General features: G+C 42.5%; 75 protein-coding genes, 1 other RNA gene and 2 pseudogenes. 65 read left to right on the top strand and 13 right to left on the bottom strand.

Annotation, left to right across the window (positions count from 1 at the left end; genetic code table 11):
- Positions 1-110 precede the first annotated feature (110 nt).
- Positions 111-1,460 carry an aspartate kinase gene (locus tag K1J10_RS01205; protein WP_061564752.1) on the bottom strand — a complete coding sequence of 450 codons (1,350 nt, stop codon included), beginning with the start codon at positions 1,458-1,460 and terminating at the stop codon, positions 111-113.
- Between the two features lie 213 nt (positions 1,461-1,673).
- On the opposite strand from K1J10_RS01205, the gene K1J10_RS01210 reads away from it, so the two are divergent.
- The 13 genes from K1J10_RS01210 (at position 1,674) to K1J10_RS01270 (ending at position 12,275) form a co-directional block, all read left to right on the top strand.
- Positions 1,674-2,465 carry an enoyl-CoA hydratase gene (locus K1J10_RS01210; RefSeq protein WP_061564753.1) on the top strand — a complete coding sequence of 264 codons (792 nt, stop codon included), beginning with the start codon at positions 1,674-1,676 and terminating at the stop codon, positions 2,463-2,465.
- Between the two features lie 98 nt (positions 2,466-2,563).
- Entirely contained in the window at positions 2,564-2,998 is a 435-nt protein-coding gene (gene fabT / locus K1J10_RS01215) for a fatty acid biosynthesis transcriptional regulator FabT (protein WP_006597415.1), read from the top strand.
- Positions 2,998-3,972, top strand: coding sequence for a beta-ketoacyl-ACP synthase III (locus K1J10_RS01220; RefSeq protein ID WP_223355608.1), 975 nt, complete (start codon positions 2,998-3,000; stop codon positions 3,970-3,972). Before fabT ends, K1J10_RS01220 begins: the two co-directional genes overlap by 1 nt.
- Positions 3,973-4,026: 54 nt before the next feature.
- Positions 4,027-4,251, top strand: coding sequence for an acyl carrier protein (locus K1J10_RS01225; protein ID WP_003003892.1), 225 nt, complete (start codon positions 4,027-4,029; stop codon positions 4,249-4,251).
- A 110-nt stretch (positions 4,252-4,361) separates the two neighbouring features.
- The gene (gene fabK, locus K1J10_RS01230; protein ID WP_048688761.1) at positions 4,362-5,327 is read left to right on the top strand and encodes an enoyl-[acyl-carrier-protein] reductase FabK; all 966 of its coding nucleotides are present in this window, start codon (positions 4,362-4,364) and stop codon (positions 5,325-5,327) included.
- A gap of 24 nt (positions 5,328-5,351) precedes the next feature.
- A complete protein-coding gene (gene fabD, locus K1J10_RS01235) occupies positions 5,352-6,272 on the top strand; it encodes an ACP S-malonyltransferase (RefSeq protein WP_048688765.1) in 921 nt (306 codons plus the stop codon).
- Between the two features lie 12 nt (positions 6,273-6,284).
- Positions 6,285-7,019, top strand: a complete 735-nt coding sequence (gene fabG, locus K1J10_RS01240) for a 3-oxoacyl-[acyl-carrier-protein] reductase (RefSeq protein ID WP_048688768.1) — start codon at positions 6,285-6,287, stop codon at positions 7,017-7,019.
- 18 nt (positions 7,020-7,037) lie between these two features.
- On the top strand, positions 7,038-8,270 hold the full coding sequence (fabF, locus tag K1J10_RS01245) for a beta-ketoacyl-ACP synthase II (RefSeq protein WP_048688771.1): 1,233 nt from the start codon (positions 7,038-7,040) through the stop codon (positions 8,268-8,270).
- A gap of 1 nt (position 8,271) precedes the next feature.
- Positions 8,272-8,760: an acetyl-CoA carboxylase biotin carboxyl carrier protein gene (gene accB, locus K1J10_RS01250; protein ID WP_223355609.1), complete on the top strand. Its 489-nt coding sequence runs from the start codon at positions 8,272-8,274 to the stop codon at positions 8,758-8,760.
- The gene (fabZ, locus tag K1J10_RS01255) at positions 8,757-9,179 is read left to right on the top strand and encodes a 3-hydroxyacyl-ACP dehydratase FabZ (protein WP_223355610.1); all 423 of its coding nucleotides are present in this window, start codon (positions 8,757-8,759) and stop codon (positions 9,177-9,179) included. The genes accB and fabZ overlap by 4 nt, the downstream gene beginning before the upstream one ends.
- 10 nt (positions 9,180-9,189) lie before the next feature.
- Positions 9,190-10,557 carry an acetyl-CoA carboxylase biotin carboxylase subunit gene (accC, locus tag K1J10_RS01260; RefSeq protein WP_223355611.1) on the top strand — a complete coding sequence of 456 codons (1,368 nt, stop codon included), beginning with the start codon at positions 9,190-9,192 and terminating at the stop codon, positions 10,555-10,557.
- Positions 10,558-10,645: 88 nt separating this feature from the next.
- A complete protein-coding gene (gene accD / locus K1J10_RS01265; RefSeq protein ID WP_223355612.1) occupies positions 10,646-11,530 on the top strand; it encodes an acetyl-CoA carboxylase, carboxyltransferase subunit beta in 885 nt (294 codons plus the stop codon).
- Positions 11,505-12,275 (top strand): acetyl-CoA carboxylase carboxyl transferase subunit alpha, encoded by a 771-nt coding sequence (locus K1J10_RS01270; protein WP_223355613.1) that lies wholly within the window; start codon positions 11,505-11,507, stop codon positions 12,273-12,275. The genes accD and K1J10_RS01270 overlap by 26 nt, the downstream gene beginning before the upstream one ends.
- 41 nt (positions 12,276-12,316) lie before the next feature.
- On the opposite strand, the gene serS is transcribed toward K1J10_RS01270, so the two are convergent.
- From serS to K1J10_RS01305, 7 genes are all read right to left on the bottom strand, one after another.
- Complete coding sequence (gene serS, locus K1J10_RS01275; RefSeq protein WP_223355614.1) at positions 12,317-13,594, bottom strand: serine--tRNA ligase; 1,278 nt, start codon at positions 13,592-13,594, stop codon at positions 12,317-12,319.
- Positions 13,595-13,812: 218 nt separating this feature from the next.
- A complete protein-coding gene (locus K1J10_RS01280) occupies positions 13,813-14,181 on the bottom strand; it encodes a DUF956 family protein (protein WP_223355615.1) in 369 nt (122 codons plus the stop codon).
- Positions 14,182-14,261: 80 nt separating this feature from the next.
- A complete protein-coding gene (locus tag K1J10_RS01285) occupies positions 14,262-15,173 on the bottom strand; it encodes a PTS system mannose/fructose/sorbose family transporter subunit IID (RefSeq protein WP_223355616.1) in 912 nt (303 codons plus the stop codon).
- Between the two features lie 18 nt (positions 15,174-15,191).
- The gene (locus tag K1J10_RS01290) at positions 15,192-15,995 is read right to left on the bottom strand and encodes a PTS mannose/fructose/sorbose transporter subunit IIC (RefSeq protein ID WP_006596895.1); all 804 of its coding nucleotides are present in this window, start codon (positions 15,993-15,995) and stop codon (positions 15,192-15,194) included.
- A 27-nt stretch (positions 15,996-16,022) separates the two neighbouring features.
- Positions 16,023-17,012: a PTS sugar transporter subunit IIB gene (locus K1J10_RS01295; protein WP_223355617.1), complete on the bottom strand. Its 990-nt coding sequence runs from the start codon at positions 17,010-17,012 to the stop codon at positions 16,023-16,025.
- Positions 17,013-17,375: 363 nt separating this feature from the next.
- Complete coding sequence (gene adhP / locus K1J10_RS01300; RefSeq protein ID WP_223355618.1) at positions 17,376-18,398, bottom strand: alcohol dehydrogenase AdhP; 1,023 nt, start codon at positions 18,396-18,398, stop codon at positions 17,376-17,378.
- A gap of 289 nt (positions 18,399-18,687) precedes the next feature.
- Positions 18,688-19,500 (bottom strand): Cof-type HAD-IIB family hydrolase, encoded by an 813-nt coding sequence (locus tag K1J10_RS01305; RefSeq protein WP_223355619.1) that lies wholly within the window; start codon positions 19,498-19,500, stop codon positions 18,688-18,690.
- Positions 19,501-19,753: 253 nt separating this feature from the next.
- Here K1J10_RS01305 and K1J10_RS01310 point away from each other — a divergent pair, with 253 nt between their 5' ends.
- The 4 genes from K1J10_RS01310 to lytR all read left to right on the top strand — a co-directional run bounded on the left by K1J10_RS01310 (position 19,754) and on the right by lytR (position 23,451).
- Positions 19,754-21,175, top strand: a complete 1,422-nt coding sequence (locus K1J10_RS01310; RefSeq protein WP_048688804.1) for an NCS2 family permease — start codon at positions 19,754-19,756, stop codon at positions 21,173-21,175.
- 124 nt (positions 21,176-21,299) lie between these two features.
- The gene (gene tsaE / locus K1J10_RS01315) at positions 21,300-21,749 is read left to right on the top strand and encodes a tRNA (adenosine(37)-N6)-threonylcarbamoyltransferase complex ATPase subunit type 1 TsaE (RefSeq protein WP_154859388.1); all 450 of its coding nucleotides are present in this window, start codon (positions 21,300-21,302) and stop codon (positions 21,747-21,749) included.
- A gap of 2 nt (positions 21,750-21,751) precedes the next feature.
- Positions 21,752-22,285, top strand: a complete 534-nt coding sequence (locus K1J10_RS01320; RefSeq protein WP_223355620.1) for a GNAT family N-acetyltransferase — start codon at positions 21,752-21,754, stop codon at positions 22,283-22,285.
- Positions 22,282-23,451, top strand: coding sequence for a glycopolymer--peptidoglycan transferase LytR (lytR, locus tag K1J10_RS01325; RefSeq protein WP_223355621.1), 1,170 nt, complete (start codon positions 22,282-22,284; stop codon positions 23,449-23,451). The genes K1J10_RS01320 and lytR overlap by 4 nt, the downstream gene beginning before the upstream one ends.
- Before the next feature lie 57 nt (positions 23,452-23,508).
- On the opposite strand, the gene K1J10_RS01330 is transcribed toward lytR, so the two are convergent.
- Together K1J10_RS01330 and K1J10_RS01335 are read right to left on the bottom strand one after the other, a co-directional pair.
- Positions 23,509-23,805, bottom strand: a complete 297-nt coding sequence (locus K1J10_RS01330; protein WP_223355622.1) for a hypothetical protein — start codon at positions 23,803-23,805, stop codon at positions 23,509-23,511.
- 13 nt (positions 23,806-23,818) lie between these two features.
- Complete coding sequence (locus tag K1J10_RS01335; RefSeq protein WP_006596886.1) at positions 23,819-24,232, bottom strand: HIT family protein; 414 nt, start codon at positions 24,230-24,232, stop codon at positions 23,819-23,821.
- Between the two features lie 67 nt (positions 24,233-24,299).
- Here K1J10_RS01335 and K1J10_RS01340 point away from each other — a divergent pair, with 67 nt between their 5' ends.
- The 32 genes and pseudogenes from K1J10_RS01340 (at position 24,300) to pepC (ending at position 60,555) form a co-directional block, all read left to right on the top strand.
- Positions 24,300-25,031 (top strand): ABC transporter ATP-binding protein, encoded by a 732-nt coding sequence (locus tag K1J10_RS01340; protein ID WP_006596885.1) that lies wholly within the window; start codon positions 24,300-24,302, stop codon positions 25,029-25,031.
- Complete coding sequence (locus K1J10_RS01345) at positions 25,028-26,083, top strand: ABC transporter permease (protein ID WP_223355623.1); 1,056 nt, start codon at positions 25,028-25,030, stop codon at positions 26,081-26,083. The genes K1J10_RS01340 and K1J10_RS01345 overlap by 4 nt, the downstream gene beginning before the upstream one ends.
- 40 nt (positions 26,084-26,123) lie before the next feature.
- Positions 26,124-26,918, top strand: a complete 795-nt coding sequence (ccrZ, locus tag K1J10_RS01350; RefSeq protein ID WP_023022280.1) for a cell cycle regulator CcrZ — start codon at positions 26,124-26,126, stop codon at positions 26,916-26,918.
- A complete protein-coding gene (trmB, locus tag K1J10_RS01355) occupies positions 26,915-27,550 on the top strand; it encodes a tRNA (guanosine(46)-N7)-methyltransferase TrmB (protein ID WP_048688825.1) in 636 nt (211 codons plus the stop codon). The genes ccrZ and trmB overlap by 4 nt, the downstream gene beginning before the upstream one ends.
- A 164-nt stretch (positions 27,551-27,714) precedes the next feature.
- On the top strand, positions 27,715-28,203 hold the full coding sequence (gene rimP, locus K1J10_RS01360; protein ID WP_317629276.1) for a ribosome maturation factor RimP: 489 nt from the start codon (positions 27,715-27,717) through the stop codon (positions 28,201-28,203).
- 45 nt (positions 28,204-28,248) lie between these two features.
- Positions 28,249-29,394, top strand: coding sequence for a transcription termination factor NusA (gene nusA / locus K1J10_RS01365; protein ID WP_223355625.1), 1,146 nt, complete (start codon positions 28,249-28,251; stop codon positions 29,392-29,394).
- Positions 29,395-29,404: 10 nt separating this feature from the next.
- The gene (gene rnpM, locus K1J10_RS01370; protein ID WP_223355626.1) at positions 29,405-29,701 is read left to right on the top strand and encodes an RNase P modulator RnpM; all 297 of its coding nucleotides are present in this window, start codon (positions 29,405-29,407) and stop codon (positions 29,699-29,701) included.
- A complete protein-coding gene (locus tag K1J10_RS01375; protein ID WP_223355627.1) occupies positions 29,694-29,993 on the top strand; it encodes a YlxQ-related RNA-binding protein in 300 nt (99 codons plus the stop codon). The genes rnpM and K1J10_RS01375 overlap by 8 nt, the downstream gene beginning before the upstream one ends.
- 16 nt (positions 29,994-30,009) lie before the next feature.
- Positions 30,010-30,397 (top strand): annotated as a pseudogene (locus tag K1J10_RS10815) (translation initiation factor IF-2 N-terminal domain-containing protein); the annotation flags it as partial.
- A 128-nt stretch (positions 30,398-30,525) separates the two neighbouring features.
- Positions 30,526-32,730: pseudogene (infB, locus tag K1J10_RS01380) on the top strand (translation initiation factor IF-2); the annotation flags it as partial.
- Positions 32,731-32,803: 73 nt separating this feature from the next.
- Positions 32,804-33,154, top strand: a complete 351-nt coding sequence (gene rbfA / locus K1J10_RS01385; RefSeq protein WP_223355629.1) for a 30S ribosome-binding factor RbfA — start codon at positions 32,804-32,806, stop codon at positions 33,152-33,154.
- Positions 33,155-33,297: 143 nt separating this feature from the next.
- Positions 33,298-34,929: a Na/Pi cotransporter family protein gene (locus tag K1J10_RS01390; protein WP_223355630.1), complete on the top strand. Its 1,632-nt coding sequence runs from the start codon at positions 33,298-33,300 to the stop codon at positions 34,927-34,929.
- A gap of 427 nt (positions 34,930-35,356) precedes the next feature.
- A complete protein-coding gene (nagA, locus tag K1J10_RS01395; protein WP_223355631.1) occupies positions 35,357-36,508 on the top strand; it encodes an N-acetylglucosamine-6-phosphate deacetylase in 1,152 nt (383 codons plus the stop codon).
- 177 nt (positions 36,509-36,685) lie between these two features.
- Positions 36,686-36,913 carry a hypothetical protein gene (locus tag K1J10_RS01400; RefSeq protein WP_048715249.1) on the top strand — a complete coding sequence of 76 codons (228 nt, stop codon included), beginning with the start codon at positions 36,686-36,688 and terminating at the stop codon, positions 36,911-36,913.
- Between the two features lies 1 nt (position 36,914).
- On the top strand, positions 36,915-37,757 hold the full coding sequence (locus K1J10_RS01405) for an aldo/keto reductase (protein ID WP_223355632.1): 843 nt from the start codon (positions 36,915-36,917) through the stop codon (positions 37,755-37,757).
- A 247-nt stretch (positions 37,758-38,004) separates the two neighbouring features.
- Positions 38,005-42,495 carry a S8 family serine peptidase gene (locus K1J10_RS01410; protein ID WP_223355633.1) on the top strand — a complete coding sequence of 1,497 codons (4,491 nt, stop codon included), beginning with the start codon at positions 38,005-38,007 and terminating at the stop codon, positions 42,493-42,495.
- A gap of 502 nt (positions 42,496-42,997) precedes the next feature.
- Complete coding sequence (gene glyQ / locus K1J10_RS01415; RefSeq protein WP_223355634.1) at positions 42,998-43,915, top strand: glycine--tRNA ligase subunit alpha; 918 nt, start codon at positions 42,998-43,000, stop codon at positions 43,913-43,915.
- Positions 43,916-44,123: 208 nt separating this feature from the next.
- A complete protein-coding gene (gene glyS, locus K1J10_RS01420; protein ID WP_223355635.1) occupies positions 44,124-46,160 on the top strand; it encodes a glycine--tRNA ligase subunit beta in 2,037 nt (678 codons plus the stop codon).
- Between the two features lie 33 nt (positions 46,161-46,193).
- Entirely contained in the window at positions 46,194-46,451 is a 258-nt protein-coding gene (locus K1J10_RS01425; protein ID WP_061564777.1) for a DUF896 family protein, read from the top strand.
- A 395-nt stretch (positions 46,452-46,846) separates the two neighbouring features.
- Positions 46,847-47,797 (top strand): 16S rRNA (cytosine(1402)-N(4))-methyltransferase RsmH, encoded by a 951-nt coding sequence (gene rsmH, locus K1J10_RS01430; protein ID WP_195550509.1) that lies wholly within the window; start codon positions 46,847-46,849, stop codon positions 47,795-47,797.
- Between the two features lie 12 nt (positions 47,798-47,809).
- Entirely contained in the window at positions 47,810-48,145 is a 336-nt protein-coding gene (gene ftsL, locus K1J10_RS01435; RefSeq protein ID WP_223355636.1) for a cell division protein FtsL, read from the top strand.
- Positions 48,138-50,423 (top strand): penicillin-binding protein PBP2X, encoded by a 2,286-nt coding sequence (gene pbp2x, locus K1J10_RS01440; protein ID WP_223355637.1) that lies wholly within the window; start codon positions 48,138-48,140, stop codon positions 50,421-50,423. The genes ftsL and pbp2x overlap by 8 nt, the downstream gene beginning before the upstream one ends.
- A gap of 1 nt (position 50,424) precedes the next feature.
- On the top strand, positions 50,425-51,426 hold the full coding sequence (mraY, locus tag K1J10_RS01445; RefSeq protein WP_223355638.1) for a phospho-N-acetylmuramoyl-pentapeptide-transferase: 1,002 nt from the start codon (positions 50,425-50,427) through the stop codon (positions 51,424-51,426).
- A gap of 127 nt (positions 51,427-51,553) precedes the next feature.
- Entirely contained in the window at positions 51,554-52,897 is a 1,344-nt protein-coding gene (locus tag K1J10_RS01450; RefSeq protein WP_223355639.1) for a DEAD/DEAH box helicase, read from the top strand.
- A 224-nt stretch (positions 52,898-53,121) separates the two neighbouring features.
- A complete protein-coding gene (locus tag K1J10_RS01455; protein ID WP_120701202.1) occupies positions 53,122-53,928 on the top strand; it encodes an amino acid ABC transporter permease in 807 nt (268 codons plus the stop codon).
- Positions 53,925-54,668: an amino acid ABC transporter ATP-binding protein gene (locus tag K1J10_RS01460; RefSeq protein WP_223355640.1), complete on the top strand. Its 744-nt coding sequence runs from the start codon at positions 53,925-53,927 to the stop codon at positions 54,666-54,668. Before K1J10_RS01455 ends, K1J10_RS01460 begins: the two co-directional genes overlap by 4 nt.
- A 195-nt stretch (positions 54,669-54,863) precedes the next feature.
- Positions 54,864-55,091: a DUF4059 family protein gene (locus K1J10_RS01465; RefSeq protein WP_006596860.1), complete on the top strand. Its 228-nt coding sequence runs from the start codon at positions 54,864-54,866 to the stop codon at positions 55,089-55,091.
- Between the two features lie 58 nt (positions 55,092-55,149).
- Positions 55,150-56,064 (top strand): thioredoxin-disulfide reductase, encoded by a 915-nt coding sequence (gene trxB / locus K1J10_RS01470; RefSeq protein WP_023027724.1) that lies wholly within the window; start codon positions 55,150-55,152, stop codon positions 56,062-56,064.
- Between the two features lie 198 nt (positions 56,065-56,262).
- Positions 56,263-57,720 carry a nicotinate phosphoribosyltransferase gene (locus K1J10_RS01475; protein WP_223355641.1) on the top strand — a complete coding sequence of 486 codons (1,458 nt, stop codon included), beginning with the start codon at positions 56,263-56,265 and terminating at the stop codon, positions 57,718-57,720.
- Positions 57,717-58,541, top strand: coding sequence for an ammonia-dependent NAD(+) synthetase (gene nadE, locus K1J10_RS01480; protein ID WP_223355642.1), 825 nt, complete (start codon positions 57,717-57,719; stop codon positions 58,539-58,541). Before K1J10_RS01475 ends, nadE begins: the two co-directional genes overlap by 4 nt.
- 56 nt (positions 58,542-58,597) lie before the next feature.
- Positions 58,598-59,149, top strand: coding sequence for a GNAT family N-acetyltransferase (locus K1J10_RS01485; RefSeq protein ID WP_223355643.1), 552 nt, complete (start codon positions 58,598-58,600; stop codon positions 59,147-59,149).
- A gap of 68 nt (positions 59,150-59,217) precedes the next feature.
- Positions 59,218-60,555 (top strand): aminopeptidase C, encoded by a 1,338-nt coding sequence (gene pepC, locus K1J10_RS01490; RefSeq protein ID WP_223355644.1) that lies wholly within the window; start codon positions 59,218-59,220, stop codon positions 60,553-60,555.
- Between the two features lie 61 nt (positions 60,556-60,616).
- Here pepC and pbp1a read toward each other — a convergent pair whose 3' ends face one another.
- Both pbp1a and recU read right to left on the bottom strand, forming a co-directional pair.
- The gene (pbp1a, locus tag K1J10_RS01495) at positions 60,617-62,734 is read right to left on the bottom strand and encodes a penicillin-binding protein PBP1A (RefSeq protein WP_223355645.1); all 2,118 of its coding nucleotides are present in this window, start codon (positions 62,732-62,734) and stop codon (positions 60,617-60,619) included.
- A complete protein-coding gene (gene recU, locus K1J10_RS01500; protein ID WP_061564791.1) occupies positions 62,735-63,328 on the bottom strand; it encodes a Holliday junction resolvase RecU in 594 nt (197 codons plus the stop codon).
- 66 nt (positions 63,329-63,394) lie between these two features.
- Between recU and K1J10_RS01505 the strand changes: the two genes are divergently transcribed.
- The 5 genes from K1J10_RS01505 (at position 63,395) to K1J10_RS01525 (ending at position 67,382) form a co-directional block, all read left to right on the top strand.
- Entirely contained in the window at positions 63,395-63,922 is a 528-nt protein-coding gene (locus K1J10_RS01505; protein ID WP_061564792.1) for a DUF1273 domain-containing protein, read from the top strand.
- Positions 63,923-63,991: 69 nt separating this feature from the next.
- Positions 63,992-64,336, top strand: coding sequence for a cell division regulator GpsB (gpsB, locus tag K1J10_RS01510; RefSeq protein ID WP_006597079.1), 345 nt, complete (start codon positions 63,992-63,994; stop codon positions 64,334-64,336).
- 22 nt (positions 64,337-64,358) lie between these two features.
- An RNA gene (gene rnpB, locus K1J10_RS01515) (RNase P RNA component class B) lies at positions 64,359-64,724 on the top strand.
- A 64-nt stretch (positions 64,725-64,788) separates the two neighbouring features.
- Positions 64,789-65,961 carry a THUMP domain-containing class I SAM-dependent RNA methyltransferase gene (locus K1J10_RS01520; protein ID WP_223355646.1) on the top strand — a complete coding sequence of 391 codons (1,173 nt, stop codon included), beginning with the start codon at positions 64,789-64,791 and terminating at the stop codon, positions 65,959-65,961.
- Positions 65,958-67,382: a cell division site-positioning protein MapZ family protein gene (locus K1J10_RS01525; protein WP_223355647.1), complete on the top strand. Its 1,425-nt coding sequence runs from the start codon at positions 65,958-65,960 to the stop codon at positions 67,380-67,382. Before K1J10_RS01520 ends, K1J10_RS01525 begins: the two co-directional genes overlap by 4 nt.
- A 43-nt stretch (positions 67,383-67,425) precedes the next feature.
- On the opposite strand, the gene K1J10_RS01530 is transcribed toward K1J10_RS01525, so the two are convergent.
- A complete protein-coding gene (locus K1J10_RS01530) occupies positions 67,426-67,908 on the bottom strand; it encodes an S-ribosylhomocysteine lyase (protein ID WP_223355648.1) in 483 nt (160 codons plus the stop codon).
- A 270-nt stretch (positions 67,909-68,178) separates the two neighbouring features.
- Here K1J10_RS01530 and K1J10_RS01535 point away from each other — a divergent pair, with 270 nt between their 5' ends.
- The 11 genes from K1J10_RS01535 (at position 68,179) to K1J10_RS01585 (ending at position 80,753) form a co-directional block, all read left to right on the top strand.
- Positions 68,179-69,786 (top strand): ribonuclease Y, encoded by a 1,608-nt coding sequence (locus K1J10_RS01535; protein ID WP_223355649.1) that lies wholly within the window; start codon positions 68,179-68,181, stop codon positions 69,784-69,786.
- A gap of 210 nt (positions 69,787-69,996) precedes the next feature.
- On the top strand, positions 69,997-70,626 hold the full coding sequence (gene gmk, locus K1J10_RS01540) for a guanylate kinase (protein WP_006596846.1): 630 nt from the start codon (positions 69,997-69,999) through the stop codon (positions 70,624-70,626).
- A 27-nt stretch (positions 70,627-70,653) separates the two neighbouring features.
- On the top strand, positions 70,654-70,968 hold the full coding sequence (gene rpoZ, locus K1J10_RS01545; protein WP_006596845.1) for a DNA-directed RNA polymerase subunit omega: 315 nt from the start codon (positions 70,654-70,656) through the stop codon (positions 70,966-70,968).
- Between the two features lie 62 nt (positions 70,969-71,030).
- The gene (locus K1J10_RS01550; protein WP_223355650.1) at positions 71,031-73,421 is read left to right on the top strand and encodes a primosomal protein N'; all 2,391 of its coding nucleotides are present in this window, start codon (positions 71,031-71,033) and stop codon (positions 73,419-73,421) included.
- 11 nt (positions 73,422-73,432) lie between these two features.
- On the top strand, positions 73,433-74,368 hold the full coding sequence (gene fmt, locus K1J10_RS01555) for a methionyl-tRNA formyltransferase (RefSeq protein ID WP_223355651.1): 936 nt from the start codon (positions 73,433-73,435) through the stop codon (positions 74,366-74,368).
- Positions 74,358-75,671 (top strand): 16S rRNA (cytosine(967)-C(5))-methyltransferase RsmB, encoded by a 1,314-nt coding sequence (gene rsmB / locus K1J10_RS01560; RefSeq protein ID WP_223355652.1) that lies wholly within the window; start codon positions 74,358-74,360, stop codon positions 75,669-75,671. Before fmt ends, rsmB begins: the two co-directional genes overlap by 11 nt.
- A 21-nt stretch (positions 75,672-75,692) precedes the next feature.
- Positions 75,693-76,433, top strand: a complete 741-nt coding sequence (locus tag K1J10_RS01565) for a Stp1/IreP family PP2C-type Ser/Thr phosphatase (protein WP_223355653.1) — start codon at positions 75,693-75,695, stop codon at positions 76,431-76,433.
- Positions 76,430-78,301 carry a Stk1 family PASTA domain-containing Ser/Thr kinase gene (gene pknB / locus K1J10_RS01570; RefSeq protein ID WP_223355654.1) on the top strand — a complete coding sequence of 624 codons (1,872 nt, stop codon included), beginning with the start codon at positions 76,430-76,432 and terminating at the stop codon, positions 78,299-78,301. Before K1J10_RS01565 ends, pknB begins: the two co-directional genes overlap by 4 nt.
- 130 nt (positions 78,302-78,431) lie before the next feature.
- Positions 78,432-79,127, top strand: a complete 696-nt coding sequence (gene liaF, locus K1J10_RS01575) for a cell wall-active antibiotics response protein LiaF (protein ID WP_223355655.1) — start codon at positions 78,432-78,434, stop codon at positions 79,125-79,127.
- The gene (locus K1J10_RS01580) at positions 79,124-80,143 is read left to right on the top strand and encodes an envelope stress sensor histidine kinase LiaS (protein ID WP_048691922.1); all 1,020 of its coding nucleotides are present in this window, start codon (positions 79,124-79,126) and stop codon (positions 80,141-80,143) included. The genes liaF and K1J10_RS01580 overlap by 4 nt, the downstream gene beginning before the upstream one ends.
- On the top strand, positions 80,121-80,753 hold the full coding sequence (locus K1J10_RS01585; protein ID WP_061563639.1) for a response regulator transcription factor: 633 nt from the start codon (positions 80,121-80,123) through the stop codon (positions 80,751-80,753). The genes K1J10_RS01580 and K1J10_RS01585 overlap by 23 nt, the downstream gene beginning before the upstream one ends.
- Positions 80,754-80,910 lie beyond the last annotated feature (157 nt).

The raw sequence follows: 80,910 nt of genomic DNA on the forward strand, positions 1-80,910 counted from the left end.
GTTTAGCTTACAGAACTGCTTGTGAAGCTCTAGAGGATGAGTTCAAGTAAATGTTGCACTTATTCTTGCAATTTATCTAAAGTAAAAAAAGGTTCTTTCGAACCTTTTTCTTAGTTAAAGAATACATTGTATAGAGCTTTAATAGCCTGTTTTTCTTGTTCTTGATTTACGACAAACATGATGGAAACTTCGCTGGATCCTTGAGAAATCATTTGGATATTAATGTTATTTTCTGATAAAGCCTTTGTGGCTGTAGCTGTTACACCAATTTGATTTTTCATATTCTCTCCGACAATCATAATAATGGAAAGATCATGTTCAATTTCGGCATAATCTACTTGTAAATCTTGGATTAGATGTTTTAAAATTTCTTGTTCTTTAATTGGAGTCAATTCTTTTGACCGAAGAATTACTGATAAGTCGTCAATACCTGTCGGCATATGATCCCAACTAATATTCAAGTCTTCTAAAATTTGTAATAATTTTCTACCAAAACCGACTTCTCTATTCATTAGGTATTTGGTGGTATTAATGCTGACAAATCCAGAGTCTCCTGCAATCCCAACGACTTTAACATTTTCATCGGTATGGTTCAGCACAATCTTCGTACCTGGATGTTTTGGATTGTTGGTGTTCTTGATCACCATTGGAATCTTTCCACGATATGCAGGAACAAGTGCTTCATCATGTAGGACACTAAAGCCAGCATAGGCTAATTCCCGCATCTCCTTATAGGTTAATTCAGGAATAGAATGTGGCTGTTTGATAATGCCTGGGTGAGCTGCAAAAATACCATCGACGTCTGTAAAGTTCTCGTAGAGATCTGCTTTAACTCCCGCTGCGATAATTGATCCTGTAATATCAGAACCACCTCTTGAAAAAGTACAGACTTGTCCTTCTCTAGTAATTCCAAAGAATCCAGGGATTACTAAAATTTCATTATGGTTTCTCAGTTCTTCAATCTTATCGTAACTAGAAGGGAGAATGCGGGCATTGCAAGGTTCACTTGTTACAAAGATACCTGCATCTTTTGGATGGATATATTTTGCTTCTAAACCCTTTTTTACAAAGTAAGCTGCAATGAGTTTTGCATTGTTGTTCTCTCCAGCTGCTAAGAAGGTATCATATAAGAAGGTATTATCGGACTTGGGAAGTGTTGCAAGGGATTTGATATCTCTAGCAATCTCTTCGATAATTTCCTCGTCTAAGTCTAACTCCTCTGTAATGGATCGATAGCGATTGATAATCCATTCTTGACTTTGGTTCGTATCTTTTCCGTTGGTATATTCTTTATAATACTTGATGAGGGCATCTGTGACTTTTGTGTCCTCAGCATTGCGTTTCCCTGGAGCAGAAACGACCACGTATTGACGGGTTTCATCTTCTTTAACAATATTGAATACTTTTTCTAGCTGGGTAGCAGATGCTAACGAACTACCACCAAATTTAACTACTTTCATGTGGACTCCTTTACAAAACTTACTTTAAATTATACCAAAGATAAGGCTTAGTTACAATCTAAAAAAGCACTGTTATCAAGCGAGTCTTTCGGGTGAGACACTTTGTTATGAAAATGTAATTTACTTCTCAAAGTAGTTGTGCTAAAATAATATGAAAATAAATAAGTTCAATTATCAAACAATTTGAATAGCTAATTAGTAAAGAGGTGGCTTATGGTGTTCGAAACGATTATTTATTCTGTAGAAGAGGATCTCGCATCTATTATTTTAAATAGACCAGAGGTTTCAAATGGTTTTAACATTCCAATGTGTCAGGAAATCCTTGAAGCATTAGAATTAGCTGAGAAGAATCCAGATGTTCGTTTTATTTTATTTAAAGCAGTCGGCAAGGTTTTTTCAGTTGGTGGTGATTTAGCTGAGATGAAACGGGCTGTTGATGCTGATGATATCGACTCGTTAACGCAAATTGCGGAATTGGTCAATCAAATCTCTAAAAAAATGAAGCAAATTCCAAAACCTGTGATTATGGTTGCAGATGGTGCGGTTGCAGGAGCAACTGCTAATATGGCAGTAGCGGCGGACTTTTGTATTGCTTCTGATAAAGCAAAGTTTATTCAAGCCTTTGTTGGAGTCGGTTTGGCTCCTGATGCCGGTGGCCTATTCCTTTTAGGAAGAGCCATTGGTTTGATTAGGGCAACTCAGTTAGCAATGACTGGTGAACCATTAGGTGCTGAAAAGGCTCTGGAATATGGCGTTGTGTACAAGGTTTCTGAAGTAGAAAAATTAGACAAGACTGTCAACCAACTACTCATAAAGTTAAGACGTAGCTCAGACAATTCTTTTGCTGCGATTAAAGAGTTGGCTTGGTCTAGCATGCTGACTGACTGGGATCGTTATGCTGAAATTGAGTTGCGATTGCAAAGAAATCTTTCTCTCAAGGAAGACTTTAAAGAAGGAGTTATTGCCTATTCAGAGCGTCGGCGCCCAAAATTCCAAGGAAAATAAAAACGTAAAATTTTTATGTTTTTATTGCTGAGGCTTGCTATTTGGTTTGATTTTTGATAAAATTCGATTATCAAAGTAATGAATAGGGGGTGTGGTTTTTGAATTTTCAACTAGTCAATGATTACCTTACATCCATTTTTAACAACGTATTAGTCATCGAAGAAACTAGTTTACGTAGCAGTCGATTTAATGATGTTTCCATTAAGGAAATGCACACCATTGATGTCATCGGCTCAACACCAAACGCAACTCCAAGTGATATTTCGCGTTCGTTAATGGTAACGTTAGGTACAGTCACTACCAGTTTAAATAATCTTGAACGAAAAGGTTATATTGAACGAACCAGATCTGAAGTTGATCGTCGGGTCGTCCATTTGAGTTTGACCAAAAGAGGCAAGCTCTTGTATCGGCTTCACCAACAATTTCACAAGCGGATGGTCAATCAAATTATTGATGGGATGTCTCCAGATGAACGGAAAGTGATGCAAAAAGGGTTGCAGAATCTTTATCGTTTCTTGGAGGAGTTGAAATAATGACTTTTGCAAAAATTAGTCAGGTAGCCCATTATGCGCCAAGCCAAGTGATTTCTAATCAGGATCTTTCTGAACGGATGGATACCAGCGATGAGTGGATTGCTAGTCGAACAGGAATTCGGAAGCGTCATATTTCTCAATCAGAATCAACCAGCGATTTAGCTACGGAAGTGGCTCGTCGCTTGCTTGAAAAAAGTGGTTTACAAGCGGATCAGTTGGATTTTATTATTGTTGCAACGATTTCGCCCGATTCCATGATGCCATCCACTGCAGCTCGTGTTCAAGCTAAAATTGGGGCTTCTAAAGCTTTCGTCTTTGATTTGACAGCAGCTTGTAGTGGATTTGTCTTTGCGCTTGCGACTGCTGAAAAGTTGCTTCGGTCTGGCCAGTACAAACGAGGAATCGTTATCGGAAGTGAAACCTTATCGAAAGTGATTGATTGGGAAGATCGGACAACAGCGGTCCTATTTGGGGATGGTGCTGGCGGTGTTTTATTGGAAGCTTCCGAACAACAAACTTTTTTAGCTGAAAGTTTATTTTCAGATGGTTCTCGTGGAGAGGTTCTTCAATCATCATCTGTTGGTTTATCTTCACCATATTCAGATAAGGAAGAAGATAAAAAATATTTATCAATGGATGGAAGAGCAGTCTTTGATTTTGCTATTCGGGATGTGGCTAAGAGTATTAAACATATGTTAGCTGATGCTCCAGTAGCTGTTGATGAAATTGACTATTTTCTCTTGCACCAGGCAAATGACCGTATCTTAGATAAGATGGCTAAGAAAATCGGGGTTGATCGGGAAAAACTTCCTGCAAATATGATGGAATATGGCAACACCAGTGCCGCAAGTATTCCAATTTTATTATCGGAGTGTGTCGACCAAGGACTAATCAAATTGGATGGAAGTCAAATAATTCTTCTGTCAGGATTTGGTGGAGGTTTGACATGGGGCTCACTTCTTGTTACAATCTAGTTAAACATGTGGAAACACATTTTAAAAATTTTTATTATTTTAAGGAGGCCAATCATGGCAGTATTTGAAAAAGTACAAGAAATTATTGTTGAAGAACTTGGTAAAGAACCATCAGAAGTAACTCTTGAGTCTACTTTTGAAGATCTTGAAGCTGATTCATTGGATTTGTTCCAAGTGATTTCAGAAATTGAAGATGCATTCGACATTCAAATTGAAACTGAAGAAGGATTGTCTACTGTAGGTGACCTTGTTGCTTACGTAGAAGAAAAAACTAAATAATAATGGATGAGAGTATCGAAAGATATTCTCTCTTGTTTAGGTAATAGTTTGACGCTCAAAGCAAAGAACCGCTTTCAAACTATTACTTAAGCGAAAATGAGGAAGGTACTATGCAAACACGAATTACTGAATTATTAAACATTAAATATCCAATTTTCCAAGGTGGTATGGCTTGGGTAGCGGATGGAGATCTTGCTGGGGCTGTATCTAATGCAGGTGGTCTTGGGATCATCGGTGGAGGAAATGCACCTAAAGAAGTTGTCAAAGCGAATATTGATCGTGTCAAATCCATTACTGACAAACCTTTTGGAGTCAATATCATGCTCCTTTCTCCTTTTGCAGATGACATCGTTGACTTGGTTATCGAAGAAGGGGTTAAAGTTGTTACCACTGGTGCAGGGAATCCTGGGAAATACATGGATCGTTTCCATGAAGCGGGCATTACCGTTATTCCGGTTGTACCTTCAGTAGCTTTAGCAAAACGGATGGAAAAACTAGGTGCGGATGCTGTCATTGCTGAGGGAATGGAAGCAGGAGGTCATATTGGTAAATTGACGACCATGACCTTGGTTCGTCAAGTGGTCGAAGCGGTCTCTATTCCAGTTATCGGTGCTGGTGGTGTTGCAGATGGTGCAGGAGCGGCTGCAGTCTTCATGCTTGGGGCAGATGCTGTTCAAGTGGGAACACGATTTGTCGTTGCTAAAGAATCAAATGCTCACCAAAACTTTAAGAATAAAATCTTGAAAGCTAAGGACATTGATACAGTGGTGTCTGCGTCAGTTGTTGGCCACCCAGTTCGTGCGATTAAGAATAAATTGGCTTCTGCTTATAACCAAGCTGAAAAAGATTTCTTGGCAGGTAAGAAGACTCAAGAAGAAATTGAAGAATTAGGAGCAGGTGCTCTTCGCAATGCTGTTGTTGACGGAGACGTTGATAATGGATCTGTGATGGCAGGACAAATTGCAGGTCTCGTAAGTAAAGAAGAAACCTGTGCTGAAATCTTGGAAGATATCTATCTTGGAGCTGCTAAGGTCATTCAGAAAGAAGCAGCTCGCTGGGCAGATGTTAAATTCTAACAAGTAAAGGAAAGGAAGAGAACAGTGACAAAACGTGCCTTCTTATTTGCTGGTCAAGGTGCCCAAAAATTGGGGATGGCTAGTGACTTGTATGCAACTTATCCCGTTGTCAAAGAGACATTTGATACGGCTAGTCGTATTCTAGGTTATGATTTGCGTGAATTGATTGATTCTGACGAAGAAAAACTCAATCAAACACGCTATACTCAACCAGCTATTTTGACAACTTCTGTAGCTATTTATCGTCTATTGGCAGAAAATGGCATGACACCGGATATTGTGGCTGGTCTCTCCCTGGGAGAATATTCTGCTTTGGTTGCCGCAGGTGCTCTTTCCTTTGAAGAAGCGGTCGCCTTGGTAGCTAAGCGAGGGGAATTTATGGAAACAGCTGCGCCTGCTGGAAGCGGGAAGATGGTAGCTGTTATGAATACTGATCCTGCCTTGATTGAAGAAATCTGTCAACAGGCTTCTGAAAAGGGAGTTGTAACACCCGCTAACTACAATACTCCTGCCCAGATTGTGATTGGTGGAGAGGTTGAAGCTGTGGATTATGCAGTTGAACTCTTACAAGAAGCAGGGGCAAAACGGTTGATTCCTCTGAATGTCTCTGGTCCTTTCCATACGGCCTTGCTTGCTTCTGCTAGTGAAAAACTAGCGACTGAACTTGAAAAAGTTACTTTTAAGGACTTTAGCTTGCCTTTGGTTGGGAATACAGAAGCAAAGATCATGAAATCAGACGAAATCAAAGCTTTATTAGCTCGCCAAGTGATGGAGCCCGTTCGTTTCTATGATTCGATTGCGACGATTCAAGAGTTTGGAGTAGATGAAGTGATTGAAATTGGTCCAGGTAAGGTCTTGACTGGTTTCTTGAAAAAGATTGATAAAACTCTTCCAACGAAAAATGTGGAGGATCAAGCCAGCCTTGATGCCCTACTGAACGAATAAGATGAGGTGACTATGGAACTAAAGAATAAAAATGTATTTGTTACTGGCTCAAGTCGAGGCATTGGATTGGCTATTGCGCATAAATTTGCGTCAAAAGGTGCCAACATTGTCTTAAATAGTCGTGGAGAGCTCCCAGCAGGCCTAGTGGATGAATTTGCCTCATACGGTGTGAAGGTAGTTGGCGTTACTGGGGACGTATCCCAAGCTGCGGAAGCGAAACGAATGGTCGCGGAAGCGATTGAAGCACTTGGCTCAGTAGACATCCTTGTCAACAATGCTGGGATTACCAATGATAAGCTCATGTTGAAATTGACGGAAGAAGATTTCGAGCAAGTCTTAAAGGTGAATTTGACCGGTGCTTTTAATATGACACAATCGGTCTTAAAACCGATGACCAAAGCACGTGAAGGTGCTATCATTAACATGTCGAGTGTTGTCGGTCTGACAGGAAATGTTGGACAAGCCAACTATGCAGCCTCAAAAGCTGGTTTGATTGGTTTTTCTAAATCTGTAGCACGTGAAGTAGCTGGTAGAAATGTCCGTGTCAATGTCATTGCGCCGGGCTTCATTGAGTCTGATATGACAGAAGGACTTCCTGAAAAAATTAAAGAAATGTCTCTCGCTCAAATTCCAATGAAACGATTTGGAAATACAGAAGAAGTGGCAGATGTTGCAGTCTTTCTTGCGACTCAAGAATATCTAACAGGGCAAGTCATCGCAATTGATGGTGGCTTAACCATGCAATAAAAAGAGGTAGGTTTTGAAATGAAATTAAATCGTGTTGTTGTAACAGGCTATGGCTTGACATCTCCAATCGGAAACACTCCAGAAGAATTTTGGAACAGCTTAAAAGAAGGAAGGATTGGAATTGGTCCGATTACAAAATTTGACCACAGTGACTTTGCTGTTCATAATGCAGCTGAAATCCAAGATTTCCCATTTGATAAGTACTTTATCAAGAAAGATACAAACCGCTTTGACAACTACTCTTTGTATGCCTTGTATGCCGCTCAAGAAGCTGTGAATCATGCAGGTTTAGATGTAGAAGCTATTGATAAAGATCGTTTTGGTGTCATTGTTGCTTCTGGTATTGGTGGTATCAAAGAAATCGAAGATCAAGTGATTCGTTTGCATGAAAAAGGACCAAAACGTGTCAAACCAATGACCCTTCCAAAAGCTTTGCCAAATATGGCATCTGGTAATGTTGCGATGCGTTTTGGAGCTAATGGAATTTGTAAATCGATCAATACTGCTTGTGCCTCTTCCAATGATGCGATTGGGGATGCTTTCCGCGCTATCAAGTTTGGTTTCCAAGATTTGATGTTGGTCGGTGGTTCTGAAGCTTCTATTACACCATTTGCAATCGCCGGTTTCCAAGCCCTAACAGCTCTTTCAACAACAGAAGATCCAACTCGTGCTTCTATTCCATTTGATAAAGATCGGAATGGTTTTGTGATGGGGGAAGGATCAGGAATGTTGGTACTTGAAAGTTTGGAACACGCTGAAAAACGTGGTGCAACCATTCTTGCTGAAGTCGTGGGTTACGGAAATACTTGTGATGCTTACCATATGACTTCTCCACATCCAGAAGGTCAAGGTGCTATTAAAGCAATGAAGTTGGCTTTGGATGAGGCAGAAATTGAACCAGCTCAAGTTGATTATGTTAACGCCCATGGTACCTCTACTCCAGCGAATGAAAAAGGAGAAAGTGGTGCAATCGTTTCTGTATTTGGTACAGAAGTTCCAGTATCTTCTACAAAATCATTTACAGGTCACCTCTTGGGGGCAGCAGGGGCAGTTGAAGCTATTGCGACGATTGAAGCAATTCGCCATCAATATGTTCCAAAAACTGCTGGAACACAAGAGTTATCAGATTATATTGAAGCCAATGTCATCTTTGGTGAAGGGCAAGAACGTCCGATTTCCTTTGCTATTTCCAATACATTTGGATTTGGAGGACACAATGCTGTCTTAGCCTTTAAACGTTGGGAGGGATAAAGTGAATATTCAAGAGATTAAAGACCTAATGAGTCAATTTGACCAATCTAGTCTTCGTGAATTTAGCTATCAAAATGCAACGGATGTGCTATCATTTAGTAAAAATGCTGGCAGTGTAGCTAGCCCACAACCTGCTACGCCGGCTCCTGTAGTTCAAGAAGTGGCACCTGCTGTTGAGAGCCCTGTTGTTCTTGCAGAAGAACCAGTTGCTTCTTCAGCACCAGCTCCTGAAGCAAGTCCAGCAGTAGCAGCAGAAGGGGAAGTGGTTGAAAGTCCTCTTGTTGGTGTAGCTTATTTAGCTTCAGGTCCAGATAAACCAGCTTTTGTTCAGATTGGAGATAGTGTTTCAAAAGGCCAAACCCTATTGATTATTGAAGCGATGAAAGTTATGAACGAAGTTCCTGCACCAAAGGATGGAATTGTCACTGAAATCCTTGTTTCAAATGAAGAAATGGTTGAGTTTGGGAAAGGATTGGTACGGATTAAATGATCGATATTCAAGCTATTAAAGAGGCTCTTCCGCATCGCTATCCGATGTTGTTGGTGGATCGCGTCCTTGAAACAAGTGAGGATACGATTGTAGCCATTAAGAATGTGACGATCAATGAGCCCTTCTTTAATGGGCACTTTCCAAGCTACCCAGTAATGCCAGGTGTCCTCATTATGGAAGCCTTGGCACAAACTGCTGGTGTCTTAGAATTATTCAAACCAGAAAATAAAGGAAAATTAGTCTTTTATGCTGGAATGGATAAGGTTAAATTTAAAAAACAAGTCGTTCCGGGAGATCAGCTCGTAATGACGGCTACCTTTGTCAAGCGTCGTGGTTCGATTGCGGTCGTGGATGCAAAAGCGGAAGTCGATGGGAAATTAGCTGCTAGCGGGACCCTAACATTTGCAATTGGTAACTAGGGAGGTTTCTATGTTCCGAAAAATTTTAATCGCGAATCGTGGTGAAATTGCGGTCCGGATTATTCGAGCTGCTCGTGAATTAGGAATTGAAACAGTCGCTGTCTATTCAACGGCTGATAAGGAAGCCTTGCATACCTTACTAGCGGATGAAGCAGTTTGTATTGGGCCTGCCAAATCAACCGAGTCTTATTTGAACATGAATGCTGTTTTATCTGCAGCAGTTTTGACTGGATCAGAAGCGATTCACCCAGGATTTGGATTTTTGAGTGAAAATTCGAAGTTTGCCACCATGTGTGAAGAAGTCGGGATTAAGTTTATCGGACCATCAGGATCTGTCATGGATATGATGGGTGATAAAATTAATGCCCGAGCACAAATGATCAAAGCAGGCGTGCCTGTTATTCCAGGATCAGATGGAGAAGTTCATACAGCAGAAAAAGCCTTGGAAGTTGCCGATCGGATTGGTTATCCTGTCATGCTGAAAGCATCAGCTGGAGGTGGCGGTAAAGGAATCCGTAAAGTAGAACGGGCAGAAGACCTAGTTCCAGCTTTTGAATCTGCTTCGACAGAAGCTAAGGCGGCCTTTGGCAATGGAGCTATGTACCTAGAACGTGTCATCTACCCAGCTCGTCATATTGAGGTTCAAATCTTGGCTGACCAATTTGGACATGTGGTTCATTTGGGTGAACGGGATTGTTCCCTTCAAAGAAACAACCAAAAAGTCCTCGAAGAATCTCCATCCGTAGCAATCGGTAAGACAATTCGAGACCAAATCGGATCTGCGGCTGTCCGAGCAGCAGAATCTGTTGGCTATGAAAATGCTGGGACCATCGAGTTTCTTTACGATGAAGGGAAAGGCGAATTTTACTTCATGGAGATGAACACTCGGGTTCAAGTAGAGCATCCTGTGACAGAATTTGTTACTGAAATTGATATCGTGAAAGAGCAAATTAAAATTGCTGCTGGGCAAGAATTGTCTGTTCGTCAAGAAGATATTCAAATTTCTGGCCATGCAATTGAATGCCGGATCAATGCAGAAAATCCTGCCTTTAACTTTGCACCAAGTCCAGGAAAAATCACCAATCTCTATCTTCCAAGTGGAGGAGTCGGCTTGCGCGTGGATTCAGCTGTCTACCCTGGCTATACGATTCCACCTTACTACGATAGTATGATTGCCAAAATCATTGTCCATGGAGAGAATCGTTTCGATGCCTTGATGAAGATGCAACGCGCCCTCTATGAGTTGGAAATTGATGGTGTAATGACCAACAGTGATTTCCAATTGGATTTGATTTCAGATTCGAATGTGATTGCTGGTGATTACGATACCGCCTTTCTGATGGAGACATTTTTACCAAATTATCAGAAAAATCAATAAGCAATGAACTTTGTAAATGTGAGATTCATTTTCACAAGGAATGAACGCGCACAATTACAAAGTTCTTTTACCAAGTAAGGAGAAGTTGATGGCTTTATTTTCTAAAAAAGATAAGTACATTCGAATTAATCCCAATCGGTCGGCCATTGAAGCACCTCAGCCAAAACCAGAGGTTCCAGATGAGTTGTTTTCTCAGTGTCCGGGCTGTAAACATACGATTTACCAAAAGGATCTAGGAAGTGAACGTCTGTGTCCGAAGTGTGGTTATACCTTCCGCATCTCTGCGGTTGAGCGACTTCAATTGACGATTGATCCAGGAAGCTTTATTGAACTGTTTACGGGTATTGAGACCAAGGACCCGCTTAAGTTTCCAAACTACAAGAAGAAATTGGCGGCTGTTCGTGAATTGACAGGACTTGATGAAGCTGTGCTAACAGGAACTGCAAAGATCGGGGGCCATCAAGTGGCTCTCGGTATTATGGACTCTAATTTCATCATGGCTTCTATGGGTTCTGTGGTCGGTGAAAAGATTACGCGTCTATTTGAATTGGCGACAGAAGAAAAGCTCCCAGTTGTGCTCTTTACCGCTTCTGGTGGCGCTCGGATGCAAGAAGGAATCGTCAGTTTGATGCAGATGGCTAAAATCTCTGCAGCTGTTCAAAGACACTCAAAAGCAGGCTTATTTTATCTGACAGTTCTAACAGACCCAACAACAGGTGGGGTAACGGCGTCATTTGCAATGGAAGGGGATATTATCATTGCAGAGAGCCAGGCCCTTGTGGGATTTGCAGGTCGACGAGTGATCGAGTCTACTGTACGGGAACAGTTACCGGATAATTTCCAAAAGGCTGAATTTTTGCAGGAGCATGGCTTTGTGGATGTGATTGTCCAGCGTAGTGAGATGCGTTCAACAATCGCAGACTTGTTAGCCTTTCATGGAGGGAGTAATGACAAGAATAACACAAATTATTAAAGAAGCTCGTGACCAAGGACGTTTAACATCTCTCGATTATGCTCATGGAATTTTTGATAACTTTATCGAATTGCATGGAGATCGGAATTTCCGAGATGATGGTGCAGTGATTGGTGGAATTGGCTGGTTAGGGGATCAAGCGGTAACGGTTGTCGGGATTCAAAAAGGAAAGAATCTTCAGGACAACCTCAGTCGAAACTTTGGCCAACCCCACCCAGAAGGCTATCGAAAAGCTTTGCGTCTCATGAAGCAAGCGGAGAAATTTGGCCGTCCAGTTGTGACCTTTATCAATACAGCGGGTGCTTATCCTGGTGTTGGTGCTGAAGAACGAGGACAAGGTGAAGCCATTGCCCGTAACCTCATGGAAATGAGTGATTTAAAAGTTCCGATTATCGCGATTATCATCGGAGAAGGTGGCTCAGGTGGGGCCTTGGCTCTTGCTGTAGCAGATAAGGTCTGGATGCTTGAGAACTCCATCTATGCGGTCTTGAGTCCAGAAGGTTTTGCCTCTATTCTTTGGAAAGATGGTAGTCGTGCCATGGAAGCAGCTGAATTGATGAAGATTACTTCGCATGAGTTGTTGAATATGGATATTGTGGACAAAGTGATTCCGGAGCATGGTTTTTCTAATGGCGAATTACTAGCTCAAGTGAAGAAAGAAATCCAAGCAGAATTGAAGAAGCTACAAGTCTTGCCTATCGAAGAACTTCTAGAGCAACGTTACCAACGTTTTCGTAAGTATTAAAAAACTGAGCTTGCAATTTGCAAGACTCAGTTTTTTTAACTTTATTTTGGTGCGATGACTTCAGCGCCACCCATATATGGACGAAGAACTTCAGGAATGGTTACAGAACCATCTTCGTTTTGATAGTTTTCAAGAATAGCAGCGACGGTGCGTCCAACAGCCAATCCAGAACCATTCAAGGTGTGAAGAAGTTTAACCTTACCGTCAGCTTCATCACGATAGCGGATTTGGGCACGACGTGCTTGGAAATCTTCCGTATTTGAACAGCTTGAGATTTCACGGTAGGTGTTTTGAGCAGGGATCCAAACTTCCAAGTCATAAGTCTTAGCAGCTGAGAAGCCCATGTCTCCCGTTGAGAGAGCCACGACACGATATGGCAAGTTCAATTTTTGAAGGATGTTTTCAGCGTTGGCTGTCATCTTTTCCAATTCTTCATATGATTCTTCCGGTTTGGCAAATTTGACCATTTCTACCTTATGGAATTGGTGTAAACGGATCAAACCACGAGTGTCACGACCAGCAGAACCAGCTTCTGAACGGAAAGAAGGGCTCATGGCAGTAAAGTAGATTGGCAGATCTTTACCATCAATGATTTCATCACGGTAGTAGTTGGTCAGTGGCACTTCAGCAGTTGGAATCAAGACATAGTTGGTGTCGCTGAGTTCAAAAGTATCCTCCTTAAATTTTGGATATTGACCAGTACCAAACATAGAATCGTGGTTGACCATGTAAGGGGTGATGACTTCTGTATATCCTTCCTTGCCATGCTCATCCAACATAAAGTTATAGATAGCACGTTCTAAGCGAGCTCCAAGCCCCTTGTAGAAGAGGAAACGAGCGCCTGTGACTTTACCACCACGTTCCCAGTCAAGGATGTCTAAGTCTTCTCCAAGGTCCCAGTGAGCTTTTGGTTCGAAGTTAAACTCGCGAGGAGTTCCCCAACGGCGAACTTCTACGTTATCGTCTTCATCAGCCCCAACAGGCACACTATCAGCAGGGATGTTTGGAAGAGTCGTAGTAAATTCTGTCAATTTCGCATCGATTTCTGCCAATTCTGCATCAAGAGCTTTGACCTCAGCAGAAAGAGTTTGCATGGCAGCAATCTTATCATTTGCATTTTCTTTGTTGCGTTTGGCTTGGGCGATTTCAGCAGATACTGTGTTGCGCTCAGCCTTGAGGCTTTCTACTTTGACCAAGATGTCACGACGCTTGGCATCGATTTCTTTCATTTCGTTTAAGATAGCAGCGTCTACGCCGCGTGTCGCTAATTTTTCAGCAACTGCATCAAAGTCTGTACGAATTCGTTTAATATCTAACATAGCTTCTCCTTTAACAAAAAGCACACCTGTTACAGTGTTGGAGTGGCAGGGCCACGGTTCCATCCAACTTCACAGGTGTGCACTTGATTTGATCTTCAATTTTTTGATAAACGGTAGAATTTCAATTAAGTCCTCTATCTGCTCACAGCAACCGCAGACTTTCTGAAAGATTTCCTTAATTTACTTATCCGTTTTCGTTTATTATACAAGAAAAGTACCTATTTTGCAAATAGATTTTTAATTTTAGCTGTGATGGTTTGGATCAAGGTCGGTAACTTGACAATTTTATCATTCCCAAGGTGTTGACGGGCAATTTTTAAGATTTTCCCCGAGTCTTTAGAAGCAAAGAGGAACTTGCTTTCCTTGGTGTAAATTTCAAAATGGCGACTAATTTTACGCCCAGATACGTTGGCTCCAATCTGGTCGATTTCTTTCCAGGGAATTTGGATATAGTCTTCGACATTGGCATCCGCATAAAATTCAAAAGCCACATCCCCTACTAAGATTTTTCCAACCTTCCCTCCAACACCTAGATAAGAGACAGCAGTGGTGTGGAATTCAACGGTTTTATTCTGCGATTGTGCCATGTGATCCTCCTGTAACAATGTTCATTTCATTATACCATAATAAAAAGAAGGCCGAAACCTTCTTTTTATTTGGTCTTTGCTTACATCAAGCCTGCAACGTGTGCCAAGACACCGATTACAAAGAGGGCGATGATGATAGCGATTGGAGATACTTTCTTCTTAAGCAACCACATACAAGCGAAAGTAAGAAGCAATCCCATCAAACCAGGAATCAATGAATCCAAGTTTTGTTGGAAAGTTGTAACTTTTTCAGGTGTTTGAGATAGACCTGAACCAACTTGAGCGAAGGCTTCTTGGATACCCTTGTATCCTTCAGGAAGTTTATCCCAGTGGATATAAGCTTTGTCGTCTAATTTGACAGAAGAAACATTAAAGATGAATTTAATAGATACCCAACGTTCTACCAAGACAGCAAGGATGAACATCCCGAGGATAGAAGCTCCTTTAGTGATGTCTTGCAAGATCCCACCAGACATATCTTTGGTAATTTCAGAACCTGCTTTGTAACCAAGTTCTTGGGTGTACCACAAGAAGGACATACGAATCGCATTCCATGCAATAAAGAAGATGAGTGGGCCAAGGATATTACCAGTCAAGGCAAGAGATGCACCAAGTGCTCCAAGGATTGGACGAACTGTAAACCAGAAGACAGGATCTCCGATACCCGCCAAAGGCCCCATCATACCAATCTTAACCCCTTGGATAGCGGCATCATCGATGGCAGCGCCATTTGCTTTTTCTTCTTCAAGGGCAAGAGTTACCCCGATGATTGGAGCAGCTACGTATGGGTGAGTGTTGAAGAACTCCATGTGACGCTCAAGAGCAGCCGCTTGGTCTTCTTTCTTCGTGTAAAGTTTTTTGATAGCTGGGATCAATGAGTAAGCCCAACCCAAGTTTTGCATCCGTTCATAGTTCCAAGAACCTTGCAAGAAGGTTGAACGCCACCAAACTTTTTGACGATCTGATTTAGATAATTGTAATTTTTCAGTCATGATAGTGTCACACCTTTCTTAATAGTCTTCAAGGATATCGCCAATTGGGTCATTAGAAGTAGCAACTCCGCCACCTCCATTGCCACCTTTCTTAGAGAGAGAAAGGTAGATCAAGGCAAGGGCAACACCAATTGCACCAAGAGCAATCAAGGTCAATTGGCTAACAGCAGCAAGAGCAAAACCAATGGCAAAGAATGGCCAAACTTCACGGCTTGCCATCATGTTGATAACCATGGCGTAACCAACGGCAACGACCATACCACCACCGATTTGCATACCGTCTGACAACCAAGCAGGCATCGCTTCAAGAGCACCTTTAACAGTGTCAGCAGGGATCATCAAAAGAAGGGCTGCAGGAATGGCGATACGAAGACCTTGAAGGAGAAGTGCTACAAAGTGAGCGCGTTCTACGCCTTTGATATCACCTTTTTTAGCAGCAGCGTCGGCAGTGTGGACCAAACCAACGGAGAGAGTACGGACGATCATGGTCAAGAAAAGACCAGCAACTGCAAGTGGAATAGCTACACCTTGAGCCACAGCGATTCCTTTAGAGCTAAAGTCACCACCAAGAACCAAGATAATCGCAGCAGCAACTGATGCAAGAGCAGCATCGGGTGCAACTGCGGCACCAATGTTGGCCCAGCCAAGTGCAAGTAATTGAAGGGAACCACCAAGCATAACACCGGCAGTCAAGTTACCTGTTACCAAACCGATTAAGGTACAAGCAACAAGTGGTTGGTGGAATTGGAATTGGTCAAGGATACCTTCAAGACCTGCTAAGAAGGCAACAACGACCACTAATACCATAGAAATAATAGACATGTTTAAAATCCTTTCGTAAGTAATCGGTTATTGAACGTTAGCTTTGTTAATTAAGTCAAACAAATCTTTCTTAGAGTCATTTGGTACTTTACGGACATCAAATTCCACTCCAAGATCACGCATTTTTTCAAATGTAGCCACATCCTCTTTGTCCATTGACAAGACATTGTTAACCATGGTTTTACCAGTTGAGTGGGCCATTGAACCAACGTTCAAGGTTTTAATCGGAACACCACCCTCGATGGCACGAAGGGCATCTTGAGGTGTTTCAAACAAGATCAAAGCATGTGTTTCACCAAAGCGTGGATCTTTTGCAACGTCGATCAATTTTTGAATTGGGACAACGTTTGCTTTCACACCATTCGGTGCTGCTTGCTTGATCAACTCTTTACGGAGCTCATCTTTGGCAACTGAGTCTGAAGCTACGATAATTCGATCCGCTTTTGAATCAGGTGTCCAAGCAGTTGCGACTTGTCCGTGAAGTAGACGAGTATCTAAGCGGGCAAGATTAATCTTGAGTTTTCCGTCACCGATCACTGTTCCTTCTGGAATAGCGGCTTGGGCAACAGGAGCAACTGAAGCAGTGCTTGCTTCTTCGACTGGATTCAATTCTTCTGGAAGAGCTTTGATTCCATCTTTAGATTCTTTGATGATGTTTGCAGCAACTTGATCAACACCAGCAGTTGCATCCATCAAACGTTCAGTATAAGCTTGAATCAACATTGGAAGGTTTAATCCTGTGATGATTGCAAATTTGCGATCTGGATTTTCTCCCATGACACGACTCGCTTGGTTAAATGGAGAACCACTCCAAAGGTCAGCCAAAACCAAGATTTCATCTTCTGCATCAAATGCGGCAACAGCAGCATTGAACTTAGCGTAGAGGTCATCTGGTCCTTCGCTTGGCATGAACGTAACCACTTGAACTTTCTCTTGATCCCCAAAGATCATCGAGCCGGATTGGTGGATCCCAGCAGCAAATTCACCGTGGCTAGCAATAATGATACCAATACTCATTATTGACATTCCTCCTTATAAATTTGTTTGACTTTCAGTTTAAGAAAACTTTAAGCTACTTTATTATAAATCGTTTTCACACTTAAGTCAATTTTTCTATCAAAATTTACAGGTAAAAGAGGATCTTTGTTATATTAATTTATCCCTATAGAGCAGCTATTCCTACTGGTTTATCGCTAAATGATTCCATGAAAACAGCGCTATATATGCTATAGTTTGTAAGCGAAGGTTAGTTATGAAATTGTGGAAAATCAGTCATGAATCAAACAAGTAAAATAAAAATATAACAAACTGGTTGATGGATCTATTAAGAGTACTAAAAAAAGACCAGCCCAGTTGGGCTAGTCCTGTAGGTTCAGTTATTTAGTTTGTGAAGTCAAGTACCATACGTCCTTGAATGGTTCCAGCTTCCATTTCGTCAAAGACTTTGACAGCATCTTCTACTGGACGTTTTTGAACGACAGGGACTACCAAGCCTTCTGCACCAAATTGGAAGGCTTCTTCCAAGTCTTTACGAGTTCCTACTAGAGAACCGATGACTTGGATACCATCTAATACCGTTTTCACAATGCTGAGGTCCATCATTTCTGAAGGAAGTCCAACTGCGATAACGCGGCCACCTGCACGAACAGAATCTACTGCTTGGTTGAAAGCTACTTTAGAAACAGCTGTTACTACAGCAGAGTGAGCTCCACCATTTGTTTTTTCTTTGATCAATCCTGGGACATCTTCGACTTCGCGACCGTTGATGACAAAGTCTGCACCAACTTCTTTCGCCAATTCCAGTTTGTCGTTGTTGATATCGACAGCGATGACATGTGTATTGAAGACTTTCTTAGCATATTGAACAGCCAAGTTTCCTAGTCCACCAGCTCCGTAGATGACAATCCATTGTCCTGGTTCAGCTTTGGCTTCTTTGATGGCTTTGTAAGTTGTAACCCCGGCACAGGTAATAGAAGAAGCTTGTGCTGGATCTAATCCTTCTGGTACTTTCACTGCGTAATCTGCAGTAACGATACATTGTTCAGCCATTCCTCCATCAACAGAGTAACCAGCATTTTTTACAGTCCGGCAAAGAGTTTCACGACCAGTTGTACAGTATTCACAAGTTCCACATCCTTCGAAGAACCAAGCAACACTAACGCGGTCACCAACTTTTAAGCTTGTCACATCTGGAGCAAGTTCTTTAACAATTCCGATTCCTTCATGTCCAAGAACACGGCCTGGGACTTTACCGAAGTCTCCGTGAGCAACATGCAAGTCCGTGTGGCAGACACCACAGTACTCAATTTGAACAAGTGCTTCCCCTGTTTCCAATGGACGCATATCCTTGTTTGCAACGATTTCAACACCAGTACCTTCTGGATTTACAACAACAGCTTTCATAGTTTTCCTCCTCAAGAGCTTAGTTGAATTAGAGACGTTAATAAAACGAGAAGTAACATCACTTGAATCATTATCGTATGAAACGAGCTAGGCTCCTTTTTTATTTTTGTTATGTTAATTTTATCACAAACTTTGTCAGTTAGCAAGCGCTTACACAGAAAATTTTCTGAAAATAAACTTAACTGGTTAAATTATTTTCAGAAAAGGTCCCTATAAGGTCCCGTATGTTTGAGAAAACAAAAAGCTTGAATCCTTTCTTGTAAAAGGTGATTCAAGCAATTCTCTTTATTTATAGGAGGAGTTTTTCTAATTGACGAGCAACGCCGTCCTGATCATTTGTATACTCGGTTTGTTTATTGGCATAGGGGAGGAGGACAGGATTGGCGTTTTTCATTGCATAACCAGTTCCTGCAAAAGCTAACATGTCTGTATCGTTTTGTTCGTCTCCAAAGGCGATCAGATCTTTCCGATCAAGTCCGTAAGTCTCGAGGAGATAGTTAAGGGCAAAGGCCTTGTTGACCCCTTTTGGAGCGCACTCCAGAATGTTGAGGGGACCACCCCAACTATTGATTTCCAACTCATGATGGTAGTAATCACGCATTTCTTCGGCTAAAGCATACTTGTCTTCAGCGCGTGTTTGAAAGAGGATGGCATTTGGGTTTTCAGTGACTTTACGAGCTTCGAATTTTGTTTTGGAGGAGATTTTAGAAACCCCAAATAAAGCAGGATCAATAGTATGGTGGTAGGTATGGGTGACATAGAACTTATTGCGATACTCTCCTGCAATAAAGTCTGCCTGGATGTCATTTTCTCTCTTGACCATATCGAGGAGGTATTTTTTATCAAGGGTCATGGATAGTTCTTTCGACCATTTTTTATTTGGAATATGAGTGAGAGCGCCGTTAAAGTTAATCATGGGACTTTCCAATCCCAATTCCTTATAGATGTGATCTGCCATTCGATAGGGACGTCCAGTTGTAATAATGACCCGGTGACCTTGTTCACTGACTTTCTGGATGGTTTCAATCGTATAAGGCGATAATTTGCTTTCAGAATTTAATAAGGTGCCATCTAAATCGACAGCGATTAGTTTTTTATTCATAGGAAGAATCCTTTCATTTGTATGGTTTTTCATACTCTAAATGAGGAGTATAGAAGTGCCATATTTTAAGAAGAATGCTACCATTATACCAGATAAACAGGAAAATTTCAGTCTTTCGAATAGAAGACGATGTGACACGAAAGATTGTCCAGATGAATCTCTTGTAAAAGTGAATGATTTTTGATAAAATATTGGTATTGTTCGTGATTGAGTCACGAGCAGATTTATTTTTTTTAAGGAGTTTATTAGAAAAATGGATAAGTTTTTCAAACTATCTGAACACGGAACGACGGTTCGTACAGAGGTATTAGCTGGTTTAACGACCTTCTTTGCCATGTCTTATATCTTATTTGTAAACCCTCAAATGCTCTCTCAAACAGGAATGCCTGCTCAGGGAGTATTTCTAGCAACCATTATTGGCTCAGTCGTTGGGACTCTCATGATGGCTTTCTACGCGAATCTGCCTTATGCCCAAGCGCCAGGAATGGGCTTGAATGCCTTCTTTACCTTTACAGTGGTATTTGGGATGGGCTATTCTTGGAAAGAAGCCTTGGGAATGGTATTTATTTGTGGATTAATTTCCTTGATTATCACATTAACTAATGTTCGGAAAATGATTATTGAGTCCATTCCAAATGCTTTGCGTTCAGCTATTTCAGCTGGTATCGGAATTTTCTTGGCTTATGTGGGAATCAAAAATGCTGGCTTGTTGAAGTTTTCGATTGATCCGCATACCTATACGGTGGCAGGAGAAGGGGCTGACAAAGCGAATGCAGCGATTACAGCAAATTCTGCAGCAGTCCCAGGACTTGTTAGTTTCAATAGTCCGACAGTCCTCCTTGCCTTGGCTGGCTTAGCCATTACTGTTTTCTTTGTCATCAAGGGCATTAAAGGAGGAATTATCCTTTCTATCCTTACGACAACAATCCTCGCTATTGTGTTTGGCATTGTTGATCTTTCAACGATTGACTTTGGTAGTACCCATCTTGGAGCAGCCGTTAATGATCTTGGGAAAATTTTTGGTGCTGCACTTGGTTCAGAAGGATTAGGTTCTTTGATTACCAATACTTCTCGTCTTCCTGAAACCTTGATGGCCATCCTCGCTTTCTCATTGACAGATATCTTTGATACGATTGGTACCTTGATTGGAACTGGTGAAAAAGTTGGTATTGTTGCCACAAATGGTGAAAATCATCAATCCGCTAAATTGGATAAAGCCCTTTATTCAGACCTCGTAGCGACATCTGTTGGTGCTATTGCAGGTACTTCGAATGTGACAACTTATGTTGAGTCAGCTGCGGGTATCGGAGCTGGTGGACGGACTGGTTTGACAGCCCTTGTAGTAGCCATCTGTTTCGCAGTGTCAAGTATTTTTAGTCCCCTTCTTGCTATTGTACCGACAGCAGCCACAGCACCGATTTTGATCATCGTTGGGATCATGATGTTGAGTAGCTTGAAAAACATCCATTGGGATGATATGGCAGAAGCTGTACCAGCCTTCTTCACCTCTATCTTTATGGGATTCAGCTATTCCATCACAAATGGGATTGCAGCAGGTTTTATTACCTATACAGTAACCAAATTGGTCAAAGGTGAAGCCAAAGAAGTTCACAGTATGATTTGGATTTTAGATGCCTTGTTTATCTTGAACTTTATCAGTATGGCCTTGCATTAGAATGAACATAGAGGAAAGCTTGGACAAAGAGTCCGAGCTTTTTTTTGATTGTCTCATGTGAGGCAGGAGGTTGATCGACTAAAAATAGTGGGCAATAATCAATTATTTTTGGTATAATGGAGGAATGAAAAGTCAAAATGAACAAGAGTTGATGTCCCTTGGAAAACAGTTGGGTCAACGATTAGAAAAACAGGATGTCGTGATTCTGACGGGAGATCTGGGGGCAGGGAAAACAACCTTTACAAAAGGCCTTGCTCAAGGGTTGGATATTCGTCAGATGATCAAAAGTCCCACTTATACTATCGTGAGAGAATATGAAGGCCGCTTACCCTTGTATCACCTGGATGTTTATCGTATTGGAGATGATCCAGATTCGATTGATTTGGATGACTTTTTATTTGGTGAAGGGGTGACCGTTATTGAGTGGGGAGAATTGCTAGAGACCAGTCTTCCTGCTGGATATTTAAAGGTTGAACTGCTCAAGGACGGCGACGGACGTGAGATACGCTTGTCAGCTGTCGGTGAACGTGCAGAACAATTAAAGGACTCATTTCTAACTTCTGTAGGAGCTTGAAGATGGAACAGGTATTGGATCTCTTTTTAAAAGAGGCTGAGGCTTCAGATGCAGAGCGTTTACTCGACTTTTTTAAAGCTGTAGCGACTGAATCTGAGTTCATGACCTTGGCTCCAGAAGGGCTTGGGATGACCAAGCAAGAGTTGGAAATATTTGCTGAAACACAAGCACAAACAGACAATCAATTATGTCTCTTATTATACTTGGGTGAGGATCTGGTAGGTGTCTTAAATATTGCAGCGGATCAAAACAGAGCCTTGCGCCATATTGGAGATGTCTTTATCGTTGTTCGGAAGGCCTATTGGAATAAAGGCTTGGGTCGTATTCTTCTAGAAGAAGGAATCGCATGGGCAGAAGGTACCAACCTCCTTCGGAAGTTAGACCTCAGTGTCCAAGTTCGAAATGAACGGGCCATCCATCTCTACCAAACGCTAGGATTTGAAATTGAAGGTCTCCGCAAGAGAGGCGTATACAAGGAAGGGGAATATCTGGATGTTTACCTAATGGGCAAACTGATAGATGGACAGAATCAATGATTAAAAAAATTCTATTAGTGTTTTTTAGTTTGTTAGCTGTAACGACAATCGGTCTTGGAGCCTATGGGCTGACCATCCTCAATCAGTCAACAAACACGTTGAGTAAGACCTTTAAAGGCATTGGCGATGAAAATAATGTCATTGCAGAAAACAAACCGATGACCATCTTGCTCATGGGGGTTGATACTGGATCAGGTTCACGAGAGGATCAGTGGGTAGGAAACAGTGATACCATGATTCTGGTGACGGTGAATCCACAGACGCGTGAAACAACGATTATGAGTTTGGAACGGGATATCTTGACCAATATCACGAAGGATGGAGAAACTGTCCAAGCGAAGCTGAATGCGGCTTATGCTCAAGGTGGGGCAGAGTTGGCCATTGAAACCATCCAAGATTTGATGAATATTCATATTGACCGTTATGCGATGATCAATATGAAAGGTCTCGTCCAACTGGTTGATAAGGTCGGTGGTATCACGGTAAACAATCCATTTGATTTTGATATTTCAATTGAAGAAAATGAACCGGAATACACAGCGAAAATTCCACCTGGTCGTCAAGAGATTGATGGAGAGCAAGCCTTGGTATATTCACGGATGCGTTATCAAGATCCAGAAGGAGACTACGGTCGACAAAAACGCCAACGGGAAGTTATCGAAAAGATCATCAAGAAAGTATTGACTCTGGACGGTTTGAGCAACTATCAAGGAATTATTGAAGCGGTTAGTGATAATATGCAGACCAATATCTCCTTAGATACGAATAGCTTGATGCAGTTGATGGGCTATCGAGATGCCTTGAAGAACATCCGTATGGAACAGTTGAAAGGGGAAGATGCCACCCTAGCGGATGGCGGAAGTTACCAAATCGTTACTTCAGAGCACCTGCTGAAGATGCAGAATATCCTGCGTAAAAGTTTGGGCTTATCACCTTTAAGCAAGCTCAAAACAAGTGCCGTTCTATTGGATGGCGACGAAACTGGGGGAGCTTCTTCATCAGAAAGTGGAGAAAGTCCAGTAGAGGCGAGCCAGGATACGGGCGGAGGTTATTATGATCCTTCCTATGCTCCAGAGACTTCTGTAAGCTCAGAAGCAGTGACACCCTATCAACCGACAGTGACACCTTATACGGATACAACGGTAGCTGGTGCTGGAGGAAACTAAAGTCAAATACTTCTAAAAATAAAAAGGTTTTGAGACGACTATCTCAAAACCTTTTGTTTATTCATGATCGTTAGATTTCTCAGACCAAATAGTTTGGATTTGTTCTACAGAAGCGTTGGCTTGCTGAGAGAAGACCCTTGCTTTATAGGAAAAGTCTTCCAGTAGTTGATTTAAAAGGACTCTTTGCTCCTGAATGATTTCAATGTTTTTTTTGATTTTAGTAACATTTGATTGAATTCCATCCGTGAGTTGTTTGGTTTCGTTGAATTCATTTTTCAGTGGTTCGCGATTTTTAACAAGTTGATAGCTGATGGTTGCTCCAGTCGCAAACCAAAATAGATCTCTTAATTTCATAGTAAGCTCCTTTTTAATGGTTTGAGATATCCTTGGCTAATTGGGCAAGGTGTTCGAAATCAGGTTCGTGGGCAATGAAATCAATCTTTAGGTCGTCTTCTTGAGAGTAGCGTGGAAGAATATGGACGTGGGTGTGGAAGACAGACTGACCCGCAATTTCTTCCATGTTACTAATGATATTCATTCCTTGAGGCTGTGTAGCACCTTCCACTTTTTTGGTGACTCTTGAAACGATGTTAAAAAGATCAGCTGTTTCATCTGGTGTCATCTCCAATAGATTACGGGCGTGTCTTTTTGGAATCACGAGGGTATGGCCTGGAGTGACCTGAGAGATATCTAAAAAAGCAAGAAAATGGTCATCCTCGTAGACCTTAGAAGCAGGAATTTCTCCGGCAACAATCTTACAAAAAATACAATCCGAAACCATAAATGCACCTCAATTTCGCTAGATTTTGTTATAATATAAGAACATTATACCAGAAAGCTAAGAAAATATGTTAGAAATAAAAAACCTGACAGGAGGCTATGTCAATATCCCTGTCTTAAAAGATGTTAGTTTTGAGGTTGGTGATGGTCAATTAATTGGATTGATTGGCTTGAATGGAGCAGGGAAATCAACGACCATTAATGAAATAATTGGCCTATTGCGTCCCTATGCTGGCGAAATCCGGATCGACGGTTTGACTTTAGCTACTTCTCCAGGTGCTTATCGCCAAAAAATTGGTTATATTCCTGAAACACCGAGCCTTTATGAAGAGTTAACCCTGCGTGAGCATATTGAGACAGTGGCGATGGCCTATGACTTGGATCAGGAAGCAGTTTTTGCGCGTGTGACTCCTCTCTTGAAGCAATTCCGACTAGAGGAAAAATTGGATTGGTTTCCTGTCCATTTTTCTAAGGGGATGAAACAAAAGGTCATGATTATTTGTGCCTTTGCTGTTGATCCAAGTTTGTTTATTGTCGATGAGCCTTTCTTAGGTTTGGATCCAGTTGCGATCTCAGATTTAATTCAATTATTGAAGGTGGAAAAAGAGAAGGGGAAATCTATTTTAATGAGTACCCATGTGCTGGATTCTGCTGAAAAAATGTGTGATGCCTTTGTCATCCTCCATAAGGGACAGGTCCGTGCTCAGGGGACTTTAGAGGATTTGCGGACAGAATTTGGAATGGCAGATGCAGATTTGAATGAGATTTACCTTGCACTAACAAAAGAGGCTGACCGATGATTGAAGTTTTACAAAAGAGGAAGACGACCTTTCGCAATCAGTGCTTAAAATATTCTCGCTATGTGTTTAATGATCACTTTGTCCTCTTTCTCCTGATTTTTCTAGGCTTTTTAGCGGTTCAGTACAGTCAATTTTTGCGCTCCCTACCAGAAGATAAGAGCCTTCTCCTCCTTGTACTTGTCCTTGCTCCTTTGCTCCTGCTTCCAATTGGTTCCATCGCAACCTATTTTGAGAAGCCAGACATGATTTTCCTTCTGGCAAAAGAAGAGCAATTGAAAGGCTATTTGAACCAACAGATCTTACGAGCGACTATTTTCTGGGGAATTGTACAAACCCTTGTGCTTGTTCTATTTGTCCCTTTGGCTTTGGCTTTAGGACTGTCTTTGATCATTGTAGTGGTTTATTTGGCTATTCTCTTCTTGTTGAAGGTTCTTGTTTTTCAAGGGAAGGGGAAAAGATTCTATAACCAGGCGGGTCTTGATTGGAAGCGAATCGTAGAGCTAGAAAACCAGAGAAAGCAAAGTATTCTAAGATTTTTCTCCCTTTTTACCACAGTAAAAGGAATGACCAACAGCGTGAAACGGCGGGCCTATTTAGACGGACTAACAAGCATGGTTCCAAAAGTCAGTTCCAAGACTTGGAACAACCTGTATCTCCGTTCTTATCTCAGAAATGGAGATCTGTTTTCCATGAGTCTGCGTCTATTAGGACTATCAATTGCTGTCTTTGTCTTCATCCCGCAAACGCTAGTAGCAGTGGCCGTCGCGGGGCTCTTGAATTATTTACTTGTTTTTCAATTGCTCGGACTCTACAAGGCCTTTGACTATCAGTATTTAACGCGACTCTTCCCTTTGGAAATCAGTGCTAAAACACGAGGGCTTCTTCAAACAGTTCAATCGGTGACCTTGTTTGTCGTTCTTGTCGAGGGAGGACTGGGATTACTGGTCTTTGAAGACAAACTTCTCGTCCTGGCCTTGCTAGCTTTCACAGGCTTTTTAGCCTATGGTTATGCACCTTTCAAGGTGAGACGATTAGTTGACGAAACGCTTTAAAATTAGTAAAATAGATGGGAAACTTTTTACGGAGGAAGAGATGGACTCGAACGAAAAAGAGCTAACGTTAACCCCAATTGCTGGTAAAAGCGGAAAAGCCTTTATGGGGACTTATCCGGATGGGGGGAAAGTATTTGTCAAAATGAATACGACTCCAATATTAGCAGGGTTAGCTAAAGAACAAATTGCTCCACAACTCTTATGGAGCCGACGCTTACCTGACGGAAATGTGATGAGCGCACAAGAATGGTTAAATGGAGAAATTTTAACTCCAAATGGGATGGGGAAAAAGCAAGTGGTTCATATCCTGACTCGTTTGCACCGTTCACGCCCCTTGATGACGCAATTGAGAAAGTTGGGCTACACAGCTGAGTCGCCATTGGATTTATTGAATTCTTTGAGCAGTCAGTTGCCAATCGCTTTGCGTCAAAACAATTATTTGCAATCTGTATTAAAGAGTTTACGACAGACTGTTCCAGCTTTTCGAGAAGATTATGCAACCATTGTTCACGGAGATGTCCGTCACAGTAACTGGATTGAAACGGATAGTGGATTTATCTACTTGGTAGATTGGGATTCTGTCCGCTTAACAGATCGGATGATGGATGTGGCTCATGTTTTAAGTCACTACATTCCAGATTCTCAGTGGCAGGATTGGTTGGTCTATTACGGCTATAAGTACAATGAAACTGTATTTGGTAAATTGTACTGGTTTGGTCAATACTCTTTCCTTTGTCAGATTGTAAAATACTATGAAAACAATGATTTAGAGAATGTAAACCGGGAAATTTATGCCTTGCGTAATTTCCGGTCAAAATATGGGAAGGAAGCATGAGAGTTAGAAACCGTAAAGGTGCAACCGAATTATTAGAAGCCAATCCGCAATATGTCATTCTGAAGCCAGAAGAAGCCAAAGGGAAGTGGCATGAGATTTTTGGAAATGACCATCCTATTCATATTGAAGTGGGGAGCGGTAAAGGTGCCTTTATCACTGGAATGGCCAAACAAAATCCAGACATTAACTATATCGGGATTGATATTCAAAAATCAGTATTAAGTTACGCTTTGGATAAGGTGTTGGAAGCTGACGTTCCCAATATCAAGTTGCTTTGGGTGGACGGAGATAGCTTGACTAATTACTTTGAAGACGGTGAGATTGATCAATTGTATCTCAATTTTTCAGATCCTTGGCCGAAGAAACGCCATGAAAAACGTCGTCTAACCTACAAGAGTTTCTTAGATACCTTCAAACAGATTTTGCCAGAACATGGTGAGATTCATTTCAAGACGGACAATCGAGGACTCTTTGAATACAGTTTGGTGAGTTTTTCTCAGTATGGAATGACCTTGAAGGGTGTCTGGCTAGATCTTCATGCTAGTGATTTTGAGGGAAATGTCATGACCGAATATGAAAAGAAATTCTCAAGTAAGGGTCAGGTCATTTATCGGGTTGAAGCACAATTTTAAAGTCTAGTTAAGGATCGACGTCTCCTGAAAAGGAGGCGTTTTTCTTTTGGATGGTAGCCGTATGAATGAGGAAGGCGAAATTCTTGCATTTCGACGGAACTTGTGCTAGAATATTTAAAACGAATAGAAAAGGAGAGGCGAAGACATATCTTCGCCTCTTGTCTGTGAGGAGGTGTTGTCCTATCGCAACAATTGTTGAATTAGTAACAGAAATTCTTCAACCAGCCATCCAAGCTCCATTTGAATTGGTGGATGTGGAATATGGAAAGATGGGAGGAGATTATGTTCTAAGTATCTTTGTTGATAAGCCAGGTGGTATTACCCTGAATGATACAGCCGATTTAACAGAAGTGATTAGTCCTCTGTTGGATCAGATTCACCCAGATCCATTCCCAGAACAGTACTTCCTAGAAGTGACGAGTCCTGGTTTGGAGCGTCCCTTAAAAACCAAAGATGCAGTGGAAAAAGCTCTGGGTCAATATATCCATGTCAGCTTGTACAAGGCAGTTGACAAACAAAAGGTCATTGAAGGAACACTCCTTAAGTTCGAAGATGATCAATTGACCATGGAATACATGGACAAAACCAGAAAGAAAACCATTGAAATCCCCTATAGTCTTGTCTCAAAAGCAAGACTAGCTGTCAAATTATAGCAGAAAAGAAAGGAAGGCTCTTAGTAGCCTAAGAGCAAGAAAAGAATGAGTAAAGAAATGCTAGATGCTTTTCGCATCTTGGAAGAAGACAAAGGAATCAAAAAAGAAGATATCATTGAAGCAGTCACAGAATCATTGCGTTCGGCTTATCGGAGACGGTATGGTCAAGCAGAGAGTGCTGCTATCGAATTTAATGAAAAGACTGGTGATTTCCGCGTTTATACCGTTCGTGAAGTAGTGGATGAAGTATTTGATAGCCGCTTAGAAATTAGCTTGAAAGATGCTCTTGCGATTAGCTCTGCCTATGAATTGGGAGACAAAATCAAATTTGAAGAAGCACCTGCTGAGTTTGGTCGTGTCGCAGCCCAATCTGCCAAACAAACTATCATGGAAAAAATGCGCAAGCAAACTCGTGCGATTACCTACAACACTTATAAAGAACATGAAAATGAAATTATGAGTGGAACGGTTGAGCGTTTTGATAATCGCTTTATCTATGTAAATTTAGGATCTATCGAAGCTCAATTGTCTAAACAAGACCAAATCCCGGGTGAAGTCTTCCAATCTCATGATCGCATCGAAGTCTTTGTCTACAAAGTAGAAGACAATCCTCGTGGGGTCAACGTTTTCGTAAGTCGTAGCCATCCAGAAATGATCAAACGTTTGATGGAACAAGAAATTCCTGAAGTCTATGATGGAACAGTTGAAATCATGAGCGTGGCACGTGAAGCTGGAGACCGGACCAAGGTGGCTGTTCGTAGCCATAATCCAAACGTAGATGCGATTGGAACCATCGTTGGTCGTGGTGGATCGAACATCAAAAAGATTACTAGCAAGTTCCACCCAGCTCGTTATGATCAGAAATTGGATCGTATGGTCCCAACAGAAGAAAATATTGATGTCATTGAGTGGGTACCAGATCCAGCAGAATTTATCTACAATGCCATTGCGCCTGCCGAGGTCGATCAAGTCATCTTTGATGAAGAAGACAGCAAGCATGCTCTTGTGGTAGTACCAGATAGCAAGCTATCTCTTGCGATCGGTCGTCGTGGTCAAAATGTGCGCTTGGCGGCTCACTTAACTGGCTACCGGATTGATATCAAATCAGCTAGTGAGTACGAAGAAATGGAAGCAAGTCAAGAACCTTCTTTTGAAGAAGTAGAAAGTGATTTGAATTCTGTAGACGAATAGGGAGGGAATCATGGTAAAGACAAGAAAAATCCCTTTACGCAAGTCTGTCGTTTCAAATGAGGTCATCGATAAACGAGATCTCTTGCGAATCGTAAAAAATAAAGAAGGTCAAGTTTTTATCGATCCAACTGGGAAAGCAAATGGTCGTGGTGCTTATATCAAACTCGATAACGAGGAAGCACTTCAAGCCAAGAAGAAGAAAGTCTTGAATCGCAGCTTTAGCATGGAAGTGGATGAAGCTTTCTACGACGAATTGATTGCTTATGTGGATCACAAGGTGAAAAGAAGAGAGTTAGGCCTTGAATAATCAAAAAGTCAGTAATTTATTGGGATTGGCTCAGCGAGCAGGGAAAATCATCTCTGGAGAAGAGTTGGTCATCAAGTCTGTTCAAGAAGGAAAGGCTCGTTTGGTCTTTCTAGCAGATGATGCAGCTCCCAATCTTACCAAAAAAATCACAGATAAATGCCACTATTATGGCGTTCCGGTATTAACCGTGTTTTCAACACTAGAATTAAGTACTGCCATTGGTCGCTCACGAAAGGTAGCGGCCGTGACAGATGCTGGATTTTCAAAGAAAATGAGGTCTCTTATGGAATAGAAGAGGAGGACAGCAATTGTCTAAGAGAAGATTGTATGAGATTGCCAAAGAACTAGGCAAGGAAAGTAAAGAAGTCGTCACACGGGCCAAAGAATTAGGGTTGGAGGTAAAGAGTCACGCTTCTAGTATCGAAGGTGAAGCGGTTGAGCGTTTGGTCAATAGTTTTGCATCAAAGACGCCTCAAACTCCTAAAGTGACGGAAGAAAAACAAGTAAAAGTTGCACCGGTTGCAAAAGAACCTGTTGCAAACCAACCAGAAAAGAAAACGGAAACAGCGGCAGCACCTGTTGTGAAGCCGAAGAGTCGTAATTTCAAGGCGGAACGCGAAGCCCGTGCAAAAGAGCAGGCGGAACGTCGTCAACAACAAGGAAATCGACCTAAGAAACAACAAAACGACCGTCGGGATGGGGATCGTTTCCAAAATCGTAATGAGCGAAAAAATCAAGGAAATGACCGCCGCAACCAAGGGAATGATCGTCGCCGTGACCAATCTGGTAACGGTCAAGGACGTCCAAATCCTGTAAATGGCGCTCCGAAGATTGATTTCAAAGCCCGTGCTGCAGCATTAAAGGCAGAGCAAAATGCGGAATATGCACGTGGTAGTGAAGAACGCTACAAGCAAAACCAGGCAGCCAAGGTAGAGCAAGAACGTCAACAACGTCGTAAGCGCGAAGAGGCAGTTGCGACTGAAGTTGTCGCTCCACAACCAAAGGTAGAAGCAGCGAAGGCAACTCCGGTAGCGGCTCCAAGTCCTGCAGCAGTTGATACACGTCGGAAAAAGCAAGCTAGACCAGACAAAAAACGTGAAGATTTTGATCGCGAAGAAGATGGTCCAAGAAAACAACAAAAGAATCGAAGTAGTCAAAACCAAGTGAGAAATCAAAGAAATAGTAACTGGAACAACAAAAAGAATAAAAAAGGAAAGAAAAACCGCAATGAAGCTCCAAAACCAGTAACAGAGCGTAAATTCCATGAGTTGCCAAGTGAACTTGAGTACACAGATGGAATGACGGTTGCGGAAATCGCAAAACGGATTAAGCGTGAGCCTGCGGAAATCGTTAAGAAACTCTTCATGATGGGAGTGATGGCGACACAAAACCAATCCTTGGATGGCGATACCATTGAACTTCTGTTAGTGGATTATGGAATTGAAGCCAAGAAAAAGGTTGAAGTGGACAATGCGGATATCGAACGCTTCTTCGTCGAAGATGGCTATTTGAATCCAGATGAATTGGTAGAGCGTCCACCAGTTGTCACCATCATGGGACACGTTGACCACGGGAAGACAACCCTTTTGGATACCCTTCGTAATTCACGTGTAGCAACAGGTGAAGCGGGAGGGATTACCCAGCATATCGGGGCTTATCAAATCGTAGAAAATGGCAAGAAGATTACCTTCTTGGATACACCTGGACACGCGGCCTTTACTTCTATGCGGGCGCGTGGTGCATCTGTTACGGATATTACCATCTTGGTCGTAGCGGCAGATGATGGAGTTATGCCTCAGACTATCGAAGCTATTAACCACTCAAAAGCGGCTAATGTTCCAATCATTGTGGCTATTAACAAGATTGATAAACCAGGTGCCAACCCAGAACGTGTCATCGGTGAATTGGCAGAGCATGGAGTTATGTCAACTGCCTGGGGTGGAGATTCTGAGTTTGTAGAAATCTCTGCCAAGTTCAACCAAAATATCGATGAGCTCTTGGAAACGGTCCTTCTTGTGGCTGAAATCCAAGAACTTAAAGCAGATCCAACTGTTCGTGCCATTGGTACTGTTATCGAAGCGCGCTTGGATAAAGGAAAAGGTGCGGTCGCAACCCTTCTGGTTCAACAAGGTACCTTGAACGTTCAAGACCCAATCGTTGTTGGAAATACCTTTGGACGTGTCCGTGCCATGACCAATGACCTTGGCCGTCGTGTGAAAGTAGCTGGACCATCTACTCCAGTTTCTATCACTGGTTTGAACGAAGCGCCAATGGCGGGTGACCACTTTGCGGTTTATGAAGATGAAAAATCTGCGCGTGCAGCCGGTGAAGAACGTGCCAAACGTGCGCTGATGAAACAACGTCAAGCAACCAACCGTGTCAGCCTTGAAAATCTCTTTGATACCTTGAAGGCTGGAGAAGTGAAATCCGTTAATGTCATCATCAAGGCCGATGTACAAGGTTCGGTTGAAGCCCTTGCTGCTTCCCTTCAAAAGATTGAAGTGGAAGGTGTGAAAGTGACCATCGTTCACTCAGCAGTTGGTGCCATCAATGAATCAGACGTTACCCTCGCAGAAGCTTCAAACGCCTTCATCATTGGATTTAACGTCCGCCCTACGCCTCAAGCGCGTCAGCAAGCAGAAGCTGATGAGGTAGAAATCCGTCTTCACTCAATCATCTACAAAGTGATTGAAGAAATGGAAGATGCCATGAAGGGAATGTTGGATCCTGAGTTCGAAGAGAAAGTCATCGGGGAAGCAGTCATTCGTGAAACCTTTAAAGTCTCTAAAGTGGGTACTATCGGTGGATTTATGGTCCTCAGTGGTAAGGTCACTCGTGACTCCAAAGTTCGTGTCATTCGTGACGGTGTCGTCATTTATGATGGAGCTCTTGCTAGCTTGAAACATTATAAAGATGATGTCAAAGAAGTGACCAACGGTCGAGAAGGTGGATTGATGATCGAAGGCTACAATGATATCAAGACTGATGATACCATCGAAGCTTACATCATGGAAGAAATTAAAAAATAAACTGTTAACTAGGAAGGAAGAGAGGAAATCTCCCATTTCCTAGTTTTTAAAGACAGAGCAGAAAGGAGTTCCTATGGCAAGTCATTTTCGGACAGACCGAGTCGGTATGGAAATCAAGCGGGAAGTTAACGAAATTTTGCAAAAGAAAGTTCGTGATCCGCGTGTCCAAGGCGTCACCATTACGGATGTTCAAATGCTAGGCGATTTGTCGATGGCCAAGGTTTACTATTCGATTATGAGTAATCTGGCTTCAGATAATCAAAAGGCTCAGACAGGGCTGGAAAAAGCAACAGGAACCATCAAGCGCGAATTAGGTCGGAATTTAAAATTGTACAAAATTCCAGATTTAACCTTTGTCAAAGATGAATCCATTGAATATGGAAACAAGATTGACCAAATGTTACGCGATCTTGATAAAAAATAATGAACAAAACGATAGATTCTGTAGAGTCTATCGTTTTTTTATGGCAAAATTCAGAAGAAATTTCAAAAAAACTTGTGCCGAAGGGGTGGATGTTTTAAAATAGAGTGAGTAAACTTTTATCGAATGATGATGGAGGAAAAGGAATGTCCATTGATTGGCAGAACATTTTATTTAACTTCTTAGGTGGTTTGGGACTATTTTTATATAGTATCAAAACTATGGGTGATGGCTTGCAACAGGCTGCAGGGGATCGCCTTCGTTACTATATCGACAAATATACCAGTAATCCATTTCTAGGGGTGCTCGTAGGGATTGTCGTGACTGCCCTTATCCAGTCTAGTACCGGGGTAACTGTTATTACGGTTGGATTAGTAAGTGCCGGTCTATTAACGCTACGCCAAGCAATTGGGATCATCATGGGGGCCAATATCGGGACGACGGTCACTTCCTTCATCATTGGTTTCAAGTTGGGAACATATGCCTTGCCCATTATGTTTGTCGGTACAGTCTGTCTCTTCTTTACCAAGAATCGGATAGCTAACAATATTGGTCGGATCTTGTTTGGGGTTGGGGGAATCTTTTACGCCTTGAACCTCATCAGCGCAGGGATGAGTCCTTTGAAAGACTTGCCAGAGTTCAGCCAATATATGGTAACCCTTGGGAAGAATCCAATCCTCGGAGTGCTAGCTGGAGCCATTATCACAGTCTTGATCCAGGCTTCTTCTGCAACGATTGGGATTCTGCAAGGTCTCTACTCCGGTGGATTTTTAGATCTTAAGGGAGCATTGCCAATTTTATTTGGGGATAACATTGGGACTACCCTCACCGTTATCATTGCTGCCATGGGAGCCAATGTTTCTGCCAAACGGGTTGCAGCGACCCACGTCTTATTTAATGTCATCGGGACCATTCTGTGTATCATCTTGTTGGGACCATTTACAAGTATGGTTGAGTTCTTCCAAGCTCAGTTGCATCTCTCACCTGAGATGACGATTGCCTTTTCACATGGTGCTTTTAATGTGACCAACACCATCGTTCAATTCCCATTCATCGGAGCATTGGCTTACTTTGTGACGAAATTGATTCCTGGTGAGGATGAAGTGGTCAAATACGAGCCACTTTACTTGGATGAAAATCTGATTACCCAAGCTCCTTCGATTGCCTTGGGAAATGCCAAAAAAGAACTCTTGCACTTAGGAGCTTATGCTGAAAAGATTTTTGATTTATCTTATCGCTATATTTTGAATCAAGAAGAAAAGCTAGCTGAAAAAGGTCATAAAACAGAAGAAGCGATTAATACCATCGATGATCAGTTGACCAAGTACTTGATCCGCTTGTCCAGTGAAGCTTTGAGTCCAAAAGAAAGCGAATCCTTGACCAATATTTTGGATTCTTCTCGAGATTTGGAGCGGATTGGAGACCACGCAGAAGCCTTGATCAACTTGACGAACTACCTCATTCGGAAGAAAGTTGTCTTTTCTGACAATGCTTTGGCTGAATTAGAAGATATCTACCAACAAACGGCGACGTTTGTTAAAGATGCACTTCGAAGTGTAGAAGAAGATAGCCAAGAGTTGGCGGCAGAGTTGGAACAGCGCCATCAGGCAATTGAGAAGCTCGAAAAGAAATTGCGGAAGACCCATATTTCTCGTCTGAACAAGGGCGAGTGTACGCCTCAAGCGGGTGTTAACTTTATTGATATCATCTCTCACTATACACGTGTTGCCGACCATGCCATGAATTTAGCAGAGAAGGTACAATTGGAGCAAATCTAGACAAAGCAAAAATCCAGTTCTTTAGAGAGGGATTTCAGATTGAATATAAAGTCTTCTTTAAAACTTTCCTTAGGTGAGTACGGACGTCAGCGAACTTCTTCAAAGTTCCATGACTAATTATTGAGCCTAAGGTCTCAATAATTCCGAGTGCCTGAAACAATTGTGTTTCAGGCACTTTTCTCACAGTGGAAAGTTTTTCATCTTCTTAAATAACTAAAAAAGATTATTTTTTGAAAAATTTATCTAGCTATTTTATGAAAAAAGTTTGTCTACATTCTAAAATCCAGCTCAAAAAAACTGGATTTTTTATCGTATTTATAGGAAATATTAATATATTTAAATAAAATAGGTCTAGACCATTTACAAATGCAGTACAAAGGATTATAATGTGTATGAATATATCGGTAGAAAAAGAAAGGAAATCACCATGACAACTTATATACAAGCAGATCAATTCTTTTATCCCCATGGCATTCGTAAGGGAGGATATCTAGAAATAGTCGATGGCAAATTTGGGAAACATGTAGATCAGCTACCAGAGGGAACTACTGTTTTGGACTATACAGGCTATAGTATTGCTCCTGGTTTGGTCGATACGCACATCCATGGATTTGGTGGAGTTGATGTTATGGACAACAACATCGAGGGAACCCTTCATACTATGAGTGAGGGGCTCTTGAGCACAGGGGTCACTAGCTTTTTGCCAACAACCTTGACCTCTTCTTATGAGCAATTATTAGCAGTCACTGAAAACATTGGAGCACGATACCAAGAAGCGTCTGGTGCTAAGATTCGTGGTATTTACTTTGAAGGACCTTACTTTACAGAGAAGTACAAAGGGGCACAAAATCCAGCCTACATGAAAGATCCTCGAATGGATGAATTCCGTGCATGGCAAAAAGCAGCCAACGGCTTGCTCAATAAAATTGCCCTTGCTCCTGAGCGAGATGGTGTCGAAGACTTTGTCCGCACAGTGACAGGAGAAGGGGTAACGGTTGCGCTTGGTCACTCCAATGCAACTTTTGACGAAGCCAAAAAAGCAGTGGATGCTGGGGCTAGTGTCTGGGTGCATGCCTATAACGGAATGCGCGGTTTGACGCACCGTGAGTTGGGAATGGTTGGGGCTATGTACCAACTTCCTCATACTTATGCAGAGTTAATCTGTGACGGCCATCACGTTGATCCAAAAGCCTGCGACATCCTTCTCAAACAAAAAGGAGTGGAAAATATTGCCTTAATCACCGACTGTATGACAGCTGGTGGCTTGGAAGATGGCGACTATATGTTGGGTGAATTCCCTGTTGTCGTAGAAAATGGAACAGCCCGTTTGAAATCGACAGGGAATCTGGCTGGTTCGATCTTGAAGCTCAAAGATGGATTGAAGAATGTTGTTGAGTGGGGTGTTGCCAATCCTCATGAAGCGGTCATGATGGCGAGTCTCAACCCTGCTAAATCTGTCCATATTGATGATGTCTGCGGCCAAATCCGTGAGGGTTATGACGCTGACTTTATTGTATTGGATAAAGATTTAGAGTTGGTAGCAACCTTCTTGGATGGCCAAAAACGATTTGAAGCTTAATGGTGAAAAAGAGGTTCAACTACGAATCGCTTGCTTTCGCCAAACTAAAAATTGAATGTATTCCATAAGCTGAGATGAGAGTCTCAGCTTATTTGAATAGGATTCCTTGATCTAGCCATTTGTCTCTTTGCTCTGATACATGGTATAATGAAAGTAATTGAATCGCGAGGTAGTTTTATGAATAAGATAAACGTACGTTTTTTATTGATGGGCTTGTTTTTCTTTATCTACGGTATGTTGCGCCGTAGTCCCGTCATCCTAGTGGCAGGTAGTGCCTTTTTACTCTATGCCTTTTTTAGTAAATCGATGGTGCAGCCGAAGGAAAATATCTTTAAGCCAAAGTTGCGCTTGAATGCGAAGACTTCTAAGTCTGGTGAAAAAACAAAGGAAAGTAACGGGAAATAAGATGAAGAGCTACAAACTAAATGACGGACGCCACATTCCTGTACTTGGTTTTGGTACTTGGAAGGCGAAAGATGGCGAGGAAGCTTATCAAGCAGTAAAAGCAGCCTTAGAAGCGGGCTATCGCCATATTGATACGGCAGCCATCTATCAAAATGAAGAAAGTGTCGGAAAGGCTATCAAAGATAGTGGTATTCCAAGAGAAGAGCTTTTTGTAACGACCAAGTTGTGGAATAATCGTCACACCTATGAGGATGCTGTCAATGGTCTAGAAGAATCTTTGCACAAATTGGGACTAGAATATATCGATTTGTACCTCATCCACTGGCCAAATCCTGTGACTCACCGAGAAAATGAGGCCTGGAAAGAACGGAATCGTGAGGTTTGGAGAGCCATGGAAGATATGCAGGCAGAAGGAAAGATTCGCTCTATTGGTGTGAGTAACTTCCTGCCCCATCACCTGGATGCTTTGTTGGAAAGTGCCAAAGTTCTTCCTGCGGTTAATCAGATCCGCTTGGCCCCTGGAGTCTATCAAGAGGAAGTGGTCCGTTATTGTCGTGATAAAGGAATTTTATTGGAGGCATGGGGACCATTTGGCCAAGGAGAGCTGTTCCAAAATGAGACAGTTCTAACATTAGCTAAACAGTATGATGTAACACCAGCCCAGCTTCTCTTGGCTTGGAGTCTAGCAGAAGGATTTTTACCTTTGCCTAAATCAGTGACTCCTGAGCGCATTGCAAGTAATCTGCAATGCTCTGCGATTGCATTATCCTCGGAAGACTGTGAGCTCCTTCGGAAGATCCCAGTAGAGGCGGGAGCACCAGACCCAGACACCAAAGACTTTTAAGATCGTTTATTTATAGACAGTGAGAGGTTGCTCTGGCTGTCTTTTTTGTGCAATGAGATGAAAGGCGAATAATTTGTTTCAGTTATCTAATTATTTGAATATTGAAACCACAAAAAAGCAAACAAAAAACAACTAATTAAAGATAACGTGCGGAAATATTACAATTTGATAACAAAGTTAATGTTGAGTGAATTTTCTGAAAAATTAGGAGTATAATAAGAATAATTTAGTATATAGGGGGAATTTTATGAGTAAACAGCGTTTCTCATTGAGAAAATATAAGTTTGGTGTTGCATCGGTGCTGTTAGGATCTGTTCTTGTCTTTGGAGCAGGGAATGTAAGTGCTGATGAAGCGAAACAGCCAGAGACTGCAGTCGTTACATCTGCAGAAGCAAATCCAGTATCGCCAAGTGAGTCTGCGTCTCCTGTAACGAATCAGGCAAGTGAGCAGACTACAGGCTCAGTAGTTGAAAATGGTAAAGTTGTTGACGAGCCGGTCTCCTCAGACAAAGGGGCAACAACTCCATCTGTCGAATCAGATAGCCAAGTTGTTACGCAGGAAGCCAAAACAGAGGCTCCAGCTACTGAAAAGCAAGCGGAAGTCGTAACTAAAACCGAAGAAAAAACTGCAGAAAAAACATCCGAAGGACAGGAAAAAACAGAAGCAAAACCTTCTTCAACAGAGGAGAAGAGTGAGGATAAACCTGTAACGGAAGCAAGAACCGAAAAGAAAGCTGAAGATAAACCATTAAGTATTAGCAGCAATACGATTATTAATGTGCCCCAAACTTGGGAAAAAGGGTACAAGGGTGAAGGGACTGTTGTTGCGGTCATTGACTCTGGTTTAGATGTCTACCACGAAGTATTGCGGATTTCAGACCCTACAAAAGGGAAATTCAAAAATCAAACAGAATTAGAAGCTGCCAAAAAAGCAGCGGGAATTGACTACGGAAAATGGTACAACGATAAGGTTGTCTTTGCCTATGATTATATGGATGGAGATGACAATATCAAAGAAAAAGACCATGATTCACACGGTATGCACGTAACAGGGATTGCGACTGGGAACCCTGACAAAAAAGCTGGGGATGGCAACTACGTATATGGAGTTGCTCCAGAAGCCCAAGTGATGTTTATGCGGGTTTTCTCTGATCGTAGTGGATCCACCAGCGATGTTGTCTATGTAAAAGCGATTGATGACGCAGTGGCATTGGGAGCCGATGTCATTAATATGAGTTTAGGATCTGGGACAGGATCTACAGTGAATGCTAGTCCTGCTGTCAGAGAAGCGATTCAACGAGCACGCGCCAAAGGGGTTAGTGTCGTCATCGCTGCGGGTAATAGTAACACCTATGGATACGGTCATGACAACCCAAGTGCTGAAAACCCTGATTATGGTGTCGTGGGTAGTCCTTCAACCGTAGAAGAGTCTATTTCAGTTGCCTCTGTAAATGATTCATTCGTAACAGAAGAAGTCTTTACAGTTCGTGGTTTGGAAGACAATGCCGACTTGGATAAAGGGAAGTTTACCTATACAGCGGCTGAAACAGATGCCAATTTCGAAAATGGGAAAGAATATGACTATGTGGATGCTGGTTTGGGGCGTGAGAGGGATTTAGAAAGTCTCGATTTGACTGGTAAAGTCGCCCTCATCAAACGTGGTGAAATTACCTTCTCAGATAAGGTCGCTAATGTCTATAAAAAAGGAGCGATTGGTGCCCTCATTTACAACAGTGTCGAAGGCGCGAATGTCAAAATGGGTCTCGAAGGTGATGCGAAAAAAATCCCTGCGGTATTTATCTCTAAGCGGTACGGAGAAGCCATCAAAGACAAAGACTACAAAATAGTCTTTGACGGTAGTTTGGATAACCGTCCAAACCCTGACGCTGGGAAGATGTCAGAATTCTCTAGTTGGGGAGTGTCAACGGATGGACAATTGAAACCAGATGTCACTGCACCTGGTGGATCGATCTTCTCTTCACTAAATGACAATAGCTATGGCAGTATCAGTGGAACCAGTATGGCCTCTCCTCATGTGGCTGGGGTTTCGGCTTTGGTGAAGGAATACCTCCAAGCTCATCATCCAGAACTTTCACCAGAGGAACTATCTGCAACGGTCAAGGCCTTGATCATGTCAACTGCAAAACCACACTTCAACAAAGAAACGGGGGCCTACACTTCGGTACGTCAACAAGGGGCAGGGATTGTAGATACTGCTGCAGCCGTCTCGACAGATTTATATGTAACGAATGAAGATGCTTACCCAAGCGTAACCCTTGGTAATGTGGAAGATCGATTCAGTTTTGATGTGACCGTTCATAATATTTCTGATACTGACAGAGAGTTGAAGATGATTGTGAATACCACTACCGACGATGTAAAAGACGATCACTTTACCTTGAAGCCACGAAAATTAACAGAGACTGTATGGCCAAATGTAACTGTAAAAGCCCATAGTAGTCAGACAGTGACGGTGACTGTCGATGCGTCTAAGTTTGCAGAAGAATTGTCTAAATTGATGCCGAACGGTTACTTCTTGGAAGGCTTTGTTCGCTTTGTGGATCCAGCAGATGACGGCGACGTGGTTAGCATCCCATTTATGGGCTTCCGTGGTTCTTTCCAAGATATCCCTGCGGTTGAAAAACCAATCTACAACTTGGTAAGAGAAGGGAAATCAGGATTCTACTATGATGTCCCAGAAACCAAATACGTGCCATCCAATGCGAACGTCACCTCTTTAGTTTCAAACGCGAATGATGTGCTCTATACGACTGCTAAGAAGGAAACAGCAGAACGAAGCCCAATCGTTCTTGGAACAGTGGAAACACCAGAAGGTTTGAACGTCCTCAATTTGGATGCTGATGGAAATGTCCGTCTGGCTATTTCTCCAGATGGAGATGAGAACAAAGATTATGTGCAGTATCGTGCAGTCGTCTTGCGAAACCTAAAAAATATGAAAGCAGCTGTCTACAAGGCAGATGATCAAGCATTTGCTAATCCAATTTGGTCAAGTACAGGATCTTTCTCTGCTCGTAAGAATTATTTTGACGGACGTGGGAAACGATCTTATCTAGTCGATAACACGGCTTGGGAAGGAACGGATGCCAAGGGTGAAAAGGTAGCGGATGGTCACTATGTCTATGAAGTTCGCTATACGCCAGCCGTTCCAGGAGCAGAAGAGCAAGTTGTTCGCTTTAATCTCCAAATCGATACCCAAAAACCAGTCTTGACTTCAGGTTATACGACCAAGAAGGATGGGGTAGAAACCTTCTATGCTCGTAAAACAAAAGATATTGGCAATGGTGGAATCTTACGAGAGCAAGTCTTCTATGTCAAGGCCTTTGATGAAGAAGGGACCCTGGTTAAAGAGGGGAAAGACGCCCTAGGGAAGACTAGTCGCTTTGAAAACCGTGTCTATTTAACGGCAAATGAAGATGGTGGCTATACTCTTCCAGAAGGAATCAGTAAAGACTTACTTTACTATGTGGTAGAAGACTACGCTGGAAACCGCGACTTTGCTTCTCTTGCTGATTTTGCTGGTACTGAAGATAGTGGCCGGATTAAGGTGTCAGTCCTAGATGCCGATACACATAAAGAATTAGATACCGATTTTGTCTACCGTATCAAGGATGATCAAGGACAGTATGTCAACTTAGACAAAGGGAAAGAAATCAATTTCCTTAAGTTTGGTAGCTACGTGGCAGAACTCTTTGCCTATGACAAATCAGATCTGAAACTTGTCAGCCAACGAACTCAGAAATTTGAAATCACTGCAGAGGACAGCTTTAAGACCATTGAATTCTTGGCCAAAGAGATTGTCACTGCACCTTTGAGCCTGGTCTTTGATCAAGCAGTACCAAGAACAACACCAGTTGTCTTGAAAAATCAAGCTGGTGAAACCTTTGTTCTTCCAGTTCAACGCTATGGCAAGAATGCTTTTGGAAAAGATGTCCCAGTTGGAACATACACGATTTCAGTCAGTCTACCAACAGGTTATGAGTTGTTTGAGGATGCACCGACTGTGACAGTTCTAGCAGACCAAAACAATCTCGCAAAACTTTCTGTAGTCATTAAGACCCAATTGTTGCAATTGTTGGCCCAACAAACTAACTTGACCAGCACTCCTCAGTACTTTAATGCAACAAGTGAAAAACGTTTAGCCTATGATGCAGCTTATCAAGAAGCTCAGAAAGCTCTTGCGACTAAGTTATCACAAGCAGAAGTTAACCAAATCTTTTCAAATCTTGGATTGGTTACGAGTCAATTAGACGGAAAAGAGTCTGATTTTACAGCACTAAAATCAGCCATTGCTGCCTATGATGTAACCTCAAAAACAGGTCGCTATGCCAACGCTAAGGGTTCCGCTCGACGAACCTTTGACCAAAGCTTTAAGGAATTGGCTCTCTTGCTCGTCCGTGAAGGTGTGACACAAGAGCAAATCAACCAAGCACTTGCGAATTACCAGGCAGCTGATCAACAGTTAAATGGAAAAACAACCGATTTCTCAAGTCTGAAGAAATTGATTGCGGCAGAACTCCAGTTCCAAGCTAAGAATGCGAAGTTTATCTATGCAGCAGATAAGGCGAAGGTAAACTATCTACAAGCCTTTATCCGCGCTCAAGCTGTACTGGCTAATCCTGGTGCCAGTCAACAGGAAGTTAAGGCGGTATTAGCTGAGGTTAAAGCTGCTAAGAAAAAATTAAATGGGAAAAAACCAAAGGTTGTAAAACGCCCATAACAGTCACCTTTCTTTGAAAGGATTTGCGACAAGTCTGAAACACCTGTTTCGGACTTGTTTTTTGTTTACACTCGAATAGAAATCTGCTATAATACTAGTCAAGAAAGAAAGGCTTATGGCGTTTTTTTAGCGAGCTTGGGATAGTGAAAGCCAAGCAGAACAAGATAAGCAAGTGGCGCTTTCTCTCAGTAGATAACTGAGTATAGTAGAATAAAATGAAGTAATAAATTAGGGTGGAACCGCGTTTTTGACGCCCCTAGGTCACTTGACTTAGGAGCAAAGACACGGTTTTTTTGTATCCAAAGTCGCAAGAATTAAAAAAGGAGTAATCATGTCTAAGAAATTAACATTTCACTGTGTCAGTGGCAGAGACCTCCTTACAGTCGGACTGCCCCACGCTCAGCACTAGGCTGCCTGAGCTAGACGCAGTACTAACTCGTCTTGCCTTGTATGATCGACGAGGCAGACTCGTGTCGCAAGAAATTATAAAAAGGAGAAGAAGATGTCTAAAAAACTAACCTTCCAAGAAATTATTTTGACTTTGCAACAATACTGGAATGACCAGGGTTGTATGCTCATGCAGGCTTATGATAATGAAAAGGGTGCGGGAACCATGAGTCCTTACACCTTCCTTCGTGCCATTGGTCCTGAGCCATGGAATGCGGCTTATGTAGAGCCATCACGTCGTCCAGCTGATGGACGTTACGGGGAAAACCCAAACCGTCTTTACCAACACCACCAATTCCAGGTGGTCATGAAACCATCGCCTTCAAATATCCAAGAACTCTACCTCGAGTCTTTGGAAAAATTGGGCATCAACCCATTGGAACACGATATTCGTTTCGTTGAAGATAACTGGGAAAACCCATCAACTGGTTCAGCTGGTCTTGGTTGGGAAGTTTGGCTTGACGGTATGGAAATCACTCAGTTCACCTACTTCCAACAAGTCGGTGGTTTGTCAACTGCTCCTGTTACCGCTGAGGTCACTTATGGGTTGGAGCGTTTAGCTTCTTATATCCAAGAAGTAGATTCTGTTTACGATATTGAGTGGGCTCCAGGGGTAAAATACGGAGAAATCTTCCTTCAACCAGAATATGAGCACTCAAAATACAGCTTTGAAGTTTCTGACCAAGATATGCTTCTTGAAAACTTCGAAAAATTTGAAAAAGAAGCAGGACGTGCTTTGGAATTGGGCCTTGTTCACCCAGCCTATGACTATGTTTTGAAATGCTCACACACCTTCAACTTGCTAGATGCACGTGGTGCTGTTTCTGTTACAGAACGCGCTGGCTACATTGCCCGCATCCGTAACTTGGCCCGTGTCGTAGCCAAAACCTTCGTCGCAGAACGTAAAAAACTTGGTTACCCACTTCTCGACGAAGCCACACGCACCAAACTCCTAGCAGAAGAGGAAGAATAAAGAGAGCGTATTAGATGGGATTGGCCGATAGAGCAATCCTACAGAACCAGTTGCCGCAGTGATAAAGGTATCGTTAGAGAAACTAACGATACCAGGCAAAATTGGAGACCTTAGGCTCCAATTTTAGCAATGAAACGACGAAGTCGGTTGCTTGCGTGCCAATCACATAAGGCAAACTGGAAAAAAAGATATTTTTCGGAGAAAAAACATGACAAAAAACTTATTAGTAGAATTAGGACTTGAAGAGTTGCCAGCCTACGTTGTCACACCAAGTGAAAAACAACTCGGTGAGAAAATGGCAGCCTTCTTGGATGACAACCGTCTTTCATACGAAAGCATTCAAACCTTCTCAACGCCTCGCCGTTTGGCTGTCCGTGTGATTGGTTTGGCGGATCAACAAACAGATTTGACCGAAGATTTTAAAGGACCTTCTAAGAAGATTGCTTTGGATGCAGATGGAAACTTCTCAAAAGCGGCCCAAGGATTTGTCCGCGGGAAAGGCTTGACAGTAGATGACATCGAATTTCGTGAAGTCAAGGGTGAAGAGTACGTTTATGTCACGAAACACGAAGCTGGTAAACCTGCCAAAGAAGTCTTGTCTGGCGTTCCAGAAGTGCTTGCTTCATTGACCTTCCCTGTTAGCATGCACTGGGCTAACAACAGTTTTGAATACATTCGCCCAGTTCACACCTTGACAGTTCTTTTGGGTGACGAAGCGCTCGACCTTGATTTCTTGGATATCCAGTCAGGTCGTGTGAGTCGTGGACACCGTTTCCTTGGACATGAAGTGGAAATTACCAATGCGGATTCTTATGAAGAAGACCTTCGCACGGTTTACGTGATTGCGGATAGCAAAGAACGTGAAAACATGATTCGTGAGCAAATCAAGGCTATCGAAGCAGAACAAGGTGTTCAAGTTCAAATCGAAGAAGGCCTTTTGAATGAAGTCTTGAACTTGGTCGAATACCCAACTGCCTTTATGGGAAGTTTTGACACTAAATATTTGGACGTTCCAGAAGAGGTTTTGGTGACATCAATGGAAACACACCAACGTTACTTTGTTGTACGTGACCTTGATGGTAAGCTCAAACCAAACTTCATCTCAGTTCGTAATGGGAACGCTGAGCACTTGGAAAATGTCGTTCGAGGAAATGAAAAAGTCTTGGTGGCGCGTCTCGAAGATGGTGAATTCTTCTGGCGTGAAGACCAAAAACTTAAGATTGAAGACCTCGTTGCTAAATTGGCTAACGTGACCTTCCATGAAAAAATTGGTTCTCTTTCAGAACACATGGCGCGTGCGGGTGTTATTGCAGCGTCACTAGCTGAGCAAGCTGGTTTGACTGCAGAAGAAACGGCAGCTGTCGCTCGTGCAGCTGAAATCTACAAATTTGACCTCTTGACGGGTATGGTCGGAGAGTTCGATGAATTGCAAGGAATCATGGGTGAAAAATACGCCCTCCTTGCTGGTGAGGATGCTGCGGTTGCGACAGCTATCCGTGAACACTACCTTCCTGATTCAGCAGACGGAGTTCTTCCAGAGACTAAGGTTGGTGCTATCCTTGCCCTTGCGGATAAATTGGATACCCTTCTTTCCTTCTTTTCAGTTGGCTTGATTCCATCAGGTTCCAATGACCCATATGCGCTTCGTCGTGCAACACAAGGGATTGTTCGGATCTTGGATGCCTTTGGTTGGCATATCCCTATGGATGAGTTGATTGACAGCCTTTATGGACTTTCATTTGATAGCCTTTCTTATGACAATCAAGCAGAAGTGCTCAACTTCATCAAGGCGCGTGTGGACAAGATGATGGGACGCACAGCAAAAGATATCAAAGATGCTGTTCTTGCTGGTTCAAACTTTGTCGTGGCAGATATGTTGGAAGCAGCTGAAGCTCTTTCAGAAGCTGCGAAGACGGATGGTTACAAGGCAGCTGTTGAATCCCTCTCACGTGCTTTCAACTTAGCAGAAAAAGCAGATGCTTCAGTAGCGGTCGATGCCAGTCTCTTTGAAAATGATCAAGAAAAAGCTCTTGCTAAAGCAATTGAAGAGCTTGAATTGACTGGTGCAGCTAGCGACAAATTGGCTCAACTCTTTGCTCTTAGCCCAGTTATTGATGCTTTCTTTGACAATACCATGGTGATGGCAGAAGATGAGGCTGTTAAAAACAACCGTTTGGCCCTTCTTGCAGGTCTTGTAGCGAAAGCCAATAAAGTTGCAGCCTTCAACCAATTGAACACAAAATAAGTACCTGGTAACAGGTAGAAAGTAGGTCTTATTATGACACCTGAAAAAATCGCTCGTATCAATGAGCTTGCTAAAAAGAAAAAAACAGAAGGGTTGACTCCAGAAGAAGCGGTGGAACAAGCAAAACTTCGTGAAGAATACATTGAAGGTTATCGTCGTTCGGTTCGTCACCATATTGAAGGAATCAAGGTGGTGGATGAAGAAGGCAATGACGTGACACCAGAAAAATTGCGCCAAGTCCAACGGGAAAAAGGCTTGCACGGCCGTAGCCTTGATGATCCCAATTCATAAATAGACAATAGAAAACTCGATCAGAAGTTGAACTGATCGAGTTTTCTTGTTCTATATGGGCTAGTCTGAATCCTTATCTCTATTTTTGTAGTTTTTCCATTGATTTTTAAATATCCAAATGGAGACGGCAAGAACGAAGGTTGCTGTCCAAAAAATCCAAGGGACAGGAGTTCGGAGGAAAAAGTAGACTGCAATTAGATCGGCCACTAGCAGGCCAAGGAGGAGGTATTTCTTATCTTTCATAGAGTTATTGTATCACAATTTGCTTCTATCGGTCTATTGGTTGATAGGATGAGCTTTTGAAGAATGGGAACTTTTTATCCGAAAATGATGAGTGGATTGAGAAGAGAATCTCAAGTGCATCCTGGTCAGATTTGTGGTAAAATAGATAGGATATGAGTAAAGAATTTCATCATGTAACGGTCTTGCTCCATGAAACGATTGATATGCTGGATGTAAAGCCAGATGGAATCTATGTGGATGCCACTCTAGGTGGAGCTGGCCATAGCGAATATTTATTAAGTCAATTAAGTGAAAAAGGACATTTATATGCCTTTGACCAGGATCAGCATGCGATTGATAATGCGGAGAAACGATTAGCTCCTTATGTTGAAAAGGGCATGGTAACCTTCATCAAAGACAATTTCCGGAATCTTCAAGCGCGTCTCCAAGAACTGGGAGTCAATGAGATCGATGGAATCTGTTATGATTTAGGAGTTTCTAGTCCCCAGTTAGATGAGCGGTCTCGCGGTTTTTCTTATAAAAAAGATGCTCCCTTGGACATGCGGATGAATCAAGAAGCCTCTTTGACGGCTTATGAGGTGGTCAACAACTATGATTACCACGATTTAGTCCGAATCTTTTTCAAGTATGGGGAAGATAAGTTTTCCAAGCAAATTGCTAGAAAGATCGAACAAGCGCGTGCGGTAAAACCGATTGAAACGACGACAGAATTGGCTGAAATCATCAAATCGGCAAAACCGGCCAAGGAACTAAAGAAAAAGGGGCATCCAGCCAAACAAATTTTTCAGGCGATTCGAATTGAAGTCAACGATGAATTGGGAGCGGCGGATGAATCAATCCAGCAGGCCATGGATTTATTGGCAGTTGGTGGTCGTATCTCAGTTATTACCTTTCATTCCTTGGAAGATCGTTTGACCAAGCAATTGTTTAAAGAAGCTTCTACAGTAGAAGTACCGAAGGGCTTGCCTTTCATCCCAGAGGACTTAAAACCAAAAATGGAATTAGTCTCTCGAAAACCGATTCTTCCAAGCCAAGAAGAGTTAGAGAAGAACAACCGAGCTCATTCTGCAAAATTGCGGGTTGCTCGAAAAATTCATAAGTAAGAGGAAATAAACATGGCAGATCAACCATTACGATCTCGGGGCAGTCAATTGCAAGATCGTATTCGTCGCTTTACCAGAGTAGAAAAAGCTTTTTATGGCTCGATTGTCCTAACAGGGATTATTCTCGCTGTCAGTATTATTTTTATGCAGACGCGGATTCTACAAGTGCAAAGTGATTTGACAAACCTCAATACGGAACTAAAAACAAAAGAGACTGAACTAGAAGGTATCCGGCAAGAAGTCAATGAATTGATTCGATATGAACGCTTGTCTAAGTTAGCTAGTTCTCAGGGGATGACCCTCCAAAAAGAAAATCGAAAAGTGGTGAGTTCAAGTAGCGATGAATAAATTAAAGAAGAAAATCATTCGTTATTCCCTTAAAAAAAGGAAACTTCCAGACCAAAATCGTCGGCAAGTAGCTAAGAATTTAAGTTTGCTTTCCATTCTTGTTTTCTTCATATTTCTCATTAATTTTGCAGTTATCATAGGCACAGATAGCAAATTCGGAAAAAATTTATCTGAGTTATCCCATCAAGTCCATCAGAAAACAGAGATTGTTCCAGCCAAACGAGGAACAATTTATGACCGAAATGGAGCTGTTATTGCTGAGGATGCGACGACTTATAATGTTTATGCGATTATCGACAAAACCTATAAATCGGCAAAAGGTGAAGTTTTATACGTTGAAGAAAGTCAATACAACCAAGTAGCAGACGTTTTTAATCGTTATTTGGGCATGGAAAAAGACTATGTCGTCCAACAACTGTCTCAGAAGAAGCTCAACCAGGTTTCTTTTGGTGCAGCGGGGAACGATATCAGCTATAGCAATATGGATGCTATCCGGAGTGAACTAGAAGCTGCCAACATTAAAGGTGTTGATTTTACGACGAGTCCAAACCGGAGTTATAAAAATGGGACCTTTGCCTCTCAATTTATCGGTCAAGCTCAATTGATAGAAGATAAAGAAGGCAATAAAACCCTACAGGGAACAACGGGAATCGAAAAGTCTTTGGATCGGATCCTGGGTGGTCAGGATGGCGTTGTGACCTATGAAAAGGCTCGCAACGGAAATATTGTGCCGGGATCAGATAAGGTTGCTGTGAAGACAGAAGATGGGAAGGATGTCTACACAACCCTTTCTGCGGAACTTCAAACCTATCTCGAAACGCGTATGGATGTTTTCCAAGAAAAGGTAAAAGGTAAATATGTCAGTGCGACCCTGATCAGTGCCAAAACAGGGGAAATCCTTGCAACGACGCAACGTCCAACCTATAATGCAGATACCAAAGAAGGCTTGGATATTAAGAATCTGAGAACCTGGAACACGATTCTTTACCAGGATCAATACGAACCAGGTTCGACTATGAAGGTCATGTTATTAGCTTCGGCGATTGATCATGGAACTTTCCCAGCCTATAATGAAGTATACTACAGTAACGAACTACAAGTAAAAGATGCGACCATCCGTGACTGGGATGTCAATATGGGGCTGTCTGAAGGTCGCTATATGAATATTGCCCAAGGTTTTGCCTATTCAAGTAACATTGGGATGACCAAGCTTGAACAGAAGATGGGCAATAATGTCTGGATGAATTACCTCAGACTCTTTAAGTTCGGACTTCCTACACGTTTTGGAATGGGAGACGAAAGTTTTGGAGGCCTACCAGGAGATAACTATGTCACTCAAGCCATGTCTTCTTTCGGTCAAGGGATTTCGGTGACCCAAACGCAGATGTTGCGTGCATTTTCTGCCATTGCAAATGATGGGGAAATGTTGGAGCCTAAATTTATCAGTGCGATTTACGACGGCAAGCATGAAACTGCTCGTAAATCACAAAGAGAGATTGTCGGCAATCCAGTACCCGCTTCGGCTGCCCAACAGACCCGTAATTACATGATTACGGTAGGGACTGATCCTCAATTTGGTACCCTCTATTCATCGGATGGTCCCATTATCCAAGTAGCTGGACAAAATGTTGCTGTTAAATCAGGGACAGCCCAAATTGCGACAGCTAATGGCTACTTGGAAGGCGAAAATGATAATATCTACTCGATTGTTGTCATGACACCTGCTGAAGACCCAGATTTTATTATGTATGTGACAGTTCAACAGCCTGAAGTCAGCTTTAGTCCAAAGAGCTGGCAAGAACTAGTCAATCCAGTCTTGGAAGATGCGGTTGCTTTGAAGGATGAGTTGAATCTAGTAACGGAAACCAAAGCCTTGGATGGGGTCACGAAAGAGGACACCTATAAGATGCCGTCGGCAGAATCCTTGTCGAAAGAATTGAACTTGAAGCAGACCATCAGCCCAGGTGGCTTCGCAGATGAACTGCGTCGCAATCTGATCCAGCCTGTCGTCCTAGGAACTGGAAAGAATATTAAAAAGATGTCTGTATCAGCAGGAACGAAATTAAAAGCAAATGAGCAAGTGTTATTATTAACAGATGACTTGGATTCAGTTCCGGATATGTATGGCTGGACCAAGGAAAATGTTGATAAATTTGCGGAATGGACGGGCATTGAGATCACCTATAAAGGGGAAGGTTCTCGTGTGAGCAAACAAAACGTCAAAGTAGAAACTGCTTTAAAGAAGACGAAGAAAATAACAATTACATTAGGAGATTGATATGTTACTTGCTACCCTAGTAGTATCCTTTATACTGACAGTTATTGGCATTCCAGCCTTTATCCGTTTCTATCAACGGGCCCATATTTCGGGGCAACAAATGCACGAAGATGTGAAGCAACACAAAGCCAAAGCAGGCACTCCTACTATGGGGGGAGTAGTTTTCTTGATCACTTCAGTCTTTGTCACCCTTGTCTTTAGCTTCCTAACTGGGAACTTTACGCGTCCTGTTCAATTGATCCTCTTTATTTTGGTCTTGTATGGAATCGTCGGTTTCTTGGATGACTTCTTGAAGGTCTTTCGTAAGATCAATGAAGGATTAAATCCCAAGCAAAAATTAGCCCTGCAATTGGTGGGAGGGATCATTTTCTATCTCTTCTCTGAACGTCATGGAGCTGGTAGTCTTCTCAATGTCTTTGGTTGGGATGTCTATTTGGGACATTTCTATATTATCTTTGCCTTGTTCTGGTTGGTTGGTTTTTCAAACGCAGTCAATTTAACGGACGGGATTGATGGCTTGGCAAGCATTTCGGTAACCATCAGCTTGATCGCTTATTCCATCATCGCTGTTTGGCAAAGACGAATCGATATCCTTTTTGTGACGATCAGTATGATTGGAGCTCTATTAGGTTTCTTCGTCTACAACCACAAGCCGGCCAAGATTTTCATGGGAGATGTTGGAAGCCTAGCACTAGGTGGGATGCTTGCGACTCTATCCATGGCTCTCCACGTAGAGTGGACCTTGCTCTTGATTGGGATTGTCTACGTCTTTGAGACTAGCTCTGTCATGCTCCAAGTGTCCTATTTCAAATGGACCAAGAAACGGACAGGGGAAGGACGCCGGATCTTCCGCATGACGCCTTTCCATCACCATTTAGAATTAGGTGGTCTGTCTGGTAATGGACCTAAATGGTCTGAGTGGAAGGTTGATGCCTTTCTCTGGAGTGTTGGTGCAGGAATGAGCGCCTTGACTCTCTTGATTTACTATTTGACCAATTCATAAGTCATGAATCATAAAAGGTTGGGATTGCTATCTCAGCCTTTTTCGCGGGCTAGGAATTGCTGTCCAAAAGAAGAGCGGGAAGAGGAGTTTTCTGATATAATAGTAGAGATGATGAAAGGATAAGAGAATGAAATTTACAGATTTTAAGTTTAAGGACTATATCCAAGAGGCCTTAAAAGAAATTAATTTTATCGAAGCAACAGAAGTTCAAGAAAAGCTGATCCCGATTGTTTTAGCAGGCCGTGATTTGGTCGGTGAATCTAAAACAGGATCAGGGAAGACCCATACTTTCCTCTTACCAATTTTTCAAACCTTAAATGAGGATAGTAGCCATGTCGAAGTGGTCATTACAGCGCCTAGTCGGGAATTGGCAACACAGATTTACCAAGCGGCTCGTCAGATTGCTAGCCATTGTGAAAAAGAAATTCGGATTGCCAACTACGTTGGGGGAACTGATAAGGCTCGTCAAATCGATAAGCTCCAAATAGCCCAACCCCATATTGTCATTGGGACACCTGGACGGATCTATGATTTGGTCGCTTCTGGAGACTTGGCTATTCATAAGGCTCACACTTTTGTGGTTGATGAGGCGGATATGACTCTCGATATGGGCTTTTTGACGACGGTAGACAAGATTGCATCCAGTCTTCCAAAGAAGCTTCAGTTTTTGGTCTTCTCTGCTACGATTCCGCAAAAGTTACAACCCTTCTTGAAGAAATATTTGTCTAACCCTGTCATGGAGCAGATCAAAACCAAAACGGTAATCTCGGACACCATTGATAACTGGTTGGTATCGACAAAGGGGCGCGACAAAAACGAGCAGATTTATCAACTGACGCAGGCTCTTCAACCTTATCTGGCTATGATCTTTGTAAATACCAAGGACAGAGCGGACGATTTGCATGCTTTTCTAGTAGAGAAGGGGCTCAAAGTCGCTAAAATCCATGGGGGGGTTCCTCCACGGGAGCGCAAACGAATCATGAACCAAGTCAAAAACCTGGATTTTGAATATATCGTGGCGACTGACTTGGCAGCGCGTGGGATTGATATTGAAGGGGTCAGTCATGTTATCAACGATGCTATTCCACAAGACTTATCCTTCTTTGTCCACCGCGTTGGCCGGACTGGTCGGAATGGTCTTCCTGGCACAGCCATCACCCTCTATCAACCGAGTGATGACTCAGACATTCGGGAGCTTGAAAAATTGGGCATCCAGTTTGTCCCTAAGGTCTTGAAGGCTGGAGCTATCGAAGATACCTATGATCGGGATCGTCGGGCTAATCGTGAAAAACGCCAAGAAAGACTTGACATTGAGATGATCGGCTTGGTCAAGAAGAAAAAGAAAAAAATCAAACCAGGCTACAAGAAAAAAATCAAATGGGCTGTGGACGAGAAACGTCGCAAAGCCAAGCGAGCTGAGAATCGTGCTCGCGGTCGAGCAGAAAGAAAGGCGAAACGCCAAACCTTTTAGTGATAAAGAAATTTAAAGATTTCCATAAAAATTAACTATTTGGTCGCTGATTTATTTTGTGATAGACTATCTATAGATAGTCTATTTTTTTGCTCTTAGGGGAGACGCTTGCTTGAGATCACATCAGACCTGAAGCATGATTTACGAACGATCAGTAGCAAAACTCAGCATTTTAACTGTAAATATGATAGAATGATTCATTATCGAGGGAGGAAGTAACGAAGATGTTTACAACTACTTATCTGGCATCTGGCTGGTACGAAGAGTTTTTAAAATGGATACCAGAAGGAGAAATCTTTAACCTACGCGTCGTTTTTGAAGCTATTCCAGGAATTTTAAAAGAGCTTCCAAATACGATTTTATTAACCTTGGCAGGAGCCTTTTTTGGTTTATTGCTAGCGCTATTGTTTGCCATTGTCAAAATCAATCGGGTAAAAATCCTTTACCCGATCCAAGCTTTGTTTGTGAGTTTTTTAAGAGGGACACCAATTTTGGTTCAGTTGATGCTGACCTATTATGGAATCCCGCTCCTATTGAAGGCCATTAACCAACAATATGGGACAGCCTTTAATATCAACGATGTACCAGCCCATTTATTTGTCATTGTGGCCTTTGCCTTCAATGAGGCAGCCTATGCCAGTGAGACCATTCGGGCAGCGATTTTATCTGTTGATGCGGGTGAAATCGAAGCAGCGAAGAGTCTCGGCATGACTAATGCCCAAGTTTATCGTCGGATTATTATTCCAAATGCAGCCGTGGTTGCGACTCCGACCTTGATCAACTCTTTGATTGGTTTGACCAAGGGGACTTCTCTGGCCTTTTATGCAGGTGTTTTGGAAATCTTTGCCCAAGCCAAGATTATGTCGGGGAATGACAGTCGTTACTTCGAGCGCTTTATCTCTGTTTCATTGATCTACTGGGCCATTAATATTTTGATTGAACAATTGGGACGTTGGATCGAACAGGTACTCGCTATCAAAGATCCAAAAGTTGTTACCCAAACCTTGCAAGAGGAGGAACGAGCAGCATGATTCGGATTTCACAATTATCAAAATCTTTTTCCGGTCAAGTAGTCCTAGACCATCTCGATTTGGAAGTCCAAAAAGGGGAAGTTGTTGCCTTGATCGGTTCTTCTGGAGCTGGGAAATCAACCTTCTTGAGAAGCTTGAACTATTTGGAAGCCCCAGATAGTGGCAGTATTGAGATCAATGGGGAGAAGGTGGACTTTGAAACTATCAGCAAGGACGAGATCCTGACCCTTCGAAGAAAACTAGCTATGGTCTTTCAACAGTTTAATCTTTTCAGTCGCAAGACTGCTTTGGATAATGTCAAGGAAGGACTAATCGTCGTCAAAGGCTTACCCGACCAGGAAGCGACCAAGATTGCCAAAGAAGAACTCGCAAAAGTCGGTCTGTCGGACCGCGAAACCCATTATCCTCGTCATTTGTCCGGAGGGCAGAAGCAACGGGTAGCCTTGGCGCGAGCCCTAGCCATGAAGCCGGAAGTCCTCTTGTTGGATGAGCCAACTTCAGCCCTCGATCCGGAATTGGTCGGAGAGGTAGAAAAAGCCATCGCAGCAGCAGCTCAGGCAGGTCAAACCATGATTTTGGTTAGCCATGATATGAGCTTTGTTTCCCAGGTGGCAGACAAGGTCTTGTTCCTCGACAAGGGGAAAATTATTGAATCTGGCACTCCAGAAGAAATCATGAAATCTCCTAAAGAAGAGCGGACAAAAGAATTCTTTGCTAGTTACAAACGAACATTTGTTTGATATAATATATAAGAGCTCGAGTCTGGAACGCGATGTTTCAGACTCGGATTTTTCTTTGAGTAGGTGCCTCAGGAAAAGAGGATTATATGTAGTTCATTTTTCCGCATAGATAGAAGTTTCAAGTTGATTTAATAGTGAACGAAACGAATCGGCATCTCGTCCCCTCATTCCAATCTTGGATACTAAGGAGATCTTATGTTAAACCAATTGCTATCTCTCTATATCGAGAGCCTAATCATCACTTCAATTGGGGTGTTGGTTGCTTCAGCTATTTGGATAGGCTTGCGAGCAGCTCGTAAGACGGATAAAACAGCTAAGGAACGCCAGTTACACCTCTATGATATTTTATTAATTGATATTATGACAATTCCAGTCCTCACCTTTGCAGTCATTGGAGTTCTGTTTATTCTTCGAGCAAGATAATTGCAAAATGGTTCAATTGGAGTTAGAATCAAGATAGTTACAACAAAAGGAGAAGCTTATGTATGATACACTGATTATCGGTGCAGGACCTGCGGGTATGACTGCAGCCTTGTATGCAGCCCGTAGCAATCTAAAGGTTGCCTTGTTAGAAGCTGGAATTCCTGGCGGACAGATGAACAATACGTCCGATATCGAGAATTACCCAGGCTATGCCAATATCAGTGGACCTGAATTGGCTGAAAAAATGTTCGAGCCACTAGAAGCCCTTGGTGTGGAACACTTGTTTGGCAGAGCCGAAAACATTGTGGATCAAGGAAGCTACAAGGAAATTACGACAGATGATGGCCTCTTGCAAGCCAAGACCGTTATTATCGCAACAGGTTCCAACCATCGCTTGTTGGGAGTTCCGGGTGAAGAAGAATTAAATAGTCGTGGGGTTTCTTATTGCGCTGTCTGTGATGGTGCCTTCTTCCGGGATGAAGACCTCATGGTTGTTGGTGGAGGAGATTCTGCGGTTGAAGAGGCAATCTTCCTGACTCAGTTTGCTAAGTCTGTTACCATTGTTCATCGACGCGATGCCCTACGTGCCCAAAAAGTTCTTCAAGACCGAGCTTTTGCCAATGAAAAGATTCACTTTGCTTGGAATACAGTGGTCGAAGAGATCAAAGGGGATAACCGTGTGACCAGTCTGGTCTTAAAAGATGTTCAAACAGGTGAGGTTCGTGAGCAAGCAGCTGGTGGTGTCTTTATCTATGTGGGCTTGGATCCTGTTAGTGACTTTGCCAAAGACCTCGGTATTCTAGATGACCAAGGTTGGGTGATCACGGATGATCACATGAAGACCTCTGTGCCGGGTGTCTTTGCGGTTGGTGATGTCCGCCAAAAAGATCTTCGTCAGGTCACTACAGCTGTTGGGGATGGCGCTGTCGCCGGTCAAGAAGCTTATAAATATATTACTGAACACGAAGAATAAGAGAGAAGAAAGGGATGTTCGTCTGATGGAAAGAGACGAAGATCCCTTCTTTTTTACGATAAAAAATGAGGCTTAACTCGGATTAAACTCATGTGGTCCTGCTTAAAATGTGCTATAATGTGTTTAAAATTATTTTGGACTGTGCCAGTTGACAGAGCGTGACTGGTGCCATGACGTAAAAAAGAAGAGGGATCAAACATGTACCCAGATGATAGTTTAACTCTCCATACTGATTTGTACCAAATCAATATGATGCAGGTTTACTTTGAGCAAGGCATCCACAATAAAAAGGCGGTCTTCGAAGCCTATTTCCGCCAGCAACCCTTCAAAAATGGCTATGCCGTCTTTGCAGGTCTTGAGCGCATTGTCAACTATTTGAAGAATCTACGTTTTTCAGAGTCGGATATTGCCTACTTAGAATCCTTAGGCTACGAAGGAGCCTTCCTGGATTACTTGAAAAATTTCAAAATGGAATTGACTGTTCGTTCTGCCAAAGAAGGGGACCTGGTCTTTGCCAATGAGCCGATTGTCCAAGTAGAAGGACCGCTTGCCCAGTGTCAGTTGGTTGAAACGGCCCTCCTCAATATTGTCAATTTCCAAACCTTGATTGCCACAAAAGCCGCTCGGATCAAGGCTGTAATCGAAGACGAACCTTTGATGGAGTTCGGGACTCGTAGAGCGCAAGAAATGGATGCAGCTATTTGGGGAACCCGTGCAGCTGTTATTGGAGGCGCTAACGGGACCAGTAACGTACGTGCAGGAAAACTCTTTGACATCCCTGTCCTTGGGACCCATGCCCATGCCCTGGTGCAGGTCTATGGCGATGATTATAAAGCCTTTAAGGCCTATGCTGAGACCCATCGCAACTGTGTCTTCCTAGTGGATACTTATGATACGTTACGCATCGGAGTTCCAGCTGCGATTCAGGTAGCGCGTGAGATGGGCGATCGCATTAACTTCCTAGGCGTGCGGATTGACTCTGGAGATATTGCCTACATCTCGAAAAAGGTTCGCCAGCAGTTGGATGAAGCTGGTTTCACAAAAGCGAAGATTTATGCCTCAAATGATTTGGATGAAAACACTATCCTCAATTTGAAGATGCAAAAGGCTAAAATTGATGTCTGGGGTGTCGGAACCAAGTTGATCACGGCCTATGACCAACCAGCCCTTGGAGCAGTCTATAAGATTGTTGCTATCGAAGACGAAAATGGTCAAATGCGAAACACCATCAAGCTGTCTAACAATGCTGAGAAGGTCTCAACTCCAGGGAAGAAGCAAGTTTGGCGCATTACCAGTCGGGAAAAGGGCAAATCTGAAGGAGATTACATCACTTACGATGGAGTAGATGCCAATGAACTGACAGAAATCAAGATGTTCCATCCGACCTATACCTATATCAAGAAGACGGTTCGTGATTTTGACGCAATCCCGCTCTTGGTTGATATTTTCAAAGATGGAAAACAAGTCTACGAATTGCCAGCTTTGATGGATATCCAAGCCTATGCTCGGAAGGAATTCGATAAGCTCTGGGATGAGTACAAACGCGTTCTCAATCCACAACATTACCCAGTGGACTTAGCCAAGGATGTATGGCAAGATAAGATGGACCTGATTGATCAGATGCGTCAGAAAGCCTTGGGAGGTGAAGAAGAATGAGCCTACAAGAAGACATTATTGCCCAATTAGGGGTCAAGCCGGTTATTGATCCTCAAGAAGAGATTCGCCGGTCGATTGATTTTTTGAAGGACTACTTGCAAAAATATCCCTTTCTGAAGACCTTTGTCTTAGGAATTTCGGGAGGACAGGACTCGACCCTAGCGGGTCGCCTGGCTCAATTGGCCATGGAGGAAATGCGGGCAGAGACTGGAGATGCCAGTTATCAGTTTGTTGCAGTCCGCTTGCCCTACGGTGTCCAAGCAGATGAAGCAGATGCCCAAAAGGCCTTAGCCTTCATCCAGCCAGATGTGAGCCTAGTCGTGAACATCAAGGAATCGGTCGATGCCATGGAGCGTGCTGTCGAAGCGACAGGAACGGATGTCTCAGACTTTAATAAGGGCAATATCAAGGCACGGAGCCGGATGATTGCTCAGTATGCCTTAGCTGGAGCCTATAGCGGAGCCGTCATTGGGACCGACCATGCGGCCGAAAATATCACGGGATTCTTTACCAAGTTTGGCGATGGCGGAGCCGATATCCTTCCGCTATACCGCCTCAACAAGCGCCAAGGCAAGCAGTTGCTTCAGGCGCTAGGAGCTGATCCAGCCTTGTATGAGAAGGTACCGATTGCAGATTTGGAAGAGGAGAAGCCAGGTATCGCTGACGAAGTAGCTCTTGGGGTGACCTATGCAGAAATTGATGACTACCTGGAAGGGAAATCAGTTAGCCCAGAAGCTCAAGCAACTATTGAAAATTGGTGGCACAAAGGCCAACACAAACGTCATCTACCGATTACGGTATTTGATACCTTCTGGCGTTGATAGGAAAGAAAAGTCGGTTGAGCCGACTTTTTTAAAACAGAATAGGAGAAAAGAGGGTGAGGAAATTAGGTACGATTGAACTGGAGACCAACCGTTTATTATTAAGACGCTTTGTTGTAGAGGATGCAACAGCTATGTTTGAAAATTGGGCATCTGATACAGATAATCTTAAATATGTGACTTGGAATCCGCATCCAAATCCTCAAGTAACTCGGGCTTCGATCGAAAGGTGGCTCCTTCATTACCAAGGAGAAAATACCTACAAATGGGCGATTTGTAAGAAAGATGATCCCGCACAAGTGATAGGTGATATCAGTGTCGTTTCTCAGGATTCGCAAAAAGAAATGTGTGAAGTTGGCTATATTCTAGGGAAAAAGTTTTGGGGTCAAGGTCTGATGACAGAAGCCCTCCAGGCTGTTTTACGCTTTTTGTTGCTAGAAGTGGGATTCAAGGAAGTTCAGGCCAAGTATGTCAGCTTGAACCCTGCTTCGGGACGGGTAATGGCAAAAGCTGGAATGCATGATCTTGAAACTATACCAAATGCTGTCGCTAGAAAAGGCTATGTTGGAAATCAAATCATTTACACGATCCGTTCTTCTGACCTTTAAAACAATTTTTACTTGAAGATTTTAGACAATGGTCTATAATGGTAAGTAGCTTTACAAAGGAGAATTTTATGTCAGAATTAACACAAGAATTTACAGATCAACTTTATACAAATTACCAAGCAAATGTGAAATTTGCGGCTATCGAAAATGCCATCACCCACAATGGGATTCATGCAGCTTTAGAGACACGCAAAAGTGCAGTAGAAAACACACCCGTCTTTTCTCTTGATTTAACCAAGGACAAGGTGACGGACCAGAAAGCTTCTGGTCGTTGCTGGATGTTTGCGGCTCTGAATACCTTCCGTCATAAAATGATTTCGAGCTTCCAATTAGAGGATTTTGAGTTGTCTCAAGCACACACTTTCTTTTGGGACAAGTACGAAAAATCCAACTGGTTCTTGGAACAAATCATTGCGACAGCGGATCAGGATTTAACCAGTCGCAAGGTGGCCTTCCTCCTTCAAACTCCTCAACAAGATGGTGGTCAATGGGATATGGTCGTTTCCCTCTTTGAAAAATATGGGGTCGTACCCAAGTCTGTCTATCCAGAATCCATCTCATCTAGCAATAGCCGAGAGCTCAATACCTACTTAAATAAATTATTGCGCCAAGATGCTCAGATCCTTCGCGAATTACTTGCGAGTGGAGCAGATCAAGCAACGGTTCAAAGCAAGAAAGAAGAACTCCTCCAAGAAATCTTTAATTTCTTGGCCATGTCACTTGGCTTGCCCCCTCGTACATTTAGTTTCTCTTATCGCGATAAGGACAATAATTTCCACACAGAGTCTGGCTTGACACCTCAAAGCTTTTACAAAAAATATGTGGATCTTCAGTTGGAGGACTACGTTTCTGTTATCAATGCGCCTACGGCAGACAAGCCTTATGGCCAGTCTTACACAGTAGAGATGCTAGGGAATGTGGTCGGTAGCCGTGAAGTCCGCTACCTCAACGTTCCGATGGAGCGCTTGAAAGAATTGGCCATTGCCCAAATGAAAGCTGGGGAAACTGTTTGGTTTGGATCAGATGTCGGCCAAGTTAGCAACCGGAAAGCTGGAATCCTTGCGACAGATGTCTACGATTTTGAAGCGGGAATGGATATCCAGCTGACTCAAGATAAGGCAGGGCGTTTGGATTATGCGGAAAGTCTCATGACCCATGCCATGGTCTTGACTGGTGTGGATCTGGACGAAGCTGGACGCTCTCTCAAATGGAAGGTTGAGAATTCTTGGGGAGAGAAAGTCGGAACAGATGGCTACTTCGTCGCTTCTGACGCCTGGATGGACGAATACACCTACCAAATCGTCGTTCGTAAGGAACTGTTGACGGCAGAAGAATTGGTTGCTTATGAGGCAGAACCGATTGTCCTAGCTCCTTGGGATCCAATGGGGGCTTTGGCTTCTAAATAAGATACATAAAAAACACGATTGTTTAAGAACAATCGTGTTTTATTCATATAGTGTGGTCTAATTAGTGATTTTGCTCATTCTCTTTAGAAGATGATTCTGTGTGTTCAGAATTCTCTTCTGAGCTAGATGAACTTGAGCTTTCTTCTGTTGATTCGCTCGTTTCTTCAACTGTATAGCTTGGCTCATAATAGTAGTAATTGTAGTTATTCTTACCATTATTGAGATATAGGTAAGAACCGCTACGGTATACACCACTTGGTTGGGTCCAATCAGTGCTACCTGATCCGTTTTGCTCATACAAATACAACATCATTTGTTTGTAGACATCTGTTGCGACTTTGATTCCATCATCCAGTACGGGAGTCAAGCGATTGGTGTACCCTGTCCAAACAGCCATAGAATATTGAGTGGTGTAACCCACAAACAATTCATCTGGTGTCACAATGCTTGAGTAACTGTAGTCTTTGGTTAGTTTCTTCAATTCATTGTCTGAATAGTTAGAGGTACCTGTTTTACCGGCATGATAAAGACCGGAGATATAAGCGTTGTATCCTGTACCAGCTGTGATAACAGATTTCAACATATCAGTCATCATGTAAGCGGTGGCTTCTTTCATCACTCGCGTTCCAGAGGTATCAAAGTTCTTCGTTGTACCATCGCTAAAGACAACCCGATTCACATATTGTGGCTTGTAATAGGTACCGCCATTTGCGAATGTTGCATAAGCAGCGGCCATCTTCTCACTGCTAGCCCCGTATTTGTTGCTAGAGTCGCTGGTATTACTTGAGATGGCATTTGCATATACCATTTCTGGATAATCGATTCCGATGCTGCTCAAGAATTTCTGAGCCTTCTTCAAACTAACTTTTTCAAGGGCCCGGACCGCAGGAACGTTACGGGATTGTTGGAGAGCATAGACCATGCTGATATTGCCATAGTATTGTCTATCCCAGTTATAAATTTGCGTATTTGTACCAGGGAAGTTGTACGGTGTATCAGGAATGGTTACTCCAGTGGAGCTATATTCTTCATGTTCAATCGCGGGAGCATAGTCTGAGATAGGTTTCATTGTAGAACCCCAATCTCGGTTCGTTTCTACAGCTTGGTTGGTACCGAAGGATACATTAGATGATTGATGACGAGATCCCAACTGAGCAATGACTTTTCCGTTTGTCACATCGACGATAGTAGAAGCAACTTGCAACTCATTATCTGGATAATTGACATATTCGTCAGAGTTGTAAATATCCCACAGGCGTTTTTGAGCTGCGGTATCGACGTTGGTGTATACATCCATACCAGTTGTCAAGACATTGTAGCCTGTCTCTTCTTCGACTTGTTGGATGACTTCTTTGAGGTAGTTATCCATATAAGCAGGATAGTTGCTTGAGCTGGTTAGACTTTGTAAACCATCTGTAACAGGTGTATTGACGGCACTTTCATACTGTTCGTTAGAGATAGACTTCATATCTAACATTTCTTTGAGAACCAGATTACGGCGTTGGAGAGCAGCTTCCGGATGAGTGTATGGGTCGTATTGGTTCGGTGCCTGAGGCATTCCGGCCAATAGGGCTAATTGTGGGAGAGAAAGTTCCTTCAAATCTTTGGCATAATAACTACGAGCAGCTGTCTGCATCCCGTAGTTTCCGTTAGACATATAAACTTTGTTGATGTAGTAGGTCAAAATCTCTTGTTTGGTTGCTTTTTGTTCTAATTGAGTAGCAAGCCAAGCTTCTTGAATTTTTCGTGACAGGGTTTGATCGGACGAAGAAGTAGAGAAGTAAGTGAGCTTGATTAACTGCTGTGTGAGAGTGGATCCCCCTTGGCGACCTCCTCGGAGGTTATTGAAGAAGGCTCCTCCAATACGAATAAAGTCTAGACCTCTATGGTTAAAATAACGGTGGTCTTCAATTGCCACAATCGCATTCACCAAGTCTGTTGGGATTTCACTGGTCTTCACATTAATTCGTTTTTCGGCACCCAAATCTGCAATCAGATTGTTTTGATTATCATAGATTTTACTTGATGTCGTTGCGACGAGGTCTTTCTCAGAAAGAGTCGGTGCTTTTGCGGCATAGTATCCAAATACCAATCCACCCAGAATAAGTAAAAGGAAAAATAAGGAAATAGCCGCAATCGCTGCATATTTTAACCACTGGATAACTGTTTGTTTGTTCATTTAATTACCGCCTAGTAGATTCTGTTCGATAATATCGAGATAAGGGACGCTTGGAAGGCGATCTGTCTCGATACGAAAACCATTTTTCTGTATAAAGGTCAATGGCATAGATTTACTGCCGTGATCGATGTTGTAAAAGTCGATTAAGGAAGGAGCGGGCAGTAGATAGGTCTCATTGAGCTTTGCAAAATGCAAGAGCACGAAACAAATTCCTCCCTGTTGGACGACCGCTGCCATGTGATCAATCTGGTGCTGGTGAAAGTTTTTCATCGGCATGGATTGTTTTTGCTGGGTCTCTTTTGCTTCAAAATCAATGTAGTGTCCTTTATAAACACCAGAATAGTCTGTGGTAGACGCCTGGCGAAAATAAGCTTCTACAATCTTTGCCCGACTGCGATGAGGATAGTCCACCTTTACAATCTGGATGGGGGTCGGCTTTTTATGAATCACCGCTAGCCCTTTAGAAAGGTAGTACTGATTGCTCTCATTAATCATTTTTTCAAATGTCATCCCCCGATTGGCAAAGTTTACACTTTGCTTCCTCTGGATGGGCGAAGAAGATTTCTTGCTAAGTTTGTGAGGATAGTTGACCATCATTCTCCTTATTGGTACAATTACATCACTCTATTATATCACAAAATGAAGAAGGGAGGGGAAATAATGAATAGTTTACTGATTACAGGTTATAAGGCATTTGAATTGGGAATTTTGACAGCTAAGGACCCCAGACTTCCCATTATTAAAGAGGCGATTCGCAGGGATTTAGTCCGTTATTTGGAAGAGGGCGTTAAGTGGCTGATTTTTACGGGTAATCTAGGTTTTGAATCCTGGGCCTTAGAGGTTGCCCAGGAATTAAAAAAAGAATACGAGATACAGCTGGCCACGATTTTTATGTTTGAAAACCAAGGAGAGAACTGGAATGAGGCCAATCAAGAACTCCTTAGTCGCTTTAAACAGGCTGATTTTGTCAAGTATGCCTATCCCTCTTATAGCCAGCCAGGCCAATTTAAAGAATACAATACTTTTTTGTTAGAAAATACAGATGGTGCTTATTTATTTTACGACCCAGAACATGAAACAAATCTCAAATATCTTTACAAAATGATGCTAGAAATGGATCAGTATCATGTCAAAAGATTAAACTTTGATGACTTAAATGAAGTAGCGGAAAAAATTTGCGAAAAATAAGTGATTTACCTTGATTTTTGCTCCTCATTTTTTATATAATGATTATGATTAACTAGAACGGAGAGAATGATGGCAAGTATTATTTTTACTGCGAAAGATATTTTTGATCAAGATTTCAAAAAAGAAGTTCGTGGATTTAGTAAAGTTGAGGTAAATGAGTTTTTGGATGATGTCATCAAAGACTATGAAACCTATGCTGCCTTAGTGAAGGAATTGAAAGAAGAAAATGCTCGGCTCCGTGAAGAATTAGCGAAGAAAACGAGTCAAGCAACTCCGAGTCCATCAGTTCCTGAATCTGCTCCAAAGCATGAGTTTCCTCAGGTCACTACTACGACAAACTTCGATATTTTGAAACGCTTAAATCGTCTTGAAAAAGAAGTCTTCGGGAAACAAGTCGTAGATCGTGATTTTTAAGACATAAAAGATGAATCGTGCAATTTTTGGATAATCGCGTGAGAGCTTTCTCTCATGAGGAAAGTCCATGCTAGCACAGGCTGTGATGCCTGTAGTGTTTGTGCTAGGTGAATCCATAAGCCTAGGGACTTGATGTTCAAGTTACGGCGAGCGAACGGGCTAAGTCTTCGGATAGGTTTTAGTAACTCTGAAAGTGCCACAGTGACGTAGTTTTTAGGGAAACCTAAAAAGTGGAACGAGGTAAACCCCTCAAGCTAGCAACCCAAACTTTGGTCGGGGCATGGGATGCATGGAAACGAACATAGTATCCTGACTGGAAACAGTAGACAGATGATTATCGAAGGGAATGGTACCTAGTCATTTCTGGAACAAAACATGGCTTATAGAAAATTGCATATAGGTGGTGAGGGGGAGAGTGATCTCAACCTCCTTTTTTAAGTAATGGGTAACAAATGAAAAAACAATTTGAATTGATCGCGACAGCTGCAGCTGGTCTAGAGGCTGTAGTAGGTCGTGAATTACGAGATCTGGGCTATGACTGTCAAGTGGAAAATGGTCGCGTTCGTTTTCAGGGAGATGTTCGTGCGATCATCGAAACCAATCTCTGGCTTCGAGCAGCTGATCGGATCAAGATTGTGGTCGGGTCATTTCCAGCTCCTACCTTTGAGGAACTTTTCCAAGGAGTTTTTGCCTTAGATTGGGCTCAACACCTTCCTTTAGGGGCTCGCTTCCCAATTGCAAAGGCGAAGTGTGTCAAGTCCAAACTACACAATGAACCGAGTGTACAAGCTATTTCGAAAAAAGCTATCGTTAAGAAATTGCAGAAGCATTATGCTCGCCCTGAAGGGGTTCCTCTGATTGAAAATGGCGCAGAGTTTAAAATCGAAGTTTCTATTTTGAAGGACCTAGCAACGATCTTGATTGATACGACAGGTAGTAGTCTATTCAAACGTGGCTATCGGACTGAAAAAGGGGGAGCTCCAATTAAAGAAAATATGGCGGCAGCTATTCTCCAACTTTCCAATTGGTATCCAGATAAACCTTTGATTGATCCTACATGTGGATCAGGGACCTTCTGTATCGAGGCAGCGATGATGGCTCGTCAGATAGCACCCGGTTTGAGACGAACCTTCTCTTTTGAAGACTGGAATTGGGTAGACGATCGTCTGATCCAAGAAGTTCGCACAGAGGCCAGTAAAAAAATCAATCGGGACCTAGTGTTGGATATTATGGGAACGGATATCGATGCGCGGATGGTTGAGATTGCTAAAGAGAATGCTCAAAAAGCTGGGGTCGCTAGCGACATCACCTTTAAACAAATGCGAGTTCAAGATTTGCGGTCTGATAAGATCAATGGAGTCATCATCTCCAACCCTCCATATGGAGAACGCTTATCTGATGATGCTGGAGTTACAAAACTGTATGCTGAAATGGGTGAGGTTTTTGCTCCCCTGACGACCTGGAGTAAGTTTATCTTGACCAGTGATGAAAACTTTGAGAAGAAATTTGGGCGTCCAGCAGATAAAAAACGGAAATTATATAACGGGACCTTAAAGGTTGATTTGTATCAATTTTTTGGAGAACGGGTGCGACGACAATCGTCAAATGAGAAAGGAAGCATATGACAAAAGAAGATAAACAGCAATTGGGTCAAGATGCAGAGTCAGTTCTTGATTTTCAAGATGCAAAAGAAATGACCATCGGTCAAGCCAATCGTAAGGCAGAAGAGATCGAAGCAGGTGTTAAAGAGACGGACAATGTTCTCGATAAGTACATCAAGCAACACCGAGAAGAAATCGAAGCTGATAAGTTTGATACCCTCATCATGAAACAACCTTTGGCGACTGAAGAAATCACAGGAAGTACAGATGCTCCAGTTGAAGAAACGCCTGTAGCAGTTGAAACAGAGGATTTAGGAGAGACAAAGCGGATTCCAGATCCCCTTCCCCTAGAACGTCCAGCTAAGATTAAATTTGGTCCAGAACCAACAGAACCATACGTAGAAGAAGAAATTGAGATCCCAGTGGAGCCGAAAAAGAGTCGTGTGAAGCCAGTCCTCCTTTCAGTTCTTGCTTTAACAGCAGTGGCGACAGCTAGCTGGTTCTCTTACCAATGGATGCGCAACCAATCAAATGGGGAAACCAAGCTTGTTTCTTCTTCTAGCTCGTCAAGCAAGTCTTCTTCCTCTTCTTCTTCTTCTTCTTCAAGTAGCGTTAACACGGAAGCTGCTCTCAAAGAATTTAATGATCAATATGCCAGCTTCTTTACAGATGACTCTAAAACAAGCCTAAAAAATGATTCTTTTGGTAATTTGGAAAAATTAAAAGCAAGCTTGGATAAGTTGAAAGATACCAAAGAGTACGAAGCTGCGAAGACGAAGTATGATGAATTGGTCAAGCAAGTATCAGCGATTCAGACAGTGAACTCTCAGTTTACCAGTCCAGTTATCAAAGATGGTGTTATTGATGCCAATGCTCAAGTGAAAAGTGATGCAGTCTTTTCAGATGCTTCAACAGCCAATACACAATTGAATCAATTGTTGAAGGATGCTGCGACTCAAGGTCGTTCGCAACAAGTTGCGACACCAGCTCCAGTCACAGATGGAGGGAATAGTACAGGTGGAGTTTCGGCGACGACTAGTCCCGCAACAGTGACAACCGCACCTAGCTCTCCTCAAGTGACACCAGGGGCTGGCAATACAACAGGAGGTGTTAATCCTGGATACTCTGGCTTTGGTCTTCAAAGTACTGGTGTGCCTCTTCAACGGAATTTGAGTCGGGTACCATACAATCAGGCGGCGCTTGATGATGTTTACAATCCTGCTTGGACCTTTAATCCAGGAGTCCTTGAAAAGATTCTAAAGATTGCTCGGGAACGTGGTCATATCATTGGGGATCAATACATTCTGGAGCGTGTGAATATTATCAAGGGGAATGGTTACTACAACCTCTTTAAACCAGATGGAACTTATTTGTTTAGTATCAATGCTAAAACAGGCTACTTTGTCGGAAACGGGAAAGGTCATTCCGATGCATTGGATTATTAAGAATTAAAAAAGACTTCTCTTTGAAAGAGAAGTCTTTTGTTTTTTATACGATATGGCGTGTGAATGGATCGTCAGAAATACCTTGTTCGAGAATCAATTTGCACCACTCTTTGGCAGAAAAGAGGCTGTGATCTTTATAGTTTCCGCAAGATTTAATCGTCGTTCCTGGGACGTCCTCCCAGCTAGTCGCTTCAGCAATTTCCTCTAGGGAGGATTTAATGACTTGTGCAATGGTTTTTTGATCGTGCTGTCCCCACATAATCATATGAAAGCCAGTACGACACCCAAATGGGGAACAATCAATCATGCCATCAATGCGTTTACGGATTAACATAGCTAAGAGGTGCTCAATCGTATGTAAACCAGCAGTCGGGATAGAGTCTTCATTTGGTTGAACCAAGCGGATATCATAGTTTGAGATAACATCTCCTTTTGGTCCAGTTTCCTCTCCGATTAGGCGGACGTAAGGGGCTTTTACAGCAGTGTGGTCTAGTTCAAAACTTTCCACGATAACTTCTTTCGTCATGTATCTTCCTCAATTTCTTTTTTCTTGATTATAGCACAATTGTCAGTGGATGAAAACATAAGAGAAGAGAGAGGCAAGTAGCCGTTGAAATAAGATTCAGAAGCTTGTTTTTAGGGTGTTTTCCCGTTAGAATCAAGGGAAAGAAGCCTTAGAATAATAGCAGAAATAGATTAGTTTTCGCTAGAAAATTTGTTTGTTAATTTTGTAAAAATATGATAAAATAATAAAGAATTTTTTAATTCAACTATTCATTAGATTAGGGGTAAAAACATGGAATTTGGAATTGCAATTGTTTTTGCCGCAATCATTGGTTTAGTCATTGGATATGTAGGGATCTCAGTCAAGATGAAAGCATCGAAAGAGGCTGCAGAACTTACTCTTTTAAATGCTGAACAAGAAGCAACGAATTTACGTGGACAGGCAGAGCGCGAAGCTGATTTGATTTTGAAAGAAGCTAAGCACGAGTCTAGTTCACTTAAAAAAGAAGCACTTTTGGAGGCAAAGGAAGAAGCCAGAAAATATCGAGAAGAAGTCGATGCTGAGTTTAAATCAGAGCGTCAAGAATTAAAACAATTAGAAACCCGCTTAGCGGAACGTTCGAATAATCTTGATCGCAAAGATGACAATCTTACGAGCAAAGAGCAAGCTCTTGAACAAAAAGAGCAAAGTCTTTCAGATAGAACTAAACACATTGATGCGCGTGAAGAACAATTACATGAGCTAGAAAAGAAGAAAGAAGAAGAATTAGAAAAAATTGCTTCTCTGACTCAATCGGAAGCACGTGATATTATCTTAACGCAAACAGAAGAACGACTTTCCAAAGAGATTGCGACTCGAATTCGAGAAGCAGAAGTGGAAGTGAAAGAACGTTCAGATAAAGTTGCAAAAGATATCCTGGTTCAAGCCATGCAACGGATGGCCGGGGATTTTGTGGCAGAACAGACCAACTCAACGGTTCATTTACCAGATGATGGAATGAAGGGCCGGATTATTGGTCGCGAAGGTCGAAATATCCGAACCTTCGAAAGCTTGACAGGTGTGGATGTGATTATTGATGACACTCCAGAAGTAGTCACCCTGTCTGCATTTGATCCGATTCGTCGGGAAATCGCACGAATGACCATGGAAAGTCTCTTGAAAGATGGTCGCATCCATCCAGCTCGGATTGAAGAGTTGGTAGAGAAGAACCGTTCGGAAATTGACCAACGGATTCGTGAATATGGTGAAGCAGCAGCCTATGAAATTGGCGCACCAAATCTACATCCTGATTTGATGAAGATTATGGGACGCTTACAATTCAGAACTTCTTATGGACAGAACGTCTTGCGTCACTCCATTGAGGTTGCTAAGTTATCTGGTATTATTGCTAGTGAGCTTGGTGAAAATGCTACCTTGGCTCGTCGAGCTGGTTTCCTTCATGATATTGGTAAAGCCATCGACCGTGAGGTAGAAGGTAGCCACGTAGAAATTGGTACTGAATTAGCTCGTAAATACAAAGAGCATCCAGTTGTTGTCAATACGATTGCTAGTCACCATGGTGATGTTGAACCAGAAAGTGTCATCGCAGTTATTGTTGCAGCAGCAGATGCCTTGAGTGCAGCGCGTCCAGGTGCCCGGAGCGAGTCTCTTGAAAGCTACATCAAACGCCTGCAAGATCTTGAAGAAATTGCAAATGGCTTTGAGGGAGTTAAGACCAGCTTTGCCTTGCAAGCAGGTCGTGAAATTCGAATTATGGTCAGCCCTGAAGAAGTCAAGGATGATAAGTTGACCATCTTGGCTCATGATATCCGTGAGAAGATTGAGTCCAACTTGGAGTACCCTGGTAACATCAAGGTAACCGTTATTCGTGAATTACGTGCCATTGATTATGCAAAATAGAGCTTGTTAAAAGCCATATATAAAAGATAGTCAGCTAAGGTGGAACAACCTTAGTTGGCTATTTTTTTGTGAGTCGTGTTAAAAATGGGTTAGCACAGATGAAATGGTTCATTGGTAGAGAAGTGGTTAGGGCCTTGCCTCAAGGAAAAATCTGTTGAAAAATCTTTCTATTTTTGTTACACTAGATAGAAAGACAGCGAAGGAGACAAAATGGCGGATCGAGGATTATTAATCGTTTTCTCAGGGCCCTCAGGTGTTGGGAAAGGAACGGTTAGACGTGAGATTTTTGAAAGCTCAGACAATCAGTTTCAATACTCAGTATCGATGACAACACGTGCACAACGTCCAGGTGAAGTGGACGGAGTAGATTATTTCTTCCGGACACGTGAAGAATTTGAGGAATTGATTCGTCAAGGTCAAATGCTCGAATATGCTGAATATGTTGGCAATTACTATGGGACTCCCTTGACCTATGTGAACGAAACCCTCGATAAAGGGATCGATGTTTTCCTTGAAATCGAGGTGCAAGGGGCTTTGCAGGTCAAGAAAAAGGTACCAGATGCCGTCTTCATTTTCTTAACTCCTCCAGATTTGGATGAATTGCAAGACCGTTTGGTTGGACGCGGCACAGATAGTGCGGAAGTCATTGCCCAGCGGATTGAAAAAGCAAAAGAAGAAATTGCCCTCATGCGGGAGTACGATTATGCCATTGTCAACGATCAAGTACCTTTGGCTGCAGAACGTGTTAAACGTGTGATTGAGGCAGAACATTTCCGTGTTGATCGGGTCATTGGTCACTACCAAGAAATGCTTCCCAAAGCCACTCAAGTGGTACGATAATTAGAATAGGAATTAGGTAAAAAGATTATGATGTTAAAACCATCTATTGACACATTGTTGGATAAAGTACCGTCAAAATACTCTTTGGTTATTCTTGAAGCCAAACGAGCTCATGAGTTAGAGAGTGGTGCAACTCCTACTCAAGAATTTCAATCAGTAAAATCTACCTTGCGTGCCTTGGAAGAGATTGAATCAGGAAATGTGGTGATTCACCCAGATCCAGAAGCTAAGCGTGAAGCGGTTCGTCGTCGAATCGAAGCAGAACGCTTGCGTAAAGAAGAAGAAGAGCGTAAAATTAAAGAACAAATCGCGAAAGAAAAAGAAGATGGTGAAAAAATTTAAGGTTGGGTTCGCTCAATCTTATTTTTTGCTATTTAGCGCTAGGACAGGAAGGAGGTGAAAGCATGCTCGCACAAGTCATCGTTGATGTTCCCTTGATGCAAACAGACAAACCCTATAGTTACCAGGTACCAGGAGAGTTTTCTCCTTTCTTGGAAAAAGGAATGCGGGTGCATGTTCCCTTTGGAAAGGGAAATCGGCTCATTCAAGGGATTGTGGTTGGCCTTGAAGAGACCACTCCAGCAGCTCAAGACCAAGAATTGAAAAGTATTGTGGAGGTCTTAGACTACCAACCAGTTCTAGGAGAGGAGCAATTTTGGCTGGCAGATCAGTTGCGGAAGACGGTTTTTGCCTACAAGATCACCCTCTTAAAAGCCATGCTACCGAGTGTTTTAAATTCTTCCTATGACAAAATTCTCCATCCGACAGAACTGTTATCGCCAGAGGATAGAGAAGACATTTTTGGAACAGCGACCAGCTTGGCCTTTTCTTCTTTGGATATTGATGCTCAAGCACGAATGATGCGACTGACTCGTAAGGGAGAGCTGGAAGTAGAATACCAAGCAGTGGATCGTAAACATATCAAAACAGAAAAATGGTATCGAGTAAATCAACCCCTACTTGAAAATTTGGAAATCGCTAAGAATGCTAAAAAGCGCTTGGCCTTGCGAGACTTTGTCCAAGGTCAGGAAGAAGAAGCACCTTTGAGTGATTTATTGGCGGAATTCTCTCGTCCAGTTGTGAACTATTTCATCGACCAGGGTGCCTTGCTTATTTTTGAAAAAGAAGTCAATCGTGCGGCTGCCTACTTTAAAGACAAAGAGTCGACAGAGGCCTTGGTTTTAAATGCTGAACAAGAACGAGCAGTTCAAGCGGTAACCAGCAAAATTGGGCAACCTTCCAAACCCTTCTTGCTAGAAGGGGTGACAGGAAGTGGAAAGACGGAAGTTTACCTCCAAATCATCCAAGAGGTGCTGGATAAGGGGAAAACAGCTATTATGTTGGTTCCTGAAATTTCCTTGACGCCTCAAGTGACGGATCGCTTCATTTCTCGCTTTGGGGATCGGGTGGCCATCCTTCATTCAGGTCTATCCAACGGTGAAAAATACGATGAGTGGAGACGTGTTGAACGTGGAGAAGCTCAAGTGGTCGTAGGAGCGCGGTCTGCTATCTTTGCACCTCTGAAGAACCTAGGGGCTATCATTATCGATGAAGAACATGAGGCTACCTATAAACAAGATAGCAATCCTCGCTACCATGCGCGTGAAGTGGCCTTGCTACGAGCTCAGTATCACCGGGCTGTTTTGGTCTTGGGGTCGGCGACACCTAGTCTAGAAACACGAGCCCGAGCAGGAAAAGGAGTCTATGAATTTCTTCAATTGACCCAACGAGCTAATCCTCTTGCCCGTATTCCAGAGGTGGAAGTGATTGATTTCAGGGATTATATTGGCCAGCAAGAATCCGGAACCTATACACCTAAGTTGCTAGAAGCGATAGTAGAACGTCTGCAACGAAAAGAGCAAGTCGTCCTCATGCTCAATCGCCGGGGTTATTCCAGCTTTGTGATGTGTCGGGAGTGCGGTTATGTAGATACCTGTCCGAATTGTGATATTTCCTTGACCCTTCACATGGATACCAAGACGATGGATTGCCATTATTGTAATTACCACAAGGCCATTCCAACAGTCTGCCCTAATTGTCAAAGTCGATCGATTCGTTATTACGGGACGGGGACCCAGAAGGCCTACGATGAGCTGCAAGAAATTTTCCCCGAGGCTTGTATTCTGCGGATGGACGTTGATACTACTCGGAAAAAAGGGAGTCACGAGGCCTTGTTGGACCAGTTCGGTCAAGGGCAAGCGGATATTTTGCTTGGGACCCAGATGATTGCCAAGGGCTTGGATTTCCCCAATGTAACGCTAGTCGGTGTCCTCAATGCTGATACAGCTCTAAATTTGCCTGATTTTCGCTCGTCAGAGCGGACTTTCCAACTGTTAACCCAGGTGGCAGGGCGGGCTGGTCGTGCGGATAAAGAGGGCCAGGTTCTGATTCAGACCTATAATCCTCATCATTATGCTATTGAATATGCGAAACGCCAAGATTATGAAGGGTTTTATGCCTATGAAATGAAGGTGCGCCACCAATTAGGCTATCCACCTTATTATTACACCGTAGGTTTAACCCTCTCTCACAAACAAGAAGAGGTCGTGGTTAAAAAAGCATATCAGGTGATGGACCTGTTGAAAGCAGGTCTGTCCGATCAGGTCCAAATCTTGGGACCAACGCCAAAACCGATTGCTCGCACGCATAATTTGTTCCATTATCAAATCCTGTTGAAGTACCGGTTTGAAGACCATTTGCCACAGGTTTTAAATCAGATTTTGGACTATACTCAAGAGCGGGAAAATCAAGATCTTCGAGTCAGCATTGACAATGAACCGCAAAGTTTTATGTAGAAGGAGAAAAAATGACAAAAATACTATTTATGGGAACGCCTGATTTCTCAGCTACAGTCTTAAAAGGCTTGATTTCTGATGAATGCTATGAGATTCTAGCCGTTGTGACCCAACCAGATCGTGCAGTTGGCCGGAAAAAAGAAATCCGAATGACGCCAGTAAAAGAAGTGGCTTTAGAAGCAGGCTTGCCAATCTATCAGCCGGAGAAACTATCTGGAAGTCAAGAACTAGAAGACTTATTGGCTTTGGGAGCAGACGGGATTGTCACAGCAGCCTTTGGACAATTCTTGCCGAGTCGTTTGTTAGAGGCGATGAAGTTTTCTGTCAACGTGCATGCTTCCCTTCTTCCAAAATACCGTGGTGGAGCTCCTATTCATTATGCTATCATGAATGGGGATAAAGAAGCTGGTGTGACCATCATGGAAATGGTCAAAGAGATGGATGCTGGAGATATGATTTCTTCTCGCGCTATCCCTATTTTAGAGGAAGACAATGTGGGAACCCTATTTGAGAAATTGGCTCTTGTCGGTCGGGATCTTCTTTTAGAAACTCTGCCAGCTTACCTTGCGGGAGAGCTTAAGCCCCAACCGCAGGATTCCCAACAAGTCACCTTCTCTCCCAATATCAAGCCAGAAGAAGAACGCCTGGATTGGACACGGACTAACCGTGAACTCTTTAACCAAGTTCGAGGCATGTATCCTTGGCCAGTTGCCCATACTCTATGGAAGGGTGAACGCTTTAAGATTTACCAAGCAAAACCGTGTGAAGGTCAAGGAGAACCAGGGGAAATTTTAGCTCTCCATAAAAATGAAATCGTTGTTGCGACGGGTGAGGGAGCCCTGGCCTTGACCCTTGTTCAGCCAGCTGGTAAACCCAAGATGGCTGTCGGAGATTTCTTAAATGGTTTGGGGCGACAACTGCAAGTAGGTGATCAATTTGGTAAATAAGATGCAGACTGCACGAGGAGTAGCCCTATCTGCTCTAGGAGAGATTTTCCAGGACAGTGCTTTTTCAAATATCGCCCTCAAAAAAGTCCTGACTAAGGCGACCTTGTCAGATGTAGATAAAAGTCTAGTAACCGAAATCGTCTATGGGACGGTTTCACGCAAGCTAACCTTGGAATGGTATCTGTCGCACTTTGTCGCTGATCGGGACCAGGTGGATCCATGGATTTATCATCTTTTATTGATGAGCCTCTATCAGTTCGTCTATCTGGAGAAGATTCCTCCCCATGCTGTTGTCCATGAAGCAGTAGAGCTTGCCAAGCAACGGAAGAAGGGGAGCGAAAAATATGTCAATGCTCTCTTGCGGAAAATGCTACGAGAGGGGCTTCCATCGATTGACCAGATTAAACGAATCAACAAACGACTTTCGATCCGTTATTCTCTTCCGGTTTGGTTGGTGAAAAAGTTGATGGACGAGTATGGTGAACAGCGGGCCATTGCGATTTTTGAAAGTCTCTATGTCCGCAACAAGGCTAGTGTTCGAGTTGTCGACCTGGACCAAAAAGAAGAGATCAAAGAGCGATTGCAGGCCTCTGATTCTTTATTGGCTTCAACTGCCCTCGTAAAGGAGAATGGCTATTTTGCGGGCTCTGATTACTTCAAACAAGGGAAATTAACCATTCAAGATGAGACCAGTCAATTGGTCGCTCCGGCTTTAGAAGTCCAACCATCAGACCAGGTCTTGGATGCCTGTGCAGCACCTGGGGGCAAGACCACTCACCTAGCTTCTTATCTAGTCGATGGGAAGATTACAGCCTTGGACTTGTACGATCATAAGCTGCAATTGATCCAGGAAAATGCGGAACGTCTGGGAGTTGCAGATAAAATTCATACAAAAAAACTGGATGCCAGCAAGGTATATGAAGCTTTTGGGGCGGATGCCTTCGATAAAATCTTGGTAGATGCCCCTTGCTCTGGCATTGGTTTGATCCGCCGAAAGCCAGATATCAAGTACAATAAAGACAATGCTGACTTTGCATCTCTGCAGGCGATTCAATTGGAAATATTGGATGGAGTTTGTCAAAGTGTGCGGAAAGATGGTATAATAGTCTATAGTACATGCACAATTATAGGAGAAGAGAATTTTGATGTGGTTGACCAGTTTTTAGAAACCCATCCAAATTTTGAACTCGTGCCAATAGATCATGAACGAAAAGATATTCTGAAAGATGGTTGTATTTTAATTACACCAGAATTGTATGGAAGCGATGGTTTCTTTATTAGTCGTTTTCGAAGAATATCGTAATCTCAGGAGGATACGGACAGTATGGAAATTTCTATCTTAACCGATGTAGGTCAAAGACGGACAAATAACCAAGACTATGCAAATCAATATATAAATAAAGCGGGGAAATCCATGATTTTTCTAGCTGACGGGATGGGAGGACATCGTGCTGGTAATATTGCTAGCGAGATGGCTGTAACTGATCTTGGCGCTGCTTGGGTAGCGACTGAAATCAGCACCATTAACGAAGTAAGAGAGTGGTTTGCTGAGAATTTGGAAAAAGAAAACCAGCAGATCCATCGCATTGGTCAAGATGAAGAACATAAAGGAATGGGAACAACTCTGGAAGCTGTTGCCATTATCGATGACCAAGTCTTATTTGCGCATGTAGGAGATTCCCGAATTGGACTCGTGCGTAATGGGGAATACCATCAAATGACCAGTGACCATTCTTTAGTAAACGCCTTGCTCAAAGCTGGACAGATTACGGAAGAAGAGGCAGCTCATCATCCACAACGCAATATCATCACCCAATCCATCGGACAAAAGGATGAACTGCAACCGGACTTTGGTATGGTTACAGTTGAAGCGGGAGATTTCATTGTTATCAATAGTGATGGATTAACCAATATGATCTCTGGCGATGAAATCCGTGATATTGTTATCAGCGATTTATCGGTTGAAGAAAAGGCAAGAACCTTGATTCGCTTTGCGAATAATGCTGGCGGTTTGGACAATATTACAGTTGTACTGATTCGCTTTGCTGAGGAGGATGTGGCATGATTCAAATCGGCAAAATTTTTGCCGGACGATATAAGATAATCCGTCAAATCGGGCGTGGAGGGATGGCAGACGTCTATCTCGCTCGGGATTTAATCTTAGATGGTGAAGAAGTTGCAGTTAAAGTACTGAGGACCAATTACCAAACAGATCCAATTGCAGTTGCTCGCTTCCAACGAGAGGCTAAAGCGATGGCAGATTTGGATCATCCAAATATCGTTCGGATCACGGATATCGGCGAAGAGGATGGCCAACAATACTTGGCGATGGAATATGTCGCTGGTTTGGACTTGAAACGCTATATCAAAGAAAATGCTCCTCTCTCAAATGAAGAAGCTGTTCGCTTGATGGGGCAAATCCTCCTTGCGATGCGCTTTGCGCACACGCAAGGTATTATTCACCGTGATTTGAAACCTCAAAATGTCCTTTTAACATCGGACGGAAATGCCAAGGTTTCTGACTTTGGGATTGCGGTAGCCTTTGCTGAAACGAGTCTCACCCAGACCAACTCTATGTTGGGTTCGGTTCATTATTTATCACCAGAGCAAGCCAGAGGATCGAAAGCTTCTATTCAAAGTGATATCTATGCAATGGGGATTATTTTCTACGAAATGCTGACGGGTCATATCCCTTATGATGGGGATAGTGCAGTGACCATTGCGTTGCAACATTTCCAAAAACCACTGCCGTCCATCATCGAAGAGAACAAAAATGTTCCGCAGGCCTTGGAAAATGTGGTGATTAAGGCCACAGCAAAGAAACTATCCGATCGCTATAAGTCGGTAGCTGAAATGTATGTCGACTTGTCAAGTTGCCTATCTTATGAACGTCGTAACGAGAAAAAATTAGTCTTTGATGACGCTTCAAAAGCGGATACCAAGACCTTACCAAAGGTGAACGTGGTTCCAAAACCGGCTCCACTTCCAACATCAGATACTCGTCCTACAGTTCATGATGACCGACCAGTGGCTCCAGAGGATAGAACAGCTCCAGTTTCTCCAAAAAATAAGCCACGTCGTCGTTTGCGGACGCGCTACAAGGTCTTGTTTGTAGCCATAGCTTTGGTACTAGCTGCCTTTGCCTTTCTTCTTTATATGAGTCCAGCCAACAAAACAGTTCCGGACGTATCTGGAAAAACTGTGGCAGAAGCGCGTGCTATCATTGAAGATCAGGATCTTCAAGTTGGAGATGAAAAAGAAGAATACAGTGATTCGGTTCTGGAGGGTTATGTGATCCGTACCAATCCAAATGCAGGAGCTCAGAAAAAGGAAAATAGCAAGGTTGATTTGGTTGTCTCGAAAGGACCAAGCACCTTTGATATGCCGGACTATACTGGTAGGTCTAGAGAAGATGCGGAAAACGACCTAAAAACCACCTATAAGCTTTCTAGCAAGCTCATTTCGATTGAAGAAGTCGAGACCAATGAAGTGGAACCAGGAATCGTTATGGAGCAATCTCCTGCTGCTGGACAAAAATATGATTTGACTTCTAATACGAAAGTTGTTCTGAAAGTATCTAAGGAGAGTAATTCTATCGAGTTACCAAGTTATGTCGGTTCATATTATGAATTTGCTGTCTCTAATCTCGTTCAGATCTACGGGGTGAAGGAAGCAAATATTGAACGGAAGACCACATCGCATCTTCCGGATGGTGTAGAAGTCCTACCAGGTCAAATTGTGAGTCAGACTCCAGAAGCTCAATCGAGCATCGATATTAAAAAGACTCGCATTGTCTTGACTGTATACGAACCGAAGACGGAACCATCAAGTAGCACGAAAGCTTCAAGCAGTTCATCAGAAAGTTCAAGCTCTACAACAGTGGAATCCCATTCCAATACGGAACCTTCGGCTTCTACTGAACCAGAATCTTAACATGATGACCTTATAAACCCAGACCCAATCGGTCTGGGTTTTTTAGTAAAGAGAGAGTTGGAACGAATCCTTCTAGAGGCGGAAGCGAATCCCATAGAATTTTGATAAAATAGACTGGAGAGGTTCAATTATGTGGAAGATTCAATTGTTTGTGTTTGTTGAAGCTTTGTTACTCACCATGGCTGCAATCACTATTTTGGCGGGAAATATATCTCGTATCGTCCTAATCGTGGTTCTGTGCTTGCTTCTATTGTATTATTACATTGGAAAACAGCGGAGCAATTTTCTTTTAGTGGCATCCAGCATCCTGCTGTTTTTTATTGTCATGTTAAATCCTTATGTCATCGCTGCACTTTTGTTTGCCGTAGTCTATGCCTTGCTGGTGGCTTATCCCTATTTTTACCGTGAAAATGAAGAAGTGAAGATAGATTATGAGGAAGATGTAGAAATCCGACAAGAGAAAACGCCTTGGATTGGGGATTTACATCATTTTTCAAAGGTAAACTGCCATTTTCGTGATTTGACGATTACACGTTTATTCGGGAAGGATACGATCCACTTAGACGAAGTGATTGTAGTGAATCATGACAATGTCATCATCATGAGAAAGATGTTTGGTAATACGAAGATTATTTTGCCGGTGGATGTGGAGCTTAGCTTGCAGGTGAATACCTTATATGGAGAATTGCGACTCTTCTCTCAAAAACCTAGGAAATTGAGAAATGAGACAGTAAGCATGGAGACTCCAAATTATCGAAGTTCCCATCGAACAGTGAAGCTTGTTATTGCGGGGATTGTAGGAGATGTGGAGGTCGTCAGAGGATGAAACGAACAGACTATCTTTTAATCTTCCTTTATACGGTCTTAATTCTAGCTGTAATTATCCATTCGATCTTTGGTCTCTTTGACTTTCAGTGGACCTATCTACTGGAAGATTTATCAAAACTTCGTGCCTTTCTGTTTATCGGCTTTGGTTTGACGGTTGCTTTGACTATATTGATGATTCTATTGATTAAATTGATTCAATTTACAATTATGAACACCGTTCAAAAAAACCTGAGAAACTTGCTCGAAGGCAAGAAGCTAAAACTCGGAGAAAACAAAGAGATTAATGAAGAGTTTCAACGCTTGGATCGCAAGCTCAAACGCCTGACAGAAAATTTGCAACGAACAGAAAATCGGGTTATGCAAAATGAAGAAGAGATTGTGGAGAGAGAACGCAGGCGAATTGCCCGAGATCTCCATGATACAGTGAGCCAAGAATTATTTGCAGCTAATATGATTTTGTCCGGTGTAGCCAGTCAGGATCAAGTTCTTCAACTCCCTAAAGTAGGGCAACAGTTGAAGGGGGTCACAGAAATTCTAAACACCGCTCAAAATGATTTGCGGATTCTCTTATTACACTTGCGGCCGACAGAATTAGAAGGTCGAAACTTGGTAGAAGGTCTTCAGGTGATTTTTAGAGAACTACAAGAGAAGAGTAATTTAGAAGTTTATTTTGAACACGATGTTCAAAAGTTACCAAAAACTATTGAAGAGCATATTTTTCGAATTGTACAAGAAGTAGTGAGCAATACACTAAAACATGCCCATGCGAAGCGCTTGGATGTTTATCTGTTGCAAACAGAACAATCTCTCCATCTCAAATTAGCAGATGATGGAGTGGGATTTGATCCAGAATCTTTGGGTGAACTAAGTTACGGTATGAAGAATATTCAGGATCGAGTAGATGACATGGCAGGAAGAATTAAGATTTTGACCAGTCCCAAAAAGGGAGTGGCTATTGATATTAAAGTACCGTTAGTAGAAGGAGAAGATGATGAAATTATTACTAGTAGATGATCATGAAATGGTCCGATTAGGCTTGAAAAGCTATTTAAGTATGCAAGATGGGATTGATCAAGTCCTAGAGGCCAGTGATGGTCAAGAGGGTGTTGAGTTAGCCCTAAAGGAGCGGCCGGATGTCATCATTATGGATATTGTCATGCCCCATATGACTGGGATTGAAGCGACACTCGCAATCCTAAAGGAGTGGTCAGATGCAAAAATATTGATCCTAACATCCTATTTGGACAATGAAAAAATCTATCCTGTCTTGGATGCAGGAGCCAAGGGCTATATGCTCAAAACTTCCAGTGCAGAGGAAATTTTACGGGCTATTCGTAAGGTGGAGCAAGGAGAGTTGGCAATTGAGACAGAGGTCAGCCAAAAAGTAGAGTATCGGAAAAACCACGTGGAACTCCATGATGACTTGACCGCGCGTGAACGAGATATCTTAGCTTTGCTAACCAAAGGATATGAAAACCAACGAATTGCTGATGAGTTATTCATTTCATTAAAAACAGTCAAGACCCATGTGTCGAATATTTTGTCAAAATTAGAAGTGAGCGACCGTACTCAGGCAGTGGTCTATGCCTTCCAGCATCACTTGGTTTCTCAGGAAGATTTTTAGTCAAAAACATGCTATAATAGACAGCATACTGAATGGAGACCCACATGGATGCAAAAACACGCTACAAAGCAAAAAAGATTAAAAGCCCTGTTGTAAAATGAAGTGCAACACAAAAGACACGTTCATCTGATATACTAGAATTGCGAAAAACAGCATA

This window comes from Streptococcus australis (assembly GCF_019930045.1).
GTDB lineage: Bacteria > Bacillota > Bacilli > Lactobacillales > Streptococcaceae > Streptococcus > Streptococcus australis_D.

Coding starts and splice junctions, on each gene's coding strand:
- recU (WP_061564791.1), bottom strand. CDS start 63,328: ATGGTCAACTATCCTCACAAACTTAGCAAGAAATCTTCTTCGCCCATC.
- glyQ (WP_223355634.1), top strand. CDS start 42,998: ATGTCTAAAAAACTAACCTTCCAAGAAATTATTTTGACTTTGCAACAA.
- K1J10_RS01475 (WP_223355641.1), top strand. CDS start 56,263: ATGTACCCAGATGATAGTTTAACTCTCCATACTGATTTGTACCAAATC.
- pepC (WP_223355644.1), top strand. CDS start 59,218: ATGTCAGAATTAACACAAGAATTTACAGATCAACTTTATACAAATTAC.
- K1J10_RS01340 (WP_006596885.1), top strand. CDS start 24,300: ATGTTAGAAATAAAAAACCTGACAGGAGGCTATGTCAATATCCCTGTC.
- gpsB (WP_006597079.1), top strand. CDS start 63,992: ATGGCAAGTATTATTTTTACTGCGAAAGATATTTTTGATCAAGATTTC.
- K1J10_RS01550 (WP_223355650.1), top strand. CDS start 71,031: ATGCTCGCACAAGTCATCGTTGATGTTCCCTTGATGCAAACAGACAAA.
- K1J10_RS01505 (WP_061564792.1), top strand. CDS start 63,395: ATGAATAGTTTACTGATTACAGGTTATAAGGCATTTGAATTGGGAATT.
- trxB (WP_023027724.1), top strand. CDS start 55,150: ATGTATGATACACTGATTATCGGTGCAGGACCTGCGGGTATGACTGCA.
- K1J10_RS01305 (WP_223355619.1), bottom strand. CDS start 19,500: ATGAATAAAAAACTAATCGCTGTCGATTTAGATGGCACCTTATTAAAT.
- ccrZ (WP_023022280.1), top strand. CDS start 26,124: ATGGACTCGAACGAAAAAGAGCTAACGTTAACCCCAATTGCTGGTAAA.
- K1J10_RS01290 (WP_006596895.1), bottom strand. CDS start 15,995: ATGTCTATTATTTCTATGGTATTAGTGGTCGTTGTTGCCTTCTTAGCA.
- fabK (WP_048688761.1), top strand. CDS start 4,362: ATGCAAACACGAATTACTGAATTATTAAACATTAAATATCCAATTTTC.
- fabF (WP_048688771.1), top strand. CDS start 7,038: ATGAAATTAAATCGTGTTGTTGTAACAGGCTATGGCTTGACATCTCCA.
- K1J10_RS01425 (WP_061564777.1), top strand. CDS start 46,194: ATGACACCTGAAAAAATCGCTCGTATCAATGAGCTTGCTAAAAAGAAA.
- rnpM (WP_223355626.1), top strand. CDS start 29,405: ATGGTAAAGACAAGAAAAATCCCTTTACGCAAGTCTGTCGTTTCAAAT.
- K1J10_RS01585 (WP_061563639.1), top strand. CDS start 80,121: ATGAAATTATTACTAGTAGATGATCATGAAATGGTCCGATTAGGCTTG.
- K1J10_RS01455 (WP_120701202.1), top strand. CDS start 53,122: ATGTTTACAACTACTTATCTGGCATCTGGCTGGTACGAAGAGTTTTTA.
- tsaE (WP_154859388.1), top strand. CDS start 21,300: ATGAAAAGTCAAAATGAACAAGAGTTGATGTCCCTTGGAAAACAGTTG.
- K1J10_RS01390 (WP_223355630.1), top strand. CDS start 33,298: ATGTCCATTGATTGGCAGAACATTTTATTTAACTTCTTAGGTGGTTTG.
- pbp2x (WP_223355637.1), top strand. CDS start 48,138: ATGAATAAATTAAAGAAGAAAATCATTCGTTATTCCCTTAAAAAAAGG.
- pbp1a (WP_223355645.1), bottom strand. CDS start 62,734: ATGAACAAACAAACAGTTATCCAGTGGTTAAAATATGCAGCGATTGCG.
- accD (WP_223355612.1), top strand. CDS start 10,646: ATGGCTTTATTTTCTAAAAAAGATAAGTACATTCGAATTAATCCCAAT.
- K1J10_RS01285 (WP_223355616.1), bottom strand. CDS start 15,173: ATGACTGAAAAATTACAATTATCTAAATCAGATCGTCAAAAAGTTTGG.
- K1J10_RS01405 (WP_223355632.1), top strand. CDS start 36,915: ATGAAGAGCTACAAACTAAATGACGGACGCCACATTCCTGTACTTGGT.
- fabG (WP_048688768.1), top strand. CDS start 6,285: ATGGAACTAAAGAATAAAAATGTATTTGTTACTGGCTCAAGTCGAGGC.
- K1J10_RS01410 (WP_223355633.1), top strand. CDS start 38,005: ATGAGTAAACAGCGTTTCTCATTGAGAAAATATAAGTTTGGTGTTGCA.
- K1J10_RS01450 (WP_223355639.1), top strand. CDS start 51,554: ATGAAATTTACAGATTTTAAGTTTAAGGACTATATCCAAGAGGCCTTA.
- K1J10_RS01525 (WP_223355647.1), top strand. CDS start 65,958: ATGACAAAAGAAGATAAACAGCAATTGGGTCAAGATGCAGAGTCAGTT.
- pknB (WP_223355654.1), top strand. CDS start 76,430: ATGATTCAAATCGGCAAAATTTTTGCCGGACGATATAAGATAATCCGT.
- mraY (WP_223355638.1), top strand. CDS start 50,425: ATGTTACTTGCTACCCTAGTAGTATCCTTTATACTGACAGTTATTGGC.
- rbfA (WP_223355629.1), top strand. CDS start 32,804: ATGGCAAGTCATTTTCGGACAGACCGAGTCGGTATGGAAATCAAGCGG.
- accC (WP_223355611.1), top strand. CDS start 9,190: ATGTTCCGAAAAATTTTAATCGCGAATCGTGGTGAAATTGCGGTCCGG.
- K1J10_RS01320 (WP_223355620.1), top strand. CDS start 21,752: ATGGAACAGGTATTGGATCTCTTTTTAAAAGAGGCTGAGGCTTCAGAT.
- K1J10_RS01280 (WP_223355615.1), bottom strand. CDS start 14,181: ATGGCACAATCGCAGAATAAAACCGTTGAATTCCACACCACTGCTGTC.
- K1J10_RS01210 (WP_061564753.1), top strand. CDS start 1,674: ATGGTGTTCGAAACGATTATTTATTCTGTAGAAGAGGATCTCGCATCT.
- K1J10_RS01580 (WP_048691922.1), top strand. CDS start 79,124: ATGAAACGAACAGACTATCTTTTAATCTTCCTTTATACGGTCTTAATT.
- K1J10_RS01465 (WP_006596860.1), top strand. CDS start 54,864: ATGTTAAACCAATTGCTATCTCTCTATATCGAGAGCCTAATCATCACT.
- K1J10_RS01400 (WP_048715249.1), top strand. CDS start 36,686: ATGAATAAGATAAACGTACGTTTTTTATTGATGGGCTTGTTTTTCTTT.
- K1J10_RS01460 (WP_223355640.1), top strand. CDS start 53,925: ATGATTCGGATTTCACAATTATCAAAATCTTTTTCCGGTCAAGTAGTC.
- serS (WP_223355614.1), bottom strand. CDS start 13,594: ATGTTAGATATTAAACGAATTCGTACAGACTTTGATGCAGTTGCTGAA.
- K1J10_RS01520 (WP_223355646.1), top strand. CDS start 64,789: ATGAAAAAACAATTTGAATTGATCGCGACAGCTGCAGCTGGTCTAGAG.
- nusA (WP_223355625.1), top strand. CDS start 28,249: ATGAGTAAAGAAATGCTAGATGCTTTTCGCATCTTGGAAGAAGACAAA.
- K1J10_RS01270 (WP_223355613.1), top strand. CDS start 11,505: ATGACAAGAATAACACAAATTATTAAAGAAGCTCGTGACCAAGGACGT.
- fabZ (WP_223355610.1), top strand. CDS start 8,757: ATGATCGATATTCAAGCTATTAAAGAGGCTCTTCCGCATCGCTATCCG.
- lytR (WP_223355621.1), top strand. CDS start 22,282: ATGATTAAAAAAATTCTATTAGTGTTTTTTAGTTTGTTAGCTGTAACG.
- rsmH (WP_195550509.1), top strand. CDS start 46,847: ATGAGTAAAGAATTTCATCATGTAACGGTCTTGCTCCATGAAACGATT.
- K1J10_RS01220 (WP_223355608.1), top strand. CDS start 2,998: ATGACTTTTGCAAAAATTAGTCAGGTAGCCCATTATGCGCCAAGCCAA.
- K1J10_RS01565 (WP_223355653.1), top strand. CDS start 75,693: ATGGAAATTTCTATCTTAACCGATGTAGGTCAAAGACGGACAAATAAC.
- gmk (WP_006596846.1), top strand. CDS start 69,997: ATGGCGGATCGAGGATTATTAATCGTTTTCTCAGGGCCCTCAGGTGTT.
- nagA (WP_223355631.1), top strand. CDS start 35,357: ATGACAACTTATATACAAGCAGATCAATTCTTTTATCCCCATGGCATT.
- K1J10_RS01535 (WP_223355649.1), top strand. CDS start 68,179: ATGGAATTTGGAATTGCAATTGTTTTTGCCGCAATCATTGGTTTAGTC.
- adhP (WP_223355618.1), bottom strand. CDS start 18,398: ATGAAAGCTGTTGTTGTAAATCCAGAAGGTACTGGTGTTGAAATCGTT.
- nadE (WP_223355642.1), top strand. CDS start 57,717: ATGAGCCTACAAGAAGACATTATTGCCCAATTAGGGGTCAAGCCGGTT.
- glyS (WP_223355635.1), top strand. CDS start 44,124: ATGACAAAAAACTTATTAGTAGAATTAGGACTTGAAGAGTTGCCAGCC.
- rpoZ (WP_006596845.1), top strand. CDS start 70,654: ATGATGTTAAAACCATCTATTGACACATTGTTGGATAAAGTACCGTCA.
- K1J10_RS01530 (WP_223355648.1), bottom strand. CDS start 67,908: ATGACGAAAGAAGTTATCGTGGAAAGTTTTGAACTAGACCACACTGCT.
- fmt (WP_223355651.1), top strand. CDS start 73,433: ATGACAAAAATACTATTTATGGGAACGCCTGATTTCTCAGCTACAGTC.
- trmB (WP_048688825.1), top strand. CDS start 26,915: ATGAGAGTTAGAAACCGTAAAGGTGCAACCGAATTATTAGAAGCCAAT.
- liaF (WP_223355655.1), top strand. CDS start 78,432: ATGTGGAAGATTCAATTGTTTGTGTTTGTTGAAGCTTTGTTACTCACC.
- K1J10_RS01335 (WP_006596886.1), bottom strand. CDS start 24,232: ATGGTTTCGGATTGTATTTTTTGTAAGATTGTTGCCGGAGAAATTCCT.
- K1J10_RS01330 (WP_223355622.1), bottom strand. CDS start 23,805: ATGAAATTAAGAGATCTATTTTGGTTTGCGACTGGAGCAACCATCAGC.
- K1J10_RS01295 (WP_223355617.1), bottom strand. CDS start 17,012: ATGAGTATTGGTATCATTATTGCTAGCCACGGTGAATTTGCTGCTGGG.
- K1J10_RS01310 (WP_048688804.1), top strand. CDS start 19,754: ATGGATAAGTTTTTCAAACTATCTGAACACGGAACGACGGTTCGTACA.
- K1J10_RS01205 (WP_061564752.1), bottom strand. CDS start 1,460: ATGAAAGTAGTTAAATTTGGTGGTAGTTCGTTAGCATCTGCTACCCAG.
- ftsL (WP_223355636.1), top strand. CDS start 47,810: ATGGCAGATCAACCATTACGATCTCGGGGCAGTCAATTGCAAGATCGT.
- K1J10_RS01345 (WP_223355623.1), top strand. CDS start 25,028: ATGATTGAAGTTTTACAAAAGAGGAAGACGACCTTTCGCAATCAGTGC.
- K1J10_RS01225 (WP_003003892.1), top strand. CDS start 4,027: ATGGCAGTATTTGAAAAAGTACAAGAAATTATTGTTGAAGAACTTGGT.